102 protein-coding genes and 1 tRNA gene (2 of these 103 only partly in view) are annotated in these 115,343 nt (G+C 57.0%); 60 read left to right on the forward strand and 43 right to left on the reverse strand.

Annotated elements, in window-relative coordinates; all coding sequences use genetic code 11:
- Together prmC and murA are read left to right on the forward strand one after the other, a co-directional pair.
- Positions 1-683: the 3' portion of a peptide chain release factor N(5)-glutamine methyltransferase gene (gene prmC / locus HY751_11350; GenBank protein ID MBI4666989.1), read on the forward strand. Its footprint begins 199 nt before the window's first position; only the last 683 of its 882 coding nucleotides appear in the window; the start codon falls outside the window, past its left edge; it ends in the stop codon at positions 681-683.
- 12 nt (positions 684-695) lie between these two features.
- Positions 696-1,964, forward strand: a complete 1,269-nt coding sequence (murA, locus tag HY751_11355; protein MBI4666990.1) for a UDP-N-acetylglucosamine 1-carboxyvinyltransferase — start codon at positions 696-698, stop codon at positions 1,962-1,964.
- A gap of 51 nt (positions 1,965-2,015) precedes the next feature.
- On the opposite strand, the gene HY751_11360 is transcribed toward murA, so the two are convergent.
- The 5 genes from HY751_11360 to nifB are packed head-to-tail and all read right to left on the reverse strand — an operon-like array spanning position 2,016 to position 5,891.
- Positions 2,016-2,369, reverse strand: a complete 354-nt coding sequence (locus tag HY751_11360) for a hypothetical protein (GenBank protein ID MBI4666991.1) — start codon at positions 2,367-2,369, stop codon at positions 2,016-2,018.
- Positions 2,370-2,401: 32 nt separating this feature from the next.
- The gene (locus tag HY751_11365) at positions 2,402-3,145 is read right to left on the reverse strand and encodes a HesA/MoeB/ThiF family protein (GenBank protein ID MBI4666992.1); all 744 of its coding nucleotides are present in this window, start codon (positions 3,143-3,145) and stop codon (positions 2,402-2,404) included.
- A gap of 9 nt (positions 3,146-3,154) precedes the next feature.
- Positions 3,155-4,267, reverse strand: coding sequence for a homocitrate synthase (gene nifV, locus HY751_11370; GenBank protein ID MBI4666993.1), 1,113 nt, complete (start codon positions 4,265-4,267; stop codon positions 3,155-3,157).
- A gap of 2 nt (positions 4,268-4,269) precedes the next feature.
- Complete coding sequence (nifT, locus tag HY751_11375) at positions 4,270-4,470, reverse strand: putative nitrogen fixation protein NifT (GenBank protein ID MBI4666994.1); 201 nt, start codon at positions 4,468-4,470, stop codon at positions 4,270-4,272.
- A complete protein-coding gene (gene nifB / locus HY751_11380; protein MBI4666995.1) occupies positions 4,467-5,891 on the reverse strand; it encodes a nitrogenase cofactor biosynthesis protein NifB in 1,425 nt (474 codons plus the stop codon). Before nifB ends, nifT begins: the two co-directional genes overlap by 4 nt.
- A gap of 173 nt (positions 5,892-6,064) precedes the next feature.
- Between nifB and HY751_11385 the strand changes: the two genes are divergently transcribed.
- Positions 6,065-6,862: an NAD(+)--dinitrogen-reductase ADP-D-ribosyltransferase gene (locus tag HY751_11385; GenBank protein MBI4666996.1), complete on the forward strand. Its 798-nt coding sequence runs from the start codon at positions 6,065-6,067 to the stop codon at positions 6,860-6,862.
- 18 nt (positions 6,863-6,880) lie between these two features.
- Here the strand turns inward: HY751_11385 and HY751_11390 are convergent, their stop codons facing one another.
- Entirely contained in the window at positions 6,881-7,204 is a 324-nt protein-coding gene (locus HY751_11390; GenBank protein MBI4666997.1) for a multidrug efflux SMR transporter, read from the reverse strand.
- 205 nt (positions 7,205-7,409) lie between these two features.
- On the opposite strand from HY751_11390, the gene HY751_11395 reads away from it, so the two are divergent.
- The 7 genes from HY751_11395 to HY751_11425 are packed head-to-tail and all read left to right on the forward strand — an operon-like array spanning position 7,410 to position 14,417.
- Positions 7,410-8,027, forward strand: coding sequence for a TetR/AcrR family transcriptional regulator (locus HY751_11395; GenBank protein MBI4666998.1), 618 nt, complete (start codon positions 7,410-7,412; stop codon positions 8,025-8,027).
- 5 nt (positions 8,028-8,032) lie between these two features.
- Positions 8,033-9,364, forward strand: coding sequence for a TolC family protein (locus tag HY751_11400; GenBank protein MBI4666999.1), 1,332 nt, complete (start codon positions 8,033-8,035; stop codon positions 9,362-9,364).
- A complete protein-coding gene (locus HY751_11405; GenBank protein ID MBI4667000.1) occupies positions 9,361-10,350 on the forward strand; it encodes an efflux RND transporter periplasmic adaptor subunit in 990 nt (329 codons plus the stop codon). Before HY751_11400 ends, HY751_11405 begins: the two co-directional genes overlap by 4 nt.
- Entirely contained in the window at positions 10,343-11,266 is a 924-nt protein-coding gene (locus HY751_11410; GenBank protein ID MBI4667001.1) for an ABC transporter ATP-binding protein, read from the forward strand. Before HY751_11405 ends, HY751_11410 begins: the two co-directional genes overlap by 8 nt.
- Positions 11,263-12,189 (forward strand): ABC transporter ATP-binding protein, encoded by a 927-nt coding sequence (locus HY751_11415; GenBank protein MBI4667002.1) that lies wholly within the window; start codon positions 11,263-11,265, stop codon positions 12,187-12,189. The genes HY751_11410 and HY751_11415 overlap by 4 nt, the downstream gene beginning before the upstream one ends.
- Before the next feature lie 3 nt (positions 12,190-12,192).
- Positions 12,193-13,302: an ABC transporter permease gene (locus tag HY751_11420; GenBank protein MBI4667003.1), complete on the forward strand. Its 1,110-nt coding sequence runs from the start codon at positions 12,193-12,195 to the stop codon at positions 13,300-13,302.
- A 2-nt stretch (positions 13,303-13,304) separates the two neighbouring features.
- The gene (locus HY751_11425) at positions 13,305-14,417 is read left to right on the forward strand and encodes an ABC transporter permease (GenBank protein MBI4667004.1); all 1,113 of its coding nucleotides are present in this window, start codon (positions 13,305-13,307) and stop codon (positions 14,415-14,417) included.
- 8 nt (positions 14,418-14,425) lie between these two features.
- On the opposite strand, the gene HY751_11430 is transcribed toward HY751_11425, so the two are convergent.
- The 7 genes from HY751_11430 to HY751_11460 all read right to left on the reverse strand — a co-directional run bounded on the left by HY751_11430 (position 14,426) and on the right by HY751_11460 (position 21,450).
- Positions 14,426-14,881 (reverse strand): SUF system NifU family Fe-S cluster assembly protein, encoded by a 456-nt coding sequence (locus tag HY751_11430; GenBank protein MBI4667005.1) that lies wholly within the window; start codon positions 14,879-14,881, stop codon positions 14,426-14,428.
- Positions 14,878-16,119, reverse strand: coding sequence for a cysteine desulfurase (locus HY751_11435; GenBank protein ID MBI4667006.1), 1,242 nt, complete (start codon positions 16,117-16,119; stop codon positions 14,878-14,880). Before HY751_11435 ends, HY751_11430 begins: the two co-directional genes overlap by 4 nt.
- A complete protein-coding gene (locus HY751_11440) occupies positions 16,112-17,446 on the reverse strand; it encodes a SufD family Fe-S cluster assembly protein (protein MBI4667007.1) in 1,335 nt (444 codons plus the stop codon). Before HY751_11440 ends, HY751_11435 begins: the two co-directional genes overlap by 8 nt.
- Positions 17,443-18,201 (reverse strand): Fe-S cluster assembly ATPase SufC, encoded by a 759-nt coding sequence (gene sufC, locus HY751_11445; protein MBI4667008.1) that lies wholly within the window; start codon positions 18,199-18,201, stop codon positions 17,443-17,445. The genes HY751_11440 and sufC overlap by 4 nt, the downstream gene beginning before the upstream one ends.
- Before the next feature lie 9 nt (positions 18,202-18,210).
- Positions 18,211-19,674: a Fe-S cluster assembly protein SufB gene (sufB, locus tag HY751_11450; protein MBI4667009.1), complete on the reverse strand. Its 1,464-nt coding sequence runs from the start codon at positions 19,672-19,674 to the stop codon at positions 18,211-18,213.
- A 15-nt stretch (positions 19,675-19,689) separates the two neighbouring features.
- Complete coding sequence (locus HY751_11455; protein MBI4667010.1) at positions 19,690-20,451, reverse strand: NifU family protein; 762 nt, start codon at positions 20,449-20,451, stop codon at positions 19,690-19,692.
- 213 nt (positions 20,452-20,664) lie between these two features.
- The gene (locus HY751_11460) at positions 20,665-21,450 is read right to left on the reverse strand and encodes a lytic transglycosylase domain-containing protein (protein MBI4667011.1); all 786 of its coding nucleotides are present in this window, start codon (positions 21,448-21,450) and stop codon (positions 20,665-20,667) included.
- A 158-nt stretch (positions 21,451-21,608) separates the two neighbouring features.
- Here HY751_11460 and dnaB point away from each other — a divergent pair, with 158 nt between their 5' ends.
- The 11 genes from dnaB (at position 21,609) to HY751_11515 (ending at position 30,678) form a co-directional block, all read left to right on the forward strand.
- Positions 21,609-23,012 carry a replicative DNA helicase gene (gene dnaB / locus HY751_11465; GenBank protein ID MBI4667012.1) on the forward strand — a complete coding sequence of 468 codons (1,404 nt, stop codon included), beginning with the start codon at positions 21,609-21,611 and terminating at the stop codon, positions 23,010-23,012.
- A 48-nt stretch (positions 23,013-23,060) separates the two neighbouring features.
- Positions 23,061-24,167 (forward strand): alanine racemase, encoded by a 1,107-nt coding sequence (gene alr, locus HY751_11470; GenBank protein MBI4667013.1) that lies wholly within the window; start codon positions 23,061-23,063, stop codon positions 24,165-24,167.
- Positions 24,168-24,227: 60 nt separating this feature from the next.
- A complete protein-coding gene (locus HY751_11475) occupies positions 24,228-24,866 on the forward strand; it encodes an MgtC/SapB family protein (protein MBI4667014.1) in 639 nt (212 codons plus the stop codon).
- The gene (locus HY751_11480; GenBank protein MBI4667015.1) at positions 24,866-25,291 is read left to right on the forward strand and encodes a nucleotidyltransferase substrate binding protein; all 426 of its coding nucleotides are present in this window, start codon (positions 24,866-24,868) and stop codon (positions 25,289-25,291) included. The genes HY751_11475 and HY751_11480 overlap by 1 nt, the downstream gene beginning before the upstream one ends.
- Positions 25,248-25,598, forward strand: coding sequence for a nucleotidyltransferase domain-containing protein (locus tag HY751_11485; protein MBI4667016.1), 351 nt, complete (start codon positions 25,248-25,250; stop codon positions 25,596-25,598). The genes HY751_11480 and HY751_11485 overlap by 44 nt, the downstream gene beginning before the upstream one ends.
- Before the next feature lie 27 nt (positions 25,599-25,625).
- Positions 25,626-26,627: a DUF4268 domain-containing protein gene (locus HY751_11490; GenBank protein MBI4667017.1), complete on the forward strand. Its 1,002-nt coding sequence runs from the start codon at positions 25,626-25,628 to the stop codon at positions 26,625-26,627.
- 9 nt (positions 26,628-26,636) lie between these two features.
- Entirely contained in the window at positions 26,637-27,017 is a 381-nt protein-coding gene (locus tag HY751_11495; protein MBI4667018.1) for a HEPN domain-containing protein, read from the forward strand.
- Positions 26,993-27,340, forward strand: a complete 348-nt coding sequence (locus tag HY751_11500; protein ID MBI4667019.1) for a nucleotidyltransferase domain-containing protein — start codon at positions 26,993-26,995, stop codon at positions 27,338-27,340. Before HY751_11495 ends, HY751_11500 begins: the two co-directional genes overlap by 25 nt.
- 204 nt (positions 27,341-27,544) lie before the next feature.
- Positions 27,545-28,306, forward strand: a complete 762-nt coding sequence (locus HY751_11505) for an ABC transporter permease (GenBank protein MBI4667020.1) — start codon at positions 27,545-27,547, stop codon at positions 28,304-28,306.
- Between the two features lie 16 nt (positions 28,307-28,322).
- Positions 28,323-29,144 carry an ABC transporter ATP-binding protein gene (locus HY751_11510; GenBank protein MBI4667021.1) on the forward strand — a complete coding sequence of 274 codons (822 nt, stop codon included), beginning with the start codon at positions 28,323-28,325 and terminating at the stop codon, positions 29,142-29,144.
- Positions 29,145-29,181: 37 nt separating this feature from the next.
- Positions 29,182-30,678, forward strand: a complete 1,497-nt coding sequence (locus tag HY751_11515; GenBank protein ID MBI4667022.1) for an MCE family protein — start codon at positions 29,182-29,184, stop codon at positions 30,676-30,678.
- Positions 30,679-30,721: 43 nt separating this feature from the next.
- Here HY751_11515 and HY751_11520 read toward each other — a convergent pair whose 3' ends face one another.
- Complete coding sequence (locus tag HY751_11520) at positions 30,722-31,639, reverse strand: LysR family transcriptional regulator (protein MBI4667023.1); 918 nt, start codon at positions 31,637-31,639, stop codon at positions 30,722-30,724.
- Positions 31,640-31,860: 221 nt separating this feature from the next.
- Between HY751_11520 and aprB the strand changes: the two genes are divergently transcribed.
- The 8 genes from aprB to sat all read left to right on the forward strand — a co-directional run bounded on the left by aprB (position 31,861) and on the right by sat (position 42,105).
- The gene (gene aprB / locus HY751_11525; protein MBI4667024.1) at positions 31,861-32,295 is read left to right on the forward strand and encodes an adenylyl-sulfate reductase subunit beta; all 435 of its coding nucleotides are present in this window, start codon (positions 31,861-31,863) and stop codon (positions 32,293-32,295) included.
- A 21-nt stretch (positions 32,296-32,316) separates the two neighbouring features.
- Positions 32,317-34,239, forward strand: a complete 1,923-nt coding sequence (locus HY751_11530; protein MBI4667025.1) for an adenylyl-sulfate reductase subunit alpha — start codon at positions 32,317-32,319, stop codon at positions 34,237-34,239.
- A gap of 309 nt (positions 34,240-34,548) precedes the next feature.
- On the forward strand, positions 34,549-34,926 hold the full coding sequence (locus HY751_11535) for an endonuclease domain-containing protein (protein ID MBI4667026.1): 378 nt from the start codon (positions 34,549-34,551) through the stop codon (positions 34,924-34,926).
- A 460-nt stretch (positions 34,927-35,386) separates the two neighbouring features.
- Positions 35,387-36,184 carry a hypothetical protein gene (locus tag HY751_11540; protein MBI4667027.1) on the forward strand — a complete coding sequence of 266 codons (798 nt, stop codon included), beginning with the start codon at positions 35,387-35,389 and terminating at the stop codon, positions 36,182-36,184.
- 35 nt (positions 36,185-36,219) lie between these two features.
- Positions 36,220-37,467, forward strand: coding sequence for a CoB--CoM heterodisulfide reductase iron-sulfur subunit A family protein (locus HY751_11545; protein MBI4667028.1), 1,248 nt, complete (start codon positions 36,220-36,222; stop codon positions 37,465-37,467).
- Positions 37,460-39,670, forward strand: coding sequence for a hydrogenase iron-sulfur subunit (locus tag HY751_11550; GenBank protein ID MBI4667029.1), 2,211 nt, complete (start codon positions 37,460-37,462; stop codon positions 39,668-39,670). Before HY751_11545 ends, HY751_11550 begins: the two co-directional genes overlap by 8 nt.
- A 13-nt stretch (positions 39,671-39,683) precedes the next feature.
- Entirely contained in the window at positions 39,684-40,862 is a 1,179-nt protein-coding gene (gene qmoC / locus HY751_11555) for a quinone-interacting membrane-bound oxidoreductase complex subunit QmoC (GenBank protein ID MBI4667030.1), read from the forward strand.
- A gap of 28 nt (positions 40,863-40,890) precedes the next feature.
- Positions 40,891-42,105 (forward strand): sulfate adenylyltransferase, encoded by a 1,215-nt coding sequence (sat, locus tag HY751_11560; protein ID MBI4667031.1) that lies wholly within the window; start codon positions 40,891-40,893, stop codon positions 42,103-42,105.
- A gap of 49 nt (positions 42,106-42,154) precedes the next feature.
- Here the strand turns inward: sat and HY751_11565 are convergent, their stop codons facing one another.
- Entirely contained in the window at positions 42,155-42,925 is a 771-nt protein-coding gene (locus HY751_11565) for a hypothetical protein (protein ID MBI4667032.1), read from the reverse strand.
- A 54-nt stretch (positions 42,926-42,979) separates the two neighbouring features.
- On the opposite strand from HY751_11565, the gene rdgB reads away from it, so the two are divergent.
- Complete coding sequence (gene rdgB, locus HY751_11570; GenBank protein ID MBI4667033.1) at positions 42,980-43,567, forward strand: RdgB/HAM1 family non-canonical purine NTP pyrophosphatase; 588 nt, start codon at positions 42,980-42,982, stop codon at positions 43,565-43,567.
- A 252-nt stretch (positions 43,568-43,819) separates the two neighbouring features.
- On the opposite strand, the gene HY751_11575 is transcribed toward rdgB, so the two are convergent.
- The 10 genes from HY751_11575 to purH form a co-directional block, all read right to left on the reverse strand.
- Positions 43,820-44,410, reverse strand: coding sequence for a fumarate hydratase C-terminal domain-containing protein (locus HY751_11575; GenBank protein ID MBI4667034.1), 591 nt, complete (start codon positions 44,408-44,410; stop codon positions 43,820-43,822).
- Positions 44,403-45,287 carry a fumarate hydratase gene (locus HY751_11580; GenBank protein MBI4667035.1) on the reverse strand — a complete coding sequence of 295 codons (885 nt, stop codon included), beginning with the start codon at positions 45,285-45,287 and terminating at the stop codon, positions 44,403-44,405. The genes HY751_11575 and HY751_11580 overlap by 8 nt, the downstream gene beginning before the upstream one ends.
- 67 nt (positions 45,288-45,354) lie before the next feature.
- Positions 45,355-47,259 (reverse strand): SurA N-terminal domain-containing protein, encoded by a 1,905-nt coding sequence (locus tag HY751_11585; protein ID MBI4667036.1) that lies wholly within the window; start codon positions 47,257-47,259, stop codon positions 45,355-45,357.
- Between the two features lie 39 nt (positions 47,260-47,298).
- A complete protein-coding gene (locus tag HY751_11590; GenBank protein ID MBI4667037.1) occupies positions 47,299-48,225 on the reverse strand; it encodes a tetratricopeptide repeat protein in 927 nt (308 codons plus the stop codon).
- Positions 48,226-48,368: 143 nt separating this feature from the next.
- Complete coding sequence (pal, locus tag HY751_11595; protein ID MBI4667038.1) at positions 48,369-48,905, reverse strand: peptidoglycan-associated lipoprotein Pal; 537 nt, start codon at positions 48,903-48,905, stop codon at positions 48,369-48,371.
- 198 nt (positions 48,906-49,103) lie between these two features.
- Complete coding sequence (tolB, locus tag HY751_11600; protein ID MBI4667039.1) at positions 49,104-50,471, reverse strand: Tol-Pal system beta propeller repeat protein TolB; 1,368 nt, start codon at positions 50,469-50,471, stop codon at positions 49,104-49,106.
- 24 nt (positions 50,472-50,495) lie between these two features.
- Positions 50,496-51,308 carry a TonB family protein gene (locus tag HY751_11605; GenBank protein ID MBI4667040.1) on the reverse strand — a complete coding sequence of 271 codons (813 nt, stop codon included), beginning with the start codon at positions 51,306-51,308 and terminating at the stop codon, positions 50,496-50,498.
- 48 nt (positions 51,309-51,356) lie between these two features.
- Positions 51,357-51,812, reverse strand: a complete 456-nt coding sequence (locus HY751_11610; GenBank protein MBI4667041.1) for an ExbD/TolR family protein — start codon at positions 51,810-51,812, stop codon at positions 51,357-51,359.
- Position 51,813: 1 nt separating this feature from the next.
- A complete protein-coding gene (gene tolQ / locus HY751_11615) occupies positions 51,814-52,563 on the reverse strand; it encodes a protein TolQ (protein MBI4667042.1) in 750 nt (249 codons plus the stop codon).
- Between the two features lie 72 nt (positions 52,564-52,635).
- Positions 52,636-54,186, reverse strand: a complete 1,551-nt coding sequence (gene purH, locus HY751_11620; GenBank protein ID MBI4667043.1) for a bifunctional phosphoribosylaminoimidazolecarboxamide formyltransferase/IMP cyclohydrolase — start codon at positions 54,184-54,186, stop codon at positions 52,636-52,638.
- 142 nt (positions 54,187-54,328) lie between these two features.
- Between purH and HY751_11625 the strand changes: the two genes are divergently transcribed.
- The 9 genes from HY751_11625 (at position 54,329) to HY751_11665 (ending at position 64,678) form a co-directional block, all read left to right on the forward strand.
- Positions 54,329-56,017 carry a M3 family oligoendopeptidase gene (locus HY751_11625; GenBank protein MBI4667044.1) on the forward strand — a complete coding sequence of 563 codons (1,689 nt, stop codon included), beginning with the start codon at positions 54,329-54,331 and terminating at the stop codon, positions 56,015-56,017.
- A 53-nt stretch (positions 56,018-56,070) separates the two neighbouring features.
- A complete protein-coding gene (locus tag HY751_11630) occupies positions 56,071-56,466 on the forward strand; it encodes a response regulator (protein MBI4667045.1) in 396 nt (131 codons plus the stop codon).
- A gap of 28 nt (positions 56,467-56,494) precedes the next feature.
- Positions 56,495-56,725: a (2Fe-2S)-binding protein gene (locus HY751_11635; protein ID MBI4667046.1), complete on the forward strand. Its 231-nt coding sequence runs from the start codon at positions 56,495-56,497 to the stop codon at positions 56,723-56,725.
- 14 nt (positions 56,726-56,739) lie between these two features.
- Positions 56,740-57,252, forward strand: a complete 513-nt coding sequence (locus HY751_11640; GenBank protein ID MBI4667047.1) for a sigma-70 family RNA polymerase sigma factor — start codon at positions 56,740-56,742, stop codon at positions 57,250-57,252.
- Positions 57,253-57,303: 51 nt separating this feature from the next.
- On the forward strand, positions 57,304-58,104 hold the full coding sequence (locus HY751_11645; protein ID MBI4667048.1) for a hypothetical protein: 801 nt from the start codon (positions 57,304-57,306) through the stop codon (positions 58,102-58,104).
- Positions 58,097-58,531, forward strand: coding sequence for a hypothetical protein (locus tag HY751_11650; GenBank protein MBI4667049.1), 435 nt, complete (start codon positions 58,097-58,099; stop codon positions 58,529-58,531). The genes HY751_11645 and HY751_11650 overlap by 8 nt, the downstream gene beginning before the upstream one ends.
- A 100-nt stretch (positions 58,532-58,631) precedes the next feature.
- The gene (locus HY751_11655) at positions 58,632-59,924 is read left to right on the forward strand and encodes a TolC family protein (protein ID MBI4667050.1); all 1,293 of its coding nucleotides are present in this window, start codon (positions 58,632-58,634) and stop codon (positions 59,922-59,924) included.
- Entirely contained in the window at positions 59,917-61,539 is a 1,623-nt protein-coding gene (locus HY751_11660; GenBank protein MBI4667051.1) for an efflux RND transporter periplasmic adaptor subunit, read from the forward strand. Before HY751_11655 ends, HY751_11660 begins: the two co-directional genes overlap by 8 nt.
- A 22-nt stretch (positions 61,540-61,561) precedes the next feature.
- Positions 61,562-64,678, forward strand: coding sequence for an efflux RND transporter permease subunit (locus HY751_11665; protein ID MBI4667052.1), 3,117 nt, complete (start codon positions 61,562-61,564; stop codon positions 64,676-64,678).
- A gap of 6 nt (positions 64,679-64,684) precedes the next feature.
- Here HY751_11665 and fliN read toward each other — a convergent pair whose 3' ends face one another.
- Positions 64,685-65,020, reverse strand: a complete 336-nt coding sequence (gene fliN, locus HY751_11670; GenBank protein ID MBI4667053.1) for a flagellar motor switch protein FliN — start codon at positions 65,018-65,020, stop codon at positions 64,685-64,687.
- A gap of 188 nt (positions 65,021-65,208) precedes the next feature.
- On the opposite strand from fliN, the gene HY751_11675 reads away from it, so the two are divergent.
- A complete protein-coding gene (locus tag HY751_11675) occupies positions 65,209-66,063 on the forward strand; it encodes a hypothetical protein (GenBank protein MBI4667054.1) in 855 nt (284 codons plus the stop codon).
- A gap of 7 nt (positions 66,064-66,070) precedes the next feature.
- Here the strand turns inward: HY751_11675 and HY751_11680 are convergent, their stop codons facing one another.
- The 12 genes from HY751_11680 to HY751_11735 all read right to left on the reverse strand — a co-directional run bounded on the left by HY751_11680 (position 66,071) and on the right by HY751_11735 (position 78,768).
- Positions 66,071-67,555 (reverse strand): hypothetical protein, encoded by a 1,485-nt coding sequence (locus tag HY751_11680; protein ID MBI4667055.1) that lies wholly within the window; start codon positions 67,553-67,555, stop codon positions 66,071-66,073.
- A gap of 24 nt (positions 67,556-67,579) precedes the next feature.
- On the reverse strand, positions 67,580-68,413 hold the full coding sequence (locus HY751_11685) for an AAA family ATPase (protein MBI4667056.1): 834 nt from the start codon (positions 68,411-68,413) through the stop codon (positions 67,580-67,582).
- 1 nt (position 68,414) lies between these two features.
- The gene (gene mshL / locus HY751_11690) at positions 68,415-69,971 is read right to left on the reverse strand and encodes a pilus (MSHA type) biogenesis protein MshL (GenBank protein MBI4667057.1); all 1,557 of its coding nucleotides are present in this window, start codon (positions 69,969-69,971) and stop codon (positions 68,415-68,417) included.
- Positions 69,972-69,996: 25 nt separating this feature from the next.
- Positions 69,997-70,650: a hypothetical protein gene (locus HY751_11695; GenBank protein MBI4667058.1), complete on the reverse strand. Its 654-nt coding sequence runs from the start codon at positions 70,648-70,650 to the stop codon at positions 69,997-69,999.
- 25 nt (positions 70,651-70,675) lie between these two features.
- Positions 70,676-71,329: a hypothetical protein gene (locus HY751_11700; protein ID MBI4667059.1), complete on the reverse strand. Its 654-nt coding sequence runs from the start codon at positions 71,327-71,329 to the stop codon at positions 70,676-70,678.
- Positions 71,326-72,714 carry a hypothetical protein gene (locus tag HY751_11705; GenBank protein ID MBI4667060.1) on the reverse strand — a complete coding sequence of 463 codons (1,389 nt, stop codon included), beginning with the start codon at positions 72,712-72,714 and terminating at the stop codon, positions 71,326-71,328. Before HY751_11705 ends, HY751_11700 begins: the two co-directional genes overlap by 4 nt.
- 227 nt (positions 72,715-72,941) lie before the next feature.
- Entirely contained in the window at positions 72,942-73,163 is a 222-nt protein-coding gene (locus HY751_11710) for a type II toxin-antitoxin system HicB family antitoxin (protein ID MBI4667061.1), read from the reverse strand.
- Positions 73,164-74,369 carry a type II secretion system protein gene (locus HY751_11715; GenBank protein ID MBI4667062.1) on the reverse strand — a complete coding sequence of 402 codons (1,206 nt, stop codon included), beginning with the start codon at positions 74,367-74,369 and terminating at the stop codon, positions 73,164-73,166.
- Between the two features lie 91 nt (positions 74,370-74,460).
- A complete protein-coding gene (locus HY751_11720; GenBank protein MBI4667063.1) occupies positions 74,461-74,976 on the reverse strand; it encodes a hypothetical protein in 516 nt (171 codons plus the stop codon).
- 91 nt (positions 74,977-75,067) lie between these two features.
- On the reverse strand, positions 75,068-76,279 hold the full coding sequence (locus tag HY751_11725) for a type II secretion system F family protein (protein ID MBI4667064.1): 1,212 nt from the start codon (positions 76,277-76,279) through the stop codon (positions 75,068-75,070).
- Positions 76,280-76,327: 48 nt separating this feature from the next.
- On the reverse strand, positions 76,328-78,004 hold the full coding sequence (tadA, locus tag HY751_11730) for a Flp pilus assembly complex ATPase component TadA (GenBank protein ID MBI4667065.1): 1,677 nt from the start codon (positions 78,002-78,004) through the stop codon (positions 76,328-76,330).
- A 155-nt stretch (positions 78,005-78,159) separates the two neighbouring features.
- A complete protein-coding gene (locus HY751_11735) occupies positions 78,160-78,768 on the reverse strand; it encodes a prepilin-type N-terminal cleavage/methylation domain-containing protein (GenBank protein MBI4667066.1) in 609 nt (202 codons plus the stop codon).
- Positions 78,769-79,237: 469 nt separating this feature from the next.
- On the opposite strand from HY751_11735, the gene HY751_11740 reads away from it, so the two are divergent.
- The 13 genes from HY751_11740 to HY751_11800 all read left to right on the forward strand — a co-directional run bounded on the left by HY751_11740 (position 79,238) and on the right by HY751_11800 (position 96,499).
- The gene (locus HY751_11740) at positions 79,238-79,951 is read left to right on the forward strand and encodes a cytochrome b/b6 domain-containing protein (protein ID MBI4667067.1); all 714 of its coding nucleotides are present in this window, start codon (positions 79,238-79,240) and stop codon (positions 79,949-79,951) included.
- Positions 79,923-80,504: a YqhA family protein gene (locus tag HY751_11745; protein MBI4667068.1), complete on the forward strand. Its 582-nt coding sequence runs from the start codon at positions 79,923-79,925 to the stop codon at positions 80,502-80,504. The genes HY751_11740 and HY751_11745 overlap by 29 nt, the downstream gene beginning before the upstream one ends.
- A gap of 64 nt (positions 80,505-80,568) precedes the next feature.
- Entirely contained in the window at positions 80,569-81,642 is a 1,074-nt protein-coding gene (gene hrcA / locus HY751_11750; GenBank protein MBI4667069.1) for a heat-inducible transcription repressor HrcA, read from the forward strand.
- A 35-nt stretch (positions 81,643-81,677) separates the two neighbouring features.
- A complete protein-coding gene (locus tag HY751_11755; GenBank protein ID MBI4667070.1) occupies positions 81,678-82,373 on the forward strand; it encodes a nucleotide exchange factor GrpE in 696 nt (231 codons plus the stop codon).
- Between the two features lie 120 nt (positions 82,374-82,493).
- Positions 82,494-84,731 (forward strand): ribonuclease R, encoded by a 2,238-nt coding sequence (rnr, locus tag HY751_11760; GenBank protein ID MBI4667071.1) that lies wholly within the window; start codon positions 82,494-82,496, stop codon positions 84,729-84,731.
- 294 nt (positions 84,732-85,025) lie between these two features.
- A complete protein-coding gene (locus HY751_11765; protein MBI4667072.1) occupies positions 85,026-87,254 on the forward strand; it encodes an NADP-dependent isocitrate dehydrogenase in 2,229 nt (742 codons plus the stop codon).
- A gap of 343 nt (positions 87,255-87,597) precedes the next feature.
- Positions 87,598-88,581, forward strand: coding sequence for a HEAT repeat domain-containing protein (locus HY751_11770; GenBank protein ID MBI4667073.1), 984 nt, complete (start codon positions 87,598-87,600; stop codon positions 88,579-88,581).
- 112 nt (positions 88,582-88,693) lie between these two features.
- The gene (locus HY751_11775) at positions 88,694-89,863 is read left to right on the forward strand and encodes a tetratricopeptide repeat protein (GenBank protein MBI4667074.1); all 1,170 of its coding nucleotides are present in this window, start codon (positions 88,694-88,696) and stop codon (positions 89,861-89,863) included.
- A 24-nt stretch (positions 89,864-89,887) separates the two neighbouring features.
- Complete coding sequence (locus HY751_11780; protein ID MBI4667075.1) at positions 89,888-90,511, forward strand: flagellar basal body-associated FliL family protein; 624 nt, start codon at positions 89,888-89,890, stop codon at positions 90,509-90,511.
- Between the two features lie 164 nt (positions 90,512-90,675).
- Positions 90,676-93,015 (forward strand): chemotaxis protein CheA, encoded by a 2,340-nt coding sequence (locus HY751_11785; protein ID MBI4667076.1) that lies wholly within the window; start codon positions 90,676-90,678, stop codon positions 93,013-93,015.
- Between the two features lie 66 nt (positions 93,016-93,081).
- On the forward strand, positions 93,082-93,609 hold the full coding sequence (locus tag HY751_11790) for a purine-binding chemotaxis protein CheW (protein MBI4667077.1): 528 nt from the start codon (positions 93,082-93,084) through the stop codon (positions 93,607-93,609).
- A 421-nt stretch (positions 93,610-94,030) separates the two neighbouring features.
- Positions 94,031-95,362, forward strand: a complete 1,332-nt coding sequence (locus tag HY751_11795; protein ID MBI4667078.1) for a HAMP domain-containing protein — start codon at positions 94,031-94,033, stop codon at positions 95,360-95,362.
- Between the two features lie 48 nt (positions 95,363-95,410).
- A complete protein-coding gene (locus HY751_11800) occupies positions 95,411-96,499 on the forward strand; it encodes a chemotaxis response regulator protein-glutamate methylesterase (protein ID MBI4667079.1) in 1,089 nt (362 codons plus the stop codon).
- A gap of 8 nt (positions 96,500-96,507) precedes the next feature.
- Here HY751_11800 and HY751_11805 read toward each other — a convergent pair whose 3' ends face one another.
- The 3 genes from HY751_11805 to HY751_11815 all read right to left on the reverse strand — a co-directional run bounded on the left by HY751_11805 (position 96,508) and on the right by HY751_11815 (position 100,553).
- A complete protein-coding gene (locus tag HY751_11805; GenBank protein ID MBI4667080.1) occupies positions 96,508-98,916 on the reverse strand; it encodes a PAS domain S-box protein in 2,409 nt (802 codons plus the stop codon).
- Positions 98,917-98,934: 18 nt separating this feature from the next.
- Positions 98,935-99,312, reverse strand: coding sequence for a response regulator transcription factor (locus HY751_11810; GenBank protein ID MBI4667081.1), 378 nt, complete (start codon positions 99,310-99,312; stop codon positions 98,935-98,937).
- A 329-nt stretch (positions 99,313-99,641) separates the two neighbouring features.
- Positions 99,642-100,553 carry a HEPN domain-containing protein gene (locus HY751_11815; GenBank protein ID MBI4667082.1) on the reverse strand — a complete coding sequence of 304 codons (912 nt, stop codon included), beginning with the start codon at positions 100,551-100,553 and terminating at the stop codon, positions 99,642-99,644.
- A 184-nt stretch (positions 100,554-100,737) separates the two neighbouring features.
- Here HY751_11815 and HY751_11820 point away from each other — a divergent pair, with 184 nt between their 5' ends.
- The 3 genes from HY751_11820 to HY751_11830 all read left to right on the forward strand — a co-directional run bounded on the left by HY751_11820 (position 100,738) and on the right by HY751_11830 (position 103,095).
- Positions 100,738-102,444 carry a cation:proton antiporter gene (locus tag HY751_11820; GenBank protein MBI4667083.1) on the forward strand — a complete coding sequence of 569 codons (1,707 nt, stop codon included), beginning with the start codon at positions 100,738-100,740 and terminating at the stop codon, positions 102,442-102,444.
- A gap of 132 nt (positions 102,445-102,576) precedes the next feature.
- Positions 102,577-102,900, forward strand: a complete 324-nt coding sequence (locus HY751_11825) for a cytochrome c (GenBank protein ID MBI4667084.1) — start codon at positions 102,577-102,579, stop codon at positions 102,898-102,900.
- 118 nt (positions 102,901-103,018) lie between these two features.
- Positions 103,019-103,095, forward strand: a tRNA-Pro gene (locus tag HY751_11830).
- A gap of 23 nt (positions 103,096-103,118) precedes the next feature.
- Here HY751_11830 and HY751_11835 read toward each other — a convergent pair.
- Positions 103,119-106,427 carry a PAS domain S-box protein gene (locus HY751_11835; protein MBI4667085.1) on the reverse strand — a complete coding sequence of 1,103 codons (3,309 nt, stop codon included), beginning with the start codon at positions 106,425-106,427 and terminating at the stop codon, positions 103,119-103,121.
- 283 nt (positions 106,428-106,710) lie between these two features.
- Here HY751_11835 and HY751_11840 point away from each other — a divergent pair, with 283 nt between their 5' ends.
- The 4 genes from HY751_11840 (at position 106,711) to HY751_11855 (ending at position 112,988) form a co-directional block, all read left to right on the forward strand.
- Complete coding sequence (locus HY751_11840) at positions 106,711-108,114, forward strand: amino acid permease (GenBank protein MBI4667086.1); 1,404 nt, start codon at positions 106,711-106,713, stop codon at positions 108,112-108,114.
- A 181-nt stretch (positions 108,115-108,295) separates the two neighbouring features.
- Positions 108,296-109,477, forward strand: a complete 1,182-nt coding sequence (locus tag HY751_11845; GenBank protein ID MBI4667087.1) for a FecR domain-containing protein — start codon at positions 108,296-108,298, stop codon at positions 109,475-109,477.
- Positions 109,478-109,481: 4 nt separating this feature from the next.
- Positions 109,482-110,660 carry a hypothetical protein gene (locus HY751_11850; GenBank protein ID MBI4667088.1) on the forward strand — a complete coding sequence of 393 codons (1,179 nt, stop codon included), beginning with the start codon at positions 109,482-109,484 and terminating at the stop codon, positions 110,658-110,660.
- 87 nt (positions 110,661-110,747) lie between these two features.
- The gene (locus HY751_11855) at positions 110,748-112,988 is read left to right on the forward strand and encodes an adenylate/guanylate cyclase domain-containing protein (GenBank protein ID MBI4667089.1); all 2,241 of its coding nucleotides are present in this window, start codon (positions 110,748-110,750) and stop codon (positions 112,986-112,988) included.
- A 21-nt stretch (positions 112,989-113,009) separates the two neighbouring features.
- Here HY751_11855 and HY751_11860 read toward each other — a convergent pair whose 3' ends face one another.
- Positions 113,010-115,343: the 3' portion of a PAS domain S-box protein gene (locus tag HY751_11860; GenBank protein ID MBI4667090.1), read on the reverse strand. The gene runs 846 nt beyond the window's last position; only the last 2,334 of its 3,180 coding nucleotides appear in the window; its start codon lies beyond the right edge, outside the window; the stop codon is at positions 113,010-113,012.

Genomic DNA, 115,343 nt, shown 5'->3' on the forward strand with positions numbered 1-115,343 from the left:
AGAAATATTCCGCCATGGTCTCCCGTCGGGAGAAACGGGAGCCTGTGGCCTACATCCGGGGTTTCAAGGAATTTTATTCGTTGACGTTCAGGGTGGCTCCCGAGGCGCTCATCCCCCGGCCGGAGACGGAGCTGATAATTGACGAGGCGTTTAGGTTGTTCCCCGCCGAGTCGGAAATAAACGCGCTGGACATAGGCGCAGGCTCCGGAGCCATAGCGGTGACGCTGGCCTATCACAGGCCAGGCTGGGCCATAGACGCCGTGGACATCTCGCCCGGCGCCTTGGCGCTGGCCTGTTCCAACGCCCTTTCGCACGAGGTGGGCAGGAGAATAAATTTCCAACTGTCCGACCTTTATGAAGCCATTGGGGACAAGCGGTACAACCTGATAGTCTCGAACCCCCCATATATTCCCGAAGAGTCGGCGGAGGTGGCTCCGGACGTGACGAAGTTTGAGCCCCATAAGGCGCTTTTCGCAGGGGATGGGGGATTGGCGATAATAAAACGCATAATAAAAAACGCTCCCGCCCATCTGGAGGAAAACGGTAAACTCATCCTCGAGATCGGTTTCGGCCAGGCTGATGAAGTGGAGCGGCTGGTAAAGGAGACCGGAGCCTTGAGGATTTTAAAGATGACTCCCGATTACGCCGGGATTACCCGCACGGTTGTGGCGGAACCTATTTAGAACTGGAGACCAATGGACGAGATAGTAATTGAAGGCGGCAGGCCGTTGAAAGGCGTTGTCCGCGTATCCGGCGCGAAGAACTCCGCGTTACCCATTTTCGCCGCAACCCTGCTTGCGCCGGGTGAGTTTGACATCACCAACGTGCCGGACCTTATGGACGTGCGCACCATAGTGAAGATAATCCGCGAGTTCGGCGCCGGTGTGGAGAAGACCGGCGAGTCTTCCTACAAGGTGAATAGCGACAACATAAACAACCACGAAGCCCCGTACGAACTGGTGAAAACCATGCGCGCCTCGTGCCTGGCGCTGGGGCCCCTGCTGGCGCGGCTGGGCCGGGCGAAAGTGAGCTTGCCGGGAGGGTGCGCCATTGGCGAACGTCCCATAGACCAGCATTTAAAAGGGCTGGCGGCGCTGGGGGCGCATATAGACCTGGCCCATGGATATGTGGACGCCCGGCTGGATGGAAGGATGAAGGGCACACGCATCACCATGGACCTGGTAACCGTCACCGGCGTGATGAACATCATGATGGCCGCAGTGTTCGCTGACGGCCAGACGGTGATTGAAAACGCCGCACGGGAACCGGAAGTGGTGGCGCTGGCGGATTTCCTGAACAGCATGGGAGCCCACATCACGGGGGCGGGTTCGCCTCACATAGTTATAGAAGGCGTAAGGGAGTTGAAAGCCATGCCGGTGAGAAACATAGCTGACCGCATAGAGGCTGGCACATTCATGACCGCCGCCGCCATTACGCGGGGGGATGTTATGGTCTCCGGCGTGGATCCGGTGAATGTGGCGGCCCTTTCCGACAAACTCAAGGAGGCCGGTTGCCAGATCACCGAGACGGGGGAGGACATAAACGTAAAAGGCCCCGAGGTGGTAAAACCTGTCGATGTCACCACTGCGCCGTTCCCAGGGTTCCCCACCGACATGCAGGCGCAGATAATGGCCCTGATGTGCGTATCCAGTGGGGCCTCGGTTATAACCGAGACCATTTTCGAAAACCGTTTCATGCACGTGGCGGAGTTGCGGAGGATGGGGGCGGACATATCCGTTCACGGCCATACTGCCACAGTAAAAGGGATAAAGAACCTATCGGGCGCGCCGGTTATGGCGACGGACCTCCGGGCATCGGCCTCGCTGGTGGTGGCGGCGCTGGCGGCGGAAGGGCAATCGGTTATATCCCGGGTCTATCATCTGGACCGGGGATATGAGCACATCGAGACCAAGCTGGCGGGACTGGGGGCCACCATCCATCGCAGGAAAGGCGGGCACGTATAAAAATCGGCCTCGCCCGCCGGGGAGGCTGATTCAGTCCGGCGGGCCGGTACGTTACGCCACCAGGCTACGCCATTCCCGTTCCACCTTGTCCACCACGGCCTCGGGTTTTGAGGCGGCGAAATCGTCGTCGAACAGATACTCGTCGGTTTTGGCCAGGTCGCCCCGGGCCAGACGCACCTGGGTGTAGAACTTGGCGAACCTGCTCATGAACTTCACGGCGTCATCGGAGGTTATCCCCCATTTGGTTTGAAGCCCGCCGCTGACGCTGTATTTTATCCGCGAAATCTCGTGCCCGGTCTTGGAGGAGACCACGCCCAGCATGGCGCATTGGCCTGCCGCCGCCCTGCATGTGAGAACATAGGTGTTCCCGTCATGGTCGAAAGATTCCGCGCTAATATCCTTCATCGTTCAAATTCCTTTCCTTCTTCAATTCTGTTTCAATCCGGTTTCCCCCTGCCGCACACCTGGCAGGCCGGGTCCGGCCTCAACGGGAAACGGCGCGTAGCATAATCGTTCAGGCTTATAGTCACAAGCCTGCCGCCAGCCTCGCCATAACCCGACAAATACTTTATGGCTTCCATCCCGGCCATCGCCCCGATGGTGTGGGCCACCGCGCCGAAGACGGGAAACCCGAAGGGGTCCCAGTCCGGCGGGTCGCCGGGATAAAGACAGTCCAGACACCCGGTTTTTCCCGGGGCAAACAGAGCCATCTGGGCGAAAAGCCCATCCATGGCCGCGTAAAGAAGCGGCGTTCCAGTGAACACAGACATCCTGTTCAATGTCCTGCGTTCGGGGAAGTTGTGCCGGGCGTCTATTACCAAATCCACGCCCGCCATAAGTGGCTTTATAACCTCCTCCGTCACCGGCGCGTCATGCGACTCCACCTCCACCAGCGACGAGAATTCCCGCAACCGCTCCGCCGCCGTCTCCACCCGTGATTCGTCCAGGGCCGACTCGCTCATGAGTGTCTGGCGGTTAAGGTTCGACTCCGTCAGAGGCCCCGAATGGACCAGCGTAATTTTCCCAACCCCCGCTCCGGCCAGCGCGTAGGCTATGGCCCCGCCCAATCCGCCGATGCCAGCCAGCAGTACCTTCGATTTTCGCAACCGCCGCTGATTCTCCACGGTAAAACCGGGATGGATCAGCTGTCTGCGGTACCGTTCGGTCTCTTTCGATGTCATATCGCCTCATCAGTTGAACATCCTTGACGCAATCGAAAGTATATCCGAATCGGTAAGCCCCCCCTTCCTGTTCCCTGCGGCTTTTCTTATCATTTCCACCGCGCAGGATTCCGAAAAACCGTTCAGATCAAAACCCAGCTCCCGCAACCGTCTTTTTACGGCCTTCGGGCCGGAGTGTTTGCCGATAACTATCCTGCGGCAGGCCCCCACCAGCGAAGGATCGAACGGCTCGTACAGCCTGGGGTCTTTCATCACGCCGTCCACGTGGATGCCGGACTCGTGGGTGAACACATCCGTCCCCACGATGCTTTTGGAGCGGGGCAGGGTGCGGCCCGCGGCCCTGGCTACAAACTCGGCCAGTTTTTTTAGCATCAATGGGTTGACGCCGGTTTTTATCTCCATCACCACTTCCAGCGCCATCACCACCTCTTCCAGCGGCGCGTTGCCAGCCCGTTCACCCAGGCCCGTTATGGTGGTGTCTATCAGGGTGGCTCCGGCCTTCACTCCCGCCAGGGCGTTTGCCGTGGCCATGCCGAAATCGTTATGGGTGTGAATCTCCAGCGGTATGCGCGCGCCAATTAACAGCCGCTCCACATTATCCCTAAGCGAGAAAGGCTCGGATACCCCCACCGTGTCGCAATAGCGTAGCCTGACGGCGCCGCAGGATTCGGCGGCGGCGATGTATTCTTTCAGAAACGACTGGTCGGCCCGGGTGGCGTCTTCCGCGCCCACGGAGACTTCAACGTTCTCAGACTTGGCCAGGGCCACCATGGAGGCCATGGTCTCTATGATCTTGTTCCGGTCATACCCCATTTTCCGCCGGATCATGAAATCCGACACGGGGAGGGATATATGGACGTTCCTTGCGCCGATGGAAAGCGATTTTTCGATGTCTTCCCGCGTGGCGCGGTTCCACATGATAACGCTGGCCCGCAGGCCCATGCCGTTTATCTCCCGGATGGCTTCAAGTTCCCCATGGCCCATGGCCGGGGAACCCGCCTCTATGTAATGGACCCCAGCTTCGTCAAGCATGGCGGCGATGGCCATTTTCTCTTCCACGCTGAAAGCCACCCCCGGTGTCTGCTCGCCGTCGCGCAGGGTTGTGTCCACTATGCGGATCATGGCTATAACTTTTTCGCCTCCAGGGTGAGGGGCAGTTTGGGAATGGAGGTTTGAGGCTCCAAGTAAATTTTCATGCCGCCCTGAAGCTCCAGCGCCCCGCCGAACACGTGGGCCGGGTCTGTGGCCACAACTTTGGCCTCCAGGTCTTTCTTGGGGATGTACACGCTAAACCCGTCCCCCTGGGCGCGGATGGTTACCTTCATTTGAACGCTCCTTTTGTAAATTCCACCCGCGCGGTATCAATGCCCGGTATTGCCGCTACCTTTTCCATTTGCCGGGCCGCCTCCACCACCGCCTGCTCCAGAGGGATGTACGGAGTGTCGGTGACCGGAGTTATGCCCGCTGACACCAGTGATTTATGCGGGCCGTAACCCACCCGCAGGCATACCACCGCCTGGCAATCTTTAATCGTGTTAATTATGTCGTCAAGGGTCGCTGGGCTGTCATCGCAGGTGTCCGGCCCGGCGCAATAGTTGTTTTTCACCTTGCGCACGTTCAACAATCGCGGCTCGCCGCCCGCCACCTTGTAAACGTAAAACTCCTTTGCATGGCCGAAATGCTGGTTCACCAGCCCCATCCCTTTGGTGCAGGCGGCTATTAAATATTCGCTCTTGGTCCTACGCTCGGGGCCGCAATCAGCCTTTGTCGCCATCCTCTGTCTCGTCACAAAATCCTGCGCCTGGGCGCGCCATTTTTCCCGGGCCAGCGCCCCATTGTCCCCAGGCAAAGAAGCCTCGCCCATTTCCTTGATGGAGAACGCGGAGAACCTGTCCTCGGAAAGTTTCCCCACAGCGTCGGCCCGGCACTGCCTGCAATGGGCCATCTGCTTTATGTCGCCGCAGGATGAACGGACATGTTCCAGCTGGGCGGGGGAAGGCTCCGGCCAGTTTAATAGTCCGAATGCCGTCCCGTGCGCCGGGTTGGAGATGAGCGGCATGATGTTATGCATATGGGCGCCCATCAGTTTTATCTTTTTCGAGAGGGTCTCAAGCTCGTGGTCGTTTATTCCTGGGATGAGCAGGGAGTTCACCTTTACCAGCGCCCCCATTTCCGCCATTTTCCTCAACCCTTCCTGCTGACGGGCAAGAAACTCCGCCATGGCCGCAGGCCCCGCGCATTTTTCGCCGTCAATGAGAACCCAGCTGTATATTTTTGCGGCGGTGGCCGGGTCGGACGTGTTCATGGTGACGGTTATGTGCTTTACACCCAGCCTGTGAAGCTCCTCGGCGTACTCTGGCAAAGCCAGCCCATTGGTGGAAAGGCAAAGAGTGAGATCCGGAAAATGTTCTTTTATCAGCCGCAGGGTTTTCATAGTCCCGCGTGGGTTGGCCAAAGCGTCCCCGGGCCCGGCTATACCTATCACCGAAAGCTCTTTAACCTTCGCCGCCACGTGGTAAACTTTCCGGAGAGCCTCTTCCGGCTTGAGCCGCTCCGACACCACGCCTGGCCGGCTTTCGTTGGCGCAGTCGTACTTCCGGTTGCAGTAATTGCACTGGATGTTACACGCCGGGGCCACGGCAAGATGCATCCGCGCGAACATGTGATGGGCCTGCGTGGAATAGCAGGGATGAGTGTCTGTCGCGCCGCCGGAAAGGGGCCCGGGCTGATTATGACAACCGCTCACTTCGCTAAAACTCCATTTGGTTGAGCAAAAGACAATGATTGACCTGTGCAAGGCCGATACCCTCCAGGGAATAAATGCCCGGGGAGTGTTGAGGCGATTGAATTATCAGCGGAAAAGCGGCCAGCGCCAGCGGGGCTTTTGTAGCGTTCCCTACAATTTGTAACGGTCCCCACATGTCTAATGCCCACCTTTTACACACCAACCTAATAGGGGCGCCCACAAACTTCTTCGCCTCGCCCGCTTTCAACGTCTCGCCTGTCCCGATACACATTAACGGTGTGAGGGAGATGAACCACCAGCTGTTCGAGACGCTCAAAAGGTTCGGCAGGGAAGACGCCACCGGGGTTTTCATGGAACACATGCGGGTGATGTTCGACCTGGAGCCGGATGAGGAGAAAAAAGTGGGCAAACGGGTTTTCCGGGCCAGTTACCTGCGGCTTTTGCGCGGCTGGCTGTTCGATTCCAACCGGCCCGAGGGCGCGGTGATGAAAGGATGGGCGGAGTCCCGTTTCGGCCTGCTCCCCCTGTACCACGGCGAGCCCATCCAGGGGATAAATTCCCCCTCCTACTGGAGCTACATGATGGACAGGATGAGCCCCAGGTTCCACAACAACTCCATATTCGCCCAGTTCGACCTGTTATACGAGTTCGCCCAGTATTACTTGGAACGGTTTGTGGACGGGGAGGGGAAGGTAACTCTGTACCGGGGCGCCAACGATTTGAAACGGGAAAGCCAGATCGTGGAGAAACGGGAGAAACGGCTCTGGATAGTGCGCAACAACAGTCTGGCCAGCTATACCTCCAGCCTTGAACGGGCTTCCGAGTTCGGCGACACTATTTTGAAAATCGAAGCGCCCCATTCGAAGATCCTCTGCTTTCCGGAGCTTCTGCCGGAACGTATCCCCAGGTCGGAAAACGAATACATAATCCTGGGCGGGGATTATATTTCAGAAGTGGTGGACATACTGTAACCGCAGGAAATACGTGGGTTAACTCTCCCGCCCTGAAATATGCAACCCAGCCACGCCGGTGATAATCATCACCACAAAGAACAATCTGGCCAATGTCACCGGCTCCCGGAACCAGGCCATGCCAATTATTACGATTAAAGCCGTGCCCAGCCCGCTCCATATGGCGTAGGCCACGGACACGTCTATCCGCTTCAAGGCCATTGTAAGGGCCGCCAGGCTTAAGCCGTAGAACACGAACATCACAACCGAGTAGAGCGGTTTTGTGAACCCCTCCGCCATCTTGGCGGACGTGGTTCCGCATACCTCCAGCAATATGGCGAGGGTCAGGTATGTCCAACTCATATTTACTCCTGCCGATAAATTTTAAGTGAGCCGAAGTTTCAGATATTACATATACCGGCCGACCAGCCGGGGGGGCAAATAAAAAACCGTACCCGGGTTTAGCCCCCGTCCCATAGCAGGGTTTATAAGCGCCTCGTCATTTGACAGCCGCCCCAAAAGGGCCTAAATGTAAGTTAGCGCTCACTTACATAACAAAGGAGGCGTTGTGGCGGGAAAACCGGCCAAGGCGGGGGAGGCCAGCAGGGCCCGGATAATATCGGCGGCCATGGCCATAATCGGCAGGCGCGGGGTGTCCGGCCTTACCACTGCTCTTATCGCCCGCCAGTCCCGAATGTCCGAGGCCAACCTTTACAGGCATTTCAAAGGGAAAGATGACATTTTGCGCGCCACGCTGGAAAAGGTGTGGCGGGACATAATGGGCAACCTCTCAAAGGCGGCGGAGGAGGCGCGGCCCCCTTCCGAGGCGTTAAAACTTTTTATACAGCGTCATTTTGAATATGTGGAAAAAAACCGGGCTGTCCCCAAAATCATATTCTCCGACGAAATCCATGTTCTAAACGCGGGTCTCCGGAGAGCTCTAAACGCCAACATGGGCAAAGTGTCCTGGGCCATGGGCCAGATAATCCGGGAAGGCCAGGAGAAGGGGGAGTTTCGTGACGATGTGAGGGCCGAGGAGCTGGCGATGATGTTCATCGGGCTGGGCCAGTCGGTGGCGTTGCGGTGGTCGCTGGGCGGGCGCCGGGAATCCATCCGGGAGATGGGGCTTTCAATGTGGCGCAATTACGAAAAACTGGTATGCGTTCCCGGCGCTGGCAAGAGTTGAATATTATGTTCTGGACAATAAAAGCGGTGGTTTTGGGCGTTGCGCTGGCCGCAATTCCGGCGGCGGCCCTCGCGGAGGATTTGGGGGCGCTGGCGCTGGAGGATGTGATACGCATAGGGATGGAGCGGAGCCCGCAGGTTAAAGCCGCGGATGAGGGGGTCACAGTGGAGGCGGAATCCGAAAACGTGGCACGGGGTGAACGGTGGTTCCGGGTTGACGCCCAGGCGGCGGCCACCAGATACCGGTACGACTCTCCGTTAACGCCCATCTCCGGAATCCCCGGTCCCGGCTCCACTTTCCCGGACTTCGCCAATCCGGTGTATGACGCCGTCCTGTCATTTTCGTTCCCGCTTTACCGGGGCGGCAGGCTGGAGCGAAACGTGGCCATCGCCGGATTACGCAGGGATGTGGCGGAGAACATGGCCGTCCTGGCCCGGGAGGAGCTTAAGTTCAACCTGACCAGCGTTTATTACAAGATCTTGCAACTTCAACGCTCCAGGGTCTCCGGCGAATCCACGGTGAAACAGCTGGATGCCCATTACAGGGACACTGGGCTTTTCGTAAAAAGCGGGGCCGCGGCCAGGCTGGACCTTTTAAAGACCGACGCCGAGCTGAAACGGGCGCAACACAACCTGATATCCATAGAGAACGGCATATCCGCCACCATGGAGACGTTGCGGGCTCTGATGGGGATGGACGATTCCATCACTTTCACTCTCAAGGAAGCCGAAGGGGAATTCACGCAGGCTCCGGGGTTCGAGGAAGCTTTAGGCAAAGCGCTTGCGGCCCGGCCGGAAATTTCTGCGGCCAGGAGCAGGGGCCGCATATTAGAGGAAAAAGCCGAGGCCACCTGGGGCAAACATCTGCCATCTGTGACGGTGACGGCGGATTACGGCGGCCGGGCGGCGGATGATGGAAAATTCAACGAGAACTGGACGGCGTCCCTGAAAATGGCCGCGCCGGTGTTCGACGCCGGAATGACCAGCGCGGAAGTGGCGCGGGACAGGGCGGAGCTTATGAGAGCCAGGGAGGAGTTGAGAGGGCTGGAGCTTAACGTGAGAAGAGAGGTCAAAGAAGCGAGCCTCATGATGGATACCTCCGGGAAAAAAGTGGAAGTGGCCCGGGCGGCGGTACAGTCGGCGGCTGAGGCGTTGAGCGTGGAAAACCTTAAATATGCCGCCGGGGCGGGATCCACCCGGGATGTGTTGGACGCTTCGGCGACCCTGTCCCGCGCGGAAGCGGAATATCACCAGGCGATATACGAAAAGAATGTGGCCGGGGCCATGCTGGAGAAGGCCATGGGCGGCGGGTTGGATGCGACTGGAGGCTCCCGATGAAAAAGAAAGCGGTTGTTCCCGCGTTGGCGTTGGCGCTGGCCTTGGCCCTTGTGGCCGTGTATCTGGTCACGCGGGATGGGGCTGGCGGCAATTCCATGAGCCTTACGGGCAACGTGGAGGTGGTGGAGGTGGACGCCGGGTTTAAAACCGCCGGGCGGGTGGCGGAGCTATTCGCGGACGAAGGGGCGCAAGTTAAAAAAGGCGGCGCCCTGGCCCGTCTTGAGAGCGAGGAACTGGCCCAGGCCGTGGAGCTGAGCCGGGCGTCGCTTATGGAGTCGCAGGAGCGGCTGGCGGAGCTTAAAAAAGGCTCCCGGCGGCAGGAGATAGAGCAGGCGAAGGCCGCGCTGGGCCAGGCCGAGGCGGACCTTACGCGGGCGGAGAAAGAATTTGAAAGGGCCCGCTACCTGTTTGAAAGCGGCGCCGTGGCGGAACAGAAACTGGACGACGCGCGCCGGGCGATGGATGTGGCGGTTATGGCGCGCAAACGGGCCGCCGAGGCGTTGAACCTTGTCGAGGAAGGGCCGCGCAAAGAGATCGTGTCCGCGGCGGATAACCGGGTGAAACAGGCTGAAGCGGCGTTGAAGATGGCCGAGGTGCGGTTTAAGGATTCCACACTTGTTTCGCCGGTGGATGGGGTGGTGACCAGAAAGCATGTGGAGTCCGGCGAAACCATATCCGGCGGCGCGGCGGTTTTCACCATAGCGGACCTGCAAAAACCGTGGGTGAGGGTTTATGTGAGCGAGGAGCGGGTAGGGCAGGTGAAGCTGGGCCAGAAGGCGGAGGTTTCCACGGATTCATATCCTGGCAAGAAATATCCGGGGGAGATAACCTACATAGCTTCCGAGGCGGAGTTTACGCCAAAAAACATACAGACAAAAGAAGAGCGGGTGAAGCTTGTGTTCGCCGTAAAGATAAAGGTGAAGAACGACAAACAGGAGCTAAAGCCCGGGATGCCCGCGGACGTGAGGCTTTTGCCCAATGAATGAGGATTACGCCATCCGGGTGGAGGGGCTGGGAAAAAATTTCGGTTCCGTGGCCGCCGTGAAGGATTTGAACATGGCGGTCAGAAAAGGGGAGCTTTTCGGGCTGGTGGGGCCAGACGGGGCCGGGAAGACCACTGTGATGCGCTTGTTGGCCGGCATTATGGAGCCCACGGCGGGAGAGGCGTGGATAGCAGGTTTCCCCGTGACAAAGGAACCGGAAAGAGTGAAGGAGCGCATCGGCTACATGTCCCAGCGGTTCGGCCTTTACGAAGACCTGACCGTGGAGGAGAACCTGGAGTTTTACGCCGACCTGTACGAGGTTCCAAAAAGTGAACGCCCCGCTCGAAAGGAGCGCCTGTTAGGGTTCAGCAATCTTGCCCCCTTCAAGGATAGGCTGGCAGGGGCCCTGTCCGGCGGGATGAAACAAAAACTGGGGCTGGCATGCGCCCTCATCCACACCCCGGAGGCGCTATTGCTGGACGAGCCGACTAACGGGGTGGATCCGGTGTCCCGCCGGGATTTCTGGCGCATCCTTTACGGATTGCTCAAGGAAGGGGTTACCGTCATCGTCACCACCGCGTATCTGGACGAGGCGGAACGGTGCGGAAGGGTGGGGTTTTTAAGCGGCGGTTCGATAATCGTGACCGATGACCCGAAGGCCCTTAAAAAATCCCTGGGCTGTCCGATGGTGGAGATAAACACCCCGTCGGCCCGGTCCGCCGAATCGCTTATTAAAAACCTGGCGCCGGTGAAAGCGGTGAACGCTTATGGCGACCGGTTTCATGTGGCGCTGGACCGGATGGAAAGCCTGGGGGAAGTGACAGGCGTTTTGGAGAAAGCCGGGATGAAAGTGGAGGGCGCACGGGAAATCACCCCGTCGCTGGAAGACATTTTCATATCGCGGGTGGGCGGGGAATGAACAACAACCAACTGGCCGTTACCGTAGAGGGGCTAACCCGCAAGTTCGGTAAATTCGTGGCGGTGGACAATATAAACCTGGCCGTGCGGCGGGGTGAGATATTCGGGTTTCTCGGCCCCAACGGCGCGGGTAAATCCACCACCATAAAGATGCTTTGCGGGATTCTCAACCCTTCCGCCGGGAAAGGGGAGGTGGGCGGGCTGGACATCATGACCCAGTCCGAGGAGATAAAGAAAAACATCGGCTACATGTCCCAGCGGTTCTCCCTGTATGACGACCTGACGGTGGAGCAGAACCTGGATTTTTTCCTGGGTATATACAACGTGCCCAGGGAAAAAGGAGAGCCGCGGAAGGATTGGGCGCTATCCATGGCCAGCCTTGCGGACCGGCGGGGCGCGCTAACCGGGATATTGCCCGCTGGGGTAAAACAGCGGCTGGCGCTGGGGTGCGCCATTCTCCACGAGCCTGCCATACTTTTCCTGGACGAGCCCACCTCCGGGGTGGACCCGATTTCCCGCAGGAACTTCTGGGACTTAATCTACGCCATGGCCGAGGCGGGCTCCACCGTGTTCGTGACCACCCATTATATGGAAGAGGCGGAGTATTGCGACCGGCTGGCCCTGATATACCGGGGAAAGATAATCGCCGAAGGGACGCCCAGGGGTTTGAAAGCCGAACGCATGAAACGCAGTGTGCTGGAGGTTTACACCGGCAACCCCGTGGAGGCGCTGGAGGCGGTGAGCCGGGCGGGGCTGGAGGCGGCCATTTTCGGCAGTTCCCTTCACGTTATCGTGGAAGACCGCGCAATGGCCGAGCCGCTTATCCGCGAGGTTCTCCAGGGGGCGGAGGTGGAATTAAGCCATATGGCTGTTATCAGCCCCTCGCTGGAAGATGTTTTTGTGACGCTCATTGAAGAGGCGTAAGCCATGAATGCCGCGCGCGCCCTGGCGGTGGCCAGGAAGGAGTTGATCCAGATCCGGCGCGACCCGCTTAGCATGGCGCTGGCGTTCCTGCTTCCGCTCATGCTCCTGTTCATTTTCGGCTACGCCATATCCATGGACATCAACCATATTAAAACCGTGGTGTGCGACCGGGATTCAAGCCCCGAAAGCAGGTTGGTGATAAACAGCCTCAGCGCCACGGGCTATTTCACCATTACAGGGTACGAGCGGGATTGCGGCAAGATAGACCGGTATCTGGATTTTGGCCGGGCCAGGGTGGCTATCGTGATTCCCGGCGATTTTTCCAGCGCGCTAAAAACCGGCAAGACAGCCGAGGCGCAGGCCATTGTGGACGGGTCCGACGCCAACACCGCCACCATAGCGGTGGGCTATCTGACGGCGGCGTCGGAGCTTGTCGCTGGCAGGCTGTCTGGGGCCCGTTTAAAGCCTGCGGTGGAGCCTAGGGTGCGCGTGTGGTACAACGAGGACCTCAAATCCAGAAACTTCATAATCCCCGGCCTTATCGCCGTCATCATGGCGGTTATCGCCGCCCTGCTTACGTCCCTCACCATAGCGCGGGAGTGGGAGCGGGGCACCATGGAACAGCTTATCTCGACGCCGGTGAAAACGCCGGAGCTTATTTTAGGAAAGCTCATCCCTTATTTCCTCATCGGATTTGTGGACGTGTTGTTCGCCGCGCTGGCCACCATATTCATTTTCGGCGTGGAGCTTAAGGGAAGCGCGATATTGCTTATGGCCCTCTCCAGCCTGTTCCTGTTCGGAAGCCTTAGCCTGGGGATACTCATATCCGGAGCCGCGAAAAACCAGCTGGCCGCCAGCCAGGTGGCGCTGGTGTCCACATTCCTGCCGGCATTCATCCTGTCCGGGTTCATGTTTTCCATACTAAACATGCCTTACGCCATACAACTTGTTACCCATGTGATACCCGCCAAATATTTTGTGGCCATTCTCAAGGGGATTTTCCTGAAAGGGAGCGGATTGAACCTGTTGATGACCGAGGCGGCCGTGCTTCTGGTTTTCGGCGCGGCGGTGTTCGGAGCCGCCAACGCGGCTTTCAAGAAACGGATGGGCTGAACATGATCGAGCGGATCAAACGGATGGTGATAAAGGAGTTCATCCAGATATTCCGGGATCCTAGGATGAAGGCCATGGTGCTGGGCGCGCCGCTGATGCAGATGCTACTTTTCGGCTACGCGGTTACTTTCGACGTGAGGAACGTGCGGCTGGCGGTTTACGATGGCGACATGACATATGAAAGCAGGGAGCTTGTCCGCAGGTTTGAGGCGTCGGGCTATTTCACCCTGACCCGCCGGTTGGAATCGGCTGGCGAGGCGCGGGACACTCTGGACAGGGGCGGCGCCACGATAGTCCTTGTAATGGAGCGCGGATTCTCGGAAGACATCAAAGCCCGCAAGACCGCCATGGCGCAGGTATTGGCCGATGGGACGGATTCCAACACCGCCATGATAGCCATAAGCTACGCCACGGGCATTATAGGCCGTTTCGGAACGGATACGGGCGGGGCGAAGATAGCCGCCATGGCGCGCCCCATGGAGCTTAAAACCCGGGTCTGGTACAACCCGGATTTAAAAAGCAGAAACTACAACGTGCCCGGCGTTATCGCCTTCGTGATAATGCTCCTTAGCCTTCTCCTCACTTCCATGGCCATTGTGCGGGAGAGGGAGATAGGCACCATTGAACAGTTGATGGTAACACCGCTAAAACCCGTGGAGCTTATTCTGGGCAAGACCATACCATTCGCCCTCATAGGCTTTCTGGACATGTTTGTGGTGATAACGGTGGCGGTGTTCTGGTTCGACATACCCATAAAAGGTTCCATAACCCTGCTGGCCGGATGCACCGCCATATATCTGCTTTCAACTTTGGGGATAGGGCTTTTCATATCCACCATCGCCGCCACCCAGCAACAGGCGTTGATGGCCACTTTCCTGATTTTCGCCCCGTCGGTGCTTTTGTCCGGCTTCATGTTTCCCGTGGAGAACATGCCGGTGTTCTTCCAATATGTGACACTGGCAAATCCGTTGAGGCATTTTCTGGTTATCATCCGGGGGATTTTCCTTAAGGGTATCGGGCTGGAAGCGTTGTGGCCCCAGGCGCTGGCGCTATTATTGCTCGGAACCATCTTCCTCACATTAAGCTCCATGAGGTTCCGCAAGAAGCTGGGTTAAAGCGGGGATTATACGGTTTCCACCACGCCGGTCCTGTCCAGGGCGCACACCAGCGCGTGCCACGCCAGGGTGGCGCATTTTATCCGGGAGGGATATTTTCGAACGCCGTCGAAAATAGTGAGTTTCCCCAATAGGCTCCATCCGCCGGGAGGGGCGGCCTCCCCCAGTGTCATGCCGTGGAACTGGCCGAACATCCGCCTCGCCTCATCTTCGGTTTTCCCCTTCACCGAGGCCGTCATCATGGAGGCGCTGGCCTTGGATATGGCGCAACCCGAACCGGTGAAACTTACTTCGTCTATAACTCCATCGGCGTTTAGCCGCACATAAACCGAAAGCCTGTCGCCGCAAAGTGGGTTGTACCCCTCGCAATGGTGGGTAGCCTCCGCAAGCTCGTGGAAGTTTTTCGGTTTCCGGTTGTGGTCCAGAATCACCTGCTGGTACAGGTCTTCGCTGTAACGGGTCATCTGAATATCTCCACAACGGTCCTTATCCCGGCGGCCAGCTCCGAAATTTCCGCGAAGGTGTTGTAGAACGCCATGGAGGCGCGGGTGGTGGCCGGAACACCGAACCGGTCCATCAGCGGCTGGGCGCAATGGTGGCCGCCGCGCAGGGCCAGGCCCCGCCCGTCCAGGATGGTGACCACATCGTGCGGATGCACGCCTTCGAGGGTGAATGAGATGATAGCGGCTTTCCGCCTGGCCTGGCCGATGATGGCAAGCCCTGGTATCTTTTCAAGCTCCGCGTGACCGTATTCAAGGAGGCTCCGCCCGTATTCCTCGATGTTATCCATGCCCAGGGCCTGCACGTATTTTATGGCCTCGGCCAGCCCTATCACCTGCGTTATCGGCGGCGTTCCCGCCTCGAACCGCCCCGGTGGTTTCTTGAAGGTGGTCTTCTCGAAGGTTACGCGCTCTATCATGTCCCCTCCGGTGACGTATGGCGGCATAATGTCCAGCGTCTCCATCCGCCCGTACAAAACACCCAGCCCAGTGGGGCCATAAAGCTTGTGGCTGGAGAACGCGTAGAAATCGCACCCTATGTCCTGTACGTCCACCTTCATGTGGGGCGCGGCCTGGGCTCCGTCCACAAGCGTGTAGGCCCCATGCTCCCTGGCCATGGCTACGATTTCCTTGACGGGATTTATAGTGCCCAGGACATTGGACACATGAGTCACCGCCACTAACTTTACCCTCGGGTTGAGCATGCTACTGTAAATGTCCATGTCCAGCTCGCCGTCATCGGTGACTGGAATGATTTTCAGCGTCGCGCCTTTGGTTTCGCATATCCTCTGCCACGGCACGATGTTGGCGTGATGCTCCATCCCGCTAATAATCACCTCGTCACCTTCGCGCAGGACAAGCCCGCCCAGCGAAACCGCCACAAGGTTTATGGACTGGGTGGCGCCGCTGGTGAAGATTATCCCGTCCGGGCTGGAGGAGTTTACAAACCGGCCCACCATGCGGCGGGTTTCCTCGAAAAGTTCAGTCGCCTCCTCCCCCAGCCGGTAGGAACCCCGGCGGACTGTGGCGTATTTGCCGGTCTCAAAAGCGTACATCCTTTGCGTCACGCTCAACGGCTTCAACGCCGTGGCGGCGTTGTCCAGATATACCAGCCGCGCGCCGTTCATGGTGGCGCGGAGCATCGGGAAATCCCGTCTTGTCCGCTCCACGTCGAAGGTTTGTTTCACAGCTGTTTCATTCATGGCCTAACTCTATTTTCTCGAAGAGTGTTTCCCCTATTCCGGCGGCCCATTCCGGGAACCGCGCCAGAGCCTCGCGCAGGAAGCTTTCCACCAGGGCTTTTATCGCACGTTTCTCCGGTATCCCCCGGGACTTCAGATAGAACAACTGCTCGTCGCTCAACCGCCCTACCGTGGCGCCGTGGGAGCACTTGACGTCGTCGTTGTATATCATCAGGTTCGGTTTGGCGTCGGCCCTGGAACCCTTTGAAAGCAGAAGGCCGTAGACCGTCTGGCGCGACTGGGCTCCGGTGGAGCCCTTGGCCACTATCACTGTGGTGTCCACGCTGGCCCTGGACTGGCCGGAAACGGCGTTGCGGTAGAACTGGTTGCTTACACAGTTGGGCGCGTCATGGTAAACCCTGGCGTAAACATGGGCCTGGCTTTTCCCGCTCACCGCCGTTACCCCTGTTACCTCGGCGCTGGCGCCCGGGCCCGCCAGATGGACCTCCAGGTTGTCTCTGGTGAAGCCTGGGCCGCTGAAGGCCATGGAGCCGTTAAAACTTCCTTCCTCCGCTACGGCCACCGATATTTTCGAGAAATTCCAGGAGCCCGCCCCGCACATCCCTTGGGACATTTGCCGCGCCAATGCGCGAGGCCCCAGCGTAATATCCACCACGGCGCTGGATAGGCATTTGGCGTCGCCGGAGCTTGTGAACATTAATCCGGCTTCCGCCCCTTCGCCAAGCTCCACATAGACCCGGGGGAATGTGGATCCGGTGGAGCCGGGTTTTGGGGCGAAAATACTTTTTATTGTCAGGGGCCGGTCCAGCCTGGCGCCAGGGGACACGAAAACGGCCGCGCCGTCCCGGAAATATGCGGCGTTGAGGGCGGCGAAATAATCTGTCTCCCGCTGGACGCTCTCCATTATGCGGCGGCGGACGGCGAAGTTTTTTATGGCCTCGCTGAGCTGGATAACTTTTACCGCGCCAGCGAAAGCCGAGACATCCGACAAGGTTGCGCTGTAAAAACCGTTGATGAACGTTATGGTTGTATCTCCACCGGAGGATAACCGCATGTGCTTTTCCAGCCGTTCCAGCGCGGCGGCGTGGGGGAAATAAAGCCCTTCCACCTCCATCTGAGGCAGACCGGAAACATCCGCGAATGTGAACATCTCGTGCCGCCTGCCGGGGAATCCCAATATCCTTAACCGTTCCAGCGCGGCGTTGTTTATCTCCTCGAACGCGGGCTCCAGCAGGCCCTGCTCCTTCATAAGGTGGAAGCCCCCAATGGTAGCCCACTCCCTGCCCACAGGCTCTTTTTCGTTGATGCTCATTACTGTTGTATTCATGGCGCCACTCCGGCTCCGGCCAGGATGCCTTCATAACCTTCGGCCTCCAGCCTTGCAACAAGCTCCATGCCGCCGGAAGCCACAATCCGCCCTTCACCCAGTATGTGTACGAAATCCGGCCGGATGAGGGTTAATATCCGCTGGTAATGGGTTATCACCACCAGCGCCGTGTCCGGCCCCTTCAGCGTGTTCACCCCGGTGGCGGCCATTTTCAAAGCATCTATGTCCAGCCCGGAATCCAGCTCGTCGAGGATGACCAGCCTGGGGTTTAACAGGGCCATTTGAAGTATCTCGTTCTTTTTCTTCTCACCGCCGGAGAACCCGTCGTTGACGCCTCGTTCCCTAAACTTCTCGTCTATCCCCAGCGCGGCCATTTTCTCGTCCATCTGGCCGGCGAAATCCAATGGATCCAGCTCTTCTTCACCCAGGCGCGCGCGCCGGGCGTTAAAAGCCATTCTCAAGAATTCGGCGTTGGGCAGGCCGGGTATCTCTACCGGGTTTTGCCACGACATGAAAATGCCTTCCAGCGCCCGCTCTTCCGGCTCCATGGCGAACAGGTCTTTGCCCTCGTAAAACGCCGACCCGCTGGTGACGTGGTATGACGGGTGACCCGCTATCACCTTGGCCAAGGTGCTTTTGCCGGACCCGTTGGGGCCCATGATGGAATGTATCTCTCCCGCCTTTACGGTGAGAGAAATCCCATTAAGAATGTCACTGCCGTTGAACCCGGCCTTAAGTCCTTTTATCTCTAACATCGCTTCCCCTCACGCTATGGCGTTTTCCAGCCGCAGGGCCAGAAGCTTCCTGGCTTCCACGGCGAACTCCATGGGCAGTTGGTTGAACACTTCCTTGCAGAACCCGTTAATGATGGCCGACACCGCCTGCTCCCGGGATATGCCCCTTTGCTGGAGGTAAAAGAGCTGTTCCTCGCTTATCCGGGATGTGGATGCTTCGTGCTCCACCTGGGCGGTTTGCGCCGCCCCTTCTATGTATGGGAACGTGTGGGCAGAGGCGTTGGAGCCTATTATCATGCTGTCGCACTGGGTGTAGTTCTTGGCCCCGGCGGCGTTGGGGCTCATCCTCACCATCCCACGGTAACTGTTGGAGGCGTAGTCCGCCGAGATTCCCTTGGAGATGATCAGCGACCGGGTGTTCTTGCCCAGGTGGATCATCTTCGTGCCCGTGTCGGCCTGTTGATGACCGGCGGTGAGCGCAACCGAGTAGAACTCCCCGGCGGACCCTTCCCCTTGCAGGATGCAGGAGGGGTATTTCCAGGTGATGGCCGAGCCGGTCTCTATCTGCGTCCAGGATATGCGCGAGTTCTTGCCCAGGCACCGGCCCCGCTTGATCACGAAATTGAATATGCCGCCTTTGCCGGAATCGGGGTCTCCGGGGTACCAGTTCTGGACGGTGCTGTACTTTATGGATGCGTCGTCTAGAGCCACCAGCTCCACGATGGCGGCGTGCAACTGGTTTGTGTCGAACTGGGGGGCTGTACACCCCTCTATGTACGACACCCGGCTCCTTTCGGCGCAAATTATAAGCGTCCGCTCGAACTGGCCCACCTCTTCGGTGTTGATGCGGAAATAGGTGGAAAGCTCCATTGGGCAAACCGTGTCCGGCGGAACGTATACGAACGATCCGTCGGAGAACACGGCGCTGTTCAGCGCGGCGTAGAAGTTGTCCCCCTGCGGAACCACGGAGCCCAGGTATTTGCGGACCAGCTCCGGATATTCCCGCACCGCCTCGGAGATGGAGCAGAAAATCACCCCGGCCTCCATTAAGCGCCGTTTGTGGGTGGTGGCAACGCTTACGGAGTCGAACACCGCGTCCACCGCCACGTTGGATAGCCGTTTTTGCTCCTCGATGGGGATGCCCAGCCGCTCGAAAGTTTCCCGTATCTCCACCGGCACTTCTTCTATGCTGGAAAGCTTTTTCTTCGGCTTGGGCGCGGAGAAGTATGAGATGTTGTCAAAGTCTATGTCTGGAAGTCTTAAATTGGCCCATCTGGGATGTTTCATCCCCTTCCATATCCGGTAGGCGTCCAGCCGGAAGTTTAACAGCCAGTCCGGTTCATTTTTCCGGGCGGATATGGCGCGGATGACCTCTTCCGAAAGCCCTTTTGCGAATATGTCGGACTCTATTGCGGTCTTGAACCCGTATTTATATTCCCGCCTGGCGGCCACGGCCTCTTCCAGGCCCGGCGCTGTTTGCGGTTCGTTTCTCATTACTGTCTCCTGGGGTCATAGGTATGTCCCCGTGGGCGTTATGGTAAGCCCCGGATATATCCGGGAGCGCAGGTTGTCTTCAATTATGGCCAGCGTCATGCCCGTGGATGATGCGCAATGGCCGCATACTCCCTGCCACTCCACTATCACTTCCCGGCCATCCTTTACGTCGCGCACGATGATGTCGCCCCCTTCGTTGTGCAGGTAATCCCTTATCTCGCCATCCAGGGCCGCCTCTATCTGGTCAATCTGCTCGTCCCTGGAAAGGCCCATCCAGCGGGTTTCAGCCTCCGCCACCAACTCCTTAAGGTCCTTGGCGGCTGTCCCTTTTTTATTACCCGCCTCCAGGGCGGCCAGGGCTTGGGCCTTGGCCATGGGCCATGACTGCCCCATGCTTCGAACCAGTTCGTCGGCCAGGATGAAAAGCTCCCGCCGGTTTTCCGGAGCCGAGGAGATTACGGGATTGTCCCGCAAAATCAGGTCCACATCCTCCCCGGTCAGCTCCAAGGCTTCGGACATGGTTTTCTTTTCCGCCAGCGAGCAAAGCACTTCCGCCACAGCGTTGGATTCCATCCCGCCATAAGCGAAAAACCTGGCCCCGGTGATGACTTCGGTAAACGGGTCCACAATCCAGAAAAGCTTTACGTCGCGGCTCCTGCCTTCCAGCAAGGCCCGGCCTAATGGCTTGGCGTCGTCTTCAAAAAAAGCGCCCCGCCTGTAAGGGTTTAGCCCCGCTTCCCTGAACTTGGATGAATAGGTTTCAACATCCGTGGGCATGAACCTCACCTCTTCCCGATTCGGTTATCAATACTTGATTGAGAAATGAAGCATAGAGCGGGCCAAAGAGTAACGTCTTGTAACTGCGGGAGTTATTGCGCTTTTATGAGCCGGGATAGCGACAGATTTGTCAATCTAGCGCCTGTTGCGCCGCAACAGGCTTTGCAGGCTGGAAAAGAGAGGAAATATTAAAGAAACAGGGTCAAGAAAAGCTCAGTCCACCAGCACCCGTTTTTTACCAACGGGTCTATCTGTAAACACCTGTTCGCCGGAACCGTTTTTATAGGTGTAGAAAACCGCTTTCCGGGGTTTTTTGTAACCGCTCTGGGCGTTGGCGTCATCGCTGGCCACTGGCAACGAGGTGGTAACCACCGCATCGCTCATGCCTATCCTGCCCGCCACCGACGAGTAATGGTAAAGCACCTTGGAGACGTAATCCACCGTCTCCCGGTAAGGGGGGACGCCCCGGTACCGTTTTACCGCTTCAGGCCCGGCGTTATAGGCCGCAACGGCCAGCCGGAGGTTGCCGCCGAACTCGTTCATCATCATGCGAAGGTATCTGGCGCCACCGTTAATGTTCTGGTCCGGCTCGTAAGGGCTGGAGACGTTCACAAGCCTGGCCGTATCCGGCATCAGTTGCATAAGCCCCATGGCGCCCTTGGAGGAGCGGGCGTAGCGGTTGAAGTTGGATTCCACCTTGATTACCGACCGGATAAGCCGGGGATCAATCCCGTGGCGCGACCCGGCGGCGTTGATCAGGCTGTCGTAATTGGTTGTGAATATCGGCCCCCGCCCGCCGGGAGAACGGTAAACCACCCCGCCTTTTTGCCCCTGGAATCCGTATTTTTTAAGAACGGTGAAGTTGCGGGGGTTTTCCGGGAGATGGTCGGTGAAAAACACTACGCCGCGGCTGTCTTTTAGCATGTAAACCTCGGCCCCGGAAGGCCTGGCCACCAGAAAAAGGGCCGCAAAAAGCAGGGCCGCCGCGGAAAATTTCACCACCACACCATTGAAAAAGCTAAGTTTATTTGCACAATTATAGCTTATTTCGCGCGTTATGGCAAGGTGTGTTGCTTCGGATGGGCCCGTTATTTATAATCAGGTCTTTCTTGCGGGGGCAATGCCGCCCCCTGAACGCACAGGTTGGGGCAAAATAAATGAACGAAACTTACGGCGCCGGCGTAGTCCGGGAGCGGCCCAGCGGCCGGATACCGCCCCAAAACCTGGAGATGGAGCAGTTCGTGCTGGGCGCCATCCTGCTGGACAACGAGGCTCTTCCCAAGGTAATCGAGGCCCTCACAAGCCCGGAGGATTTCTACAAGCCAGCGCACCGGAAGATCTTCGAGACGATCCTGGAGCTTTACGAGAAGAACGAGCCGGTGGACTTGATGACCCTGGCTGAAGGGCTCCGCAAGAAAAACTACTATGACGATATCGGGATAGATTACCTGGCGGAGCTGGTGGACATGGTTCCCACCGCCGCCAACGCCCGGGTGCATGCGCGCATCGTCCGCGAGAAGGCCATACTGCGCAAGCTTATCACCGTGGCAGGCGAGGTGGTGACCCTGGCCTACGAAGAGGCCGAAGAGGTTGACACCCTGCTGGATAGGGTGGAGACCATGGTGCTGGACATCTCCCAGCAAAGGGCACGCAAAAGCCTTTTGCCCATAAAGAGCATAATCAAGGATTCGATAAAGACCGTCGAAAACCTTTACGCCAGCAAGCAGTTGGTAACCGGCACCCCCACAGGCTATAAGGAGCTGGACGAGAAGACAGCCGGGCTCCAGCCTTCGGACCTGATAATCGTCGCCGGACGGCCATCCATGGGTAAAACGGCGTTCGCCATAAACGTGGCCCAGAACATGGCCATGCTGGAGGAGGACAGGGTGGCGGCGATATTCTCGCTGGAAATGTCCGCCGAACAGTTGGTGCTCAGGATGCTCTGTTCCGAGGCGAAAGTGTCCGGCCACAGGTTGCGCACGGGTTACCTGGCCCAGAGCGACTGGCCAAAACTTACCGCCGCCGCCGGGCGGTTGCACAAGAGCAGGATTTATATAGACGACACCCCCGGCCAGACGGTGCTGGACGTGCGCGCCAAGGCCCGCCGCCTTCTTCACGAGGTGGGCAGGCTGGACCTGGTGATAATAGACTACCTACAGCTTATGACCAGCAGGGGCCGGGTGGAGAGCAGGACGCTGGAAATCTCGGAGATCACCCGTTCGCTAAAACACCTGGCCAAGGAGCTCAACGCGCCGGTTATCGCCATATCACAGCTTTCCCGTAAAGTTGAGGAGCGCCAGCACAAACAGCCCCAGTTGTCGGACCTGCGCGAGTCCGGCAGTATCGAGCAGGACGCCGACCTGGTTCTTTTCGTGTACCGCGAAGAGGTGTACGAAAAGGAGAAGAAAGACGCCCAGGGCACGGCCGAGATTATAATCGGCAAACAAAGGAACGGCCCAATAGGCACGGTGAGGCTTACATTCCTCAAGGAATTCACGCGGTTTGAAGACCTGGCCCGGGAAGAGCCTACGGAATATGCGGGCTATGACGAAGGCTTTTAATGGGGCGGACTGCGCTGGCCGCCCGGCGGCCGTAAGCGGGCGCCGCCTGTGAAACCCTTTCATCCCCTGTTCGCCGGGATAAGCCTGGACCGGCTCCATCATAACGTCTCGGTGATCCATAAGGCCGCCGGAGTTCCGCTCATGCCGGTGATAAAAGCCAACGGATACGGCCATGGCGCGGTAAAACTGGCCAGGGAACTGGCCGGAAGAAAAGAAGTGGCCGCGTTGTGCGTGGGAACAGTGGCCGAGGGGGTGGAGCTTCGCGTAGCCGGATATAAAGGGCGTATCGTGTTACTGGACTGGGCGTTCCCCCAGCAGGCGAAGGTTGTGGCGGAACAAGGGCTGGAGGTCACCGTAAGCTCCGTCGAGGGGGCCAAAGCCATCGCCAGAAAAGCGCCAAAAGGGAAACCCGCGCCGGTACATGTGAAAATCAACACAGGCATGACGCGCCTTGGGGCCGACGCGGACCACGCCGTGGATATGTACGGGCGCATAGCCGGGCTTAAAGGGGTGAAGATCGTTGGGATAATGACCCATCTGGCCGACTCTTCCAACGGCGGCGGATTCACCGGCAAACAGATAAATCTTTTTGATGACACGCTGGCGTCAATCCGCGCAAAGGGCCATATCCTGCCGCCACGCCATGTGGCCAACAGCGGCGGCATATTCCTTCATCCGGAATCGAGATACGACCTTGTCCGCCCAGGCATCAGCCTGTATGGCGTTCAGGAGTTTGACGGAGGAAACGCCGGATTAAAGCCAGTCTTGGGCCTGAAAGCCCGAGTGAGCCTGGTGAGGGATGTGAAAAAAGGGGGCACTGTCTCCTACGGCATGCGGTGGGTGAGCCCCGGAAGGCGCAAGGTGGCGGTGGCCTCCATCGGATACGCCGATGGTTACCAGAGAGCGGCAAGCGGCAAGGCCCGTGCTATCATTAACGGAGAATACGCCCTGCAGATCGGCACGATTTGCATGGACAGCTCCATGTTCGACGTTACCGGCATAGATGTGAAGGAAGGCGACATAGTCACCCTCATCGGCGAGGAGGGGCGGAAAAAAGTGACCGCCCTGGAGCTGGCGCGCCATGCGGGAACCATAGCGTACGAGGTTCTTTGCGGGCTCGGGCGCAGGGTTACAAGGGTATATTCGCGGGATTAACGAGGTTTTCAGCGGATAAACCTTCGCGTTCCATGGCCTTTCAAACTTGAGGCGAAACGGATGGAAGCCATATTAAAACTGCTGGTCTCCGCCATTTTCGGCGCCCTTATCGGCGTAGAGCGGCAGATCCGGGGCAGACAGGCGGGCTTTCGCACACAGATTCTGGTTTGCCTGGGTTCCTGCCTTTTCACAATAGTATCAATCCACGCTTACGAAGTTTACGGGGCAGTAACCGATCCCGGCAGAATAGCCGCGCAGATCATCACCGGAATAGGTTTCCTTGGCGCGGGGGCCATATTGAAAACCGGCGCCCTGGTTCGGGGGCTTACCACCGCCGCGTCCCTCTGGATAGTGAGCGCCATCGGCATGGCGGTGGGGTTCGGTGAGTATGGATTGGGCGCCGCGGCCACGGCCTTCGCCATTTTAAGCCTTGTGGCGCTCAAGAACATGGAGTCCGTCCTTTCGCAGGACAACTACGCGGAGATAATGATAAGGACAAGCGGCGCCGAGGAGTTGGACGTGAAAGCGCTGGTGAAGGATTTCGGAATGAAAGCGCTGGAGAGCAAGCACCGCTTCCTCAAAGAGGAAAAGATCACCGAGCAGACCATATCGCTGAAATATACAAATCCAGAGAACCTTACCGGCTTTTACCGCCAGATGAAAGAAACGCCGAACCTGATAGAGCTGAGGATATTGTGATGAAGCTCGATTTATCCGCTTTGAAAAACGCCATAGCCGCGCTGGAGAAAAGCCTGAATTATCTTAACTCGGATTTGGCCAAGGACCCGGATTTGCGCGAACAATTCCGCGCCGCCGCGATACAGGCTTTTGAATTCACCCATGAGGTGGCGTTCAAAATGCTTAAACGGTGGCTGGAAAAGGCGGTGGCCGGCCCTTCGGTGATAGACATGATGAATTATATGGATGTGATCCGGGCGGGCGCAGAAGCGGGATTTTTAACGGATGTGGCAAGATTCAGGGACTATCGAGAGAAGCGGAATATCACCAGCCATACTTACGATAACGCCAAGGCCGAGCAAATAGTTTCCGTGTTAAGCGATTTCCGTAATGACATGGTTTATGTGCTTTCCGAACTGGAGCGGCGCAACCTTGCGGACGATTGATATCAGCCCCGGCGATATGGAAACGGTGATGGGCATTTTGCGCGTCCATGCGCCGGGCAGGGAAGTGTGGGTGTTCGGCTCCCGTATTACCGGTTCCGCCAAACCATTTTCCGACCTGGACCTGGCCGTGATGGGAGACAAGCCATTGCCGTCATCCGCGCTGGCGGAGATGAAAGAGTCTTTCAGCGAGTCCAATCTGCCCTTCAAGGTGGACGTGGTGGAATGGGCGGACACCAGCCCTCAATTCCGGAAGATAATAGAGGATAGGCATGAAGTATTACAGGAAGCCGCTCAAACACATGGATAACTATCGGATGCTAATAGGATAAGACAAATGAAAACCAACTCTCTTGGCCAATTGCAGAGGATGGATTTACGTGAGATCTGGGACAGCGAATCTGGGGAGTTCACACCATGGCTGGCTCAGGACGAAAATATAGCCCTTCTAGGCGATACTATCGGGATTGAACTTGAGTTGGAAGCCCAGGAAAAGAATGTAGGCCCATTTAGAGCGGATATTCTGTGCAAAGATATATCAAATGATTCATGGGTTCTAATTGAAAACCAGCTTGAGGCTACCGATCATAAACATTTAGGGCAACTGCTTACTTATGCCGCCGGGTTGAAGGCTGTAACGATTGTCTGGATAGCCCAAAAGTTTACTGATGAGCATCGAGCTACCATGGATTGGCTTAATCAGATCACTGATGAAAATTTTAACTTTTTCGGGTTGGAAGTTGAATTGTGGCGCATAGGGGGCTCTTTGCCGGCTCCCAAGTTTAACGTTGTTTGCAAACCGAATGATTGGGCCAAATCGGTCGCTGATTCAAGAAAGAGAATCGAGGAGGGCGAACTAAACGAATATAGACAAACGCTGATTGAATATTGGGCCGGGTTTAGTGATCTGGCAAAAACGAGGAGCAAACTTATAAAGCCTCAAAAACCGCTACCGCAACAATGGACGAATGTTGCTATTGGAACCTCTAACTTTTGCCTTCTCGCTTCCGTGAACAACCAGAAACAATTTATAACGGCCCATTTAGGGATATACGGGCCTCACTCAAAGTCTAATTTCAAGGAATTATTTGCAGAAAAGCATGATGCGGAAAAGCAATTTGGCTGTGATCTGGACTGGCGTGAAATGCCGGATAAAAAAGAAAGTAAGGTTTTGATCAAACTAGATAAAACAAATCCAACAGACAGGAATGATTGGCCCCGGCAACATCAGTGGCTATTAGATAATCTGGAAAAGCTTCACAAGGTGTTTTCCAAACGAGTCAAAGCTTTAAAACATGCCAAATTTAACGGCAGTGATGATTCTGATGAGGGAGAGTGATAAGCAGGAATGACCACTCCTGAACGATGGGCTGATCAGGCCCGTTATGATATTGACACCGCCAAGGCCATGCTTGAGGCAAAGCCGTTCCCTTACGTTCTTTTCATGCGCCAGCAGGCGATCGAGAAGGCTTTGAAAGCGATTGTTATCCAGGTTACAGGCAAAATGGCCCCGCGAATTCACAGCCTTGTCAAACTAGGCGAGCTGGCGCAGTTGAAACTTTCGGCTGAGCAGGAAAAATTCTATGCCGAACTAGTTTCATACTATATCGGCTCTCGCTATCCTGAAGATTTGCTGGCGATGTCGAAGAGGGTTTCGCATCAAAAAGCCAAGGAGGCGCTCGATAAATCCGAGGAGGAAATCCAATGGCTGTTGTCTCTATTGAAATAGAAAAGCGTATTAAGGAAGCCATGCTGGATTTGAACAGGTCATCAAAAGTTACAGCTGTGTACATTTTCGGTTCGCAAATAAACGGCACGGCGGATGAATGGAGCGATGTGGATATAGGCGTATTTGCCGAAGGTGTGGAGAACTGGGATTTTGAACGATTCACCGAGGAATTCGTAAACGTACAAATTAAATATGGTCATGATCTTGAACCCCATTTCTTCCCCGCCAGCGTTTTCGACAATCCGGAGCCGGGGAGTTTCGCCGAGTTCGTGAAAGAAAACGGCGTGCGTATAGATTTGAGCCCGGAACCTCCCGCAAAATAAATTTACCCGCCTCCCTCCGATAGTGTTCTTTCCCCCGCCTATTTTGGTATGATTGCGCGATGGAAAAAATCCGTGATCAGGCGGTCACGGGGTAGCCAGGGGATATGTAGTCTGGATGCCTCGCCGAAGCTTCGGGAATCTGCCGCCGGGCTCCGCATGGAAGTAAGGTAATTGATCAAATTCAGCGTCGCTGTCATAGAGGCCGTGGTGGGCAACATCGGCCTGTGGGTGATTTGGACCGCCCACTCGGTGGGGGAGCTTTCCATGTTCACCTGGCAGGTGCTCAAATGGCTTGTCCGCCCGCCATTGCGCATCCGCGCGGTTTTCGAGCAGATGCAGGAGATCGGCTACAACTCGGTGCCCGTGGTGGCCATTACGGCGCTGTCCACCGGTGGCGTGCTGGCCTTGCAAAGCTACATCGGTTTTAAACGGTTCGGCGCCGAGAGCATGGTGGGCACCGTGGTGGCCCTTTCCATGACCCGCGAGCTGGGGCCGGTGCTTACCGGCATAATGGTGGCGGGCCGGGCGGGCTCCGCCATGGCCGCCGAGCTTGGCACAATGAAGGTGACCGAGCAGATCGACGCTTTGTACACCCTGGCGGCCAACCCCATTAAATACCTTATCGTGCCCCGGTTCATCGCAGGGGTGCTGATGCTTCCCATGCTGTCGGTGGTGGGGGATGTGCTGGGCATAATGGGCGGAGCGGCCATAGGGGTGGGCACGCTGGAGGCCAACCCGGTGGTTTACATGAAAAAGACTTTCGAGTTCCTGGAGTTGAACGACATTTACTCCGGCCTGTTCAAAAGCATGGTGTTCGGGGGCATCATAGCCATAGTCTGTTGTTTCCAGGGATTCGCCACGGAAGGGGGCGCCGAGGGTGTGGGAAAGGCCACCACGCGGTCGGTGGTGATATCGTCCATCCTCATACTTGTTACGGACTACGTTATGACCGCGTTCCTGTTCTAGACAAAGGCTAACTGGCATGGCGGACGACACGATAATAGAGCTGATAGACCTCCACAAGGCTTTCGGGCCCAAGAAGGTGCTGGACGGGGCCAGCCTCACCATAAAACGGGGCGAGTCCATGGTGATAATCGGCGGCTCCGGCTCCGGCAAATCCGTTACGATAAAGCACATGATAGGCCTGTTGGACCCGGACAAGGGGCGGGTGACAGTGGACGGAATTGAGGTTGGCGCCTTGAGCGAGGAGGAGCTGAACAAGCTTCGCCGGAAATTCGGCATGCTTTTCCAGGGGGCGGCCCTTTTCGACTCGCTTACCATCGGCGAGAATGTGGGGTTTGCGTTAAAGGAGCATACAGACCTTTCCAAAACCGATATCGAGAAGATAGTCACCGAAAAGTTGCGGCTGGTGGGGCTTTTCAACGTGGAAAACCTCAAGCCCGCCGAGCTTTCCGGCGGCATGAAGAAACGGGCCGGGCTGGCCCGGGCCATAGCCATGGACCCGGAGATTATTCTGTACGACGAGCCCACCACCGGGCTGGATCCAATCATGTGCGACCAGATTAACGAACTTATCGTGGATCTTCAGAGTAAAATAGGCGCGACCGCGGTAACCATCACCCACGACATGGTTTCCGCCAACCGCATCGCGGACAGGATAGCCATGCTCTACCAGGGTAAATTCGTGGCGGTAGGAACGCCGGACGAGGTGTTTTTTTCCGATATTCCAGAGGTGGCGGAATTCTGTTACATTGGTAAAGTTTTAAGGCAGACCGAAGCCATCCAGAAAAAGGGAGAAGAACGGCCCGGGGCGGAAAGCGCCGGTAGCCAGCGGGGCCAGTAACTACCCGCCAAGTTACGGATAATAGAGGTACAGCCAGATGAAATTGTTCACGCCGGAAACCAGGGTCGGGTTCCTGACCATCTTTGCCGGCTTTGCCCTTTTGTACCTGTCTTTTAAAACCGCCGGTGTGGACATTTTCAGCCGCGGCGAATACATGAAATTCAACATTTCCTTCAACTCCGTGGCCGGGCTGGAAGAGAGGGCGAAGGTTAAACTTTCCGGCGTGGAAATAGGCTATGTGGAGAAGATAGACCTTGTGGACTCCAAGGCCCGCATCACCGTCTCCCTCACCCGGGACGCCGACATCCGCGCGGATGCCATAGGCACTATAAGGACCTCCGGCCTGCTGGGCGAACGGTATATAGAAATTGTCCAGGGCACGAAGGAAAGCCCCCTGTTGAAGACCGGCGAGGCGCTTACCCGCTCCGAAGACGCCGCCGAAATAAGCGACATGATGGCCAAAATGTCCAGCGCGGTGGAGGATATCAAAATAATCACCCACTCGTTACGGAACACGTTCGGCACCGAGGAGGGGGAGCAGTCGCTCAAGAACATTTTGCATAATATAGACTCCGCCGCGGCCAACATGGACCTCATTCTGGCGGAGAACCGGCAGGCGCTGAAAGTGACCATGTCCAACTTCTCGGTGATATCCGAGAGCTTCGCCAAAGAAGCCCCGTCGCTGGCCAAAAACATGGAAATAGTAGCATCGGGGCTTAAAACCTTGATCGAGGATAACCGGGCCAACCTGACAGATGGCATCGCCAACCTGAAAGATGTCTCCGGCGAGTTTGGCGGCATGCTCAAGGAGAACAGGGAAAACCTGAAGACGACCATGGATAACCTCTCTCGCGCCTCCGCAAAAATAGACTCGCTGATGGCCTCGGTGAAGAACGCCTCCTCGTCCATAGAGAACGTAACCAGCAAGATAGAACGGGGCGAGGGCACCGTGGGCAAGCTTGTGAGCGACGAGCAGGTATATGACAACCTCAACAGCGCGCTATCCGGCGCCAAGAAACTTTTGAACAAGGCCGACGAGGTGAACCTAATGGTGGGTATCCGCTCCGAGCGGCAGTCGGAGCTGGGGCAGACCAAGTCACACGTGTCTGTGAAAATCCAGCCCAGGGAGGATAAATACTACCTGCTGGAGGCAACCGAAGACATGCGGCGGACGGATATCTCCTCCACCCGGAACACGATCAACTCTTTGCTGTACACACTCACCATGGCCAAACGTTTTTCAGACATCACTATCAGGGCGGGGCTTATAGAGTCCTCCGCCGGGGCCGGGGCGGACATACACCTGTTTGGCGACCGGGTGATGGCGTCAGCCGACCTGTTCAACCTCTCCGGGTACGATAAAGACGCCAAGAACTCCCAGCTGAAAGCCCAGTTGCGATGGAACATGCAGAAGTACCTCTTCCTTTACCTGGGCGGCGACGAACTGCTGAACGAAAAGTACCGGTCTTTCCTGGCGGGCGGCGGCGTGATGTTCGACGAGAACGACCTGAAAATGGCCCTGGGGCTTTTCTAGACGATTACGCCGGAGCTGTTAGCAGTATTTTTCGGCTGGCCGGTCACTTTTTTTCCAGAATGTGGGGGACTTCCTCCGGCTCCAGGATATTCAAGAAAGCCCGCAACGGGTTTGAAAGATAGCGGTTCTTCAGCAGTATCAGGCTAAGTTTCCTTTCCAGGTTCACCCCCTCAATCCTGGCGAACCGTAGCTGTTTTTCCTTCACCTCTTCGTCGATTGCCGCCCGGCTCACCACCGCCACCCCAAGGTTGGACTGGGCCGATTTTTTAATGGCCTCGGTGTCCCCAAGCTCCATGATGATATTGAGAGGGGTCTTCTCCGGATCCACCTTGTCCATGAACACCTTGCGGGTGCCGGAACCGCGTTCCCGGATTATGAGCGGCTCTTTTTGCAGATCCTCGATCTTTATGGAATGCCGGTTTTTCCACGGATGGTTGTTGGCGAAAATAACCACAAGCTCGTCGGTGCGGAACCGGTAAACCTCTATGCTTTTGTTGCGCACGGGGCCTTCCACTATGCCCAGGTCTATCTCCCCTTTGAGGATGGACTGCTCTATGTTGTTGGTGTTTCCCACCACCATTTCTATCCTGGCCGAGGGGTATTTTTTCTTGAACTTGCCCAGGTAGTCCGGAAGGATGTAGTTGCCTATGGTGGTGCTGGCGCCCAGCCTTAACTTGCCCACCACTTTGCGGGTGATGTCGTCTATCACCTGCTTGCCTTCCCTCAGGGCCGTCAGCGTCATCTGCGCGTAGCTTTCGAATATGGATCCCGCCTCGGTAAGCTCTATCCGCCTGCCTATGCGCTCGAACAGGGGGGAACCCAGGATTTTCTCAAGTTTTATTATCTGGGCCGAGAAAGCCGGCTGGCTTATGGCCATCTGGTCGGCGGCCCTGGAGAAGTTTTTCAGCTTGGCCGCCACCAGGAACAGGTCGAGCTGGTGGATGGTTATCTGGTTAAGCATATATAAAAGGTTATCACTTTATCAAAACAATCTATTTTATTTTTCCTAATCGCGGCGTGATAATCAAGTTCTGATCACAGTTAATAGAGGGGGTGGACAGGTTTTTTCCGCGCGTAGCCTGTTTTCGCGCCTGGAAAAAGCCCCTGCAGTTGGCTCCACCGCTCCTTTTAAGCTTTCTTTTGCCTGTAATGACGAGCAACAACCGTTAAGGAGAAGGAGTGATGCCTACTTTCGTAATCCAGGATAAATGCGATGGATGCAAGGGTCAAGACAAGACCGCCTGCATGTACATCTGCCCTCACGACCTGATGTACCTGGACAAGGACAGGATGAAGGCGCAAAACCAGGAGCCGGAGCAGTGCTGGGAGTGCTATTCCTGCGTTAAGATCTGCCCCCAGCAGGCCATAGAGGCCCGGCCATACGCCGATTTCGTGCCCATGGGCGGCACATCCATCCCCATGCGCTCCACCGATTCGGTTATGTGGACCGTGAAATTCCGCGACGGTAAAGTCCAGAGGTTCAAATTCCCCATCCGCACGACCCCGGAAGGCTCCATAAGGCCCTATGAAGGCAAGCCCACCCCGCAGGACGCGGATCTCGGCAACCAGAACCTTTTCACCGAGATCGGCGTAACCCTGCCGGCGATCAAGAAATAAGCGAGACGGGAGAATAAAAAAATGGTTAAACCTGCGGAAAACTTTCACGCGGATTTCGCGTTGAACCCGAACATAGTGGAAATGGAGACCGACATCCTGATAGTCGGCGGCGGCATGGCCGCCTGCGGCGCGGCTTACGAGGCGGCGAGGTGGGCCCAGGGCAAATACAAGGTGACACTGGTGGACAAAGCCGCCATGGACCGGTCCGGCGCCGTGGCCCAGGGCCTTTCGGCCATCAACACCTACCTGGGCGAGAACACACCGGAAGATTACGTGAAGATGGTGGCCAACGACCTTATGGGCATCACCCGGGACGACCTGGTGTATGACGTGGGCAGGCATGTGGACGGCACCGTCCAGCTTTTCGAGGAGTGGGGCCTGCCGGTATGGAAACAGCCCGGCGATGAGGGCAAGACCCTGCGGGAGGGTGGCAAGCCCGTCCGCTCCGGCAAATGGCAGGTGATGATAAACGGCGAATCCTACAAGGTGATAGTGGCCGAAGCGGCCAAACAGGCCCTGGGGATAGACAACATCATAGAGCGGTGTTTCATCGTGAAACTCCTGCTGGACGAAAAAGAGGACAACCGCATCGCCGGGGCCGTGGGTTTCAGCGTAAGGGAGAACAAGATATACATCTTCAGGGCCAAGACCATACTTATAGCCTGCGGCGGCGCGGTGAACATTTTCCGCCCCCGCTCCACGGGCGAAGGAATGGGCCGGGCCTGGTACCCGGTGTGGAACGCCGGCTCCACCTACGCCATGGCGGCCCAGGTGGGCGCGGAGATGACCACCATGGAAAACCGCTTCGTGCCCGCCCGGTTCAAGGACGGATACGGCCCGGTGGGCGCGTGGTTCCTGCTGTTCAAGTCCAAGGCCATAAACGGCCTGGGCGAAGACTATACGGTGAAGAACAAGGCGCTTTTGGAGCAGTATCCACCTTACGGACTGGCGCATGTTCCCTCCACCTGCCTGCGCAACCATCAAATGATGAAGGAGCTGAAAGAAGGCCGCGGGCCAATTTTCATGGATACCCCCACCGGCATGGCCAACCTCGCCAAGGACATGGACGCCAAGCAGTTCAAACACCTGGTGGCCGAGGCTTGGGAGGACTTTCTGGACATGTGTATCGGCCAGGCCAACCTGTGGGCAGGCATGAACATCCGCCCGGAGGAGACCAAGAGCGAGCTTATGCCCACCGAGCCTTACCTGCTGGGTTCCCACGCGGGAGCCTGCGGCATATGGGTGTCCGGCCCGGAAGACATGGCTCCTGCCGAGTGGCAGTGGGGTTACAACCGCATGACCACCGTTAAAGGCCTGTTCACCGCCGGAGACGGCGTGGGCGCCTCGGGGCACAAGTTCTCGTCCGGCTCGTTCACCGAGGGTCGCATAGCGGCCAAGTCCATGGTGCGGTTCGCCCGGGACAACAGCGGCTTCAAACCGACCATCACCGTGTCCAAGGAACAGTTGGCGGCGGACATCTACAAGCCGTTCCAGAACTATATGGACCATAAGGACTACACCACCGACCCGATGATAAACCCCAATTTCATCCGGCCCCGGATGGTGATGTTCCGGCTCAACAAGATGATGGACGAGTATGTGGCGGGCACCTCCACCTACTACACCACGTCGGAGAAGCTGATGGACGTGGCGCTCCACCTGTTGGGCATGCTCAAGGAAGACGCGGAGAAGATGGCCGCCAAGGATCTTCACGAGCTTCTGCGGGCGTGGGAGAACTACCACCGCATCTGGACGGCGGAGATGCACCTGCGCCACATCTACTTCCGCAAGGAGACGAGGTACCCAGGCTTCTATTACAGGAGCGACTATCCGAACCTGGACGAGAACGAGTGGAAATGTTTCGTCAACTCCCGGTTCGACCCGAAGACCGGAGAGTGGGCGATGAAGAAAGTTCCGCACCAGGACTTGGTGGCGAAAAGCTAGTTTTAACGGCAGGGGCGGTTCGCTAACCGCCTCTGCAACCTTTCTGGATTCGCATGGCGGTGCAGGTTTAAAACCTGCCCCTACATTCCCTTGATATTTGCTAGCGGGGCCGGGCAAAACGCACCATCCCCGCCTTTGTTCTTTCACATTGCGGGCAGTTTGTGTGCGGGGTGTATCCAGCCATTCGGCGGTTTGACGCGGTTTTGTAACTAGAGATAAAATAATCGTTGCATTATAAATTCTCCTCCCCTTAGCAAGGGGAGGTGGCCCGGCTCTGCGGGCCGGAGGGGTTTAATTTAGGTCTTAGCGATGGATGTTTACAACAAACGTGAACAGAAAGATTATCGCGTCAGCCTGCGAAAAGATTCGCCTAAAGCCGAACGAATTCTCTGGTCCAGGTTAAAGGGCAAACAAGTTTCAGGTTTCAAATTCCGCCGTCAATTTGGAATCGACAAATACATCGTTGATTTTTATTGCGCTGAATTGAAGTTGGTCATAGAGGTTGATGGAGATACTCATTTTATGGGTGACGGTAAAGAAAAAGACAAAGCGCGCCAACATAAAATCGAAAGTTATGGCATGACATTTTTTAGAGTGACAAACAATGATGTTTATAAAAATCTTGATGGCGTATTGATGACCCTGTGGAAAGTGATTGAGGATTTAGTTAAGAAGCAAAGCGCCTAAATTCTCCTCCCCGAAGTTCGGTGAAGTGGCCCGGCTCTGCGGGCCGGGGGGGGGGGGTAATTTAGGCTTGTTATTCGCCCCTCCTTAGCAAGGAGGGGTCGCCGCCAAGCGGCGGGGGAGGTTTAATTCGGCTTTGCCATGATTCACAGTAACGTAAAATGAAAGAAATTAAACCCCCACCCGCCTTCGGCTCCGGCGGAGCCTTCGGCGGACTCCCCCTTGCTAAGGGGGAGGGGTGGGAATGGGACGAACGGTAATACTCCTAAATGCTCCTCCCCTTAGCAAGGGGAGGTGGCCCGGCTCTGTGGGCCGGAGGGGTTTAATTTAGGTTTTTAAATAGTTGCGTGGTTAACTTGTTAAGCGCCGGGGCGAATTAAACCCCCACCCGCCTTCGGCGGACTCCCCCTTGCTAAGGGGGAGAAAAAGGCTTTAGATCCTATGGATAACTAAGGTAATTCAAATGGCCGATGAAGTAACAGTTGCTGACCCAACTCAGGATGCCAGCGCTCCCAAAATATCAAAAGGGGCCGTCGCCTTTCTGGATATTCTTGGATTTAAGGGGATGTGGCAGTCAACTCATCCAGCTAATCTGACTGCGCAAATTAATTTAATTTCTAACATGGTTGCGAAGGTTCAAAAAAACGTAATAAAAGAAATGTCGACCAAATTGGATATAGAAGCTAATCCCGATCAACTGAATTTCAATTTACTTTCAGACACTTTTATCATTACGGTAGAAAATGAAGACCTCTCTCTCGCACTTTTCTTTGTGGTACAAGCCACTCAGGACTTAATACTACATTTTGCGCTTTTTGACGATGTAAAGCCGCCCAATCTGCCTCCTGCAAGGCCACTTTTCCTGAGAGGAGCCATTAGTACAGGCTGGTTTTATCGGAAAAATAATATGTATATTGGTGAAGCTATTGATGATGCGGCTGAATGGTTTAATCAACCGGATTTTGTTGGGGCCATATTGACACCCAGAACAGGCTATTTTTATCGAAAATTATTGAATGATCCCCCAAAAAATCCAAATCGTCTTTTAATAAAATATACTACTCCCACCAAGAAGGGTAAGTTTGATTTGTATTGTGTTGATTGGATAAATAGGTACATTGCTCTGTATCCTCACAAAAAATTTGACTTGAAGGACTTATATTCAAAATTTATTCAGAATGGGAATATATCTCCAGGTGTCGTTAGTAAATATCAAAATACCGATGAGTTTAATAAGTACTGTCTTGAGAGAAAAACCTGACGATGACAAATGAGAAAATTTAAGAGGTTGACCACATGAACAACTCCCTCCTTGTCATTGGCGGCGGGATAGCTGGCATGACCGCGGCGGTGGAGGCCGCCGAGTGCGGACAGAAAGTTTATCTCATCGAGAAAGAGGCGTATCTGGGCGGCAGGGTGGCCCGGATGAACAAATATTTCCCGAAACTGTGCCCCCCCTATTGCGGCATGGAGATTAATTTCAGGCGAATCAGGGTAAACCCGCACATCGAAATCCTCACCCTGTCCGAGGTGGTTTCCATCACCGGCCAGAAGGGCGATTTCACCGCCACCATCAAAACCGCCCCCCGTTACGTAAACAACAAGTGCACCACATGCAAAGAGTGCGAGGGCGTCTGCCCGGTTTCGCGGCCTGACGAGTTCAACTACGGCATGAGCCAGACAAAAGCCGTTTACCTGCCCCACGCCATGGCCATGCCCATGAAACACGTGATAGACATGAGCGTTTGCAAGGGGCAATCCTGCGGCGAGTGCGCCAAGGTATGTAATTACGGCGCCATTGATTTGAGCATGGAACCCAGCGAGACCCAGGTGAAAGTGGCCTCGGTGGTTTATGCCACGGGCTGGAAACCTTATGACGCGTCGAAAATAGCCAACCTTGGTTACGGCTCCGTAGCCAATGTCATCAACAACGTGGAGATGGAGCGGCTGGCGGCCATAAACGGCCCCACCGGCGGCAAGATCCTGCGGCGCGACAACGGCGGGCCGGTGAATACCGTGGCATTCGTCCAGTGCGCGGGTTCGCGGGACGAGAACCATCTGCAATATTGTTCCTCCATCTGCTGTCTTGCCTCGCTCAAACAGGCAACCTATGTGCGGGAGCAATACCCGGACAGCGAGGTTTACGTTTTCTATATAGACCTGCGCGCTCCGGGCAAATACGAGGCGTTTTACACCCGTGTGGCGGCGGATCCGAAGATAAAGGTTATAAAGGGCAAAGTTGCCAAGGTGGAGCAGGCTCCGGACGGACGCGCCGTGGTGACCGCCGAGGACATCATGGGCGGCGGGAAGATGAGTGTATCGTGCGACCTGGTGGTGCTGGCCACGGGTATGGAGCCTGCCTATAACGGGAATGGCGTCAAGCCGGATGGATATGGATTCATGCCTGCGGAGAACATGGCGCCGGGCGTTTTCTCCACCGGTGTGGCCAAAAGGCCGCAGGACGTGACCTCGTCTATACAGGACGCCACGGGGGCGGCGCTTTTCTCCCTGCAATGCTCCGCCGGGGAGGCCAGCCATGGCTGAAGAAACAAAGGTTGTCAAAAAGACCGGCGTTTACATCTGCTCCGGTTGCGGCATAGGCGGGGCGGTGGATGTAAGCCAGCTTGAAAAAGTGGCCACCGGCGAATTGAAAATACCCGTATGCAAGACCCATCCGTTCCTGTGCGACGCGGAAGGGGCGCGGGTAATAAAAGACAGCATAGTGAACGACGGCGTGAACGCGGTGGTGGTGGCGGCGTGTTCCCCTCGCGTAAATTACGACATATTCGATTTCGGCGAGAGCGTGTTGCTGGACCGGGTGGACCTGCGCGAAAAAGTGGCGTGGAGCCACGAGCCCGGCCACGAGGACACGCTTATGCTGGCGCAGGACTATCTGCGGATGGGCCTGGCTAAAATGAAGGAGATGAACTATCCCGAGCCGGTGAAAGAGCAGGTGGACGACACCATACTGGTCATCGGCGGCGGGATAACTGGCCTTGCGGCGGCCAGGAGCGCCTCCCTGGCCGCCCACAAGGTGCGCCTTGTGGAGAAAACCGGGCGGCTGGGCGGCTGGGCCAACGCGTTCCCGAAGGTTCTGCCGCGCAAAAGCCCATACACCACGCCGGAGGATAACGACATCGTCAGCCGCGTCCGCGAGGTGGAGACAGACCCAAACATAACCGTTCACCTGAATTCCACCATCAAGTCCATCTCCGGCGCGCCGGGCATGTTCGACGTGGTCATCAATGACGGGGCCGAGTCAACAGCGCGGGTAGGGGCTATTGTCCTGGCCACCGGTTGGAAACCCTACGACATGGGCAAGCTGGCCCACTTGGGCGCGGGCCTGCCGGACGTGGTAAGTAATGTGGAGTTCGAGCAGATGGCCGCTGGCGGCTCCATAAAACGGCCGTCCGACGGCAAACCGGCCAAGAGCGTTGCGTTCATCCAATGCGCCGGGTCGCGGGACGAGAACCATCTTCCATACTGCTCATCTGTGTGTTGCGCCGTGTCGCTCAAGCAGGCCATGTACGCCCGGCAGAGCGGATGCACGGCCACGATAATCTACAAGGATATCCGCACCACCGGCGAGTCGGAGTTCTTCTACAAGGATGCCCAGCAGGATCCGGGCGTGTTCCTCACCAAGGGGGATGTGGCCGGGGTGGAAAGCGCCAACGGCGAGCTGTTGGTAACCGTGGACAACACGTTGCTGGGCGGGCAGGTGAAAATCGCGGCTGACCTGCTGGTGCTGGCCACGGGGCTTGTGCCTACTACATATGATCCGTCCGTGACGGTGGACAAACCGGCGGAGCAGATGACCGACCGTGACAAGTTCAAGATAGGCAAGGCGCCCATTTTGAACCTTACCTACAGGAAAGGCTCCGAGCTTCCCGATTTGAAGAACGGTTTCCCGGACTCCCACTTCATCTGTTTCCCCTACGAGACCCAGCGGACAGGCATATACGCCGCCGGGGCCGTGCGTCATCCCATGGACATGAAGAGCGCCATGAGCGACGCGGCGGGCGCGGCTTTAAAAGCCATCCAGTGCGTTAAGCTGGTAGGGCAGGGGAAGGCGGTCCACCCGCGGGCGGGGGACACAAGTTATCCCGACTTTTTCCTGCAAAGGTGTACACAGTGCAAGCGATGCACAGAGGAATGCCCCTTCGGCACGCTGGACGAGGACGAAAAGGGGACGCCAAAACCCAATCCCACCCGGTGTCGGCGGTGCGGCGTGTGTATGGGCGCCTGCCCGGAGCGCATCATAAACTTCAAGAACTACTCGGTGCCGATGATAGCCTCCATGATCAAGTCCATGGAGATACCCGACGAGTTCTCGGGCAAACTGCGCGCCCTGGCGTTCATTTGCGAGAACGACGCCATGCCAGCCGTGGACATGGCCGGTATCATGCGCCAGAAGTACGACCCGGAGTTAAGGGTTATACCCCTCCGGTGCCTGGGCTCCACAAACCTTGTGTGGATAGCCGACGCGCTGGCCTCCGGCGTGGACGGCATACTGATGATCGGTTGCAAACATGGCGACGATTACCAATGCCATTTCGTGAAAGGCTCGGAGCTGGCCAATTACCGTATGGGCAAGGTGCAGGAAACTCTCAACCGCATGATGCTGGAGCCGGAGCGGATACGGGTGGAGTCTTTGGCCATCAACGAGTACCACCGGGTGCCGGAGATAATCAACAGCTTCATGGAAACGCTGAGGAAATTCGACCCGAACCCCAACAAGGGTTTCTAGGAAGAGTGGGAATATGCAGGAAGTCACTACGCAGGTAATAAGGCCCGACGCCGGGTTCGTAACGGAGTTGATGGAGAACGGCGGCGCCACGCTGAAGAAATGTTTCCAGTGCGGCAACTGCTCGGTGGTTTGCAACATATCGCCTGAAGAGGCGCCTTTTCCCCGCAAGGAAATGATATGGGCCCAGTGGGGCTTGAAAGACCGCCTGCTGTCCGACGGGGACGTGTGGCTGTGCCATCAGTGCAACGATTGCTCCACCCATTGCCCCCGGGGCGCAAAACCCGGCGATGTGCTGGCGGCGGCGCGGAACATAATGTTCTCCCATTACGCCAGTTTCGGGTTCTTGGGGAAATGGCTTTCCAAACCCGCGTATCTGCCGGCGCTCTTCATAATCCCTTTGGTGTGGATATACGGTTTTATCTCCCTCGGCGCCAAGCCGGATTTTGTAAACATAAAGCCTATGCAGTACGGCAACATGATGCCGGAATTGGCGATAGACATGGCGTTCATACCGGCAGTTGTCTTTGCGGTGGTGGCGGCGTTTATGAGCGTGAAAAAATTCTGGGGTGAGCTGAACAAGGCGGCCCGTGCGGAAGGCTCGTTGATATCCGCCATGATCGGCGCGGCCATCGGCGTGGGCAGGCACGAGAAGATGGGCAAATGCGTCACCAACGCGCCCAGGTTCAAATCGCACCTTTTCACGATGTACGGTTTCATAGCCCTCATGATAACCACCGCCATGGTGGGTACGCTCTACTGGGCGCACGAGCTGGGAATGATAGGTTTTGAATATCACCAGATAGGCCTTTCACACCCCGCCCGGCTCACGGTAAAACTTGTTGGCAACCTGGGCGCTCTGATGGCCCTGGCTGGGGTGGGCATGATAATCGCCCGAAGGTACGGCGCGGCCAAGGATAGCGTGGGTGTGACCGGCTATTACGACAGCTTCTTCATATTCACTCTGTTCATCACCATAGCCAGCGGAATATTGTCCGAAATCCTGCGCGTATTGGACGTCGCGTCATTGGGCTTTGGCGTGTATTATGTCCACCTGGTGTTCGTGTTCGTTTTGCTTGTGTACGCGCCGTTTTCAAAATTCGCGCATCTTCTATACAGGTTCACGGCCCTGACCCACGCAAGGATGACCCAGCGGGAACGGGCGTGGGCGGCGGATCACGCTGTAACAAACTAATTTTTATTGCGAGGGGGTTTTTAAGCCAATGTCGAAGCTTGTAAATCCGCATGGCGGCGGGGAGTTGAAGCCCCTGCTATTGCAGGGCAAAGAACGGGAGGCGGAGCTGAAAAAGGCCCAATCCCTGCCGAAGGTAGTGATGACCTCGCGCGAGACGTCGGACCTTATCATGATGGGCATCGGCGCTTTCACTCCACTCACCGGCTTTATGACCCGGGCGGACTGGGAGGGTGTGTGCGACGGTTACAAGACCGCATCGGGGCTGTTCTGGCCCATCCCCATCACCCTTTCCACGGACAAAGCCAGCATCAACGGCATAAAGGTTGGCGGAGAGGTGGCGCTCTGGGACGGCGAGACCGAGCAGGTGATGGGAACCATGACCGTCACCGAAAAATACGAGATAGACAAGGCGCACGAGTGCATGTCCATATTCAAGACCACCGACAGCGAGCATCCCGGCGTGCAGAAGGTGATGGCCCAGGGGGACGTGAACCTGGCCGGGCCGGTGAAGGTCCTGTCCGAAAGCTATTACCCGGAAATGTTCCGCGATGTGTACATGACTCCCGCCCAAACCCGCAAAGCCTTCGCCGAAAAAGGCTGGAGCTCCGTTGCGGCGTTACAACTTAGAAACCCCATGCACCGCTCCCACGAGTATCTTGCAAAAATTGCGGTGGAGGTCTGCGATGGTCTGCTGATCCACCAGCTTGTGGGTAAACTGAAACCGGGGGACATTCCGGCGGAGGTGCGGGTGCGGGCCGTCAACGCGCTGGTGGAAAACTACTTCGTCAATAACACCGCCATCCAGGCAGGTTATCCCATGGAAATGCGTTACGCAGGGCCGCGGGAGGCTCTATTGCACGCGGTGTTCCGCCAAAACTATGGTTGCTCCCATCTCCTGGTGGGGCGGGACCATGCGGGGGTGGGCAACTATTACGGCCCCTTCGACGCCCACAAGATATTCGACGAGATACCCAAAGACGCGCTGGAGCTGAAACCACTTAAGATAGACTGGACTTTCTGGTGTTTCAAATGCGACGGCATGGCCTCCGCCCGCACCTGCCCCCACGAGGGGAAAGACCGGCTGTTGCTTTCCGGCACCATGCTCCGCAAAACCCTGTCCGAAGGGGGCGAGATACCCAAGGAGTTCTCCAGGCCTGAAGTGCTGGCCATCCTTCAGGAGTATTACAGGAGCCTGGACGAGAAGGTGGAGATAAAGCTCCACCGCGCCGCCACCGGGGCGTAGGCAAAAGCGTTACTTGCAAGAGCGGGTGGAAGCGCCTCCCGCTCTTTTTTTATGTGAACAGCGACGTGAAAACAACGAATCCGATAGCCGCTATCAGCGCCAGCAGGAGCAGTATCAATATTGTCCTGAAAATCACGCCGGAGGAGGCGGCCGGCGGTGTGGCCGGGAAAATGCCCACGGAAGCCATCGCTTCGCTCACCTTCCTCGCTTTCTCCAGCAAGATCCGCTCCAGTTCAGTTTCGTTGGGCAACACCATATCCACCGCCACGTCTGTCATCACCAGGTGGCCTTCCAACCCTTCAAGCTCTTCCAGCAGGGCCAACAGGGCGACGTCCACATCCGGGCTGGAGAATATCCCGGCCCCCGCATCTTTCGCCAGGGCGTAAACAGAATACTCTCTCGCGCTCAGGCTTGCCGGAGGCTCGATGGCGGAGTGCGACCGGACCTTTCCGGAGACGCTGAAATATTGTCTGTAATAGGGCAGTTCTATCCCCGCAACGTCTTGCGGGACAAAATTCAGGATGCCAGAACGCATGACAAGCAATCCGATGTTGAACGGTTTTCTGTGAAAGACGGCCAGATGGGTGTCGTTGGAAACGTCCTCCCTGTCCACCTTGGGCTGGATATAGCGGAATTTATATCCCTCATGGATAAATTCGCGCCGGGCGCTGGAGAATAGCGAAATACCGCTATCGTCCACTCCAAGCCTGCGAAGGTTCTCCCGGAACAGCCTGATCCTGTGGGACGACATGTAGGCGAAGGCGGTGATCATCAGCACAGTGAGCGCCGCAAAGAAACCTAAAGCGTAATAATTTTCCATTGGGTATCCCGCTTTGCATGTCCGGTTCGGGCTCCTCTGCTATCATACTCCATCATGAAAGCTCTTATTGCGCTGGCCACTAAAAACGCCGGAAAGGTTCGCGAGTTCAACCACGCCTTTGAGGGGACAGGGATTACCTTTGTGTCACTTCTGGACATCCCCAACGCGCCGGATGTGGAGGAACATGGCGAGACTTATGAAGAAAACGCATTGATAAAAGCCCGCGCCATAGTAAAGGCCACGGGAATGCCAGCCGTGGCGGACGATTCGGGGATAGAGATAGACGTAATGCCTGGAGAGTTGGGCGTATTCTCCGCCAGGTTCGGTGGAGACATGCCTGCCAGTGAGGTGAACGAAATTGTCCTAAAACGCCTTGAGGGCGTTGAAAACCGCGCCTGCCGCTACGTGTGCGCCCTGGCGTATGTTGAGCCAGCCACAGGCAGGGAAGCGCTTGTAACCGCCACCTGCGAGGGTATTGTGCATGACCGGCAGGAAGGGGATAAAGGGTTCGGGTTCGACCCCATATTCTTCGTCCCCGAATATGGCAAGACAATGGCCCAGCTTCCGCTGGAGGTAAAGAACAGGATAAGCCATCGGGCGAAAGCTATGGCGAAGCTGAAGGCGGAGCTTGTGGCTAAATAAAAACGCCGGGATGGAATATTGCCCGATAGGCATAGGCACGCTTCCCCGTGGTCGCTGGACCACGGCGAAGCGTGATGGCAGACCGGTTATTTGCTGGCGATTTCCTCCACAAGCTTTATCTACTCCCCCCTCAGCCCGTAAAGCCCATGCGCCAGTTGGTCAATCTGGCTGGCGGTGGCGGCTATTTGGCTAAATATAAAACGCCGGGGTTTTTCTCCCCGGCGCCATTTAGAACGAACACGGTTAAAAGGGCTATTTCCCCATCCCCGCCAGTATCTCTTTCATCTTCTCCTCGGACTCCGCGCCGACTTTGTCGTGGAGCGAGTTTCCGTGGGCGTCCATAGTTACCACCACTGGGAAATCCTTCACGTCGAAAATCCAGAACGCCTCGGGCACGCCGAACTCCTCCAGCTTTATGACTCCTTCCACCTTCACCACCGTGCGGGCCAGCACCTGCGACGCGCCGCCCACGGCGTGGAAATACACCGCGCCGGTCTTCTTCAGCCCATCCAGGGTTTTCTTGCCCAGCCCGCCTTTGCCGATGACGCCGCGCACCTTGTATTCCTCTATCACGTCCGCTTGGTACGGTTCCTCGCGGATGGAGGTTGTAGGCCCTGCGGCCACAACTTCCCAATGGCCGTCATCATGTTTCTTCATAACCGGGCCGCAGTGGTATATAACCGTGTCCCGCAAAATGTCGCGCACTTCATCGGGCCGTTTCTCCACCATGTATTTGTGAGCCCTGTCCCGGGCTGTCACCATTTTGCCCGTCAGCAGGACCTCGTCGCCCACTTTAAGCGCGCGCACGGCTTCCTCCGTTGTGGGAAGCGTAAGCTTAATCATAAGACACCTCCTTGCCCTTCAGGGTCATGGTCCGCCGCCGGTACGCCCAGCACATGTAGGTGACGGCTACGAAGTACGACGCGGGGATGGTGTCCATCGCCGCCGCCTTGGCGCCGATTAGCGTGGTCTTGCCGCCAAACCCCATGGGCCCGATGCCCAGCTTGTTGGAGTTCTCTACAACCCATTCCTCCAGATCCGCCAGGCCCGGGTCCTGGTTCTTGTCCCCCAGTTTCCGGTGAAGCTGTTTTTTACTCAACAGGTAGCTTTGCGCCCTGTCCCCGCCGATGCCGATGCCCAGCACGCCGGGCGCGCATCCTTTGCCTTGGGCTTTCACCACCGCGTCCAGGCAAACTTTCTTGATGCCGTCCATGTCCCGCCCGGCTCCGAGAGGGGAGTATGGGAGGGAATACTGGGTTCCCACGTTCTCGCAACCGCCCCCTTTAAGCACCAGGTCTATCTTTAAATAGTCCTCGTCCCATTGGTCGAAATACATGGCCGGATGCCCTCTGCCGGTGTTGTCCACCTTTGGCGCTCCGGTGATGGGATCCACCACGTTGGGCCGCAGATAATGGCGGGAGGTGGCCCGCCGCACGCCGTTGCGGATTATCTCCGCCAGGGCGTTCTGGCGCATGCCGAACGGGTAATGGATGTCGAAAGTCACCGTGCCGGTGTCCTGGCAGATGGGGCGCGAGTCCCGCTCGGCCATCTGTATGTTGTTCAATATGGTGTCCAGGGCTCGCTGGGCCCTGCTATCCGGGGCCTCTTTGTCCCTGTACGCCTTCAAGCGCTCCACCACATCCTGCGGCAAAATTGTCGAGGTTCTGCGGATAAGCTCCACGATAGCCTCTGTAAACTCCTCGTCAGCGATGATGTCCATCATGTGTTCCGTTCAAGAGTGAAGTGATCCTGTACAACTAAATTTTATCAAAGTCCGCGGCGCAAGGTTATTTGGTGAAAATCTCGTTCACCGTTAACGTTTCTTCCGCCTCGGCCTTCTTCCTTAAAGTAACCAGATATTCGGCGTAAACCCTTTCCCGCTTCCGTTTAAGCAGGTTTTTGGCCAGCTCCGGCAGGCTGGCCCCCATCACGGCCTCGTCCACCGCCCCGCGTCCAGCCAATACCATGGTAACAAACCCTCCCTGTACTGGCAGGGTTTTGGCCTGTTTATCCTCCAGCTCGAAAGCTTCCATCCGCGCTCCGTCCCCACGGGCCTGGCCCGAGGCCACTTGTGCCCTGCTGAATGGCGCCGTGCGGGACACCGCCAGCCCGAACGCCCGGGCGGCGTCGGCCAAAGTTTTGCCTTCGCCCACCGCTTTTTCGACTTTTTTGGCCCGTTCCTCCGCCATTTTGTCCGCAAGCTCAGCCCTGTACCGGGCTTCCACCACGTCACGGATAGAGTCGAACGGCGGCGTGAACGGCTGTTGGACCGATTCCACCGCCAGGTACGCGTATCCTTCCGGCATGGCCATTAGCTCGGAAACGGTTTTCTCGTTAAGCGCGAAAACCATGTCCGCCGCTTTCTTTCCGTCACGGAAACCCATGGCGGGCTGGCCCTTGTGGGCGATATGGGTGTTTATCCTCATCTCCGGATGTTTGTCCGCCACGGCGCCAAAATTGTCAGGTTTAAGCTGGCCGGCCAGCGATTTCATTATGGCTTCCGCATCCCTCCCGGCTTTCTCCAGCCGCGCCCTGGCTTCCACTTTGTCCCGCGCCTCTTCCAGCGTGGGTATCTTGCCCGCCGTAAGGGAAACAAGCTGGGCTATGTGGAACCCGAACTGGGTGCGGAACGGTTCCGATACCTGGCCCGGTTTCAACGCGAATACCACCTGCTCGAACTCCGGCGTCATCACGCCGCGGCGGAACGAGCCAAGGTCCCCCCCGGATGCGGCGGCGGGGTCTTCAGACATTTCCCGCGCAACCCTGGAGAAATCCTCGCCAGCGCGAACCCGCGCCAGCGCCTTCTTCATTTTCGCCTCGGCCTTATCCACGGCGGCCTGGGAAGCGTTGGGCGCCACCACCGCCAGTATGTGCCTGGCGTGAGCTTCCTCTTTCACCTCAAATTCCGCCGTATGCTCGCCGTAATAGGCCGTCAACTCATCCTGCGTTACGGTGGTTTTATCGGCGATATCCTTGGGATCCAGCAGGAGCGACTTGAACGTGCGCGTCTCCGGCAGGCGGAAATCATCTTTATGCCCGTCGAACCATTTTCTTGCCTCTTCCTCGGTGAAACGCGCGTCCCGCATCACCTCGGCGGTGTCTGTCTTTACGTAGTCCACCGTTATAGGCTGGTTTTCATAAATATAATGGTTGCGCGCCTCAATCTCGGAAACCCGGACAGGCCGCTCCACCATGGCCATAAGCCGTTGGGTGATGATGTCGGCTTTCACCTGCTGTTCGAAAGCGGCGGGGGTAAGCCCCATGCGCTTTATGGTGTCTGAATACAGCTTTGGGTCGAACACCCCGTTGGTCTGAAAACCGGGCTGGGCGGCTATGGCGTCTTTAAGCTCGTCGTCCGTCACAACAATGCCTTCCTCCCCCGCGGCCTTCACCTGCAGGGCGCGGCTGATGAGGGAGTTTAGAGCGATGTTCCTGGGATTCAGCTGTTTAAGAGCCGCCGCGTCCAACTGGCCGCCGAACTGTTTGCGAAGGTTTTCCTCAACAAGCCGGGTCTGCTCGGCCAGTTGTTGCCTGGTGATTACTTCAGAGCCCACCTGCGCCACCTCGTCGTCGTTGCGGCTTTTGCGCCAGCCCCATACCAGGAACGCCGAGCCTATGAAAGTGAACGCCACGAACCATATTAAGAGCCGCGAGGCCCAGGTTTTGGCCCCTTCCCGGAATACGTTAAGCATAATTCCCCGTCATGTGTTGAAAGGTTATGTTTGAGAGTCTTATTTTATGCGGCCCTTTTCCATGGCCGAAAGTTTTTCGGCGGCCTGCGCCGCTTCCGGTGAAGAAGGATGCTTCTCCACCAGGGCTTTCAAGCGCTGGGCGCCGTCGTTTTCCCTGCCCAGTTCCAATAGCGCCATGGCGCTTTTTATCATGGCCTCGGGCGCCTTGGGGCTGTATGGATACCTTTCGGCCATCATGTCGAAAGATTCCGACGCGCTATCCAGTTCACTACCTTCGTAATAGGCCATGCCAGCCATGAAAGCGGCGCTGTCCGCCGCGTTACCGTTGGGATATTGCCGGACGTAATCGGCGAACATCTCCGCCGCCTCGTCGTAACGCTTGGCGGAATACAGGGCGCTGGCGCGCTCGAAAATGCCCGCCGCGTGATCCTTGGCGGAGGTGGAGCGCTCCTCAGCTAAAGGCTTAGCTTGTAATTCCCGCTCCGCGTCTTCCACGGCCTTTTTATGGCTTTTGCGGGAGACCCCGCTTTTTTGCTCCATGAGCTGTATGAACGCCAGCGTGTCCAGCGACACGGAGCGTAGCTCCCGGCGGAGTTCTTTCAATTCGTAGTTGGTGGCGGCGAACCTGTCGCCAACCTCGGTCCTGTAAGTCTGGTTTATTTCCAGGATGGCCTTTTCCAGCCTGTCCATGCGGTCGGAAAGCATCTGGACCCTGCCGTTGAACTCTTCCATCTGGCCGTTCACCGTTTGAACCGCCCTTTGGGTCTGCTCCAGGTTGGCGGCCAAATCCGCCTGGGCGCCCAAAGCCTTGCCCAGCATGGCGACGCGCTCGTCTATCCTGGTTATCTGACCCTGGGAAACGTCCCATTCCTTTTTGTTGACGGTTTCGCAGGAAATCAGTCCAATAGCCAGCCCGGCGGCTCCGGCGGCTTTCAAAAAAACTTCGGCGATGCGCAACGGCTTCAACTGTGCGTTCCTTACGGTTTTGAAAACGGAAAGGGCTATTTTAGATTAACTTCGCCAATAAAAAAAGGGGAGCGGCGATATTCCGCTCCCCCATATGCGCTCTTCAGAGCCGCCCGTTTTCTGGGCCGCCCGGATTATGGCGATTACTTGGTCACCAGGAAATGAGCCCGCCGGTTCTTGGCCCAGGCGTCTTCCGTGTGGCCGGGATCTATGGGCAGTTCCTCGCCGTAGCTTATGGTGTAAAGCTTCTCCGCGGGAACACCCAGCGAAATGATGTAGTTCTTCACGGAGTTGGCGCGGCGCTCACCCAGGGCCAGGTTGTACTCCTCGGTGCCACGCTCGTCGCAATGGCCTTCAATCTGCACTTTGGCGTTAGGATTGGCTTTCATCCAGTCGGCGTTTTTCTGCAAAACGTCGCGCGCTTCGGGCCGGATGTCGGACTTGTCGAAATCGAAATAAACATCCGAAAGCTGGGACTCATCGGTGTAAGCCACGTCGCGCTGACCCTGCTGAAGCCTTTCCTCTGCGGTCATGCCGCCAGCGCCCTCGCCTGTTCCGGCCCCGGCTTCACCGGCGGCGGGAAGTGTTTCCTTCTTCGCGGTAGAGCAGGCGCTCAGTGAAAAAATGACCGTGGTTGAGAAAACAGCCATGGCGACAAGAAGCCGGTTTTTTATGCGCATTTCTTACCCCTCTCCTACATCATCCCGTGTTTATATTTAACAGACAGTCACCAATGTGGCTAAATCCGCCTGCGACACCCTGAAAAAACGACTTCACTCTAACAAACCGGGCCTTGTGTTTCAAGGGGCGGAAGCAAATTTACTCCATGCCCGCGTTAACGGTTTTTTAACAATCCGTTCGCGCTCGAAACGCGAGGGTTACTTGAGAAGATCCAGCGGTGGCCCCCACGATGGCGTGTACCCGCCGCCGGGCATGGATGTAACGGGTGTTTGATTTGTCCCGTCGGAGTTAATAATGAAAATCTGCTTGGTCCCGTTGCGCCGGGCGGCGAAAGCTATGTTCCGCCCGTTGGGCGCCCATGTGGGGCTCTCCTCCGAGCCTGCCCCGGCGGTGAGCTGACGCACGTCCCTTGGCTCGCGCCAGTTGACCACGGATATGTTGAAGTTGTTACCGTTCATGGACGCATATGCGATGTAATCCCCTTTGGGAGACCATGCCGCCCCCTCGTTGTATCCGCCCGTCCAGGTGGCTCGCCAGTTCTCTTTGCCGTCCAGGCTCATGATGTAAATCTGCGGGCTACCCGTCCGGTCCGACGAAAAGGCCACATATCTGCCGTCTGGTGATATGGCAGGTGAGGTCTCTATGGATGGCGCGCTGGTGAGCTGAACCACGCTTCCGCCGTCGGCGTTGGCGATGTAAATATCAGCGTTGCCCCCCTTTGTAAGCGAGAACACCACCCGTTTGCCGTCCGGCGACCATTCACCGGTGGAGTTGGAGCCTATCTTGCGCGACACTGGGTAACGCGTCCCGTTCCGCAGGTCCATCGCGTAAAGGTCCGGGTTGCGGTATCGGAAGGTGGTAAAAAGGATCAAATCCTTTTTCGGGTGCCAGTTGGGGAAAAGCACCATGGATTTATCGGTGGTAACCTGAATCGGGTTGTACCCGTCGTAATCCATTATGAAAAGCTCTTTGCGGCCCATCTGTTTGGACACGAAAGCCATGCGTGTGCGGGCGATGCCCTGCTCACCGGTGAGCCTGTTGAGCAGGTCGTCGGAGAACTGGTGGGCCATCTGCCGGAAAATGGCCTTGGGGCCGGTGTATATCTTGGAGAAATAAAGCTTCCTCTGCTGGATGTCGTACACCCTGGTGTCCAGGTAAATTTTTCCGTCGGGCTTTTGCCCTACAACCCCTTTAACCACGAAGTTGGAAACCAGTGTTTTCCACTCGTCAAAATCCACCCCGCCCTTGGCCTTCAAATCCTTTTCAGATGCCTGCTTTAAGAAGTCCTTGTTCTCATGGGGTTTGAACATGCCGGTGGCCTTCAGGTCAAAATTTATAACGTCCGCCGCCTGGGCCCCAAGCCCTTCCTTGTCGTCCCAGGAGACAGGGAATTCCGGCACGGCTATTTCTATGGACGGCGAACCCACCCGGCTGGTGCCTATCCACACTCCGTTATTCTGGGCGCCGGCCCATGGGGCCAGGGCCAGCATGGCGGAAATAAAAACGGCCACAGCCGCTTTTGCGGTTTTAAAATGGGCGCTTAAATTTGCTTTCGATGCCCTCAACGTAAAAAACCTCCTGATACGCTTTTATTGGCGCTGTTCGTAATCGAAGCTGAAATGCACCGTTAACGAGTCTGTCGGATAATCCGCAGGCAGGGGCCCGAAAGGGGCCCCTTTTATTATGGCCTGCAGGGCGCTTTCGTCCAGAGCGGAATTTCCGGACGATTTCTCCAGCGTAACGCCAGCCACTGAACCGTCCCGCAGAATTTTAAACTTCACCACCGGGTCACCTTTTTTCCCGGCCAGTATTATGCCGTGGGTCACCCAGTTCTGGTTCACTTTCATTTCTATGGTCCTTGTGTACCACAGATAGGGGAACGGCGCCCCCTCGGTTTGCGCCCCTCCGCCGCCCCCGCCACCACCGGGGTATCTGGGCGTAACCGTGGATGGGGGGATGGAGGCGGTCTCCACAGGCCTGGTTTTTTTCGGCGGCTCCTCGGCCATCTCTTTTTTCGGTTTGTCTTCCGTTTTGGAGGCGAATTTCTTGCCCGCCGGGGCGGCTTTTTCTTTGGCCACTTCCGGCTCCGCCTTGGCGGCCTTCTCCACCATGGGAGCTTTTTTCACCATGGGCTCCGGCGCGGGCTCCGGTTCCGGCGCCTCCTCTTTGGGCGGCCCCGGCGGCCCCGGAGGAAGGGTGCTCGAAGGTTTCGGGGAAAGGGTCACAAGATTTACCTGGTAACCGGGCAGGATGAGCCTTTTTGACGGCATAAGCCACCCTAAAAGAGGCACGGCGATTATGATGAGGATATGGATGAAAGCCGAAAAGCCGATGGCCATCATCAGCTGGGGATATGTGTTTATGTCGCGGTCCCTGCCTGCCGCCAGTTGTTCCCTATTCATCCGGCTGGAATATATTCAGTAAGATTGTTTCGCCTGCGGGCGGCCCCTTCAGCGTTTGCGTTCTTGCTCTTCGGGCATTTCGGTTACCATGCCCAGCTTGTCCACCCCGGATTTTTTAGCGATACCGGTTATCCTCATCACATAACCGTAGGGGATCTTCCTGTCCGCCCGCAGGTAAACCTCGGCTGTTGGGGACGCCGCCACGATATTTTTCAGTTTGTCGGCCAGCTCTTTTTCCGTCACTCGCCTGTCGTTGAAGTAAATCCGGTTGGCGCTCTCTACCGATATGATGTTCTCTTCTCTTATGTCCAGCGCGCCTACGTCCTCCTTGGGCAGGTCTATGGCTATGCCGCTTTGCAGAAGGGGGGCGGTGACCATGAATATCACCAGAAGCACCAGCATCACGTCCACAAAAGGGGTGATGTTGATCTCCGACATCAGGGTGGAGGATTTCCTCCGGAACCGCCTTCCCCCGGCGTCGCCACCACCGCCCGCGACGGCCATCTTACGGGCGCCTTATGTAGGTTCGGTCTATCAGGGAAAGCATGTCCAGCCCGAAGTTGTCCATATCGGTGGCTTTTATCTTTACCCGGTACACGAAATAGTTATAGGCCATAACCGCCGGTATGGCGGTGAACAGCCCGGCGGCGGTGGCGATAAGAGCCTCGGCTATGCCGGGCGCCACCACGGCGATGCTGGCCGCCCCTTTTGCGCCAATGCCGGAGAAGGAGTTCATAACCCCCCACACCGTGCCGAAAAGCCCTATGAATGGGGTAACCGAACCGGTGGTTCCCAGGAAGAACAGCCACCGTTCAAGCTTGGTTATCTCCTGGGCAGTGGCCCGCTCCAGCGACCTTCCTATGGAGTCAAGCTTCTCTAACAGAAGGTGTTCCTCCGGGTCTTTCTGTTCACTCTGGGTGATGCGGAACTGGGTGGCAAGCTCTATGTAGCCCGCCAGAAAAACCCGCGCCATCGGGCAGTTGCGCAGTTTCTTGGCGAAGTTGTAAACCTGGTCGAGCTGGGGTTTCTTCTGGAAAACATCACGGAAAGCCTCCGTCTCCTCCCTCACACGCCGGAACAGACGGAACTTGTGGATTATGATTCCCCAAGAGATAAGCGAGAACGCCAGCAGGGTCAAAAGCACCCCCTTGCTCACAAGCCCGGCGTTCACCACCATGTCGGAGATGGACAGCTCGCCGCCTGCGGCCGGAGCCTGGGCCACCCGCGCCATTAATATGTAAGGTAAATTAGTCATCACAAGTAATCCAGAATAGATACAACCGCCGCCCGTGTCAACGGCCGCGGATAAGCGGACAACCTACAGCTATCAATGCTTGAAATGCCGGACGCCGGTGAACACCATGGCCATGCCGTATTCGTCCGCCGCCGCTATCACCTCTTCATCCCGCACAGAGCCGCCCGGCTGGATTACCGCCGTCACCCCGGCCTTGCCCGCCGCGTCTATGCCGTCGCGGAAAGGGAAGAACGCGTCGGACGCCATCACACTGCCTTTCACGGGCCCGCGGGCTTTGGATACGGCTATCTGCGAGCTGTCCACCCGGCTCATCTGCCCCGCGCCCACGCCTATTACGCTGTTCTCGCCGGCGTAAACGATGGCGTTGGACTTTACATGTTTGGCCACCGTCCAGGCGAACTTCAAGGCTTTCATCTCCGCCTCGGTGGGCTGGCGTTTGGAGACTACTTTCAGCGTGTCCTCGTTATACGTTATAGCGTCCGGGTCCTGCAGAAGCGCCCCGCCGCGCACGAATTTATAGTCCAGTTCCGTGGATGGTTTCAACAGGGGAAGCTCCATGAGCCGCACGTTTTTCTTCTCTTTTAAGACGGCCATGGCGGCGGCCTCGAAACCGGGGGCGATGACCACCTCGGCAAATAGTTTGCCTATCTCCTCGGCGGCGTCTTTGTCCACCTTCCGGTTTATGGCTATCACCCCGCCGAACGCCGAAACCGGATCCACCTCCCGGGCTGTGACATACGCGTCTTTAATGTTGGCCGCCCGGGCGACGCCACAGGGGTTGGTGTGTTTTATGATGGCCACCGCCGGGTCGGAAAACTCGCAAACAAGCTCGTACGCCGCCGCCAGGTCCACTATGTTGTTGAACGACAGCTCTTTCCCATGATGCTGGATGGCCGACGGTATGCCGTCCGTTATGGTTCCAGCCGATGCGTAGAACGCCGCGCCCTGATGAGGATTTTCGCCATAACGCATGGGGAGGCGCTTTTCGAGCAATATCATTTTCCTGTCCGGGAAACGCCCGCCCGCGCCCGCCAGGTTTTCAAGATAGCTGTTTATCCTGCCGTCGTACCATGCGGTGTGGGCGAAAGCTTTCGTCGCCAGTTTCAGCCGGGTATCCCGGGAAAGCGAGCCGCCGTTCCGTTCCATTTCCGCCAGTACCGCATCGTAATCCGCTGGATCCACCACCACGGTGACCGACTCGAAGTTTTTCGAGGCCGACCGGAGCATGGACGGCCCGCCGATATCTATATTCTCTATGGCCTCTTCCAGCGAAACGCCGGGTTTGGCCACGGTCTTCTCAAAGGGATACAGGTTGACCACCACCATGTCTATGGGCGTTATGCCGTGCTCGGCCATCTGTTTTACATGGCTTTCCAGGTCGCGGCGGCCCAAAAGCCCGCCGTGGATCTTGGGATGCAGGGTTTTCACCCGGCCATCGAGAATCTCCGGGGAACCCGTATGGTCGCTGACTTCTTTCACAGCCACCCCGGCCTGGGATATGGCCTTGGCTGTGCCGCCGGTGGAAAGTATCTCCACGCCGAACGTGGCCAGCCCCTTTACGAAAGCCTCCAGCCCGGTTTTGTCCGAAACGCTTATTAACGCCCTTTTAACAACAGTATTCATCGCCCTGCCTGCTAGAATTTTAAACCTGGGTCAAAGAGAAAAATGGTATTCTTTTAAGTTTAATACGTCAAGACGCGGAACACTTAATAACAGCGCGGAGAGGTTTGATTTGAGCGTAACCGCCGGAAACACAAAGCCATGGCTGGCCCCATACCCGAGAACATTCGTTGACGCCCATTTGGAGGTGAAGGGATGGGATGAGCTTGCCCCATATTATAGGGAGCTTTCCGAAGCTCCCATTGCCTCCGCCGGAGATCTTTCCATATGGTTGGCCCGTTGGTCTGAGCTAAAAGGCGTGGCCGACGAGTTTGTCACCCGCAGGTATGTGGACATGACTTGCCATACCGACGACCCGGCCAAAAAAGAGGCTTACCTCATGTGCGTCCGGGAGGTGGAGCCGAAACTCACCGAATGGGAAGACAGGCTGAACCGCCGCTATCTGGATTCGTCCGCCCGGCCCGGGCTGGACAAGGCTATTTATGGCCAGATGGACCGGATGATAAAAACCTCCGTGGAGCTTTTTGACGAGCGCAACATACCACTGCAGGTGGTCCTCCAGGAGCTTTCGCAGAAGTATCAGGAAACCATGGGCGCCATGACGGTGGTTTTCGATGGCGCCGAGCGAACCATGCCCCAGATGGGCGCTTTTCTGCGGGAGCCGGACAGGGCTTTGAGGGAGCGGGCCTTCCGCGCCACGGTGGAACGGAGGCTGAAAGAAAAAGACGCGCTGGAAGACCTGTTCGACCAGATGCTCGAAAAACGGGCGGAGTTCGCCGCCAACCTCAAACTTGCCGATTACCGGGAGTACTGTTTTAAAGGCAAGCTCCGGGATTATTCTCCAGAAGATTGCCTAAAGTTCCACGAGGCCATAGAAAAGACCGCAGTTCCCCTGATGAGGCGGATAAACGAACGCAGAAAAAGCGAAATGGGCGTTGAAACACTTTGCCCGTGGGACACCGCTTGCGACCCCAAGGGGCGCCCGCCCCTGAAACCTTTTAGCAAGGCCGAAGAGCTTTTCAACGGCGTGGCCGGTGTGTTCGGTTCTGTGAACGGCAGGCTGGGGGAGCTTTTCAGCTCCATCGGGTTCTCGATGGACCTTGAGAGCAGGAAAGGGAAAGCCCCCGGCGGGTATCAAACCACCTTGTCGGAAGCCCGCATACCTTTCATATTCACCAACGCAGTGGGTTTGCAGGACGACGTGAACACCCTGCTCCACGAAGGGGGGCACGCTTTCCACACCCTAATGAGCAGGGACAACCCCATCATCTGGAACCGTCACTCGGCCATGGAGTTCGCCGAGGTGGCCTCCATGAGCATGGAGCTTCTGGGTGGCGACCATCTGGAGCCGTTTTATGCCAGCGCCGAAAACAGGCGCCGGGCGAAAGAAGAGAGGCTGGAAGGGGTGGTGTCCATCTTCCCCTGGGTGGCCCAGGTGGACGCTTTTCAGCACTGGATTTACACCCATCCGGGCCATGGCAGAGACGACCGGCGCAAGGCTTGGGTTGAGCTGTCGGAACGGTTCAACACCGGGGTGGACTGGTCGCAGGCGCCAGCCGAAGCGCTGGATTACTCGTGGCACCGGCAGTTGCACATATTCGAGGTGCCCTTCTATTACATAGAATACGCCGTGGCCCAGCTGGGGGCGTTGCAGGTTTACAGGAATTACGGGGTGAACCAGGCTGACGCCGTGGAAAAATACCTGGCCGCGCTGGCCCTGGGCGGTTCGCGGCCCGCGCCGGAGCTTTTTGAGGCCGCCGGGGCGCGGTTTGATTTTGACGCGGGTTTGCTGGGCGGGCTTATGGACATTGTGGCCAAAGAATTGGGCATCTAGCCATGAAAACGACCGGTAAAATCATTTAAATAATGACAAAGGGAAACAGGCTTATGCGGATACTGATAGTGGATGACGAGCTGTTGGGCCGGATGGTTTTAAACAAGATACTGTCGGCCCATGGTCATTGCGATTCGGCGGTGAACGGGCGGGAGGCCGTGGAGGCGTTCCGGATGGCGTGGGAAGAGGGAGACCGGTTCAACCTTATCTGCATGGACATAATGATGCCGGAGATGGACGGGCATCAGGCGTTGAAGCTCATCCGCGGTTACGAGGAAGAGCGGGGCATATTCGGCGCCCAGCGCGTGAAGGTGCTAATGATCTCCGCCAGGGACGATTCGCGCACGGTGCTGGATTCTTTCAAGGAAGGTTGCGAGGGGTACATAATAAAACCCATCGAGAAGGACAATATAGAAAAACAGTTGAGAGAGCTTTGCCTTATAGGCTAGGCGGTGGGAGTTTATAGTAGTGTGTGAGATGAACAGCAAGGAAGATATAATAGACAACATCAAGGTTGTTTGCCAATGCAAGGGCATAAAAAAAGGCAGGTTCAAACAGCTGATAAACGAAGGAGTCCTGGAAGAATCGGAGCTTAGGAAAGCCACCGGCGCGGGCTCCGGCTCCTGCCAGGGCAGGCGTTGCTCGCCCCGTATCCGGGAAATGATCGGGCAGGGCACGCTGGCCACGGGGGCGGATAGCCCAGGCTAACCAAAAAAGCTTCCATGGGTAAAGAACGTCTCGAAAAATACCGCAAACATATAGAACCGCTTTTTGGGCGGATGTTCGTTTCCGCATACAGGCTTACAGGCTCCAGGGAAGACGCCGAGGATTTGACCCAGGAAACATTCATAAAAGCCTTCCGGGCCATAGACCGGTTTGACAGCGACAGCGCCCCAGCCGCATGGCTTTACACCATCATGCGAAACACTTTCCTGAACGACCTGCGCCATAAAAAATCCCGGGAAACGTTGTTGTTCGACGAGTCGCTGGCCGAAAGGCTCCCAGACGAGCGGGCAGAGAATTCCGGCCCGGTGGTGATGGACGAAAAACTCCAGGCCACGCTGGACTCCATACCAGAGGAAATGCGGTCTGTTCTGGTGGCCAGGGAGATCGCCCAACTTTCATATGATGAAATAGCCAGTTCCTTCAATCTGCCCCTGGGCACGGTTAAAAGCAGGATAAACCGGGCGAGGGAAATGCTCCGGGAGCGGTGGCTTGGGCGGGATGAAAAATAATGGAACTTTTATGGCTCCCTTGTTGTTATTAAAATCAGGAGCGATAAAACAATGAACGAGGGTTGCCAACGGGTAAAAGCTGGCCTGTGGGAGATGGGCGCCCAGGATTTCCCGGAGGAGCGGAAACGGGAAATAGAAGCGCATTTGGCCCAATGCCCTGCATGTGCGCTTGAGTCCGGCAGGTTATCAGGGGTTAAAAACCAGCTTTCCTCTCCCCCTGCGCTGGATGAGGCGGTAATCCGGAAAGCCCTGGCGAAAACGCAAGATAGCGTTTTGAGGGAACGGGCCACGTTCAATATATCCAGAAAGAAACTTGTCCGCTGGTTTACCCCACTGGCTGGCGCCATGGCGGCTGGGGTTATTCTGGCCATTGCGTTAATGCCCCGCCCCACGGCGGCGTTGAGCATGGTGGATTTCGCCATAGAGCACGCCCAGTGCGTGATGACAGGCCATTTCAAGGGTTACGAGTGCGCCACCATGGGCAATTTTAACGATACCGCCAGCCGGGCGTTGGGCGTTAAGGTGGCGCTGGCCGATGGGAATGGCGGGGTAAAATTCGTGCGGGGCGGCATCTGCCGGGTGAAAGGCGTGGCGGCGGCCCACGCCGTATATGAAATGGACGGCAAGATGGTTTCCTGTTTCTGCATGAAAAATGCCGCCGCGAAAGTGGGCACGGGCGGCGCCTCCAAAATGTCCGATGGGCTATGGAGCGCCAGCCGTGACGGCGATGTGGTGATAATGAAAACCGGAGAGGGTGAGATGCGCCAAATTTGCGTTGGGGCGGCCTCCCATGAAAAACTGACTAAGTTAATCACAGCCCAAGGGGATAACGGAGTTTACAAAGATGAATAGAATTATTGTGGCGGCGGTGGTTTTCATCATCTCCGCTTCCGCGGGATATACCGCGGGATATACACTGGGCCCGTCCAAAGAAACCGAGGCGGTGAACTTCCAGAAAAACCTGCTGGCCTCCAAAACGCGCAACGAAACCCGGCCCACACAGGATCCCAGGCTGTACACCGCCGACCCTTACGTTTTTTCCGCCTATTCGGCCGCCAGGGAGATACCGAAGGTTTTGGACAAGCTCTTCTGCTACTGCTATTGCGCCACAAACCCGAAGTTCAACCACAAGAGTCTGCTTACCTGCTATGTGGACGAGCACGCCACAAGATGCGGCGTATGCTTAAAAGAGGCGGTGGCGGCCAAACAGTTGACCGGCGAAGGGAAGAAGCCCGAAGAGATAGCCAAGATTTTCGCCGACTATTATCTGAACCGGTAGTTTCCTGACAATCCCTCCCAAGGCGCTTTTTCAAGCTTCGGGAACTTTTCCGCAACCGTCCGGTGTTTAAGAAAAGGAGACCGGTATTAAAGGAGGGTTGATGGTTTTAGCGTTGGGCAGATGGGGGTTGGCTTGCCTGTTGGCGGTAGCCTTTATTTTCGCGGCGCCAGCTGGCGCTTTGGCGGAAGACGGCTGGAAGCCGCTGGTGGCGGAGCTTTTTCAATCCTACCCGGGGCTTGAAGCCCAGAGAAACCTCGTAAAATCACTGGAGCCTCTGCCCGAGGCCAAAACCGCCTGGGACGACCCGATGATAGAGTTTGGCCTCATGAGCGCGCCGGTGGACGGGTTCCGCCTCGACAAGGAGGACATGACGCAAAAAACCATCGGCATAAGGCAAGACATTCCCAGTCTCTCCATAAGGAACGCGGAAAAAGCTATGGCCGAGGTGGACATTTCCATGGCCCGCTGGAAAACCCGCATGCTGGCCGCCGAGCTTGTGGCCCAGCTGAAAATGGGCGTGTACGAAATCCATTACGTGGACAAGGCGCTGGAAACCCTGGCCGGCACCGGGGAAATACTGGAGGAGTTCATCCTCATCGCCAACGCCAAATATGCCGCTGGCAGGGGGATGCAGGCCAGCGTCATACAGGCCCAGCTGGAGAAAAGCAGGCTGTACGAGCGGGAACTGGCGTTAAAGGAGAAACGGGGTTTGCTGGCGGTGCGGATAAACCGCCTGCTGGGCAGGGCTCCTTCGCCCGAATTTTCCATGCCGGGCGGTTTGATAGAGACCGTTCCAGAGCCAGATCCGCAGGGCGAATGGAAGCTGGCCGAATCCGGTTCGCCGGAGATAGGTTTTATGGCCGCCATGCTGGAGCTGGCGAAAAAATCCCTGGCGAAGTCGGAAGCGGAGAAAGGGTTCAACTTCTCCATTTCCGCCGAGTACGGCCAGCGGGAAGACAACCCCATGGAACGGCCAGACCTGCTCTCCCTCAAAGGCTCCATGAGCGTTCCGCTGTGGAGCTCTCAAAAGCAGGACAGGTATATCGCCGGGGCCAGGGCGGCGGTGGAAGAGGCCGAGTCCCGAAAGCGGGAGGCCGTGGAAAGGGTTAAAGCGGCCGTGGAAAGCGCGGCGCTGAGCATGAAGAAAGAGATAAGGACCATCAACCTTTATAAAAACGGCATCCTGCCCCAGGCCGAGCAGGCGTTAAACAGCGCCAGAGCCTCCTATGAACTGGACAGGGTGGATTTTTTAACCCTTCTCACTACTGAGCAGATGTTGCTTGAATACAGGCTGATGATGGAAGAGTCTTACATGAAGCTCCGCTCGCTTTCAGCGGAACTGGAGGCGCTTACCGGCGCTGTAATCGCGCAAGGGGAACTGGATCATGAGTGATCAGGATAACGGCAAAAGGTATCAGAAACGGTTTATTGTTACGCTGGCGCTGGCGCTGGTAATCGGCGTGGGCTATTTCGGCAGACACGCCATAACCGGCATATTCATAAGTGGTCACGGGAAAACCCCGGCCCAGCAGGCGGCCCAGCCCAAAGAGCGCAAGATACTTTATTGGCACGACCCCATGTTGCCGGACTTCAGGAGCGACAAGCCGGGCAAGTCCCCCATGGGGATGGACCTTGTCCCGAAATACGCCGATGAGGAGAGCTCCACTGAAGGCGCCGTGAAGGTCAGCCCCGTGTTCACCCAGACAATCGGCGTGAAAACCGCCAAGGCCATCCGCATGGACATTTCCCGGGATATTCGCGCCACCGGAGTGGTGACTTACGATGAAACGAAGCTGGCCCGCATCCAGTCCAAAGTGGCAGGCTGGGTGGAGAAACTTTACGTCAACTCCACCGGTTATCCCGTAAAGCGGGACACCATAATGCTGGAGCTATACTCGCCGGATTTGGTGACCACCCAGGAGGAGTATCTGCTGGCGCTCCAATACCGCGACGCCCTTAAAGATGACGCGATGAAAGGCTTGAGGGACGGCGGCGAACGCCTGCTTTCATCCGCCCGCAGGAGGCTGGAGCTTTTCGATGCGCCGCAACACCAGATAGAAGAGTTGACCCGGAACCGCAAAGTGAAAAAGACCCTTCACATCCATTCGCCGGTGGCGGGGGTGGTGATAAAAAAGGATGTGACCCAGGGGATGTATATCGAGCCGAACATGACCCTTTACGAGATAGCCGACCTTTCCACGGTGTGGGTGAATGCGGACATATACGAATATGAGATACCCAATGTGAAGGTAGGCCAGAAGGTTGAGATGAACCTTTCAGCGTTTCCGGGCAGGGTTTTCGAAGGGCGTATCGCCTACATCTACCCGTTCCTCAATCCCCAGTCACGATCCGTGCAGGCCCGGATGGTGTTCTCCAACCCCGGGCAGGAGCTGAAGCCCGAGATGTACGGCGTTGTGAGCGTGATGGCCGGCGGTTCCAAAAACGTGGTGGCGGCGCCTTCGGAGGCGGTGTTGAGAACCGGCAAACGGGCGCTGGTTTTCGTGGCGTTGGGCGGCGGTAAGTTCGCGCCCAGGGAGGTGGCCACGGGGATAGAAAGCGGCGGGTTCACGGAGATAATTTCCGGCGTGGCCGAGGGTGAGGACGTGGTGGTCTCCAGCCAGTTCCTGCTGGACTCCGAATCAAAGGTAAGCGAAGGCGCGGCCATGGTGGGTGGCCACAATCACGGTCCAGTTCCCGCGCCGGCCGGGCAGAAAGACTCCTCCATGGACCATACCTCTCATGGCATGAAGGAGCCCAGCGCGGCCGGCGCGGAACATAAAGCCCAAAAACCCCCGGCTAAAGAGCCTTCCGGAGCCGCCGTGGACCATTCCGCCCATCAGGGCATGGAGAGCCACGGAGAAATGGAAGCGCCGGAACACGCAGGGCACGAGGGGATGGACCACTCCCCACCAGCCCCGGAAGATGACACGAAGAAAGAAACTCAACCTCAAATGGAGGGCGGAATGGATCACTCATCCCATGACAACATGGGCCATTCCGGCCATTGACATTAATTAAGGCGCCAAACCTATGTTGAAGGCGTTGATCGACGCATCGGTGAAAAACCGGTTCATCGTTATCACGATGAGCCTCTTCCTCCTGTTGGGTGGATATTACGCGGCGAAAACAATTCCGCTGGACGCCATACCTGACCTTTCCGACACCCAGGTGATAATTTACACCGAGTTTCCGGAACAGTCGCCCCAGGTGGTGGAGGACCAGGTCACCTACCCCTTAAGTTCCACCATGCTCTCTGTGCCCGGCGCCAAGACGGTGCGGGGTTATTCATTCTTCGGGGCCAGTTTCGTTTATGTCATTTTCGAGGACGGCACGGACCTATACTGGGCGCGAAGCCGGGCGCTGGAATATCTGAACACCGCCACACGCCGCCTGCCTGAAGGGGTAACGCCAACTTTGGGACCCGACGCCACGGGCCTGGGCTGGGTGTACGAGTACGCCCTGGTGGACAAGAGCGGGAAAAACGATTTGTCCAGACTGCGGGCCGTGCAGGACTGGTTTTTGCGTTACGAACTTCGCTCCACATATGGCGTGGCGGAAGTGGCCTCGGTGGGAGGGTTCGTAAAACAGTACCAGGCGGTGATAGACCCGGTGAAACTTGCCGCCTTCAAAATTCCCCTTGCCCGCGTTATGGAAGCCATACGCATGTCCAACCGTGATGTGGGCGGCTCTGTCATCGAGATGGCGGAAACCGAGTACATGGTGCGCGGGTTCGGTTACATAAAATCGTCGCTGGACCTGGCCAAGGTCTCCTTGGGCGTTACGGATAGCGGAACCCCCATCCAGCTTAAAGACGTGGCGGACATAGTTATCGGCCCGGAGATCCGCCGGGGCGTATCCGAATTGGATGGCGAAGGCGAGGCGGTGGGAGGCGTAATAATAATGCGCTCCGGGGAGAACGCCCTTACCACCATAGACGCCGTGAAGAAACGGCTGGAAAAACTCAAGACCGGCTTGCCCGAAGGGGTGGAGATAGTGGAGGTGTACGACCGCTCCTCGCTCATCCTGCGCGCCGTGGAGTTCCTCACCGAAAAGCTGGTGGAGGAAAGCGTGATGGTGGCGCTGGTGTGCGTGGTGTTTCTCATGCACCTGCGTTCGGCTTTCGTGGCCATCATCACCCTCCCCATGGGCATACTGGCTTCGCTAATGGTGATGAACTGGCTGGGGATAAACGCCAACATAATGTCTTTGGGGGGCATAGCAATCGCCATAGGCGCCATGATAGACGCCTCGGTGGTGATGATAGAGAACGCCCACAAGAAACTGGAGCGGGAGGAGGGCACAAGACCCCGGGGCGAAATCCTGCTGGACGCGGCCAAAGAAGTGGGCCCGGCGCTGTTCTTCTCCCTGCTTATCATCACCCTGTCGTTCATCCCGGTTTTCACCCTGGAGGCGCAGGAGGGAAGGCTGTTCAAACCTCTGGCGTTTACAAAAACCTTCGCCATGGCCGCGGCGGCGATCCTCTCGGTGACGCTCACGCCGGTGCTTATGATGTACTTCATCCGGGGCGGGATTGTGTCCGAAAAACACAATCCGCTCAACCGCTGGCTCATAACCTCCGTGCGGCCCCTGGTGGCCTGGGCGTTGCGGAAAAAGGGGGTCGTGGTAGCTCTGGCGGTCATCCTGATGCTGGCCGCTTACGTTCCATTCAAGAATGTTGGTGGCGAGTTCATGCCGCCGCTGGACGAGGGGGACATACTTTATATGCCCACCACCATGCCCAACCTCTCCATCACCAAAGCGCGGGAGATCTTACAGCAGACCGACCGCATATTAAAAACATTCCCGGAGGTTGACAGGGTGTTCGGAAAAGCAGGCAGGGCCGAAACCGCCACCGACCCGGCGCCATTGAGCATGGTAGAGACCGTGGTGAAACTTAAACCCAGGGAGCAGTGGCGTCCCGGTGTCACCACCGAGTCGCTCACGCGGGAGATGGACGACGCCATAAAATTCCCCGGCCTCTCCAACGCGTGGACCCTGCCCATCCGCACCAGGATAGACATGCTATCCACCGGTATTAAAACCCCGGTGGGAGTGAAACTGGCCGGGGCCGACCTGAACCAGTTGCAAGAGCTGGCCTCCCAGGTTGAAAACGCGATAAGGGCCGTTCCGGGAACCAGGAGCGTTTTCGCCGAGCGCGTGGCCACGGGGCAGTATGTGGATTTTAAGATAGACCGGGACAGCGCCGCCCGCTACGGTTTGAATGTGGGTGAAGTGCAAGAGGTCATCTTAAGCGCCATTGGCGGCATGAACGTCACCCAAGCCGTGGAAGGGCTGGAGCGCTATCCGGTGAACGTGCGTTACGGACGGGAGTTGCGGGACAACCTCGAGTCGCTCAGCCGGGTGCTGGTGGCCACCCCAGGCGGCCAGCAGATACCCATAAGCCAGATGGCCGAGATCAGCCTGAACACCGGCCCGCCGGAGATAAAGACGGAAAACGCCCGGCCCAACGCCTGGATATTCGTGGATATCGCCGACGTGGACATAGGCACTTATGTGGCGCATGCCAAGGCCGCCGTGGAAAAGCAGGTGAAGATCCCGCAGGGCGTGGCGCTAACGTGGAGCGGCCAGTACGAGTACATGGAGCGGGCCAAAGAACGGCTGAAAATAGTTGTGCCCGTGACGCTTATGATAATTTTCGTACTGCTTTATTTGAACTTCGGCAACTTCACCGAGAGCGCGCTGGTGATGCTTACCGCCCCCCTTTCGGCGGCGGTGGGGCTGTTTTTCATCTGGTCTCTGGGTTACAACCTCAGCGTGGCCGTGGGGGTGGGGTTCATCGCCCTGATGGGTGTGGCGGCGGAGATAGGTGTGCTTATGCTTATTTTCATTGACCACGCTATGGAGAAACGGAAGAGCGAAGGGCAATGGCGTTCCGTTGAAGATGTGCGGGAGGCTGTGCTGGATGGCGTTTCGGAACGGATACGGCCGAAGATGATGACCGCCGCGGCCATATTAGGCGGCCTTGCGCCGATAATGTTCGGTTCAGGCACTGGATCGGAAATCATGAAACGCATCGCCGCGCCCATGGTGGGGGGGATGATAGGAATATCGTTTTTGGCCCTGCTGGTCCTGCCCGCGCTCTATTGCTGGATACTTGAACGGAGAATGTTACGAAAGGAGGGGTAATGGCGGTTACAGCGAAAAGCGGATTATTTCCAGCGGGTCTATCACGTCTGTAACGCGGATGCCGAACCGTTCGTTCACCACCACCACCTCGCCCCTGGCTGTCAGCAGGCCGTTTATGTAAATCTCCATAGGCTCACCCACAAGCTTTTTCAGCTCCACCACCGTGCCGGCCTGCATGGCCAGCACCTCTTTTACTGTTTGCGTGGCCCTGCCCAGCTCCACGGAGATGGTGAGCGGGATGTCCAGGAAATTGTCCAGCTCCAGCAGGGTTTGGGTTAGCGTGCGCGCGCCAATGGACTCCTGATCGTGGTTTACCGCCGCTTCTTCGCCAGTTTGTTTCATTTGGTGAAATGAATGATTTTTGTTGATTATAACCGAATTATGCGGTTTTGTGGCCTAAAAAAGGGGTCTGGCGCGTACAACGTCCTTCCACCCTCCAGGCGGGCGGTATATAATCGTCACAAATCAAGTCATTTGAAAACCTCTGGCGCGTCTAAAGCGCCGGATTCATACCAGTCGAAAGGATGGCTTTGAGCGACAGGGGATTTAAAGCTCAACTGGGCAGGTTGCTGGCCGTGGCCGCATTTTGCCTGACTCCGGCGCTCATCTACTCTTGCAGTAACGACCCGGCCAAGGGGACAACAACCAGCGACTCCTGGGCCGCAGACCCCGATGTGCAAACGGCATCTTCCACAGGCGGCACCGGCGCCCAGAACGCCACACTGCTCTCGGCCATGTTCTCCCCCAGCGCGCTTCATGCCAGCGGCACGGCCTCGCTTGATATTTATGTTTCCTCCATGACCGCCGGGCTTTCCATAAGCTATGTGAGGGTTGCTATGCCGGACGGCTCCACCGACAACATACAGCTTGCCACGGCGCCCTCTGTGCCTGGCTGGACAACGGTAACGTTCCGGGCGCCATCCTCCGGCGGGACTTACAATTACACCGTGTCGCTTGTTTTAAGCGACGGGTCTGTGAGCAACCAGGTGACGACGTCGTTGACTGTCACATCTTCACCGGCGGAAGGGGCGCTCATATCCGACGCCATGTTCACCCCCAGCCCGGTAACGCTGGACGGTGCGCTGGGTTATGTGTCCGACACGCTCACGCTGAACATCTATATCAACTCCGTGGATTCGAACTTCCAGATCATGGAAGCCAGGGGGGATTGCAGTTCGCTCGGTGTCACTTTCACCGCCGCCATACTGGCCCAACCAACGGTGCCCGGCTGGTTTACCGTGGCCACATCCCTGGGAGCCGCCGCCACCAGGACGGGGACGCATTCATGCACGGTATGGCTGGTGCTAAACGATGGGGTGATGTATCCGTCGGCTACAACCACCATGAGCAACGTATTGGTTGCTTCATTCAGCGTGGTGCAGTAAAGGGCGTTTAATACCCCAGCTCACCTAGCCTGGTGAGAACCCCATTGCGCACGTTCACATAAGCTCGGCTGTTTTCCGTTACGGAAAGAAAAGCGCGGTAGGCTTTGGCGGCATCCTCTTTCTTGCCCAGCGCGTCGCTGGAATAACCGATGTTCAGCTGGACCTCGGGAGCCTTTGGGGCCGCCCGTTCCGCGTCTTTCAAAAGACGCAGGGCGGCCTGATGGTTCCCCCTCTGCTGTTCCACCACGGCCCGTTGCACCAGCAAGCCCGGTTGTTTGCCGTTGCGGGCCAATCCCTGGTCAAGATAGCTCTGCGCCGCGTCCAGTTTTCCCAAACCCAACTGGGCGGCGCCCATTATCAGGTAAGGTTCCCACGAAGCGGGTGGAGGATAAAACAGCGGCTGAAGCGCTTCCACCGCCTCCACATAAGCTCCCGAGCCCACGAGGTTCCTGCCCGCGGCCAACCGCTCTTCGGCGGTCATGCCCGGCCTTGGCTGTGACGCAAGCTCTTGCCCGGTTTTCTTATCGGCCTTGCCCATGGGCTTTTTACCAGGCTTTACTGATTTAATGGCAGTAACCGGCGGGTCCAAGCCAGTGTCCGTTACGGGCGCCAAAGGTTTGTCCAGCCGGGCTATAACCTGGCTGGCCGGGTTGCCCTTAACGCTTTGGAGCCGGAGTTTCTTCATGAGATAGGCCTGGACCTCCTCAGCCCTGTCCCTGGGCGGCGCGGCCAGCAGGTAATAGGCCGGCTTGCCAGCGGATGAACCGTGGCTTACGAAAATGAAATGCCCCTCCCCGGCTTCTTTTATTTTCTTTTCCGCCGCTTCCGCCTGGGCGTAAATGGAGACTATAAAAACCAGTTGGTCTTTCTCCATCTCCGTTCGAAGGCCCGCGTCCCACACTTTTACCCCATCTTCAAATCCGCGCCCTTTCATGGCGCTCCACCCGTTTTCTATGAATGAACCGGTTTGGGCGGTGGAAGAGGGTAGTGGGGCGGTTACTGCTTGTGGCGAGGTTTTGGCCGGAGTGGCTGGCGCGGGTTGCCCCTTCACCGAGGGAGCCACGGCTGGCGCATTGGCCGGAGGCGCGAACATGTCCGTCCGTTGTGGGGCCGCTGGTGTCGGGGCGGAAACATCTTCAACCGCCTGGCCCATTTGCCCGGGTGTGTTTTCGGCCTGCTCCTGGGCCGGTGGCGTGGCTGGTTGCTCCACCGGGGCGGGAGGTATAAGAGGCGCTGTCGGGGCCGACGCCGCAAGCCTTGCGGCTTCCAATTGTTGTTTCTGCAGAAAGTCCAGCCCCAGCCATAACCCGCCGCCGATGAAGGCCATGGTCACCCCAAATGCGGCGTACAGCCTTACCCTGCGTTTTTTATCCTTATCGCCAGGGGCGCCACTGTCCAGCTTTGGCAGGGGTGGAATGTAGGTTCCCTGGCTCCTGCTTTGCTCTCCACGTTTTTCCTGGATTTTTTTAAGGGCTTCCTCGATGATGCTCATGACGTTATAAACAAGTTTTCCGGCTTACCTTATAATCTCTTCCGCCGCCCGCATCACAAGCCTTGCCCCGGCCCGGGCTTTACCGGCGCCGTAGGCGGCCAGCATGGCCCGGTCGCATATCTGGTTTATCCTGCGCGGGGCGCCGCCGCTGTAACGGTGGGTCAGGTAAATCGCGGCCTTGTTGAACGAGAACTCGCCACCCCGCCCGGCCACGGAAAGCCTGTGACGGATATATTCTTCGGTCTCGTTTCTTGTAAAAGGCATAAGCTTGTAGCGAAGGCTTATCCTTTGGGCCAAAGGACGCAGTTCTTTAAGGCCCAGCGTGCGCTCCAGCTCCGGCTGGCCCACCAGCACGAGGTACAACAGCTTTTCTTTTTCCGTTTCCATGTTGGACAACAGCCTCAACCCCTCCAGCATTTTCGGAGATAGCCTGTGGGCCTCATCCAACAGCACCGCCACTTTTTCCCCATGGGTGGCCAGCCGCACCAGTTCCTGGTATATGAGCCTCAAGGGTTCTCCATAGCTGGCGCTCTCCAGCGAAACTCCCGTAAGGTCGTGATAGATGGATTTCAATAGTTCGGTGTATGTGGGGGCGGGGTTGAATATATAGGCCGTGCGCACCCCCGGGGGAGGGTTTTTCAAAAGCTGTCTGCACAGCAACGTTTTGCCCAGCCCCACCTCGCCGGTAAGCAAAGTGAATCCGCCGGAGCCGGTGGCCAGCCCGAACTGGAGATGCCGCAAGGCCGCCACGTGTTTGCCGCCGGGATAAAAATAGTTGGTGTCCGGCGTGATGTTGAATGGGGCTTCGGAAAACCCCATGTCCCGGTAGCAGGTGTTGATGTCCAGCAGTTCGGCCATGTCAGTTCTTTATCCTTGGAGTTACGAAAACCACCAGTTCCCGTTTCACCTTGGAGGTGTATACGCCCCGGAAGAGGTTGCCCATGCCCGGTATATCCCCCAGCAGGGGCACCTTGCGTTCCGTCTCGGCGTTTTCATCCTGTATAAGGCCGCCGATTATCACCATCTCTCCGTCTTTTAGCCGCACGATGGTGGAGGACTGTTTCACGTCCAGCACCGGCGCGGTCACCAGCGCCTTGCCGGTGGAGTCGGTGGCGGAGCTTGTGCTAACAAGCCGTGTGACCACCGGGGAAACGTCCAGCATTATCCATCCGTCGGCGGAAATCTGCGGGGTGATGGACAGCACCACCCCGACGGTTACATACGACGTGCTGTAAGTGGTAATGGCCGTGCCCTGGCTTAAGGTGGTCTGCCCCTGGAAAAACGGCATGTCCGTGCCCACCTTTATCAAGGCGGGCTGGTTGTTTAGGGTGAGTATCTTCGGCTGGGAGACGACTTTTATTTCCCCCTGCTCTTTCATGGCGTTGAGTATGGCGTCAAAATCCCCCCGGGCATAGGTGAAGGCCACGGTTGGGTTGCCCGGGTTGGCCACGCCCAGGGGCGCGTTGGTGGGCATGGTTGATGGCGCCGCCAGCGTGCCGCCGATTATGTTGGCGGTTTGCAAGGCCCCCGCCATGCCGTCTATGTAAATCTTGTTCCAGTTTATGCCCAGGCTGAAATCATCGGTCAAAGTGACTTCGTAAATGCGGGCTTCTATTTCCACCTGGCGGGCCACGGTGGTGGTGAGGGCGCCAAGAAAATCCTCTATCCGTTCAACGTTTTTGTGCAGGTCGCGGATTTGCACCATGCCGGAAAGGCGGTTCATCACATATCGCCCGTCGGGGGAAAGCATGGTTTTCACCTGTTCTTCCAGCTCTTTCCAGAAAGCCACCTTGTCTTCCTGCTGGATGCTCATGCTTCCGGCCATCTGGGACGAGCCGCCGCCCCCACCGCTACTGCCACCACCGCCGGAGCCGGTGGATATTTGAGCCGTGCTGGAGCCTTTGCCCTCGCGGGACAGCCGCACGTAGTCTATATGGAACAACTTGGTCTCATATTTGCGGACGCGGATCAGGTTTCCGTCCGCCTCGTAAAAGAACCCGTATACGTCCAGAATGGCGTCCATGGCCAGGCGGAAATTCAAATCCTTGAATTTTACCGACACCACCCCGTCCACCTCCGGATCGAAAATGATGTTCAGGTTATAGCGGGCGGCGAACATGGCCATGGCGTCCCGAATGGGCATGTTCTCCGCTTCGAAACTGTAAACGCCTTTCAGGCGCCGTTCGGCGTCGGTGAGCTCCGGCTCGCCGGTGGTTATCATCAACCGGTCTTTTAAGCTTATGGGCGGGGTATTTTCGGTTTCCGCTTTCTGCGGCTCCGCATCGGGCTGGGAGGCGGATTTGGCGCCCCCGGAAGCGCAGGCCGTGGCGGCCATCACGCCTATCGCAAGAACCAGCCACCTGGCTACGCCAAACGCCTGGCCCCGGCGCCCGTTCCGCAATTTCCTGTTTTCCAATGTAACCCCATGGAGCCCGTTCATGTTAATTGCCCGGCCCCGCCGCGACCTGTTTTATCAGCTCGGCCCCTTTGACCGCGGACACAACGAACTGTCCATTGCCGCCCGTTTGTTCCGGTTGGGCCGCCGAGGCGGGCTGGTGAGAAGCTGGAGCCATAGGCGGGTTGCTCTTACCCTTTGAGAATGTTAGCTCTTCTTTGCCCAAGGGCCCGCTTACCAGCACCATTCCCGGAGAGATTCTCAAGATTTTGTAATTATCAATTATGTCACCTTCTTTAACAATCTTTTTGTTTATGTAGGCCATTTTCAACCCCGGTTCCACCACTATCGCTTTCAATATCAGAAGGTCCCGCGCCTGCTTGGGCGGGGCGTTTTCTTCGGCGGCATATGTGGTGACGGGGGCATAGGCGGTGAACGGGTCGCGGGTGGGGTTTTGCTCCCATCCCACGACGCTCAAATCCATCGGCGTTACCGTGCCCATGTCCACCGGGGCGCCACCCTGGGTTTGCCCCGTGAAAGGCGCCGTGACTATGGATGTAACCGCCGAAGTGACTGATGGCCCGCCGCCCGGGGCTTCTTCTTTATGGATGATGGGCCACACCACGTTCCGGAACACCACCCCGAAAGCTATAAGGGCCAGCGCCCCCACCACTAGCGGGTTGTTAAGCCATTTTTTCATGGCCGCCCTCCGGCCTTCCCCGCTATCAAGCGGGCGCGCCTTTATCCGTTTGGCCGTCGTTCACAAAACCCACCCACACCTTAAGTTTTATCTCCATTTGCGCCGCGCCGGTTCCCGGGCCGCTCATGGTTATCCCTGTTATGTCGGCGCCGGAATAAAAATCCTGAATGTTTCGCAAGAAATCCATGTATTCATGGTAACCGGCCCTGGCTTGGGGCGTCCCCCCCGGCTGGGCGGCGGAAGCGGCGCCGCCGGAGCTTAAGGTGATGATGACCGACGCGGTGGAAACCCCCGTCACCCCTTCTGTTTTATTAATTTCGCCGATGGTGTATTTCATGCCTATGCCCGCGGCCTGGGCCCTGTCGAACATGAACTCCAGCCACTCGGACAGCTTTTCGTAAGAGGGTATCAGCTTGTCCTTTACCGCCCCCCATTCGGCGGCGGCCCGGGCGGATTCTTCCTCATTCCAGGAGGCTTTAAGCCTGGTTATTTCGGAGGAGGTATCGAATATCCTGGCTATCTCCTTTCTTGTTTCCAATATTGCCGGGTAACGGTAACTCAGCGAAAGCCAAAGCAGGAGGATGGGCGCCGCCACGGCGGAGGCGAGGATGAAACGCCCCTTCATCTCCCCCAGGTGGAGCAGTTTTTGAATCTTCTCAAGGACCTCCGCCGGTTTCATTTCACAACTCCGGATATCTGGAACTGTCTTTTGGCGCCCGGGCCGCCAACCCCCTTTTTAAGGTCTTCAATCCATTTATCCCGCCAGCTCTTCGTTATTTTCATATGGTACGGGCCGTGGGCTAAAGACTCCTCCATGTTTTTCAGGTCAACAGCCGTTTCAGAATGGCTTTTTTCCGTAACGCCCTCTATTTTTACCGACCAGCCGCCGTTCTCCATCTCCACCACAAGCTTGGTGAGCGCCAGCCCTTCGGGCGTTGTTACCCCCATGTGGGAGGCTATCCAGCCCGGCGCGGGATGTATCCTGCTCTGGTTGAACAAGGCCAGGGAGTTTTTCTGGTCCAGATACTCCCCAACCCGGGCCCGCCACACTTTTTCCTCTTCATCGGCCCCCGCGGCCATAAGCCTGGCCTGTCCCAGCGTTTTCTTGGAGGCCACTATCATGTATTCAATGAAACCCATGGCCCCCAGGCAAACAATCCAAATGCCCACCACCATGGCCGCCGTGGCCTTGAGCATTTTTGCCCGCATGGGCCTGCGCTGGACGTCCCTGGGCACAAGGTTGCTTTCGTTGTGGGGCGGTATCCGGAGCGCTTCGCCAATCCAGAAACCTTTGTGCATTTCCACCTGCGCCGGTTGCGACGGCACATCTATCTGGGCCGACACCTGCTCTATAAAATCCGCCGTGAAATCGCCGAAGAAAAGCACCCGGTCCGCCGCGGCCCCGAACTGCTGTTTGGCGAAAAGGATGGAGCGGTTCAGCTCCCGGCCGGTGCGGGCCAGGTCCGCCCCTTCGGACTCGTCGTAGTCCAGGAACCGTTCGAAAAGCACCGAGCCATCGGCCTTGCCCACCACCAGCGCCAGCTTATCCGCCGTGGCGGTTACAAGCCCCACCATCTCGTTGGGCTCCATTTTCAATTTCGTAAGCTGGCGGGCCATCACCGGCCCGATGGGATAAATCTGCAACGGCGTAAGTTTCAGCTCCTCGCAGGCGAAAAGTAAGCCGGTTAAAAAATCTTTTTCCAGCGTGTAGGCCAAAATGGCAAGGCCCCCTTTGGGCGATTTGGCCTTGGTATAGCTGTGAAGCAGGTTTGCGCCCGGTTTTTCCTGAACCACCTTGCGGGCCAGGAATATTTTAAGGTCTTTGGCGGAAAGCTCCGGGGCCTGGATGAATAAATGGTCCATAGCTTCGTCTTCCATGACGAAACTTATGTATATCCCCTTGTAGCTTAACGCGGAAACGGCCTGGGTGATGGCCCTGCCCAGCGAATGCTGGTCTGTCACTGGGTCGGGCAATTCCCAATAGCCGGTCTGCTCCCCACGGTGATACGTGGCGGCCCGGAACTGCCCGTTAAAAAGGCTTACCCCAAGGATGTTGAGTTTCATCGATCAACCCTTAAGAAACTCATCTGGGGTTATTCCGGCTTGAAGTAATATGGCGCGCAATGTTCCCTCTGGCATGTCACCGGGATGGTTTGGGATGGTTGTGCATCTTTGGGACATCTAATTGAACCAGATTTCATGGTTTCCAGCCGCATTCCTGTAGAAAACAAATCCACAACCCTTTAGTCTCCGTACAATCCGCTTGCAGTTGAAGCCGGAGAGACGTCCCATTATTCAGCGTTGACCACCAACTGGATATCCAGGCTGTCTGCCGCTTGTTGCATTTTAATGCTCTCGTGGATTTCGGCCCTGGCTTCCAGAAGTTTCCGGGCCACGTCCCGGGCGATCTCCATAGTTTCGGAAACGGTCCTTCCCTGCGCCACAAGGCCGGGCACATCTTCCGAAGTGGCCAGATAAACCCCCTTAAGGCCGCTCCTCCTTTTCATCGGCATTTACCGCCCCCAAACCGCCGGCGGGCCGGGGGAGAACCAGAAACTGTCCGCCGCCGTTATGAAATAACTCTGCATCACCGTGGGGGTGGTGGCATTGTTATAAAGGTTAAGCCGGGTGTTCTGGAGCACGATAAGATTCGCCATGGCGGAGGAGGCTATGGTTGTGGTGGCTGTCTCCGTGTCCAGGTTGTAGTAGGTATCGGATGATAAATCAACATCCACGTCCACGGTGCCGGAACCGGAGGTGTAGCCCGCCGGAAGCGTCATGGTTACACTTACAAGAGTCGTTGCGGTGAGCGGCCCCAGCGGCGTGCCCGCGCCAGTGATGAATCCGCCGCTACCGGCGTTAGCGTTGGCCACTGTTCCGAAAGTGGTGGCGCCGGAAGATATGGATACGCTGATAGGCGTCCCCAGCGAGTCCGGCATGTTTGTCTGGAATGCGTAAACGTTATAACGCAAAGCGCCTATGGTAAGGTTTGCGGTGGCGCTGGCGTTAATGGTCATAACCGTTTGCGCGGTTCCCGTAGCCGCCGAAACGAAACTGGTCCTCCCGCTGGCCGTGCTGGCTCTGTTGCTCAAGGCCACGGCGTTGAAAAACTGTTCCAGGTTTATCCGTTGTATCCGCACCTGTTTGGCCTGGTCGTTGGTGGAGATGCCATACGCTGAAAGGGCCGTGGGAGTGTTTTCGTCCCATGTCCACAGGGTGTCGAAAGTGGCGGTGGCCAATCCGCCGGACGCAAGCCCGGTTAGGGTGGGGCCGATGCTGGAGATTATTATTATCCTGGGGCGCGTCCCCGCCGTTAGGGCGGAGGCCGTGGCGGATGTTTGCTGATAAGGTATAGCAGGGGTTACGCCATTGTCCCACAGATAATAGCGGGGCTGGTTGCGGTCGTTGGTGTTGACCTTTCCCACCGGCAACTGGACCTGGTCGGCTATGGCCTGGTCCCAAATGGGCACTGCGGGAGCTCCTCCGGCGGCGGCCACGGCCGTTGTTCCGGGGATGGTGCGGTTTTGAAATATATGCTGTTCCAGCCCCTTGGCCAGGTTTTTCAGGCTTTGCTGTTCGGCGTCGCTTTCCGCCGAGGTGATGGCCTTTATCATGTCCGGCAGGATCATGGCCGCGATGATGGCCATCACGGCCAGCACGCCGATAAGCTCGATCAACGTAAACCCTTGGCGTTTGGCGCCGGCGTTCCTTGTGCGCATTATATCCCGCTCGATTTTTTAACGGGCCCCGGCCCCGCGATGGGGGCCAGGGCTACATTCCGCCGAGTTTTAAAAATAACGGATTGCGCCGTTATTTCTGGTGAATTGACTTAGGCTTCTGCCCGGGCTTCAAGGATGAGTCCGAAGTGGTTACCCCGCCAGGGGCCTTTACCGTGGACTTGGCCGGAGCAGGGGGGATAACCGTTGCGCCGCCAGCCGCGCCGCCCGTGGTGCTACCGCCGGTACTGCCGCCCGATGTGCCGCCAGAGGATGTAGAGCCGCCACTAGTGCTACCGCCCGAAGCGCCGCCCGTGGTGCCGCCAGCCGCGCCGCCCGTGGTGCTACCGCCGGTACTGCCGCCCGATGTGCCCCCGGAACTAGTGGATGAACCGCCGGAACCGCTGGAGGACGAGCCGCCATGGTCGTCTCCTTTATCATCACCTTTGTCGTCACGCTTGTCGTCACCCTTATCGTCTGACTTGTCATCGCCTTTGTCGTCCCTGGCGTAGGCCACCGAGGATATAGAGCCGGTATTCACGAAATAAAAAGCGGTGAATAGACACATTGCCAGCGCGATTGCGGGCCAGATTCCCTTGCCTTTACTCATAGATAAGCCTCCAGAACCAGGGGGATAATTAGATTTGTCACGATATTATAATACAACATTGCCTTAAAAACGCCTGCATTTTCATTCGCCCTCATTTTTTCAGCCCGCCCAGAAGGCTCAATATCGGCATGAAAATGGCCAGCGCCGTGAAGCCTACCACTATTATCAGCGTCAGCATCACCGCAGGCTCCATGATCCCGAATATTTTCTTGATCCGCCGGGGGATCTCTTCGTTAAAATATTTGGCCACGTTGTCCAGGGCCGTGCCCAGGTCTCCGGTGGCTTCCCCCACCGCCAGCATGCGAAGGACTATCGGGGGCATAAAGTTGGCTTTTGAAAAACTTTCAGAGAGGGTGACGCCCTCCTGCACATCCTTTTTCGCTTCCTGTACGGCTTTTTCCATCACCTTGTTCCCCACCAGCCCCTCGCAAAGCCCCAGGTTCTGCATTATCGGGATGCCGGAACGGAAAAGCGTGGCGAAATTCTGCGAGAACCGGGTAAGGGTGAACATAAGGTTCAACTCCCCGAACACCGGAAGATGCAGTTTACGCAGGTCATACCATAAGGCGAACCGGGGGAGACGTCTGCGAAGATACCGTATGGCCACCGGTGTCCCCATGGCGCCTATCAGCCACATCCACCAGGTGTTCACGAAAAACGTGCTTACCCCCATCACCACCCGGGTGGGCATGGGGAGGTCCAGGTTCAGCGCCACCAGTATGGTGATAAACCTTGGCACCACGAAAGTGAAAAGGATGGTTATGAATATCACCAGGAATATAAGCACAGCCGAGGGGTATATGGTGGCCTGTTTGATGTCGGATATAAGTTTGTCCAGCCACTCCAGGTAACGGGTAAGCTCCCGGAAAGTCTCCGGCAAAGAGCCGCTTTGCTCCCCGGCCTGGATCATGCTCATCATCTGCTCGGAGAACATGGCCGGATGGTTGGATACGGCCTCGTAGAACGAATAGCCAGCTTCTATGTTGCGGGCCACGTCGGAGAGGATCTCCCGCATGTACAGGTTGGGCGCGTCTTTTGAGAGGGTCTTGATGGTTTCCAGAAGGCTCACACCGGCGGTGAGCAACGCCTCGGTCTGGATGCAGAAATCTATAACGTCCCGCCGTTTAAGTTTCTTTCGTTTTTTACCACCGCCAGCGGCGGCCTTCCCCTTTTCCCCCGCCTCCAGCAGAAAATATCCTATCTCCGCCAGCTTGCTTTCCAGCGCGGTCTCGTCCATGGCGGCCATAACGCCGGATACACTCTGGCCGGAGCCGTCCACCGCCCTGTACTGGAAATCCGGCATTGTTCAACTCCCGGTTATCATTCGCGGCATGGCGGCGGCTCCATGGGATCAGCTCTTTATCACCCGCACCACCTCTTCTACGGTGGTTACGCCGGATAGGGCCTTTGAAAGCCCGTCGTCGTACATGGATTTGGTGCCCAGCTCCTGGGCAAGGTTTTTCAGCTCGTTTATGCCCGCACGGTTGACAATGAGGTCGTGGAAGTCCTCGGTGATCCTCAATACTTCATATATGCCCAACCGGCCACGGTACCCTGTGCCGGAGCATTCCTTGCACCCGGCTCCCCGGAAAAGCTCCAGCGGAGCCCCCTGGGGCAGTTTTATGTCCAGCCCAGCGATGACCCTTTCCGGGTTGTCCACCAGCTCCTTGCAGGCGGGGCATATCTTGCGCACCAGCCGCTGGCCCAGGATGCAGGATAGCGAGGCGGCCAGCAGGAAAGGCTCCACCCCCATGTCCACCAGGCGGGGTATGGCGCCCACGGCGTCGTTGGTGTGCAGGGTGGAAAGCACCAGGTGGCCGGTGAGGGCCGCCCGCACCGCCAGCTCGGCGGTTTCCTGGTCGCGGATTTCGCCCACCATTATCACGTCCGGGTCCTGCCTCAGCAGGGCCCGCAGGCCAGAGGCGAAGGTCATGCCTATGTCGGCGTTCACCTGGGTCTGGCGGATGATGGGTAGCTGGTATTCGATAGGGTCTTCCAGCGTGAAAACGCTTTTTTCGAGACTGTTCACCATGCCCAGCCCCGCGTACAGCGTGCTGGTTTTACCGCTACCGGTTGGGCCTGTGACAAGGATGATGCCGTAAGGCAGGTTAACCGCGTCGGTGAAGGTTTTCTCGTCATGGTCCGAAAACCCCAAAGACTTTAGTATCAGCCGCACGTTTTCCTTGTCCAGCACCCTTATGACGATATTCTCGCCATGGTTCGTGGGAAGGGTGGAAAGGCGCAGGTCTATCTGCCGCAGGCCCATCTGGAATGTTATCCTGCCATCCTGCGGAAGCCGTTTTTCGGTGACGTTTAGCCCGCCCATTATCTTGAACCGGGCCGTCACCGCCGCCTGCAGGGGCTTGGGCATCAGCACTTCCTGGCGCATTACCCCGTCCACCCGCATCCTGATACGCACTATCTTTTCGTCCGGCTCCACATGGATGTCCGTGGCGCGGTTCTTCACCGCCAGGGCAACTATCTGGTCCACCAGCCGGATCATTGGGGCCTCTTCGCCCGCGTCTTCCCCCAAGGCTGTGGCGCGGTTTAAAATCTGGTCCATGGTGGTCTCGATGGAGCCGCCCTGGGCATAGTGGCGCTCGATGGACTCCATGATGTCCTGCTCCGGGGCGGTCACCACGTCCACCTTAAGCCCCGAGGCCTCCTCCACCGCGTCTATGGCCACCACGTTGAGGGTGTCCACCATGGCAAGGATCAGCGTGTCCCCTTCTTTGGAAATGGGCATAAGCTGATAGCGCTTGGCCATTTCGTAGGGGACCAGTTTGATGACGTCAGGCTCGATGACGGAGGTTTTAAGGTTGACCACCTCCGCCTGGGTTTCCTGGGCGAGGACCGAGGCGATGATTTCCTGGGTGACAAAGCCAAGCCGCTCCAGCGCGTCTCCCAGGTAAATCCCCATGCGTTTCTGTTCGCGCAGGGCAAGGTTTAGCTGGGCCTCGGAGACAAGACCGGCCTCCAGAAGGCGCTGGCCCAAGGGCTTTGTCTTTTTCTTCGTGTCTGTGGCCATAAATCTAACCGGTATGTTGTGATTGATAAACGGTTAGCCGTTTCAAACGCTTAAGGCATATTATTTAAAAATATAGCTTAACTTCCCGGCAAAATCATCATTTAAAAAAAGGCGGGAGGCCAATGTCCTCCCGCCTTTTCAATGTCGCGCTACCGCTAGTTGTGGGCAATGTAAATGTACATGTTGCCCGTGGCCGAATCCCACTTCACTTTTCCGCGGGACTGGTGGGCGCTACCGGTCTTGGTCAGGCCGGAGTCCAATATGTCGTCCACCCTCTCAAACTCGGACTGGGCCACGCCGGCGAATACCAGCGCCACAACCTGGTTTGTGGTGGCCATGTCGCCCGTGCCATCGTCGCTCAAATCGAAACCCGTGGCGTTGGTGGCGGCGACAGCCGTGGTGCCGGCGGCGGTGCTGATGGTAAGGCCGGTGCCGATGGCGGGGCTGGTGGTATATGGGATGTACGGGCCGCGCCACCTGGTCCAAAGCCCGGCGGTGCCGCCGGAAGCGGTCAATTCCGATTCAAACGAAGCATCGGTGGCGTTGAGGGCTCCCGCGGCGGTGAGGCTCTGCAGAGAGCCGATGTCTTTGTACCACTTGGCCACGCCGGAAGCGAAGGTGTTCACCTCGGCGGAGGCGCGGGTGGCTTTAGAATCGGCGATAACCTCGAATATCTTCGGGGCGACCATGGCGGCTAATATGCTTATCACCGCCAGAACGCCTATCATTTCTATCAGGGTGAAACCTCGATTGCTCCTCAACATTTCCAAAATTCTCCATAGATTAGGGGGGTTAATGGACTATATCAGGTCGGGCGGGCAAAAACCTTTTCGCGTTCCGGCAATTTCGGCTTACCACGCCTGCGGCGCCAAGTTCATGTCACGCAAAATCTTAACGAGCGTAACATAACGATGTATTTTCCCTTATTATTAGTTTTTTATCAAAGAAAGCTTGTTATGTCAATGAAAATCAAGACTATTTCCAGCGTTAAGCAAATGGACAAATGGCCGAAAACATGTAGATATTTGTAATCTTACATGTCAAATTATTGCAAATTATCCCATAGTCGTTTTATTTGAAGGGGTTTCCGCCACGAATTTGGGCCCTTCCATCGGCGCCATCCTTATTTTCCAATTTCCACATGTCATCCGGCGGGAATTTCATTACAATGAGTTTGGCTCGGCCGGTCGAGCTTGTTTAAGTAGAGTGGTTTTGAAAATTTTTTTAAGGGCGATGAAGAAAACCGTAATACGATTTAGCCCGTCGGAGCGATGGTTCCATAACACGGTGATGTTCACCTTTGTGTTTTTGCTCATTACCGGCCTGGTCATGGTTTTACACAACCTTTTGGGGATGCGGAACGAATCCAGGGAGTTCCTTTCCATTTCCCACCGTTTAATGTCCGTGGTCTTCATTGTGGGGCCTGTGACGGCATTTTTACTGGGGAACAAGAAAGTCTGGCGCGAGAATTTCAAAATATTGACCACCTGGGGCCGGGAAGACACCCAATGGGTTCGCAACATACCGTTCAAGGCCATCAGGAAGGGGATAGACCTTCCGCCGGAAGACAAGTTCAACCCCGGCCAGAAAATTTGGGCGGGTATTGCCATTACAGGGTCGGTCACGCTGGTGGTGAGCGGCGTGGTGATATGGATATTCGATTCGGCCATATTGTTCATATTCATACACACGCTCTTTACCGTATTGATGGCCATGTTTCTTTCGGGTCATGTTTACATGGCGCTTATAAATCCGGACACCAGGCCGGGGATAGGCTCCATAATAGACGGCGAGGTGGACGCCGACTGGGCCATGCGCCACCATCCCAAATGGATGGAGCGCCGGGCCAGGGAGCGGGTTATGGAAAAAGTTTCCGCCATGGAGGCGCAGGAAGTTGATGCCTCCGCCGGTGGCGATGATGAAGGGATGGGTGGCAGTGCCGGATAACGAAAAAGACAGATCAACGCTGGAGCGCCTCTTCGAGGGGGCTTTGTGGAACAGCCGGTTCGTGGTGATTTTCGCCGTGGTCTCCAGCATGGCGGCCTGTTTCGCCATTTTCTTCATGGCGACGGTGGACGTGGTGTACCTTATCTCCCACATCGCCCATTACGCCGACCCGGCGCTGGATATGGAGGCCAGAAAAGCCATTCATGACGAAACCATCACCCACATCGTGGAGGTGATGGACGGGTTCCTGCTGGCCACGGTCATGCTGATTTTCTCGCTGGGGCTGTACGAGCTATTCATAAGCGACATTAACCAGGCCAAAGCCAGCAAAGTGTCCAGCAAGATATTGTTGATCGAAAGCCTGGACGATTTGAAAAACAGGCTGGCCAAGGTTATCCTGATGATACTTATCGTGACGCTGTTCGAAAACGCCCTGAAACTAAAGGTGGAGGACTCCACGAGCCTGCTCTATTTCGGCGGGGCCATAGCCTTGGTGGGGCTGGCGCTGTACCTTACCCACGCCTCGGAAGCGGGCGGCGGCAAGGAACACTGACCTGGGCAGGGGACGCGGGCGTTAACGGTAAAATGGTTCCGGCGTTTTTTTTGATTTGCGGGCTATGGGACAAGAAAACTCGATAAAGAAGGGCGACGGGCTGGATGGCCGGGCGGCCATGGTGCTCAAAGCCGTGGTGGAGAGTTTCGCGCTGAGCGGAGAGCCGGTTGGTTCCCGGGCCATATCGAAAAACTACGGGTTCAACCTGTGCCCCGCCTCTATCAGGAACGTCATGGCGGACCTGGAGGAAGGCGGTTTCATTTTTTCGCCCCACACTTCCGCCGGGCGGGAGCCATCCGACAAGGGTTACAGATATTACGTGGATGCGCTGGTGGCCCCAACCCATCTTCCCGAGAACGAGATGGAAAACATCCGTGATGCCGCTCATGGCGCCCAATGGCGGGAAGTGGCCGAACTGTTGGCGTCGGTTTCCAGGACACTGGCGTCGCTGTCAAGGCAGGCAAGCCTGATCGGCATAGTTTCATGGGGCGGCTCGCCGATTAAAAAGATCAAGTTCGTGGGGATAGACGACACAAGGATAATGGCGGTCAGCGTGTTCCAGGGGGGCGATGCCAGGACCCAGCTCATCCGCGCATGCCAGCCATATACCCAGGATGAGCTGGACAAGTTGTCCAACTTCTTCAATGACAACTTTGCGGGCATGACCCTGGACGGGATAAAAAGAAAACTGGCCGAAGAGCTCACGGGGGACCGGAAACGGGTGGACAGCCTTATGCGGCAGGCGGCGGCCATGGCCGCGCTTATGGAAGGGGAGGGCGACGCCTCCACCGAGGCGTTCATCCATGTGGACGGGGCCTCGAACCTTCTTGAAGGTGGCGGGAAATACAGCATGGACATCACCGGCATGAGGGCGGTGTTCCGGGCGTTCGATGAGAAGAGCAAGCTGGTCTCCCTCCTCAACCGTTGCCTGAAAGGGGACGGGGTGAGCCTTGTGATAGGTTCGGAAGCCGGGCTGGACGGTTTTTCGGATTTTACGCTGGTCACCCACGGGTTCCACAGCCCCGAAGGGGCCATGGGCGGAGTGGGTATAATCGGCCCGAAGACGCTTGATTACGGCAGGGCCATGTCGCTGGTGGCGTACGCCGCCCGGCAGGTCACGGAACGGTTCAACGGCTAAGACATATTTATTAGCGCAGGCAGGTGGTTTTGAGAGTGGAAATAGAAGACGGAAAAGCGGAAGAAACGCCAGTCCCAATGCAGGGCGGCGGCGAGGATGAGTTTGAGAGCGCCATTGAGGACCTTGTGTCCCCGGTGGAGGAGCGGGAGACCCCCAGCCTTGCGCGCAAGGAGCTTCCCCGGAAAAAGGAAGACGAGGTGGCGGAGCTGAAGGAGATCATAGAAAACCTCACCGAGGAACTGAAGAAACGGGAGGACGATATGATCTCGGCCAGGGACCAGTCCCTCCGCGCCATGGCCGAGGCGGAAAATTACAAAAAAAGGCTGGCCCGCGAGAAAGAGGAGTTTGAGAAATACGCGGCGGTTCCCGCCGTAAAAGGGCTTCTGCCCGCGCTGGACAACCTGGAGAACGCCATCAAGGCCGGCCGGGAGGGGGCGGACGCGGCGAAGCTTTTGGAAGGCGTGGAGCTTATCCACAAGCAGATAACCGGCGTCCTTAAAGGGCTTGGGCTGGAACGGCTGGACGTTGTGGGCAAACCGCTTGACCCGACGAATTGCGAAGCCATCCAGATGGCGGAGACCCATGAGCATCCCGACGGGACGGTTATGGAAGAGTTCATCCCCGGTTACATATTCAAGGACAGGGTATTGCGCACGTCCAAGGTGAAAGTGGCCAACAACCCCTCTTCTGTGCCGGAAGGAGGGGCGCAAGCCCCCGCCGGTTCCCAATAGCGTCAAGGCCCGCCATCCTTGACCGGTGGCGGGCATTTACCATTCCGTCATAATATTTGGGCAAGGGGCCAAAGTGGGTTAGAATAACCCCATGATTATCTTGCCTGGCGGTATCCGCCCATGAGTTCCCCCAAAGACCCGCTGGCCGAAAAACTGCGCTCACTGCTTACGGCCCCATTATCCATGCGGGAGATCCTCACGCGCTTGAAGGCCCCCTCCGAGGAGCGTAGCAGGTACCGGAAGAAAATCCGCGACCTGGTCCATTCCGGCGTAATAGTCAGGCTCAAAGGGGATCTTTACGGACTGCCGGAAGAGATGAACCTGGTCACCGGCAGGGTGCAGGGGAGCGCGGACGGGTTCGGATTCCTCATACCCGACGACAAAACCCAGCCCGACGTTTTCCTGAGCCCCCGCGCCCTAAGCGGCGCCATGAACGGCGACAAGGTGGTGGCCAGGGTGGAGAGCGGCCGGGGCGCCAAACCCTCGGGCCAGGTGATAAGGGTTCTGGAACGGGCGCATACCATGGTGCCCGGCATTTATGAAAGAGCCAGGAACGCGGGCTACGTGGTTCCGTTCGACCAGCGGCTAAACCAGGACATTTTGATACCCGCCCGTGAATCCGGAGGAGCCAAGCCAGGCCAGGCGGTGGTGGCGGAAATAACCGAATATCCATCGGGCCAGCGGCAGTTGGTGGGCCGGGTGGCGAAAGTCCTGGGGGAGGCGGACGACCCGTCGGTGGAGATCCAGGTGATCATCACCCAGTACAACCTGCGGCAGGAGTTCCCCCGGGCCGCCGAGCAGGAGGCCAAGGCTTGCCCCACCCCTTCCGAGAAGGATTACCGTGGCAGGCTGGACCTTCGGGCAAGGCCCATCGTGACCATAGACGGAGAGACCGCCAAAGATTTCGACGACGCCGTGGAGGTGGAGCGGCTGGATAACGGCCAATACAGGCTGGGGGTGCACATAGCCGACGTTTCCCATTATGTGCGTGAGGGTACCACGCTGGACCGGGAGGCGCTAAAACGGGGCACGTCGGTATATTTCCCGGGCTCGGTGATTCCCATGTTGCCCTTCGAACTGTCCAACGACCTTTGTTCGCTCAAACCGAAGGTGGACAGGCTCACGCTAAGTTGCGTCATGACTTTCGACCGCCACGGGGAGATGACCGGGTACCAGGTAGCCGAATCGGTGATCCGCTCCGTGGAGAGGATGACCTACACCAACGTAGCGGCCATCCTGGAGGGCAAAGACCAGGACCTGCTGGCGCGTTATGGCTGGCTGGAGAAGAACTTCAAGCTTATGGCGGAACTGGCGGCGCTGTTGCGACACAAACGCGCCATGGCCGGGGCCATAGATTTCGACCTGCCGGAGCCGGAGATAATCCTGGACGTCACCGGCAGGCCCGAGAGCATCATAACCGCCGAGCGCAACGTGGCCCACAAACTCATAGAAGAGTTCATGCTGGCGGCCAACCGGGCGGTGGCGGGCCATTTCCTCAAGAAAAACATCCCCGCCATATACAGGGTTCACGACGAGCCTGACCCTTTGAAGCTGGAGGCGTTCATCGAGTTCGCCGGGTCGTTGGGCTTGCGGGTGAAAAAGGGGGAGAAAATGACCCCCAAGAGGATGCAGGGCATTTTAGGGGAGGTAAAAGGCAAGCCGGAAGAGAAACTTGTGACCCATGTGCTGTTGCGCTCCATGAAACAGGCCCGTTACACAGTGGACAACATAGGGCATTTCGGGCTGGCGTTCGAGCATTACACCCACTTCACAAGCCCCATCAGAAGATACCCGGACCTGGTGGTCCACCGGCTTCTCAAAGAGCTTTTGCGCGGCCCCAGGCGGGACGAGCATTGGGACACCGTGTTGCCCTCCATAGCGGAACAGACATCCAAAACCGAGCGGACCGCCGAAGAGGCCGAGCGGGACGTGGTAAAACTGCGGCAGACCCAGTTTATGGTTGATAAGGTGGGGGAAGAGTACGAGGGAATAATCTCCGGCGTTACCGCTTTCGGTTTTTTCGTGGAGCTTTCGGAGCCTCCGGTGGAGGGGCTGGTGCGGATAAGCTCTGTGGCGGACGATTATTACCGTTACGACGAGGCGGGCCACGCCCTGATTGGCCAGCGCCGCAAAAAAAGGTTCAGGCTTGGGGATATCGTCCGGGTGCGGGTGGAAAACGTTTCGGTGGAGCGGCGGAGAATTGACCTTTCGCTGATAGAACAGGCCCACAAGCCCTCGCGGAAAACAGCGCGGGGGGGCGCCGCCGTGGAGCGGCCCGCGCCCCGGAGCGGCCAAAGAGCCGGCCGGCCGGCCAGAAGCGCCCGGCCCAAAAGCCTCAAACGCAGGAAAAAGCCATAAAAAATCCTTGGCAGGCAGGGGACATCCCCAACCGTAAGCAGTGTCTCAGTTTGAAAGTACAGGGGAGATTCTTCACTTACGCTCAGAATTACAATATAAAAGCCGTTGATAACAGTGTCATCCTGAGCGAAGCGCAAGCGAAGTGAAGGATCTGTCTATTATTTGAGATTCAAACTGAGACACCGCCTAACCGCAATCACCTGTTGGCTTTTTATGGGAATGTGTTATTATCTACCGCCTGTCTTTAGGCAAGTTAAACATAGTCTAATAACCACAATGATGTAAGGGAAACGCATGTCATCGCAACAAGCCAAGATCATTTACACCGAGATCGACGAAGCGCCCGCGCTGGCGACTTACTCCTTGCTTCCCATCATTCAAGCATTTACGAAACCTGCTGGAATTGCCGTTGAAACGAAGGATATTTCCCTTTCGGGCAGGATACTGGCGAATTTCCCCGATTATCTTGCCCCGGAACAGAGGATACCCGATTATCTTGCCGAACTGGGTGAGTTGGCGAAGCGGCCAGAGGCCAATATCATCAAACTGCCGAACATCAGCGCCTCCATTCCGCAACTCAAGGCGGCCATAAAAGAATTGCAGGAAAAAGGATTCAAAGTCCCGGATTATCCCGAGAACCCGCAGAACGACGCCGAAAAAGAGATTAAGGCAAGGTACGCCAAGGTGCTGGGAAGCGCCGTCAATCCAGTGCTCCGGGAGGGCAATTCCGACCGGCGCGCGCCCCTGGCGGTGAAAAATTACGCCAAAAAACACCCCCACTCCATGGGTGAATGGAAGCAGAATTCCAAATCCCATGTGGCCACGATGACCGAGGGCGATTTCCTTGCCAACGAGAAATCGGTCACGGCCCCTGCGGCCACCACGGTGAAAATCGAATTCGTCGATGGTAGCGGCAATGTCACCGTCCTCAAGGACAAGCTGGCTATTACCGCAGGCGAGGTGGTGGATGGAACGTTCATGAGCAAAAAGGCTTTCGTGAAATTTATCAAGGAGCAGATAGAGGACGCCAAAAAGAACGATGTCCTCTTTTCACTGCACCTGAAAGCCACGATGATGAAGGTGTCCGATCCCATCATGTTCGGCCATGCGGTAAGGGTCTTCTATGAAGATATTTTTGAAAAGCACGCGGCGGTTCTGGCGGAACTGGGCGTCAACCCGAATAACGGCATTGGCGACCTTTACGCGAAAATCAAGAGCCTGCCGGAAGCCAAGCAGAAAGAGATTGAGGCGGACATCCAGGAGGTTTACCGGAAACGGCCCAGGATAGCGATGGTGGACTCGGGCAAGGGTATCACCAACCTCCACGTTCCCAGCGACGTTATTATAGACGCCTCTATGCCTGCGGCCATTCGCGCGTCGGGACAGATGTGGGGCCCGGACGGCAAACAGCACGACACCAAATTCACCATTCCCGACCACAGCTATGCCGGGCTCTATCAGGCGACCATTGACAACTGCAAAGCCCACGGGGCGCTGAATCCTTCCACGATGGGGACCGTGCCCAACGTGGGGCTTATGGCCCAGGCGGCGGAAGAGTACGGCTCCCACGGCACGACCTATGAAGTTCCGGGCGACGGCAAAGTCCGCGTCGTGGACGCTTCCGGGAACACGATAATCGAGCACTCCGTGGAGGCCGGGGACATCTGGAGAATGTGCCGGGTGAAAGACGCGCCCATCCGCGACTGGGTGAAACTGGCGGTGACCCGCGCCCGGGCAACCGGAGCGCCCACCGTTTTCTGGCTGGACAAGACCAGGGCGCACGACGCCGAACTGATCAGGAAAGTGGATGAATACCTGAAGGATCACGACACCAAAGGTCTGGACATCCGCATAATGTCCCCGGAGGAAGCCACCAAATTGTCCGTTGAGCGGATGAGGGAGGGTAAAGACACCATCTCCGTCACCGGTAACGTCCTGCGCGACTACAATACCGATCTTTTCCCGATACTGGAGCTGGGCACCAGCGCGAAAATGCTCTCGATAGTTCCCCTCATGAACGGCGGTGGCCTGTTTGAGACAGGCGCTGGCGGATCCGCCCCGAAGCATGTGCAACAGCTTATGGAGGAGAACTTCTTGAGGTGGGACTCTCTCGGCGAGTTCCTGGCGCTTGTCCCGTCGCTGGAGCATTTGGGCAATCTCACCGGCAATAAGAAAGCCCAGGTACTGGCCGACACCCTCGACCAGGCCACCGGCATGTTCCTGGAGAACGACAAGTCGCCCCGGAGAAAGTGCGGGGACATAGACAACCGTGGAAGCCACTTCTATCTAGCCATGTACTGGGCCCAGGCGTTGGCCGCCCAGGACAAGGACGCGGAGTTGAAAGCGCTGTTTGCCCCCGTGGCAAAGAAGCTTGCGGAGAGCGAGGCCAGGATCGTGGCGGAACTCAACGAGGCGCAGGGCAAGCCCGCCGATCTCGGAGGCTATTACCTCAAGGACAGGGGGAAGACCTCCAAGGTCATGCGGCCCAGCGCGACCTTGAACGCGATAATAGATTCCATCTAAATCACCTGAAGGGGGCGCAGGCTTTACGTTTGCGCTCCCTTTTTTGGTTTTTGCTTCCCCTCCCCCGTCATTGCCCGGCGCAGGCCAGCGGGTCTTGCCAGACCCACCCCGGGGGTAGTGTCTCAGTTTGAAAGTACAGGGGAGATTTTTCACTTACGCCCAGAATGACAATATAAAAGCCGTTGATAACATTGTCATCCTGGGCGAAGCGCAAGCGAAGTGAAGGATCTGTCCATTATTTGAGATTCAAACTGGGACACACCACCCCGGGAGTGCATTTGACTTAAAGCCCGGCGGGGGGATAACATGCCTGAGATTTTTATTACTGGTAACCAAGGGCCAAATGGAACAGAAGATATCTGAAATACTTTTAAAAGCCTGTGACGACGCCGACGCCAACGTGCGCAAGGCCGCGGCCGTGGCCCTGTCCGAAGCCGATACCACCCATCTGAAAAACGCCCTGATCAAACTGCTGAAAGACAAAGTGTGGCAGGTGAGAGAAGCGGCCATACAATCCATAGCGGAAGCGAAGGTGGTGGAAGCGGCGGATATACTCGGCAAAGTCCTGGGTAGCGAAGACGACGCTTCCGCCCGCAAAGCGGTCCTGCAATGGGTGGCGGCTAAGGGGGAAGAGGCGGACCCCAAGGCCAAGCCTGGAAGCCCGGTGGATCCCAAGAAGCCCGTGGGTGACCCGTGGCAGATCAAAAAGGCGGCGGCGCTGGCCTTGAGCAAGTTGAGGCCGGACCTGGTGGTGATACCGCTTATGATGTCAATGGATTCCGGCAACCCCACCGCCCGCATAGCGGCCATGGCCGGCTTAGGGAACCTCAACGCCACCCAGGCCATAGACAAGCTTTTAGAGGCGCTCAACGACGCGGACTGGAACGTGAGGAAAATGGCGCTTGTCACCCTCGGCAAGCTGAAGGCCGTGGAGGCCGTGGACGAGGCCTTGCGCCTTTTGGATGACGAAAAGTTCGCCATCCGTATCGAGGCGGTGATAACCCTTAACCACATCAAGCCGGAGGGGGCGGTGCCAGCCCTTTCCAATGTGGTGGTTAACGACAACAATTACGAGGTCCGCAAGGTGGCCGCCACGGCCCTTGGCAACATGAAGACCCACGATGCGGCCCCAGCCCTGGTGATAGCCTTGAACGATGAGCACTGGATGGTGCGCAAGGCCGCCATAGAGGCCCTTACCAACCTGAAAGCCACCGACGCGCTGGAGAACATAAAAGAGCATCTGGGGGATGAGCAGGAGGATGTCCGCAGTACGGCGGCCATAAGCGTTATCCGGCTCATACAGATAGCCAAGGCTGGCGCCGCCTGATTTCTACTCAGTCCAAACAGCCTTTATCCATGGTATTATTGTTGTTTTATTGGCGCTTGCCTGTTGATTTGCGGCGCAAAAGCACAAACACAAACGGGTGTTATTGATTTAAATGAGGCAATCCGATTTTAAAAACCTTACTGCCCTGGTCGCCGATGACATGTTCAACATGCGTAGAACCATCAAGAACATGTTGCGCGCCATAGGTTTCGAGAATGTCATAGAGGCCGAGAATGGCCTTAAGGCCTGGGAAATCCTGAACAAAAGCAAGATCGACATCATGGTTTCCGACTGGAACATGCCTGAAATGCCCGGCCTTGAGCTTTTACGCCGGGTGAGGGACAACTCCCGCCTGCGGGACCTCCCGTTCATAATGATCACCGCGGAGGTGGCCGAGGGGAACATCGTCCAGGCGGCCGAGACCGAGGTGGACGGCTATCTTATAAAACCCTTCGTGGCCAAGGCGCTGGAGGAGAAGATAATGGCCATCTTCTCCAACAGGGAAAACCCGTCCCCATTTGAACGGAACATGAAAGCCGGTCAGGTGTATATGGATTCCCAGCAGTATGACAAGGCCATAGGAGCTTTCACCGAGTCGCTCAACATCCGGCCAGACTCGGCGAGGGCGAGGTTCTCACTGGGTGAGGCGCACTCGAAAAAAGGTGATATGAAGGAGGCCGAAAAGTGGCACAAGGAGGCCATGGCGGTCAATCCCCAATACATCCGGGCCTATGAGGGGCTAAGCGCCGTATATGACAATTTGGGGAAATCCGACGAAGCGGTGAAGGTCCTGGAGAAGGCCAGCCAGATAAGCCCCAACAATCCGGAAAGATACCTTGAGATAGGAAAACTGCACTTAAAGAGGGGCGACAAGGAAAAGGCGGACCAGGCGCTGGAGATGGCCACGCGCAACGCCGAGCACAATCCGGACATCCACACCCAGATAGGCGAGGTGTACCTGGCCGCCGGGGACGATTCCAAGGCCGCCGACGCGTTCTCCCACTCCATAGACATATTCGAAAGCGTTCATGTGTACAACCGGCTGGGTATCGCCCTGCGTAAGAAAGGGCAGTTCGACGAGGCTTTAAAGGTGTACCAGAGAGCCATAAAGCTGGAGCCGGAGAACGAGGTGCTCTATTTCAACGTGGGGCGTCTGCTTATGGAACAGGCTTTTTACAGGGACGCCGCCGAGTATTTCAGAAAAGCGCTGGACCTTGACCCGGAGTTTGCCGAATGCAAAAATATGCTAAGTAAAGTCAACGAGCTTTCGGGCAAAAAATAACGCTGATCCTGTAAGGTTCAATACATGGCGAAAAAACGCAGAACCGAGCTGGACATAGACCAAGAGTTCCTCGCCGAAGAGAAAAAGCCCGAGCCTCCTCCTCCTGCGCCCCCGCCTCCGGAGAAGAAACCGGAGGAGCCCAAGCATCACAGGAAAATAAACAAGGTCAAGCTCCTGATGATCACCGGGGCTGGAGTCGCCGCCATAGTCGTTTTGGGGTTGATCATATGGGTGGCGGTGACCTTCATCTTCGCCGGGGAGAATGAGGCTCAGGCTCCGGAGGCGCCTCCTGCCCCACCGCCCCAGGAAGCGCCCAAAACGCCCGAGGGGGGCGGGGTAAACCAGGCGCTGTATGTGCTGGAGCCGTTTTTCGTTCCATTGCCAGGCAAAGACGGCGCTCCTGGCGGGTTCGTCCGCATCCAGTTCTCGCTGGAAATAAGCGATCCAGATGTGAAAGGCGACTTGGACAGGAACGTGACCCTGGTGAGGGAAAACGTGTTTTTCATCCTTCGCGGCAAATCCCGGGAGGATTTTAAAGGAGCGGAAAAGCTGGGCCAGCTATCGGTGGACGTGGCCATAGCGATTAACCGGTCCATCCAGTCCGGCGGGGTGACAAAAGCGCTTATCACAGAGCTTGTGGTGGGTTAATTTCACCGGCAGACAGTTTTTTTCATCACAATGTTGTCATCCGGCCCGGCAACCTGATATGATTTGCCTGCGCTGGAAGCTCATTGGTGGGTTTTAGCGGCTTCCACACTTCTTTCATTCAGCGTGGCGCGGGGAGTCAGTCCTCGCGGGAATTAGCTATAAATATGTCCGAACTTACCAACGACAACATTGAAATAATTCAGGACTTCATCCAGGAGAGCCGGGACGCGCTGGAGCAACTGGAGCAGTCCATCATCGAGCTTGGCCGTAGCGAGGGAGACCCTCAGGCCATAAACGTCATATTCCGCCTGTTCCATTCCATGAAAGGCACGGCCAGCTTCCTCGGCCTGCGCCACATAGCCAACGTGACCCACGCCGCCGAGAGCCTTTTGGACCAGATACGGTCGGGCCAGATAAAACTTGAGATACCCGGCCATGTGGATCTCTTTATCCAGGCTTCCGATTTCGCCAAAGAGGCGCTGGTTTATGTGGAGAACCACCTGAACGACTCCGGGATGGAGGACGGCGCGAAAACCCTTACGGCCCGTTTGCATGGGGCCATCTCCGGCCGGTCGGCCGCAAAACCACAGGTTCCGGTTCTGGAGCTTTCCGCGGCCCCGGTAAAACCGTCGCAGGCTCCAGTGGCCGCGCCACCCGTTATGGAAGCGCCAAAGGCGCCAGCGCCTCCGCCAGCCAAGAAAGAAACGGAATTTTTCATAACTCCGGAGATGGTGGAAAGGTTCATCCAGGAGTCCGACGAGCTTTTGCAGAAGCTGGAGCACAACCTGCTGGAGTGGATAAAATCTCCCGACAGCAAGGAAGTGGTGTCTGAATCGTTCAGGAATATCCACAGCTTCAAGGGGAACTGCGGATTTTTCGGCTACGCCGACATGGAGCGGCTAAGCCACCAGATGGAAAACCTTCTGGACATAGCCCGTTCCGGAGCCTCGATGGATGTGTCCCATGCCGCGGACACGATGTTACAGCTGAAAGACACGCTCCGTAACGCCATAGCCGACGCGTCCCAGGGCGGCTCGGGCGCCATAATCGGCCTGGAGGCTCTCGTAAGCCTTCTGGAGGAGGAGGCCAAAGCCGCGGCGCCCCCGGGTGGCGAAGAGCGGGAAGTGAACAGGATCGGGGAGATCCTCGTGGCCGAGGGGGTGGTGTCGGCGGAGGATGTGGTTAAAGCCCTTGATGTGCAGAGCAAACCACTTGGGGAAATCCTGGTGGACCTTGGCGTGGCCAACCACGACGCGGTTGAAAGGGCGCTTAACAAGCAATCCCAGAAAGAAGAAGGGGCCAAGCCGAAAACCGCCGCCATCAAACGGCAGGACATCCGGGTGGACCTGGAGAAGCTGGACACCCTGATCACCCTGATCGGGGAGCTTGTCATCGCCGAGAACATGCTGGTGAACAATCCGGACCTTTCGGGGCTGGAGCTGGAAAACTTCAACAAAGCGGCCCAGCAGACCTCCAAGATAGTGAGGGAACTGCAGGAACTGGCCATGGTCATCCGCATGGTGCCGGTGTCGGGGCTGTTCCGGAGGATGATCCGCCTGGTGCACGACCTGGCGGTCAAATGCAACAAGAAGGTGGAGCTTAGGCTTGCCGGCGAGGAGACCGAGGTGGACAAGACCATCATCGAGATCATCACCGACCCGCTGGTGCACATGATAAGAAACGCGGCCGACCACGGGGTGGAGACCCCCGAGGAGCGCAAAAATGCGGGCAAGCCTGAAACCGGCACGGTGAACCTTTCCGCCAGCCACGAGGAAGGGGAGGTATGGATCACAATCGAGGATGATGGCAAGGGGCTGGACCGGGACAGGATAATCGCCAAGGCCCGACAGGTGGGCGCGCTGGAGGGGGACGGGTCCGATCTCTCCGACAAGGCGGTGTTCGGCTTCATATTCCTGCCTGGCTTCTCCACCGCCGACAAAATCTCGGACGTGTCCGGGCGCGGTGTCGGGATGGACGTGGTCAAACAGAACCTGGACAAGATAAACTGCAAAATCGAGGTTTCCTCCACCAAAGGACAGGGTACCCGGTTTGTGCTAAGGATACCTCTTACGCTGGCGATAATAGACGGTATGCTTATCCGCGTGGGCAGGTCCAAATACATACTGCCCATAATATCCATCCGCGAGTCTTTCTCGCCCAACCCCGGCGTGATAACAATATCCACCGACGGGCAGGAACTGGCCCGCGTGCGCGAGGAATTCATCCCGGTGGTGCGCCTGCACGAGCTACACAGGCTTAGCCCCGACAGCAAAGAGCTTTCCGACGGCATACTTATAGTGCTGGATACGGCCGACGGCAACATAGCCCTTTTCGTGGACGAGATACTGGGCCAGCAACAGACGGTTATCAAGGGGCTTTCCAAATACATCATGGATGTGGGCAAGGTCCGGGGCGTTTCAGGATGCACCATACTGGGCAACGGCGACGTGTGCCTTATCCTTGACGTGCGCGGGCTGGTGGAGGCCACGGCCAGGCATGGGTAAAGCGCGGGCGGGTAAAATGGTTTATCATCGGCGTTATTCCGGATTGGTGAAACGATGAACCAGACTATGAACAGGGACAACTCGCTGGACAGCGACCTTGGAGATTTTGACACGTGGGATGACGAGGATTCGCAGAAAAACCGGTATCTGACCTTCCGTGTGGGCGCCGAGGGCTACGGCCTGGAGATAAGGCACGTCACCGAGATAATCGGGATACAGCAGATCACCGAAGTGCCGGACATGCCAAATTTCGTGATGGGCATGATAAACCTGCGCGGAACGGTGATACCCATAATCGACGTGAGGCTCCGTTTCGGGCTGGAACCCAGGGAGTACGACGGGCGCACATGCATCATAGTAACAATCCTCAACGAGACCATCGTGGGGCTTATAGTTGACGAGGTGAGTGAGGTGGCGGATATCCCCGAGGATTCCGTGGAGCCCCCTCCGAGAGTGAGCCGGGGCGCGAACAGCCGGTTCATACAGGGGCTGGGTAAAATGGGGAACGAGGTAAAGATCATCCTGGACGTTCGCAAATTGCTTTACGACGAGGATCCGGACAAGGCCGGGCAGGGCGAGCAGGAGAACGGCTGAAGGTTTCAATGAACAGTAAATCCATTCCATCGTGTGGTGAAAAATGAAGATAAGGGCGAAGATAGGCGGCGGGTTCGGGGTAGTGGTGTTCCTACTGATATTCCAGAGCGTGATAGGCATCTGGCGTCTCAACGTCGTCAACGACGGTTACAGGAATGACGTTATGAGCGAGGTGCGCGCCGAGGAGATAGCGGCGGAGGTGAAGGCGTCTATCCTGGAGGCCAGGGTGGCCGAGAAAGAGTTCCTTCTGCGCAGGGACGCCTCGTACATCAACGCGGTGGAGGACCATCTTGGCAACGTGGACCGGCTTATCGAGGAGTTCAACTCGATCGGCGGCAAACAGGAGACCAGGGGCGCCCTCAAAGAGGTGAGGGACAAATTGCGCGCCTATCATTCGGACCTGAAGGAAATGGTGCGCCAGATGGGCGGAGCGGCGGAAGAGGCCTCCTCGGCGGCCCTTCTTGGCAAGCTTAAGGAAGAGTCGGAAAACATCGTGAGCGTGGCCGACGAAATAATAAAGAACAACCGCAACCAGATCGCCACGCAGGTGAAGGACATATCAGAAATGGCCTCGCTGGGCATAACCGTGACGTGGGTGGCTTGCGCCCTTTCGGCGGTGGTGGCGATGATATTCGGCCAGTTGCTGGCCCGGTCCGTATCCATACCCATGGGCAAGGCGGTCCATCTTATCCAGGAACTGGGCCGCGGCAAGCTGGACAACCGCCTGCACATGGACAGCGACGATGAGATAGGCCAGATGGCCAAGGCCATGGACGATTTCGCCGACAGCCTCCAGTTCGAGGTGGTGGCGGCGTTCGATAAGCTGGCCGACGGCGACCTGACCTTTGAGGCAAAGGGCGTCATCCGCGAGGGGCTTGGCAAGACCAACGACAGCCTCAACGACCTCATCGCCCGCATAAACAGCACAGGCGAGCAGATAGCCATGGGCTCGGCGCTGGTGTCGGAGTCTTCGCAGGCGCTGTTCCGGGGCGCGGCGGACCAGGCCAGCTCTCTCGACGAGATCACCTCGGCCATGGAACAGATGGGCTCACAGACCAGGCACAACGCCGAGAACGCGACACAGGCTAACACTTTTGCCGCCCAGACCCGCGAGGCGGCCGAAAGCGGCAACAGCCAGATGAAAGAGATGGTGGGCGCCATGGCGGAGATCAACGACTCCAGCCAGAACATATCCAAGATCATCAAGGTTATTGACGAGATAGCTTTCCAGACGAACCTCCTGGCGTTGAACGCGGCGGTGGAAGCGGCCCGGGCCGGTAAACACGGAAAGGGTTTCGCCGTGGTGGCCGAAGAGGTGCGCAACTTGGCCGCCAGGAGCGCCCAGGCGGCCCGGGAGACGGCCGAACTTATAGAAGGCTCCGTGAAAAAGGCCCAGAACGGCGCCGAGATAGCCGACCGCACAGCGGTGGCCCTGTCTGGTATCGTCAATTCGGTTTCCAAGGTGACAACGCTGGTAGGCGAGATAGCCACCGCCTCCAACGAGCAGGCGCATGGCATCGCCGAGGTGAACAAGGCCCTGTCCCAGATCGAGAAGGTTACCCAGCAGAACACCAACATCGCGGAAAAGAGCGCCTCCGCCTCGGAGAAGTTGTCCACCCAGGTGGCCCAGCTTAAGGAGATGCTGTCCAGGTTCAGGCTTAAAGAGCCATCCAGGGCGCTTACGTCCGGTGCGCCGGTTATCGCCGGGAGGCTTAATCCTCCTTCCGGCATGGGAGGTCACGACTGGGCCTAGCCTGTCGTAGCTTTCCTTCTTTATAATCAACCCGGCGGGAACTTGCTGATGACTGATGGCAATATCCGCGTTCTGGTGGTGGATGATTCGCCGCTGGTGCGCAACATACTGGCGCAAAGCCTTTCCATGGACGCCCGAATAGAGGTGGTGGGCGCGGCCAAAGATGCGTTCGAGGCCTGGGACTTGATCATGCAACTCAAGCCCGACGTGGTCACCCTGGACGTGGACATGCCGAAAATGGACGGGGTGGAGTTCCTGAAAAGGCTCATGCCTCAACATCCGGTTCCGGTGATAATGGTGAGCGCCCTCACCCGCGAGGGGGCGAAAATAACCCTGGAGGCGCTGGAGTATGGCGCTGTGGATTTTGTCACCAAACCCGCGGCGGACATGGCCCGGGGGCTGACCGGGATGCTCACGGAGCTGGTGGAGAAAATAAAGGCCGCCGCTTCCGTAAACCGCGCAAGTCTCGGCCAGGGCCGCGCCAGGGCCGGGGGGCGGGTTGAACGTGGCGCTAAACCCGAAGGCGCGCCAGCCACAAAACTCATAGCCATAGGCGCCTCCACCGGTGGCACCGACGCCATACGTTCCGTGCTTACACGCATTCCATCCAACGCTCCGGCGATACTGATAGTCCAGCACATGCCGGCTGGATTCACCAAGGTGTTCGCGGAACGACTCAATGAAATTAGTACCGTTAGCGTTAAAGAAGCCGAATCGGGGGAACTGGCCAGGAACGGCCAGGCGCTGGTGGCGCCTGGCGACCTGCAAATGCGTATTAAAAAAACCGGGGATGGTTACCATGTCATTTGCGAGCCTGGGGAACGGGTGAACGGGCACTGCCCTTCAGTGGATGTGATGATGCTCTCCGTGGCCCAGATCGCCGGACCCGGCGCGGTGGGGGTGGTGCTTACCGGCATGGGGTTTGACGGGGGTGAGGGCCTTCTTGCCATGCGCCAGGCCGGGGCCAGGACCATCGCCCAGGACAAGGCGACCTCCGTGGTGTACGGCATGCCCCGCGTGGCTTTTGAAAAAGGAGGGGTTGAGCGTCAAGCGCCGCTGGACCAGATTCCGTCCCTCATTATGAGGATGGCCACCGAGGCTGGCGGCAAGGGCGGGGCGTTCAGAAGAAACCTGTAAAGGCGCCGTTATCCTATCAACTGCCTTATCCTTAATGCCAGTTCGGTTTCGTTCACCGGCTTGTGGATGAAATCGCTGGCCCCCATCCCGATGAACTCGTCATGGGTGTCTTCGCTCAGGCTCGACGTGATCAATATTACCGGTATGTTTTTAGTGGCCGGATCCGCCTTAATGGCGCAAAGAAGCTCCAGCCCCGTCATCAGCGGCATGTTTATGTCTGTGATTACAAGGTTCACCCCGCCACCCTTGATTATCTCCAGCGCCTCCTTGCCATCGCCGGCCACAAGGGTGTCCACGTCCATACGCTCCACCCGGCGCTGATATATGTAACGGTCGGTCTCCTCGTCGTCCACTATCAGCGCCACCGGCCGCGCAGGCGGCAGGGTAATGGTGAATACGCTTCCCTGCCCCTCTTTGGACTCCGCTTCCACCTTCCCCCCGTGGGCCTTTACGATGTCGTTGCAGAAAGGCAGGCCATACCCGGTGCCCCGCTCGCCTTCGGTGCCGGGTGTGCTGGTGGGGATGTCATACCTGAAAAGGTTCGGTAAAAGCCCGGAGGGTATTCCCACGCCGTTGTCCACAACTCTTATCACTCCGGCAGATCCCTCGGCGCGGGGCTCTACGCTTACAGACCCGCCTCTTCTGCAAAACTTGATGGCGTTGGAGATCAGGTTCTGGATCACCTGGCCGAAAAGATCGTCGTCGGCGAAAATCCTCAGGTTCAATGGCAGGTTGTTTTTCAGGGCTACACCCTTCCTTTCGGCCAAGTCGGAAACCCTCTCTATTACGGAATCCGTAAGGCTGGCCACGTTGAGGAACCTTTGTTTTATGGTGAGCCTGCCGGTTTGCAACCGGTTTATGTTCAACAGCTCGTCTATCATGGTGAGGAGCCTGTCGCCGTTCAGCATGGCCCTGGTCAGCATCTCCGACGTTTCAGCCTCGGACAGGGATCCGCTCCTCATCAACCGTAGAAGGCTTACCATTGAGCTTATGGGGGAGCGAAGGTCGTGCGCCACCATTGAAACGAATTTATCTTTCAGTTTCGTGGCGTCTTCAGCCTTCTGCTTGGCCCTTTTCAACTCTTCTTCGGCCCTCTTGCGGGACGTTATATCCCGGGCTATCCCTTGCACGCCGATAACCCGGCCATGGCGGACAATCGGCTGGTCGAACACTTCCAGCGCCACCCGGTTCCCGTCTTTCCTTATAAGCTCCAGCTCAAAGGGGAGGGGCTCAATGGAGCCACGGCATATGGCATCCAGCCGCCGGGCCGAGCGCTCAAAATATTCCGGGGCCACTATGTCGCCCACGCTGACCCCCATCAGCTCCGCCCTCGGATATCCGAACGTCTCCTGCGCGCTAACATTTATTGATGTGATTTCACCCAGAGCGTTGAGGGTGAAAATTATGTCCCGGGCGGATTCAAACAGGCCGCGGTATTTCCCCTCGCTTTCCTTGAGCGCCTCTTCCATGACCCTGCGGTCTGTAATGTCCAGGATAACCCCGTCCAGCCGGGAAATCTGGCCATTATCGTCCAATGTGGGGTTGCAATGGTTCTGTACCCACCGGACGGACCCGTTCTTGTGGATTATCCTGTGCTCAATGGGCTTTCTATGGCGAAGGCAGTGAATATCCTTAAAGAACCTTAAGGCCTCTTCCCGGTCCTCTTTATAGACCATCCGGAACCATAGGCCCGGATCCGCCATGTATTCTTCAGGAGCGTATCCCGTTATTTTTTCACACTGGGGGCTGTGAAAACATGTGATCACGGAATCGGCGCTGAAGACAGCCTCGTAAAGATAGGCTGGCACGGAGTTGATAAGTGTCGAGAATCTGGTCTCCACGCTGGCCAGCTTTTTGCGGCCCTGTATGGCTTCCAGCCCGCTACCCATATCCGCCGCCAGGTCCCGGAGGCCCAGCAAACCGTATTCGTCAAACGCCGGGTCGAAGGGAGAAAACACGCAGAGCATCCCATACAGCCTTTCCCTTGTCATCACGGGGCAAAATACCGCGGATTTCAGGCCCATGGCCTTGGCGGCCTGAAGCTCCGCCCGGCCTCCTAAAAAGCTTTCCAAGTTCAGACATTCTATGGGCTTGCCCTGGTGGATGGCCTTGAACGCGGGCTCCATTTCCCATAGTTTTTCTTCGGAAATCATTGAAAGGAAATCTTTGTCCACTCCCGCGCCAGCGAAGATGTCCTCACAGGGGGGCCTGCCGTTTTCCCAGTCGGCCATGGGATTGAACATGGCCGCAGAACAGCTTTTCAACTCAACCAGTTCCCCGCAAACCCTCTTCATGAAATCTTTCTCGCAGTCCGCAAAATAAACGGCGTTTATTATGGAGCGGCGGACATGGCTAATGTCTTTGCGGCGGTCAATGGCCTCCGAAGGGATTACATATGAAATCTCCAGCGTTCCCATTAATGCCCAACCTCAAACTTAATGCGTTCCTGGCCCGCAATGGTTAAGAAGCGAAATCATGCTTTCCACCTCTCCGGCTGTTCCCGGTTTGCGCCAGAATTCCATTGCCCCGGCGTTCTGGAGGGAAATAAAATCCATCGCCGTAAGAAAATCGCCAAGGCATACGAAACAACAATTTTCCTGAAGGGCTTTCGCCCGTTTAATGAAGTCTTTTATGGGAATAGAGGGGTCGGCCATTTCCAGGATGGCCAGGTCTATCCGCCGCATGGAAAGCGTGGTCATAGCCTCGGTGAGGGATCCGTGGCAATAAACTTCATACCCGATATCCTCGAGGGAGCGGGCGATCAGGGTAAGAGTGAACGGATCATCCTCTACCAATAACGCCTTTAAACGCATGGAGGACCTCCCATACAAGCACTGCTACAACCCACCAAACAATATAGTGAATAATATGAACCCCGACCTCCGATAAAGCAAAAACAAAGCCAGTTAATAAGGCATTGATTAACTTGGGAATTATCCTTAAGGTAAAAATATTTTACGTAGGAAAAAACAACGCCGGGTAGCATTGCGCGACATTGCAATAATGGAAAGATAAAAAGCCGTTACATGCGCAAATAAAATACCTGTTGTGGAATTTATAAAAATCAACGGGTTCAATGGCGGGCAGGTGATCAGCGATGATTTCAGGGTTGTTGCGTTCCACGCCGGAGCGCATTTTCCCGCTAACCGGTAAAACCTCTGCTCAGACCCACCTGTTTAGCGATAGATATGGCGGATTCGTACTCATCACGGGTGATGGGCCGGGCGATTTGCGGGTAGCGGAAGGCCTTATATAGTGGCCTGTACTGATCCATAATATTCACATAGCTTTTCCTGGAAAGCTCGTTCGCTATAAATTTCAATACGTCCTCTGTCCCTGCGGCGTTATTTGGCATTACCAGATGCCGTATGAGAAGGCCGCGCCTGGCTATTCCCCGGAAATCCAGCTCCAGATCCCCTACCTGGCGGAACATCTCTTTTAGAACCTGTTTAATAACCTGGGGATAGTCAGGTGCTTTTGAATAGCGTTTAGCAGATTCTGTGGCGGAGTATTTGATGTCCGGCATGTAAATATCCACCACATCCTCCAGCAACCGTATCACCTCCAGCGATTCGTATCCACCGCAGTTCCAAACTATGGGCGTCTCAAGACCCAGCCGGGCCCCCTCGTAAATCCCTTCCACGATCTGCGGGGCGTAATGGGTGGGTGTGACGAAATTTATGTTGTGGCAACCCTGCGATTGCAGATGGAGCATCATCACGCCAAGTTCCCGGGCAGTCACCGGCTGGCCCTCGCCGCCATGGCTGATGTCGTAATTCTGGCAGAAGACGCATTTCAAATTGCAATGGGAGAGGAAGATGGTTCCGGATCCGTACACTCCGGTAAGCGGCGGCTCCTCGCCGAAATGGGGGAACGCGCTGGCCACGTATAAAGTGGAGTCGGCCCCGCACACGCCTTTTTCGCCTTCGAACCTTTTGACGCGGCAATTTCTGGGGCAAAGGGCGCATTCTTTCTCCAGTCCGTATAGGGCCTTTACACGGTTTCCAAGCTCTCCGCTTTCATATAGCTTCCGGTAAGACGCCGTGAATGACATTTTTATTCAAACCCTCCATTCTGGATGAACACGCCCCGCCCACAATTATTATCCCGCCTATCATTTACGCTGGTAAAGAGACGGCATGGAGCCGCTAACGGGAATATGTTCCCGGGCCGGATATGGTCAATGATTCCGGGATTGTGCTATCCTCCTCAAATTATGAGCCATATTTTTTTAAGTAATGCCGCACGCCCTTAGCCTGACCCACGCGGAAATAACCTCCACCATGCTTACCCTGGGGGTTTTGCTGGCCATGGCCCGGCTTTTCGGCGAGATAGCCAAACGTATTAACCAGCCTGCGGTGGTGGGAGAAATTCTGGCGGGCATCATTCTGGGCCCCACCATTTGCGGAACCTTTTTCCCGGACATGGTGTCGTTCATCACCCCCACGGAACACGCCAAGCTTTTCCTGAACGGTTTTACTTCCGTGGCGGTGGCGCTGTTCCTCCTTGTCGCTGGCATAGAGGTGGACCTGACTTCGGTTTGGCGGCAGGGCAAAACCGCCATGACCGTGAGCGTACTGGGGATATTGACCCCGTTTACGCTGGGGATTTTTACAGTCATCCTCTTTCCGGAGACGCTGGCGCTTCCGAGCGGGGTGGATATGGGGATATACGCCCTGTTCTTCGCCACGGCCCTTTCCATATCCGCATTGCCGGTGATAGCCAAGACGCTCATGGACCTGGACATATACAGGACAGACATTGGAATGGTGGTAATAGCCTCCGCCATGCTGGACGACATCGTTGGTTGGATCATATTCGCCATGGTCCTGGGAATGATGGGGAGCGGCCTTGCCTCCACCATGCCCATTTGGGGCACGGTGGCGCTTGCCCTTTTGTTCGCCGGGGGGATGTTGACGGTGGGCAGGTTCTCGTTGAACCGGATATTGCCCATTCTCAACGAGCGCACGAGCTGGCCCGGCGGGGTGCTGGGGTTTGCTGTGTCCCTGGCCTTCATTGGCGCGGCGTTTACGGAGTGGATAGGCCTGCACGCGGTTTTCGGGGCATTCATGGTGGGTGTGGCGCTGGGCGACTCTCCCCATCTGCGGCAAAAGACCAAACAGACCATAGAGCAGTTCGTCTCGTTCATTTTCGCGCCGCTGTTTTTCGCCAGCATAGGCCTTAAAGTGAACTTCATAACAAATTTCGACCCGGCCCTTACTTTGATGGTGCTGGCCATAGCGTCTCTGGGGAAAATAGGGGGGTGCGGAGCCGGGGCCAGGTTTGCCGGGATGGGGGCGCGGGAGGCTTGGGCCATAGGCTTTGGCATGAACGCCCGGGGCGCCATGGAAATAATACTGGCCCTGCTGGCCCTTCAGGCGGGCATAATCGGCCAGACCATGTTCGTGGCGCTGGTGATTATGGCCATATTCACATCAATGGTCAGCGGGCCTGGCATGCAGGCCATCCTTGGGAGGAAAAGAGCCAGGAAACTGGAGGAGCATTTCTCCGAAAACGCTTTTGAAATGGCCATGCGCGCGGACACCAGGGAGGAAGCCATCGCCGAGCTTTCGTCGCTTCTGGCCGAGGAGACCGGCTTGGCCGCCGACAGGATTGAACAGGCTGTCCTGAGCCGGGAATTGATAATGCCCACGGGGCTGGACAACGGCATGGCCATACCCCACGCGAGGATAAAGGGGCTTTCCACGCCGGTGATAGCCGTGGGCCTTTCAGATTCCGGGGTGGATTTTGACGCCCGCGACGGCCAGCCTGCCCAGCTTGTGTTCCTTATATTGACACCGGAAGGGGACGACAAGGCCCAGATTGAGATACTGGCCCAGATAAGCAAATTGCTAAAAGACCCCGTTTGCAGGGAGAAGTTGAAAAAATCCAAAAATTTCCTGGAGTTCATGGCCGCCCTCAAACAAGGCGCCGCCGGTAAATAACACCACGGTTTGTTGAGTGGGAAGTTGAATGGCGCGGGCCGTTGTTATAGGATATTCATCAATCGGTGGCGGGCCGAATGGATCCGGAGGGGGGCCGTCAGCGGAAGGTTAAACTGGCAGTGGAGAAAAACCATGAAACAGATTTTTTTGTTGGCGGTATCGGTACTGATGGTTTCGGCTGGCTCATCGTTTGCGGATAGCGGGGCGGATATTTTTACCAAGAAGTGCAAAACCTGTCACGACACCCCCGGCTCCGGCAAGACAAAGCTTGGGCCAGACCTGGCTACAAGCAAGATGACCGAGGACCAGTTCGTAAAACAGGTGATGAACGGCTCCGAATGGGCCGGCCGGCCGGCGAAAATGGCCGGGTTTGAAATGAAGAAGATGATGCCCATAAAAGGCATCACCGACGCCGATGTGAAAGCCGTTTACAAGTTCGCCAAAGGCGGCAAGTAAACGCTTCACTCTCCTGAAGGAAATGGCGGCGCTGGCGCAATGCCTGCGCCGCTGGCTTTTCCGGCGCTTCACCCAACCCTTTCGCGCCTTGGCGCCGTAACTGATAATATGCCTGTGTCGGGGCGTAGCGCAGTCTGGTAGCGCATCTGCTTTGGGAGCAGAGGGCCGGAGGTTCAAATCCTCTCGCCCCGACCATTTTCCGGAAATCCCCCATTCATTCAGGCCACATAGCGTTTGACTATGGGAAGTAAGCTTTTCTCGTCGAAAGGTTTGGTCACATATCCATTGGCGCCAAGCCTGAACGCGTTTTCTTTGGCGGTGGCTGTCAAGTCGGCGGTGACGATTATGACGGGTATTTTAGCCGTCGCCGGGGTGGTCTTTATAATCTTTAGCAGATCCAGCCCGTCTATCTCCGGCATCATGATGTCCGCCAGAACAAGATTCGCCCCTATTTTCCCCAGAGTCTCCACGGCCTCCCTGCCCGACGCCGCTTCAAAAACCGTTACGCCTATCCGCTCCAGCTGGGCCCGTAACAGCCGCCGCGTGGCGGGCTCGTCCTCCACCACCAGCGCCACCGGTTGTTTGTCCGGAAGTGACGCGTGAAAAACGCTTCCCTTCCCCTCTTCCGATTCAACGGTCAGTTCGCCTCCTAGGGCGCTCATGATATCGTGGCTTAGCGGAAGCCCGAAGCCCGTGCCCACTTCACCCGCCGTTCCCGGAATGGACGTTTTTTCCTCGTGCCTGAAAAGTAGCGGCAGAAGCTGTTTTTTCACGCCCGTCCCATCATCGGCTACTGAAATGATTATACGGCCCCCCCCTTGCGCCGCGTTCAGGCGCACGGACTGGCCTGCATGGCTGAACTTTATGGCGTTGGTCAACAGGTTCTGGATGACTTCTTCAAGAAGGCCGCTGTCCGTATAAAGCCGCAAGCCGGAAGGGATTCCGTTGACGACAGTTATCCCCTTCTTTTCCGCAAGCTGGCTTATCTTGCTTATGACGGCGCCGGAAAGCTCACATGTATCGAAGAACCTGGGTTCGGGTTTTATCTTGCCCGTCTGGAGCCTGCTTATGTTCAACAACTCGTCAACGGTGCGGATCATCCGCTCCATGCTGTTGGCCACATGTCCCATGATCTCTTTCTCCCTTGCGCCCATCTGCGCCGTTCCGTCACCATCCATCAACCGGAGCAGGCTCATCGCGCTGGACATGGGTGACTTGAGGTCATGGGCGACAAGAGACACGAACTTGTCTTTCAGCTTGGTGGCGGCTTCAGCCTCCTCCTTGGCCCTTTTAAGCGCTTCTTCGGCGAGCTTGATTTCTGTTACGTCCTGCGCCACGCCGGATATTTTCCCCCGGCTCCTGAATATCTTAACGAACATGTGGATGTGCCGTGTCCGTCCACCAACGATAACCCTGAAATTGATGTCGGAACCGGCGAACTTTGTAATGGCGTTATCCAGCGCCACCTCCACAAAATCGCGGTCTTCCGGATGGCTGACATTTAGAAGTAACTCGTAAAGGCAGTCCATGGAACATTCGCGCCGCTCGGGGCCGAGGTTGAATATGCCCCTCATCTCGTCGGAAAGGGCCAGCCTGTTCGTGAGGACGTCCAGGTTGAAACTCCCGATGCGGGCTATCTTCTGCGCCTCGGCCAGGTTACTCTGCGCTTCAAGAAGCCTGTCTTCCGCGCGCTTGCGCCCGGTGATGTCCATGTTGCTGGCCCGGCGGCCCAGCCATTCCCCGTCTATGTCGAAAACGTTCTGACAACAATGGAGGATCCAGCGCTCCTCCCCGCTCTTGGTGGTTATCCTGAATTCCAGTTCGTGGTAACCGACGCCGCCGTGTATTGTACGGTAGTGCTTTTCAAGCGCTTCCCTGTCATCCGGATGGGTGATGCGGATTTCCAGGCTGTCGTCCTCCAAAAACTCCTCTCTGGAATAGCCGGAGATTCTCTGGCACGAGGGTGATATATAAAGAAGCCTTCCTTTCGGGCCGCGCCACTCTTCCCAGTTGAACGTATGGTCGGCCACTGTCCGGTATCGCCGTTCGCTCTCCTCCAGCGCCTTCTTGGCGAGGTTGCGCTCCGTTATGTCCCTGGCGACACCGGCGGCCCACCATTTGTCCCTGTACCAGAGGGCGGAAATGGAAAGTTCCATCGGGAACTCATCACCGCTCTTGCGCATGCCCGCAACCTGGATGGTCTTGCCGATGATAGGCCCGTGGCCCGTGGCGGCGAAATTGGAAAGCCCCTCGCAGTGGGCTTCCCGTAACCTTTCGGGTATGACCAGGCTGGAGATCAGCTGGCCCACGGCTTCCGCGGACGTATATCCAAAAATCCTTTCCGCCGCCGGGTTCCAGAAGTTTATAATTCCGGCGCTGTCTATCATGATGATGGCGTCGTTCACCGAGGATGTGACCGTACGTAGCGTCTCCTCGCTTTTTCTTATGGCGTCCTCCGCGGCCCTGCCCTCCGTAAGGTCTCGTATGGCGGTTATCCGCGCCTCCTCCCCGCCGATGACTATGGACTTGCCGCGGATTTCAAGGGGGAATACGGAGCCGTCTTTCCTCAATCCCATTATTTCGTAGGGCCTTTCGTAGCCGGAAAGCATGTTGTTCTTGACGATCCCTCGGTACTCCGGGGCCGTAAGCTCCAGCGCCGAAGCGCCGATAAGCTCTTCACGGGAATAACCGAACATCCTTGTGAAGAAACTGTTCACGTCCAGGAATTTTCCGTTACGCGAGATGACTATGCCCTCAAAGGCCGCTTCGTTGAGCCGTTCAAGCCTCTCCTCGCTCTCCCGCAACGCCTGCTCGGCATTCTCGTGTTCTTTAATCTTGGTCAGCAGAGCCGCGTTGGTCTCGTCCAGTTTTAGCTTTTCGCTGGAGACCTGCTCTAAAAGTATGGTGTTTTCGAACCTGATTAAAAGCGAGGTGTTGGCCGAATTGTTCATCTCCCTGGCCAATATTGTCATAAGTATCCCGTAGGCCCCCACCAATAAACCTGTGGCAAGGCTGGTCTCGTCCGCCTCCAGAACAAGCTTCACCGCCAGCGGAACCAGCAAAGGAATAACATAAGCGTAGAAAACCCCCATTACCACCGAATCGGCCACCACCGCCCCTATTGCCATACCGCCCAGCACCAGCACCGTGAATATCTTGTGGGACAAAAGTTGCACAGGCATGAGGATAAGCGCAGCCGACCCCCATATGGCGCCGGAGATGAAAGCGGAAGCCATATACAGATTCTTCCATTTCCCAGCGCTGGAGACATCCACATCGGCGCGCCTGAACTTTACAACCATTGCCATTCTTGCCGCCGTAATGGCCCACACGAATGCTACCCACGCGATAATTAACGGATGGTCAACGGCGTCCCACTGGACGGCGGCCATGATTATTGAATTGAGGATGTTGGCGGCTATCACTACGTTTGCATGGGCAAAAAGGAGCTTTATTCTTTCGATGGATATGGCTTGGCCGACGGGAGTTTTATTCGAAGAAAAGCCGTTAAAGGATAAATTCTTCATAGCTCAACACTCGAATAGGTTACGGCTAATAAAATCAGCACAGAAACGGCATGAAGGAATGATTTTATTTTGTAAATGATTGTAACACAATTTCTTGCTACCGCCAAATAAAAAATGCCTCGCTTTTCAAAATGCGGCTGGCAACCCACAATCCTGTCCCATGTCAGGCTTCAAACCCCTATTGTTCAACTCCACCCTAGGCATAACCTTAGCGGTTATGTAAAATGGGCTTCCCGCGAAGTTTAGGCGACATCTTTCATTTTCAAAAACAGGGTATGGCGCAATGAGGATTTTCCGCACAAAATTTGTTGAATGCGACGAAGGTGAAGGGGCCGGGCTAAGCCGTGTCCTTACCGCGTTCGACCTTACGTTCCTGGGGATAGGGGCGATAATCGGCACGGGCATTTTCGTGCTTACCGGCATCGCCGCCGCCACCCAGTCGGGCCCGGCGGTTATCCTCTCCTTCGTGGTGGCGGGGGTGGCTTGCGCCTTCGCCGCGCTGGCCTACGCGGAGCTGGCCTCGGCGGTGGGGGGGTGCGGTAGCGCCTACGGATACAGCTATGCCGCGTTCGGCGAGCTGGTGGCCTGGATAATAGGGTGGGACCTGATATTGGAATACGCCGTGTCCGTGGCGGCGGTGGCCAACGGATGGTCCGGCTATTTCAACAACGCCCTTACGGCCATGGGGCTGGGTTTGCCGGAGTCCCTTACAAAGGCGCCGGAATTGGGCGGGATAATAAACCTGCCGGCGGCGGGGATAGTGCTTATATTGATGGCCCTGTTGTGCGCCGGGGTGAAGCAAAGCGCCCGCTCCAACAATGTTATGGTGGTGGTTAAGCTAGCCACCATTTTCGTGTTCATAGTGGTGGCCGCGTTCAACGTAAATCCCGCCAACTGGGACCCGTTCATGCCTTTCGGATGGAGCGGAACGAGCCCGGAAGGCAAACCCGTAGGGGTTTTCGCCGGGGCTTCCATCGTGTTTTTCGCCTATGTGGGGTTCGACGCTGTTTCCACGGCCGTGGAAGAGGCCAAAAACCCCAGGAGAGACGTGCCCATTGGCATCATAGGTTCACTGGTTTTCTGCACCGTTATCTACATAGTGGTTTCGGGCCTTCTTACCGGCATTGTGCCCTACACGGAGCTTAACGTGGCTTCGCCGGTTTCCCACGCCCTCCAGCTTATCGGGTTCCAGTGGGCCTCGGCCATGGTGGCGACTGGGGTCATCGCGGGGCTCACCACGGTGATGCTGGTGCTGTATTACGCGTTGACCCGGATAGTGTTCTCCATGTCCCGCGACGGGCTGTTATCGCCGATTTTCTCCACCGTCCATCCCGCCACAAAGACTCCTGTGAGGGTGATAATCCTGTGCGGAATAATAATGTCCATCATCGCCGGGCTTATCCCATTGGGTGAATTGGCGGAACTGGTGAACATCGGCACCCTGGCGGCCTTCGTGCTGGTGTGTTTCGGGGTTCTGGCGCTCCGGTGGACCCGCCCCGAACTGGAAAGGCCCTTCAAGACCCCCTTCAGCCCCCTGTTTCCGATCCTGGGAATGCTGTCGTGCGGGGCGTTGATGGCCTTCCTGCCAGCGATAACATGGCTCAGGTTCATTGTATGGCTGGTGATAGGCGTAATCATTTACTTCTCTTATTCCTTCCATCACAGCAAGCTTAACGTTAAGGAATAGGGGCTGGTTTTCCCCGATTCCTTAAAAACGTTACTGGTTAAAAAGCTTAAAAAAAGTTATCATATGCCAGTGGGGCAGAGAGGGTTTTGGGCCCCTTATTTTATAGCGGGGCGAGAGGCGCCATGGGGCCGGTATCGCTCTTCGGCCTGTTGATTAAGCCGTTATTACCAGGATTTGGACGATGAGTAGGCAAACAGGGCGTTTCATAATTCCTCTTATCGCTTTTCTATTTACCATTGTCTGGTCAGCGTTTTCATTCGCGGACACTGCCATCGGCGCAAAAGTCACTTTCGTCCAGGGCAGGGTCACCGTATTGACTGTGGATTCCAGGGAACTGACCCTCAAACTCGGAATGACCGTGCGGGCGGGGGACAGGGTGCGCACATCGGAAAGCGGCACAGCCGAAGTGGAGTTCGACAATGGCGACCTGATCCGTATAGATAAAAACACCGACATGGTGATCAAGTCTCTCCACCGCAATCCCAAGGGCTCCAGTTTTTCCATATTCAGCCTGTTAGTAGGCAGGGTGAAATCATCGGTCTCCAAGCTGGTGGACACGGCCTCCAAGTTCGAATATCACACCAAGGCCGCCATATGCGGCGTGGCGGGCACTCCTCCTTTCGTGGTGGAAGCGGTGGGGGACACCACCCATGTGGACCTGCTGGGCGCTCCTGGCGAAAGGGGCGCGGTGTATGTCCAGGGGTTCGACCCCGCGACCACCATGGTGACTGTATTCTCCTCCACCCGCACCACCGTCAGTTTGGGAAACGCGCCGGTTAATCCTTTCCCGATCACCCAGGACAGGTTCATGCAGTTGAACAGGGCCCTGCCGTTCCGCACCCCTGTTAAGCCCAGGGAGCCAGCCCCGGTGGTTAGGGAGGTAAAACCCGAGCCTAAAAAAGAGGTAAAACCGGAACAGCCCGCGGAGATTGTCCCAGAGGAAGTTCCCCCCGTGGAGCCTGAAAAACCGGTGGAGCCGGAGAAACCGGTAACGCCCGAGGGGGGCCAACAACCAGGTGATACAACGGGCCAGCCGCAAAATGGCGGTGGCGGGGCAGAGCAGGGAGCGCTTATGGCTCCTCAGGAGCCTAAACTGTTGACCACCCCTGCCGTGATAGACACTGGCCTTACCGGCGGGGCCGCGGGTTTCGGCGGCGCCCAGGAGACTATGGTGTTAAACAACATCAGCAGGACTGTGAGCCTGCCCAAGGTCGCCGCGCCGGACCAGACCAACTCCCAGGCGTCCATAGAGAACCAGGCGTCCTCGCAACAGGGCGTCATCGGCCAGCAGACCACCACATCCGGGGCCGCGGCGCCGCCCCCATTAACCGCTCCCGTCCACATACAGGTTATTTTGAAATGACCATATGAAAATAAAACCAGACCGCTTTCTTTACGCCTGGGCCATCGTTTTGATGGCTCTTTCCTCGCCAGCCACCGCCCAGGAGGAGGGCGTTCCCGTAAAGAACCCGTGGCTTCTCACAATCTCCTCCAACTATGGCAAGTGGAGCGCCTCCGATGTGACAAGCGACGGGAACCAGGCGCTGGGGCTGGTCCAGCTTTCCTACTCGCCGGGGGATTGGGGCGCGGCGGTCTCCGGCACTTACGCAAAGACATCGTACAAATCCGCCACCAGCGAAAACCGGTTCGACGTTTCAACCCTGGCGGATTCGGACCTTTCCCTGTTCTATATGTACAAAACCGGCGGTTTGACACTAAGGGGCGGGCTGGACGCGCGCCTTCCCACGGGCAAACACAGCTTTTCCACCGAACAGCTGGCCACCGTGATGGTGGACGAGCTGAACCAGGAGTTGATGCTGTTGAACACATATGGCGGCGGGCTGAACATAATCCCCAACCTGGTGGCGGTTTTCAGCGTGAAGCCTTTCACTTTCGGCGCCGGTTTGCGGTATGAACTCACCGGGGAGTACGACCCCACCACCGACACCGAGGGTGACAATTTCAACCCGGGGGACCGTCTGCTGGCGCTGGTGAACGGCTCGTTCTCTTTCAGCGATAGCGATATTGTGATGCTCACCCTTTCATATCTCAACCTGACCCGGGACAAGCAGGGCGGGGCGGACGTGTTCAGGCAGGGTGACACATACTCGGCGGATATGAAATATTTCCGCGCATGGGGGGATATGTTCACCTCCATACTGGGCGTCACTTACAAGACCCAGGCAAAGAACGAATCGCTCTCGTCGGAAAGTTTCCTGTTAAGCGAAGCGTCCAACTCCAACAATAACATCCTGGACATCTACGCCAACGGCACATACAGGTATTCGAAAGAAATAGCTATCCAGGGTGTGGTTGGCGTGAAGTTTGTGGGGGCCAACGGCTACCTGGAGGATGACCCCTTATACGACGCGGGGCTGGATAAAATATATGTGGAGCCGGGGGTTACCTGGTATTTCACCGAAAGCGCTTATGTGAGCGGCAAAATCCGCTATTCAAGGATAAAGAACAAGAAAGACGCCCTTTCCGAGGCGGACGCGGTTTATTCGCTATATAACGCCGATGTCTCCTTCGTTTACGGGTTTTAGCGGGCGGGCCGCGCTGGAGAAGGGGGCGCCTCCGCGCCGCCCGGCGCGCATTCCAACCCCCACAGCCAAAGGAGCGTGTGACCCACTGTGTGGCCGCTAAAACGTATCTATTTCATCCTCCTGGCCGCCATGATGGCGCTGGCTTTCAAACCCCCATTCTTTATAGAAGCTTTCGAGCTTAAAATTTACGACCTGCTCATCCGTTATTCCGCCCCGAACCAGCCGGATCCGAGGATTGTAATCGTAGGCATTGACCAAAAATCCCTCGACAATTTCGGCCGGTGGCCATGGTCCCGGGACGTGATAGGAAGGCTGGTGGAAAAGCTGGCGGGGTACGGCGTAAAGGTCACCGCGTTGGATATGACCTTCTCCTCCCAGGCGGACACCGCCACCCGCGACATTTTAGAAAAAGTGGGGCAGGCGGCGGTAAGGACCGGCGCAGTGGAGAAGATCCCGTCGTTCAACCAGGAGCTGGAAAAACTCAGGCAGGAAACGCAAAAAGACATGGCGCTGGCCGGTTCCATGCGCAAGGCGGGCAACGTGGTTACGGGTTTCGTGTTCCACGGCATGGACGAGGCCGAGTATTCCGCCGAGGTGGAAGAGCGGAAACTGCCCATCGTGCAACCGTTCCGCATAAAACTTGTCCAGCGGGACTCGGAAAGCCGGGACGCTTCCCTGCTGTCGCTGGCGGCGGGGGTGGAGCCCAACATCCAGGCCATCCAGGAGGCAGGCTCCGCCACCGGTTTCCTCAATACCCTCACTGACGAGGACGGCGTAATCCGCGCCCATCCCATGGTGATGGAGTATAAAGGGGACCTGTACCCATCCCTGGGGCTGGCCGCGGCGGCGGCTTATTCAGGCGACACCGGAGACATCCAGGCCTACTTCGCCGATGGCATGTTCGACGGCGTTGCCATAGGCGACTCGTTCATCAAGATGGACCATTACGGCAGGATATTCCTTAAATATCTCGGCGGGGTGGATACTTTCCCAACCATTTCGGCGGCGGATGTATTGCTGAAACCGGTGGACGACGAGGGCTTGCGCCGGAAACTTTCGGGCAAGCTCGCTTTTGTGGGCGCCACCGCCACGCAGATATACGACCTCCGCGTTACCCCCATCGGTTACACCGCCGGGGTGCAGGTGCAGGCCACCTCCGCCTCCAACGCCCTCACTGGGCAGGTGATAAGCAAGGAAGCGTGGCAGACCCTTTACGACCCGGTACTCACTGCAGTGGCGGGGATGGCGCTTTTCTTCATCCTGCGCCGCGTGCGGGTGGCGCTGGGGCTGGCGCTGACGGCGGCCATGCTGGCGCTCCTGGTGGCGTTCAACTACTACATGTTCGCGGAAAACCATCTTTGGCTCAACTCCGTCACCCCCGGCATGATGATCCTTTTCGGATTCATCACCATAACCACGCACCAGTACATTACGGAGCAGAAATCCAAACGTTTCATCAAGGACGCTTTCGGCAGGTATCTCTCCCCCAAGGTTATAAACCAGATAATAGACAACCCCGGCCTGTTGAAACTGGGGGGCGACAAAAGGGTTATGACCGCATATTTTTCCGATGTGGCGGGATTTACCACCGTATCCGAAAAGCTCCCCCCCACCGAGCTTGTGCTGTTGCTCAACGAGTACCTCTCGGCCATGACCGACATAATCCACACCTTCGACGGGACCGTGGACAAATACGAGGGGGACGCCATAATAGCCTTCTGGAACGCCCCCATAATGGTGGAGAACCACGCGGAGCTTTGCGTGCGCTCCGCTGTGGCAATGCAGAGGAAGCTTGAGGCCATGCGCGGCAAATGGCGCTCCGAAGGAAGGGACGAACTGCACGTGCGGATGGGCATTAACACCGGCCCCATGGTAGTGGGCAACATGGGATCCCGCGAGCGGATGGACTATACCATGATGGGGGACTCGGTGAACCTGGCCGCGCGGCTGGAGGGGGTGAACAAATATTACGGAACTTACATCCTCGTCTCCCAGTTCACCCGCGACATGGTGGCCGACAGGTTCCTGTGCCGGGAGCTGGACATGGTGAGGGTGCAGGGCAAGAAAGAGGCCATAAAGCTTTACGAGGTGGTGGAAGCCATGGAAGACTCCATCGAGACCCAGCGGCGTTTCGTGGAGATGTTCCACCGCGCCATAAGGACCTTCCGCGACATGGATTTCCTGAAGGCCCAGGAGTTGTTCTCCGCCTGTGACAAACTTAAAAAGGGGGGTGACGGCGCCTGCAAGCTATACCTTAAACGTTGCGCCGAGCTTATCGCCTCCCCGCCCGCCCAGGATTGGGACAGGGTGTACGACATGGCCAAGTAACTTGCGGGTTGTAACGCAGGTTTAAACCTCGCCGATCTCCCCCTGTTTGGAGTACAGGGCAAGCTGGTTCTTCCCCTTGCTTTTCGCCAGGTACATCGCCTCGTCGGCCAGTTTCAATAGGGTCTGCGCGTCTTTGGCCATGCCGGGGTATATGGATATGCCAAGGCTCGCGCCAATGACTATGTCGTGGCCTTTCAGGTTGAAAGGCTCCTTGAATTCGGCGAGAATTTTCTCCCCCACCCGCATAAAATCCTCCTCGGAGCGGGCGCCCTCCAGAAGCACAACGAATTCGTCCCCTCCAAGGCGGGAGATTGTGTCCTCCTCCCGCAAGGTCGCCACCAGCCGCAAGGCCACGCCCTGCAAAAGCATGTCGCCGGCCTCGTGGCCGCAGGAGTCGTTGATGGCCTTGAACCCGTCCAGGTCCATGAAAATTATGCCCAGCTTTGTGCGGCCCCGCCTGGCCTTGGCGATGGCGTGGGATATCCGGTCACTAAACAGCGACCTGTTGGGAAGCCCCGTGAGGGGGTCGTGATTGGCCCGGTAGCTTATCTCGTCCTCCTGGTTCTTGCGCTCGGTAATGTCGTGGAAAACGGCCACGTACAGCGCCTGGCCCCCCTCCTCCCCGGGAATTTTGCTGATGCTCATCCATTGCGAATACACCTCGCCGCTTTTTTTCCGGTTCCACACCTCGCCTTTCCACTGCCCTTCCGCCAGGATTTTCTCCCACATCTCCCGGTAAAATTCCTGCCCGTGCCGGTCGGACTTGAAAATCCTTGGTGTGAAGCCTATCACTTCGTCGGCGGAGTAACCGGTTATCCATGTGAAAGCCGGGTTTACGGAAAGGATCTTGGCGGACGAGTCGGTTATCATCACGCCGTCCAAAGTGCTTTCGAAAACCTTGGCCGCCAGGCGCAACTGGGTTTCCGCCGCTTTTATGCCTGTGATGTCCCGCCCGTAAATGTTCACCACCCGGTGTTCAAGTATGGGCACGAAGCTAAGGGTGTATTGCCGGCCGGAAGCCATGGCTTCAATTTCTATATGATTGCCGCTCTCGATGGCGCGCTGTATCACTTCGTTTACATACGCGGGAACAAATCCGCCGATGTCCACTCCCCATTTGGCCAGCAATGGCCTTGCGCCGGTGTTGGCGTATGTCAGGGCGCCTTCCGCGGTCATCTTCATTACCGGGTGCGGATTGAGGTCCGGGAACTTGGCCATCTTCAGGATTTCTTCTTCGGCCTGCTTGACGGCGGATATGTCGTGCCCGTAGATGTTTATGTAGCCAGCGTCCGGGAAGGGTTTGAAGGTCATGGCGTAGGTCTTGCCGGCCACCTCCACTTCCATGTCCAATGTCCTGTCGGCCTTGAAGGCCCTGGCCGCTTTTTTGCGCAGTTCCCCCTCCGCCACCTCGCCCCTTTCCGCTCCCCAATGCTGGAGTAGTGGCGAACTGGCTTCGTTGGCGAAAAGTACCAGGCCCTCCGGGCCCATCCTCATCACCGGATGGGGGTTCCGCTCGGCGAAGGAGGCTATGGAGGCGATCTTGGCCTCGGCGTCTCTCCTTTCCGTGGCGTCCCGCGCCACGCCAAGAAGATAGCCGTCCGGAAGAAGCTTGGCGCTGATATCGGCGTAAACCAGCGAGCCGTCTTTTTTCTTTAGCCGCCGTTCGGCGGATAGGACCTTGCCGGACATCAATTCGTCAAACCTCACCGGCTTGGCCTTCAGGTCATCCGGATGGACTATGTCGGTTATTTTCAGTTTCTGGAGTTCTTCAATGGAATAGCCCAGCAGGTTCAAACCGGCTGGGTTGGCCTCCAGGTAACGCCCCTGGCTGTCCGTCACGAATATCCCCTCGGCGGCCTGCTCCAGGACAACCTTGCTCCGGCCCTCGATTTTCGCCAGGAGCTCCTCGGCCCGTTTGCGCTCCAGTATGGCGGCAAGAAAATCCGCCACGCCCCTGATGGCGGCAACCGTGGCCGGTGGCACGTTCCTGCTCCGCTGGTCTCCCAGGGAAACCACCCCAAGCACATGCCCCCGGGCTTTTATGGGGACGCACACGAAAGCCCGCGTTTTGAGCTTTCTTAATTCCGGCGAACTGTACTCGGCCCTGTCCAGCGCGTTGGTCTCCACAATCTCCCGCCCGGTGGAGGCCACTATTCCAGACAGTGACTGGTTTAACGGAACCCTTATAGGCGGCTCCGCCAGCCCGTCGTTTGAGCCCATGAATACCATCTCCCCATTCTGCTGGTCATAAAGCTCTATGGCCGTGTTGGGGAAGCCGAAAAGCTCCGACATGATCCTGGGCGCCTGTTCATAGATGGATTCTATGTTCTTTACCCCGATGAACACCCGGGCGAT

Source organism: Nitrospinota bacterium, from assembly GCA_016208975.1.
In the GTDB taxonomy this organism is placed as follows: domain Bacteria; phylum Nitrospinota_A; class UBA7883; order UBA7883; family JACRLM01; genus JACQXA01.

Coding starts and splice junctions, on each gene's coding strand:
- murA (MBI4666990.1), top strand. CDS start 696: ATGGACGAGATAGTAATTGAAGGCGGCAGGCCGTTGAAAGGCGTTGTC.
- HY751_11360 (MBI4666991.1), bottom strand. CDS start 2,369: ATGAAGGATATTAGCGCGGAATCTTTCGACCATGACGGGAACACCTAT.
- HY751_11365 (MBI4666992.1), bottom strand. CDS start 3,145: ATGACATCGAAAGAGACCGAACGGTACCGCAGACAGCTGATCCATCCC.
- nifV (MBI4666993.1), bottom strand. CDS start 4,267: ATGATCCGCATAGTGGACACAACCCTGCGCGACGGCGAGCAGACACCG.
- nifT (MBI4666994.1), bottom strand. CDS start 4,470: ATGAAGGTAACCATCCGCGCCCAGGGGGACGGGTTTAGCGTGTACATC.
- HY751_11385 (MBI4666996.1), top strand. CDS start 6,065: ATGTCTAATGCCCACCTTTTACACACCAACCTAATAGGGGCGCCCACA.
- HY751_11390 (MBI4666997.1), bottom strand. CDS start 7,204: ATGAGTTGGACATACCTGACCCTCGCCATATTGCTGGAGGTATGCGGA.
- HY751_11400 (MBI4666999.1), top strand. CDS start 8,033: ATGTTCTGGACAATAAAAGCGGTGGTTTTGGGCGTTGCGCTGGCCGCA.
- HY751_11405 (MBI4667000.1), top strand. CDS start 9,361: ATGAAAAAGAAAGCGGTTGTTCCCGCGTTGGCGTTGGCGCTGGCCTTG.
- HY751_11410 (MBI4667001.1), top strand. CDS start 10,343: ATGAATGAGGATTACGCCATCCGGGTGGAGGGGCTGGGAAAAAATTTC.
- HY751_11415 (MBI4667002.1), top strand. CDS start 11,263: ATGAACAACAACCAACTGGCCGTTACCGTAGAGGGGCTAACCCGCAAG.
- HY751_11420 (MBI4667003.1), top strand. CDS start 12,193: ATGAATGCCGCGCGCGCCCTGGCGGTGGCCAGGAAGGAGTTGATCCAG.
- HY751_11425 (MBI4667004.1), top strand. CDS start 13,305: ATGATCGAGCGGATCAAACGGATGGTGATAAAGGAGTTCATCCAGATA.
- HY751_11430 (MBI4667005.1), bottom strand. CDS start 14,881: ATGACCCGTTACAGCGAAGACCTGTACCAGCAGGTGATTCTGGACCAC.
- HY751_11435 (MBI4667006.1), bottom strand. CDS start 16,119: ATGAATGAAACAGCTGTGAAACAAACCTTCGACGTGGAGCGGACAAGA.
- HY751_11440 (MBI4667007.1), bottom strand. CDS start 17,446: ATGAATACAACAGTAATGAGCATCAACGAAAAAGAGCCTGTGGGCAGG.
- sufC (MBI4667008.1), bottom strand. CDS start 18,201: ATGTTAGAGATAAAAGGACTTAAGGCCGGGTTCAACGGCAGTGACATT.
- sufB (MBI4667009.1), bottom strand. CDS start 19,674: ATGAGAAACGAACCGCAAACAGCGCCGGGCCTGGAAGAGGCCGTGGCC.
- HY751_11455 (MBI4667010.1), bottom strand. CDS start 20,451: ATGCCCACGGATGTTGAAACCTATTCATCCAAGTTCAGGGAAGCGGGG.
- dnaB (MBI4667012.1), top strand. CDS start 21,609: ATGAACGAAACTTACGGCGCCGGCGTAGTCCGGGAGCGGCCCAGCGGC.
- HY751_11475 (MBI4667014.1), top strand. CDS start 24,228: ATGGAAGCCATATTAAAACTGCTGGTCTCCGCCATTTTCGGCGCCCTT.
- HY751_11480 (MBI4667015.1), top strand. CDS start 24,866: ATGAAGCTCGATTTATCCGCTTTGAAAAACGCCATAGCCGCGCTGGAG.
- HY751_11485 (MBI4667016.1), top strand. CDS start 25,248: ATGTGCTTTCCGAACTGGAGCGGCGCAACCTTGCGGACGATTGATATC.
- HY751_11490 (MBI4667017.1), top strand. CDS start 25,626: ATGAAAACCAACTCTCTTGGCCAATTGCAGAGGATGGATTTACGTGAG.
- HY751_11495 (MBI4667018.1), top strand. CDS start 26,637: ATGACCACTCCTGAACGATGGGCTGATCAGGCCCGTTATGATATTGAC.
- HY751_11500 (MBI4667019.1), top strand. CDS start 26,993: ATGGCTGTTGTCTCTATTGAAATAGAAAAGCGTATTAAGGAAGCCATG.
- HY751_11510 (MBI4667021.1), top strand. CDS start 28,323: ATGGCGGACGACACGATAATAGAGCTGATAGACCTCCACAAGGCTTTC.
- HY751_11515 (MBI4667022.1), top strand. CDS start 29,182: ATGAAATTGTTCACGCCGGAAACCAGGGTCGGGTTCCTGACCATCTTT.
- HY751_11520 (MBI4667023.1), bottom strand. CDS start 31,639: ATGCTTAACCAGATAACCATCCACCAGCTCGACCTGTTCCTGGTGGCG.
- aprB (MBI4667024.1), top strand. CDS start 31,861: ATGCCTACTTTCGTAATCCAGGATAAATGCGATGGATGCAAGGGTCAA.
- HY751_11530 (MBI4667025.1), top strand. CDS start 32,317: ATGGTTAAACCTGCGGAAAACTTTCACGCGGATTTCGCGTTGAACCCG.
- HY751_11535 (MBI4667026.1), top strand. CDS start 34,549: ATGGATGTTTACAACAAACGTGAACAGAAAGATTATCGCGTCAGCCTG.
- HY751_11540 (MBI4667027.1), top strand. CDS start 35,387: ATGGCCGATGAAGTAACAGTTGCTGACCCAACTCAGGATGCCAGCGCT.
- HY751_11545 (MBI4667028.1), top strand. CDS start 36,220: ATGAACAACTCCCTCCTTGTCATTGGCGGCGGGATAGCTGGCATGACC.
- HY751_11550 (MBI4667029.1), top strand. CDS start 37,460: ATGGCTGAAGAAACAAAGGTTGTCAAAAAGACCGGCGTTTACATCTGC.
- qmoC (MBI4667030.1), top strand. CDS start 39,684: ATGCAGGAAGTCACTACGCAGGTAATAAGGCCCGACGCCGGGTTCGTA.
- sat (MBI4667031.1), top strand. CDS start 40,891: ATGTCGAAGCTTGTAAATCCGCATGGCGGCGGGGAGTTGAAGCCCCTG.
- HY751_11565 (MBI4667032.1), bottom strand. CDS start 42,925: ATGGAAAATTATTACGCTTTAGGTTTCTTTGCGGCGCTCACTGTGCTG.
- rdgB (MBI4667033.1), top strand. CDS start 42,980: ATGAAAGCTCTTATTGCGCTGGCCACTAAAAACGCCGGAAAGGTTCGC.
- HY751_11575 (MBI4667034.1), bottom strand. CDS start 44,410: ATGATTAAGCTTACGCTTCCCACAACGGAGGAAGCCGTGCGCGCGCTT.
- HY751_11580 (MBI4667035.1), bottom strand. CDS start 45,287: ATGGACATCATCGCTGACGAGGAGTTTACAGAGGCTATCGTGGAGCTT.
- HY751_11585 (MBI4667036.1), bottom strand. CDS start 47,259: ATGCTTAACGTATTCCGGGAAGGGGCCAAAACCTGGGCCTCGCGGCTC.
- pal (MBI4667038.1), bottom strand. CDS start 48,905: ATGCGCATAAAAAACCGGCTTCTTGTCGCCATGGCTGTTTTCTCAACC.
- HY751_11605 (MBI4667040.1), bottom strand. CDS start 51,308: ATGAATAGGGAACAACTGGCGGCAGGCAGGGACCGCGACATAAACACA.
- HY751_11610 (MBI4667041.1), bottom strand. CDS start 51,812: ATGGCCGTCGCGGGCGGTGGTGGCGACGCCGGGGGAAGGCGGTTCCGG.
- tolQ (MBI4667042.1), bottom strand. CDS start 52,563: ATGACTAATTTACCTTACATATTAATGGCGCGGGTGGCCCAGGCTCCG.
- purH (MBI4667043.1), bottom strand. CDS start 54,186: ATGAATACTGTTGTTAAAAGGGCGTTAATAAGCGTTTCGGACAAAACC.
- HY751_11630 (MBI4667045.1), top strand. CDS start 56,071: ATGCGGATACTGATAGTGGATGACGAGCTGTTGGGCCGGATGGTTTTA.
- HY751_11635 (MBI4667046.1), top strand. CDS start 56,495: ATGAACAGCAAGGAAGATATAATAGACAACATCAAGGTTGTTTGCCAA.
- HY751_11640 (MBI4667047.1), top strand. CDS start 56,740: ATGGGTAAAGAACGTCTCGAAAAATACCGCAAACATATAGAACCGCTT.
- HY751_11645 (MBI4667048.1), top strand. CDS start 57,304: ATGAACGAGGGTTGCCAACGGGTAAAAGCTGGCCTGTGGGAGATGGGC.
- HY751_11650 (MBI4667049.1), top strand. CDS start 58,097: ATGAATAGAATTATTGTGGCGGCGGTGGTTTTCATCATCTCCGCTTCC.
- HY751_11655 (MBI4667050.1), top strand. CDS start 58,632: ATGGTTTTAGCGTTGGGCAGATGGGGGTTGGCTTGCCTGTTGGCGGTA.
- HY751_11660 (MBI4667051.1), top strand. CDS start 59,917: ATGAGTGATCAGGATAACGGCAAAAGGTATCAGAAACGGTTTATTGTT.
- HY751_11665 (MBI4667052.1), top strand. CDS start 61,562: ATGTTGAAGGCGTTGATCGACGCATCGGTGAAAAACCGGTTCATCGTT.
- fliN (MBI4667053.1), bottom strand. CDS start 65,020: ATGAAACAAACTGGCGAAGAAGCGGCGGTAAACCACGATCAGGAGTCC.
- HY751_11680 (MBI4667055.1), bottom strand. CDS start 67,555: ATGAGCATCATCGAGGAAGCCCTTAAAAAAATCCAGGAAAAACGTGGA.
- HY751_11685 (MBI4667056.1), bottom strand. CDS start 68,413: ATGGCCGAACTGCTGGACATCAACACCTGCTACCGGGACATGGGGTTT.
- HY751_11695 (MBI4667058.1), bottom strand. CDS start 70,650: ATGAAAAAATGGCTTAACAACCCGCTAGTGGTGGGGGCGCTGGCCCTT.
- HY751_11700 (MBI4667059.1), bottom strand. CDS start 71,329: ATGAAACCGGCGGAGGTCCTTGAGAAGATTCAAAAACTGCTCCACCTG.
- HY751_11705 (MBI4667060.1), bottom strand. CDS start 72,714: ATGAAACTCAACATCCTTGGGGTAAGCCTTTTTAACGGGCAGTTCCGG.
- HY751_11710 (MBI4667061.1), bottom strand. CDS start 73,163: ATGCCGATGAAAAGGAGGAGCGGCCTTAAGGGGGTTTATCTGGCCACT.
- HY751_11715 (MBI4667062.1), bottom strand. CDS start 74,369: ATGCGCACAAGGAACGCCGGCGCCAAACGCCAAGGGTTTACGTTGATC.
- HY751_11720 (MBI4667063.1), bottom strand. CDS start 74,976: ATGAGTAAAGGCAAGGGAATCTGGCCCGCAATCGCGCTGGCAATGTGT.
- HY751_11725 (MBI4667064.1), bottom strand. CDS start 76,279: ATGCCGGATTTCCAGTACAGGGCGGTGGACGGCTCCGGCCAGAGTGTA.
- tadA (MBI4667065.1), bottom strand. CDS start 78,004: ATGGCCACAGACACGAAGAAAAAGACAAAGCCCTTGGGCCAGCGCCTT.
- HY751_11735 (MBI4667066.1), bottom strand. CDS start 78,768: ATGTTGAGGAGCAATCGAGGTTTCACCCTGATAGAAATGATAGGCGTT.
- HY751_11740 (MBI4667067.1), top strand. CDS start 79,238: ATGAAGAAAACCGTAATACGATTTAGCCCGTCGGAGCGATGGTTCCAT.
- HY751_11745 (MBI4667068.1), top strand. CDS start 79,923: ATGAAGGGATGGGTGGCAGTGCCGGATAACGAAAAAGACAGATCAACG.
- hrcA (MBI4667069.1), top strand. CDS start 80,569: ATGGGACAAGAAAACTCGATAAAGAAGGGCGACGGGCTGGATGGCCGG.
- rnr (MBI4667071.1), top strand. CDS start 82,494: ATGAGTTCCCCCAAAGACCCGCTGGCCGAAAAACTGCGCTCACTGCTT.
- HY751_11765 (MBI4667072.1), top strand. CDS start 85,026: ATGTCATCGCAACAAGCCAAGATCATTTACACCGAGATCGACGAAGCG.
- HY751_11770 (MBI4667073.1), top strand. CDS start 87,598: ATGGAACAGAAGATATCTGAAATACTTTTAAAAGCCTGTGACGACGCC.
- HY751_11775 (MBI4667074.1), top strand. CDS start 88,694: ATGAGGCAATCCGATTTTAAAAACCTTACTGCCCTGGTCGCCGATGAC.
- HY751_11780 (MBI4667075.1), top strand. CDS start 89,888: ATGGCGAAAAAACGCAGAACCGAGCTGGACATAGACCAAGAGTTCCTC.
- HY751_11785 (MBI4667076.1), top strand. CDS start 90,676: ATGTCCGAACTTACCAACGACAACATTGAAATAATTCAGGACTTCATC.
- HY751_11790 (MBI4667077.1), top strand. CDS start 93,082: ATGAACAGGGACAACTCGCTGGACAGCGACCTTGGAGATTTTGACACG.
- HY751_11795 (MBI4667078.1), top strand. CDS start 94,031: ATGGGCGGAGCGGCGGAAGAGGCCTCCTCGGCGGCCCTTCTTGGCAAG.
- HY751_11800 (MBI4667079.1), top strand. CDS start 95,411: ATGACTGATGGCAATATCCGCGTTCTGGTGGTGGATGATTCGCCGCTG.
- HY751_11805 (MBI4667080.1), bottom strand. CDS start 98,916: ATGGGAACGCTGGAGATTTCATATGTAATCCCTTCGGAGGCCATTGAC.
- HY751_11810 (MBI4667081.1), bottom strand. CDS start 99,312: ATGCGTTTAAAGGCGTTATTGGTAGAGGATGATCCGTTCACTCTTACC.
- HY751_11815 (MBI4667082.1), bottom strand. CDS start 100,553: ATGTCATTCACGGCGTCTTACCGGAAGCTATATGAAAGCGGAGAGCTT.
- HY751_11820 (MBI4667083.1), top strand. CDS start 100,738: ATGCCGCACGCCCTTAGCCTGACCCACGCGGAAATAACCTCCACCATG.
- HY751_11825 (MBI4667084.1), top strand. CDS start 102,577: ATGAAACAGATTTTTTTGTTGGCGGTATCGGTACTGATGGTTTCGGCT.
- HY751_11835 (MBI4667085.1), bottom strand. CDS start 106,427: ATGAAGAATTTATCCTTTAACGGCTTTTCTTCGAATAAAACTCCCGTC.
- HY751_11840 (MBI4667086.1), top strand. CDS start 106,711: ATGAGGATTTTCCGCACAAAATTTGTTGAATGCGACGAAGGTGAAGGG.
- HY751_11845 (MBI4667087.1), top strand. CDS start 108,296: ATGAGTAGGCAAACAGGGCGTTTCATAATTCCTCTTATCGCTTTTCTA.
- HY751_11850 (MBI4667088.1), top strand. CDS start 109,482: ATGAAAATAAAACCAGACCGCTTTCTTTACGCCTGGGCCATCGTTTTG.